This is a genomic window from Neorhizobium sp. AL 9.2.2 (genome assembly GCF_013317225.1).
GTDB classification, from domain to species: domain Bacteria; phylum Pseudomonadota; class Alphaproteobacteria; order Rhizobiales; family Rhizobiaceae; genus Neorhizobium; species Neorhizobium soli.
In genome coordinates, this window is sequence record NZ_JAALXU010000001.1 from 565,291 (window position 1) to 680,633 (window position 115,343).

The following is a 115,343-nucleotide window of genomic DNA, read 5'->3' on the forward strand; positions in this document are numbered from 1 at the left end:
GATCACGGTGCGGGCTCCGACGCCTGGGCGCAGGACGTCGAGACCGATGCCGTGTCCGAGGATTACAGACACGAAATGGAGGAGCGCGAGGCCGCCAATGGCCTGACGCTGTCCGCTCAGCTTCGCGAACTGCTGATGGCACACAGACAGCCTTACGATCAGGCCGCCGTTCCACCGCTTCTCGCGGTCGCAATTTCGGATCCGCACCGGCATGCGATGCGGGAGGAAGAGCTTGCCTATTCCGAACTCTCGCATGAGGATCGCCGGGCGATCGAGGAATTGCAGCTCCTGCGACAGGAAATGATAGAACTGCGCGACCGGGTGCAGACCTACTCCGAACTGCGCACCGCGTCGGGACGATAGGGCCGGCACGGGTCACCCGGATCAAGATTTGACCTTGCTTTTGTTTGCTCCCGACAGCATTAGGCGCAGGTGAGCCAGTTCGGGCAGTAGCCTCCGGCTTAGATCTGTTCGGTCAACGGGAGATGGCACGTGGTCACGGTAATCGACGGCAAGCAGGCGGCAGCATCGGTCATTTCGGCAGTCACGGAGGCAGCGCAAGGCCTCGAACGGGCCGGCGGCGCAAAGCCTGGCTTGGCAGTCGTCATCGTCGGCAACGATCCGGCCAGCCACGCTTACGTCAGCTCCAAAAGCCGGATGGCGAAGCAGTGCGGCTTCAATTCGATCCAGCACACGTTGCCGGAAGAGACGACGCAGGAGGCGCTTCAGTCTCTCGTCGATACGCTCAACGCCGATCCGGCGATCCATGGCATTCTCGTCCAGCTGCCGCTTCCGAGACATCTCGATCAGGAGCCGGTGATCCAGTCCATCCTGCCGGAAAAGGATGTCGACGGCCTCAACATCGCCAATGCCGGCAAGATCGCCACCGGTGACCTGACGACAGGCATGATCTCCTGCACGCCGGCCGGCTCCATGCTGCTGGTCAAGCGCATCCATGGCGAAGACCTGTCCGGGTTGAACGCCGTGGTCATCGGCCGGTCCAACCTGTTCGGCAAGCCGATGGGCCTGTTGCTTCTGGCCGCAAACGCCACCGTCACCATGGCGCATTCTAAGACGAAGGATCTCGCCGCCGTCTGCCGCAACGCCGATATCCTGGTTGCCGCCGTCGGTCGGCCCGAAATGGTCAAGGCGGATTGGGTCAAGCCCGGCGCGACCGTGATCGATGTCGGCATCAACCGGGTGCCGGCACCGGAAAAGGGCGAGGGCAAGACCCGTCTCGTCGGCGACGTCGCTTTTGACGAGGCCTCAGAGGTCGCCGCAGCCATCACACCGGTTCCAGGCGGCGTCGGTCCGATGACCATCGCCATGCTGATGGCCAACACCGTAATCGCCGCCCATCGCGCCGCCGGGCTGCCTGCGCCAAAGTTCTGATTTCGGACCATTCATCACATTCAAGGCGCTTTGCTTGCACTGGCGCCCTTGAAACCTCTGGCTCTGCCTTAAATCCCCCTGTAGATTACGCTTCAAAGGGGAGGATATTTCGATGAAGAAATTGTTTTGGATCGGCACGGCTTTCGTCGCACTGCTGGCAGGGGCTGCAGGTGCGCAGGAACTGAAGTTCGCGCCCGGCGAAGATGCCAAGTTCAACTGGAAAAGCTACGAGGATTTCAAATCCGCGCATGGTGACCTGAAGGGCCAGAGCCTGACCCTGTTCGGTCCCTGGCGTGGCGAGGACGAGGTGCTGTTCAACAGCGTGCTCGCCTATTTCAATGCCGCGACGGGTGCGAACGGTAAATACTCGTCGTCCGAGAACTACGAGCAGCAGATCGTCATCGATACCCAGGCCGGCTCGCCGCCCAACATTGCCATCATCCCGCAGCCGGGTCTTCTGGCCGATCTCGCGACCAAGGGCTTTCTGACGCCGCTCGGCCAGGAAAATGCCGACTGGATCAAGACCAATTACGGCTCCGGCGAGGACTGGATCCGCTACGGTACCTACAAGGGCAAGGACGGCAAGGACGCCTATTTCGGCTTCCCGTTCAAGGCTGACCTGAAATCGCTCGTGTGGTTCGTGCCGGAGAATTTCGAGGAAGCCGGTTACGAAATCCCGAAGACGATGGAAGACCTGCTCAAGCTCTCCGACCAGATCGTCGAGGATGGCGGCGTGCCGTGGTGCATCGGTCTCGGATCGGGCGGCGCGACGGGCTGGCCTGCGACCGACTGGGTCGAGGATATGATGCTGCGGACGTCGTCGGCCGAAACCTACGACAAGTGGGTGTCCAACGAGATCAAGTTCGACGATCCGGCAGTGGTTGGCGCCATCGAGGAATTCGGCAAGTTCGCCCGCAATGACAAATACGTCGCGGGCGGCGTTGCAGCGGTTGCCTCGACCGACTTCCGTGACAGCCCGAAGGGCCTCTTCGACATCCCGCCGAAGTGCTACATGCATCACCAGGCCTCGTTCGTGCCGTCCTTCTTCCCTGCGGACAAGGAACTGGGCGTCGATGCGGACTTCTTCTACCTGCCGACCTATGCCTCCAAGCCTGAACTCGGCACCCCGGTCCTCGGTGCCGGCACTATGTTTGCCATCACCAAGGATTCTCCTGCGGCAAAGGCCTTCATCGAATTCCTGAAGACGCCGATCGCCCATGAAGTCTGGATGGCGCAGGCCTCCTTCCTCACGCCGTTCAAGGGCGCCAAGACGGAAGCCTATGCCAACGACACACTGCGCAAGCAGGGCGAACTGCTGACCACCGCCACCACCTTCCGCTTCGATGCATCCGACATGATGCCCGGCAAGATCGGCGCCGGCGCCTTCTGGACCGGCATGATCGATTATGTCGGCGGCAAGGATGCAAAGGCTGTGGGCGGCGATATCCAGAAGGCCTGGGACGGTCTGAAGTAGTCATTCGCGTCGAAGGCTGCGCTCGCGACTGCCCTTCTCCCCGACCACAGGGAGAAGGGTGGATGCGGGGGCGAGGGGCATTTCCAGGGTTGGCATTTCCCGGATATGACGACGGAAGACCTGCTTAGCACTGCAGAAAAGGGGGAGGGCCTATGTTAGCTCAGATTGCATCTGCCATGGGTGTCGTCGTTGCCGGCGTTTTTGCCTGCGCGCTCTACTACTGGCTTTCCGACAAGCTGCTATCAGCGGCACTTCCGGTGCCGGAAGGCGATGCCCGCAAGGCTTCGGCCAATCTCAACCGTAGAGCCACGATCCGCCCCTGGCTGTTTCTCGGACCCGCACTCCTGCTGCTCGCGGTCTATCTCGTCTATCCCGTCATCGCGACCTTCATCCTGTCCTTCTACGATCGTTCCGGCGGCAATTTCGTCGGCTTTGCCAATTACCGCTGGGCCTTCTTCGACGCGCAGTTCCGCCAGTCGATTTTCAACAACATCCTCTGGCTCGCCGTCGTGCCGGCAGCCTGCACCTTCCTCGGCCTGGTCATCGCGGTGCTCACCGACCGTATCTGGTGGGGAAATCTTGCCAAGAGCCTGATCTTTATGCCGATGGCGATCTCGTTCGTCGGCGCTTCGGTGATCTGGAAATTCATCTACGAATTCCGTGGCGGCAACGAAACGCAGATCGGCCTTCTGAACGCGATCGTCCGGGCAATCGGCGGCGATCCGCAGGTGTGGATCTCGCTGCCCTTCTGGAACAACTTTTTCCTTATGGCTATCCTGATCTGGATCCAGACCGGTTTTGCGATGGTCATCCTGTCGGCAGCGCTACGCGGGATTCCTGAGGAAACCGTCGAGGCAGCCGTCATCGATGGCGCCAATGGCTGGCAGATCTTCTGGAAAATCATGGTGCCGCAGATCTGGGGCACGATCGCTGTGGTCTGGACCACGATCACTATTCTCGTTCTCAAGGTGTTCGACATCGTTCTGACCATGACCAATGGCCAGTGGAACACGATGGTGCTGGCCAACCTGATGTTCGACTGGATGTTCCGCGGCGGCGGCGACAGCGGTCGAAGTGCCGTCATCGCGCTGGTCATCATGGCGGCGGTGACGCCGATCATGATCTGGAACATCCGTCAGGCGAACCGCGATATGGGAGACCATTGAGATGAGCGCTGCCGCAAGCCTTCGCCGCATCGGCGTTCCAAGACTGATCCTGCATGCCTCGGTTCTGATCATCTGCATCATCTGGCTGATCCCGACGCTCGGCATCCTCGTCACCTCGTTCCGCGATGCCGGCCAGATCACCTCCTCGGGCTGGTGGACGGCGCTGACGGGTGCTGCTGAAACCAGCGCCGCACGCCTTGGCGATCCCGCAAGCGCCCGGCAGGACGGCCCCAACTACAACATATCAGGCTCCGTCTTCGATGGCGGCGACGTCAAGAGCGGCAGTGTGGTCGCCTTCGGCACCAGGGTCGCTGCACCGACAGAATTCGAGGCCGGCAAGGAAGCGGATCTGGGAGACGGCGAGAAGCTCACCGTCAACACGGATGGCAGCTATTCCTACGTGAAGAGCGGCCCATTCGACGACAAGCGCGGCAAGCGCATCTATCTCTCGATCACCCAACCGCCGAACTTCACCCTCAACAATTACCGCACGGTACTGACGTCCGCCGGCATCGGCCAGTCCTTTATCAATTCGCTGACGGTCGCAATACCCGCCACCATCATCCCGATCCTGATCGCAGCCTTCGCAGCCTATGCCCTGTCTTGGATGCAGTTTCCCGGCCGGTCGCTGATCATCGCGCTCGTGGTCGGGCTGATCGTCGTGCCGCTGCAGATGACGTTGATCCCGTTGCTGACGCTCTATAACGACATCGGCAACCTGTTCGGCGTGTCGTCGCGCTCCTATGTCGGCATCTGGCTTGCGCATGCGGCGTTCGGCATGCCGCTCGCGATCTATCTCCTGCGAAACTACATCGCAGGTCTGCCCAAGGAGATCATCGAATCCGCCCGTGTCGATGGCGCCAGCGATTTCGAGATCTTCGTCAAGATCGTCCTTCCGCTGTCGTTTCCGGCACTCGCCTCCTTCTCGATCTTCCAGTTCCTGTGGACGTGGAACGACCTTCTCGTCGCCATGGTGTTTCTCGGAACCGGCAAGGATCAGCTGGTCTTGACCGGCTCTCTCAACGCGCTGTTGGGGTCGATGGGCGGCAAATGGGAAATTCTCACCGCTTCGGCCTTCATAACCATCATCGTCCCGATTATCGTCTTTTTTGCGCTGCAGCGATACCTCGTCCGCGGCCTGCTCGCCGGGTCGGTCAAGGGCGGATGATGTCTGTGAACCAACAGGGATAGTGGATGACAAGTTCGGCGGAAGTCTCCGGAGCAATGGACGCAGCAAAGGATCGGGACTGGTGGCGTGGCGCCGTCATTTACCAGATCTATCCCCGCTCGTTCCAGGATAGCAACGGCGACGGCATCGGTGACCTGAAGGGCATTTCCGCGCGCCTGCCGCATATCGCAGCGCTTGGCGCCGATGCCATCTGGATCTCGCCGTTCTTTCCGTCGCCGATGAAGGACTTCGGCTATGACGTCTCCAATTATTCCGATGTCGATCCGATGTTCGGCACGCTTTCGGATTTCGATGGCCTGATCGCGGAAGCCCATCGCCTTGGCCTCAAGGTGATGATCGATCTCGTCATGTCGCATTCGTCGGATCAGCATTCGTGGTTCATCGAAAGCCGTTCCTCGCGCTACAATCCCAAGGCCGACTGGTATGTCTGGGCAGACGCCAAGCCCGACGGCACGCCGCCGAGCAACTGGCTGTCGATCTTTGGCGGCTCGGCCTGGCACTGGGATCCGACCCGCATGCAATATTACATGCACAACTTCCTCACCGCGCAGCCGGACCTCAACCTGCACAATGCCGAGGTTCAGGATGCGTTGCTGGACATGACGCGCTTCTGGCTGAACCGCGGCGTCGATGGTTTCCGCCTCGATACGATCAACTTCTACTTCCACGACAAGCAATTGCGCGACAATCCGGCGCTCGATCCCTCGCGCCGCAACGCGTCGACGGCGCCCGCCGTGAACCCCTACAATTTCCAGGAACACATCTACGACAAGAACCGGCCGGAAAATATCGCGTTCCTGAAGCGCTTCCGCGCCGTTCTCGACGAATTCCCGGCAATCGCTGCCGTCGGCGAAGTGGGTGACAGTCAGCGCGGATTGGAAATCGTCGGCGAATATACTTCCGGCGATGACAAGATGCAGATGTGCTACGCCTTCGAATTCCTGGCGCCCGACGCTCTGACACCCGCCCGCGTGGCCGAAGTGCAGACCGCCTTTTCCGAGGCCGCGCCTGAGGGCTGGGCATGCTGGGCCTTTTCCAACCACGACGTCGTGCGCCATGTCAGCCGCTGGGGCATGGACGTGCTCGACCGTGAAGCCTACGCAAAAATGCTCTCGGCCATTCTTCTCACCCAGCGCGGCTCGGTCTGCATCTATCAGGGCGAGGAGCTGGGCCTGACCGAGGCCGATATCGCATATGCCGACCTGCGCGATCCCTACGGCATTCAGTTCTGGCCGGAATTCAAGGGCCGCGACGGCTGCCGAACGCCGATGGTCTGGGATGCCCAGGCGCTTCAGGCCGGCTTTTCGACGGCCGAAAAGACATGGTTGCCGATCCCCGTCGAACACCAGCTGAAAGCCGTCGGCGCCCAGTATGGCGATCCGGCTTCGGTGCTGGAGCAATACCGCCGCTTTCTCGCCTTCCGCAAACTGCATCCGGCCCTGAGCAAGGGGCAATTCATGTCTCTTCCGGTCGATGACACGGTGCTGGGCTACAAACGCCAATACGGCAGTGAGACGCTGCTCTGCCTGTTCAACATGAGTGCGGGCGAGGTCGCGACCGACCTGCCGATCGGTCAGTGGGACATGCTCGTCGGCCACGGTTTTGACAGCCGTGTCGAAGGCAATCGTGTCGAGCTGCCACCTTGGGGGGCGTATTTCGCTCGCCACACGTAAGAGACAACAAAGGGTAACGGGGAGGATCACGTCATGACCGGTGTCGTACTGAAGGATATCCGCAAGTCCTATGGCCAGGTGAAGGTGCTGCACGGCATCGACCTGGACATTGCGCAGGGCGAGTTCGTGGTGTTTGTCGGCCCGTCTGGCTGCGGCAAGTCCACGCTGCTGCGGATGATCTCCGGGCTCGAGACGATCACCGGCGGCGAGATGCTGATCGATGGTCAGGTGGTCAACGACGTTCCGCCTTCGCGCCGCGGCATCGCCATGGTGTTCCAGTCCTATGCGCTTTATCCGCATATGACCGTCTACGACAACATGGCCTTCGGCATGCGGATCGCCAAGGAAAGCAAGGAGGAGATTGACCGACGGGTTCGTGCGGCCGCCGATATCCTTCAACTGACGCCCTATCTCGACCGCCTGCCGAAAGCGCTCTCGGGCGGCCAGCGCCAGCGCGTGGCGATTGGCCGGGCGATCTGCCGTGACCCGAAAGTCTTTCTGTTCGATGAGCCACTGTCCAACCTCGACGCAGCTCTCCGCGTCGCGACCCGCATCGAGATTGCCCGCCTCAAGGAGCAGATGCCGGACACGACGATGATCTACGTCACCCACGATCAGGTGGAGGCGATGACGCTCGCTGACCGGATCGTCGTGCTGTCGGCCGGCCGCATCGAACAGGTGGGGCCACCGCTCGAACTCTATGAGCGCCCCAAAAACCTCTTTGTCGCGCGCTTCATCGGCTCGCCGGCGATGAACATCATGCCCGTCACCGTCAAGGAAACCGGCGCTGTGACCACCGTTTCGCTTGTCGACGGAAAGTCGGTCATCGTACCGATCGCGACCGAAACCGGCGCGAACGGCAAGAGCGCAAGCTTCGGCGTCCGGCCGGAAGATCTGACCATCGCGACCGGCGAGGATTATCTCTTCGAAGGCAAGGTCTCCATCGTCGAGGCGCTCGGGGAGGTGACGCTCCTCTACATCGAAGGCTTGTCGGCCAAGGAGCCGATCATCGCCAAACTGCCTGGGATCATCGACGTGAAAAGAGGCGACACGATGCGTTTTTCAGCCGATCCGCAGAAGCTGCATCTCTTCGACGCGGACGGCCAGACCTATCGCCGCTGACGGATCGGGATAACTTTACATTTACCGGAATTTTGTGACTAATGCTCCGATTCGGGCCGCATATGAAATTCCAACGCTCTGTTAAACTTCAGGCCCTACTCTTTTGACATTGGAATAGGAGACACTGTCGTGACCGCGGCCCCCATTGGAAAAAGCCATTTTCTGAACAAGGAAGAGTCGTTCATGTACGACCGCGAAGCGCGGTTCAAGATGCATGACACGATGAACGCAGCCCGCATCGAGTATACCGAAAACGGCGTGATGAACATGGCGCAGCGCCGCTGCGACGTTCTGCAGATATCCGAAACCGAAGCGGTTCTCGGGATCATCACCCAGTACCACCTGCCCAAGCAATTTTATCTCGACATCCCGGACGCCCGCATCTCCAAGGTCGGCTGCATCCTGATGCGGGTCAACACCAACAACACCATTCAGGTTCGCTTTCTAAAGATGCTGACGAAGAAGGAAATGAACCGCATCTTCGTCTTCTCGACGCATCCGAACCACCGCGACATGACGATCGATCTCCGGGCCTGGTAAGCCACCTGTCCAAGGACCGTGGGCACTGTCGGAGTTATTGAAGGGGCGGCTCAAGGCCGCCCTTTGTTATTTCAGGAAAACACGCTGGCGCCGTGCTCGGCGCGGCCGACGTTGCGGCGGAAGGCGGCGAAGAGTTCGCGGCCCATGCCGAATTCGTTTTCGGAAAGGTCCGCCTTGGCAGGCAGGCGCGCCTCGAATTCGGCGGCGTCCACCAGAACCTCAAGCGTTCCGGCAACAGCGTCGAGACGGATCATGTCACCGTTTTGGATCTTGGCGATTGCCCCGCCATCGCAGGCTTCCGGCGTCATGTGGATGGCGGCCGGCACCTTGCCCGATGCGCCGGACATGCGCCCGTCGGTGAGAAGCGCCACCTTGAAGCCGCGGTCCTGCAGCACGCCGAGCGGCGGCGTCAGACGGTGCAACTCGGGCATGCCGTTCGCCTGCGGTCCCTGGAAGCGCACGACGGCGATGAAGTCGCGGTTCAGGTCGCCGCGCTTGAACGCGTCCTGCAGTTCCTGCTGGTCGTGGAACACGATGGCCGGCGCCTCGATGATATGTCGCTCCGGCTTCACGGCCGAAATCTTGATGACGCCCTTGCCGATATTGCCGGTCAGCATCTTCAGGCCGCCGGTCGGCTGGAACGGCGTTTCGATCTGCGCCAGAACCTTCGGGTCGCCACTTGTCTGCGGCACCGTATGGCGCTCCACGAGGCCCTTCTCGTCGAGCTTGGCTTCCACCGTATAGGCCTCGAGCCCGTGGCCGAACACGGTGCGCACGTCGTCATGCACCATGCCTGTCTTCAAAAGCTCGCGGATGAGGAAACCCATGCCGCCGGCTGCGTGAAAATGGTTCACGTCGGCCAGTCCGTTCGGATAGACGCGGGCCAGCAGCGGAACGATGTCGGACAGTTCCGAAATATCTTCCCAGGTCAGGTGGATGCCGGCGGCACGCGCCATCGCCACGATATGCATCGTGTGGTTCGTGGAGCCGCCGGTCGCATGCAGGCCGACGACGCCGTTGACGATCGAGCGTTCGTCGATCATCTCGCCCGCCGGCGTGAACTCGTTGCCGAGTGCGGTGATGGCGAGCGCCCGCTTGACGGCCTCGCGCGTCAGTGCTTCGCGAAGCGGCGTGCCCGGATTGACGAAGGAGGCGCCGGGCATATGGAAGCCCATGATCTCCATCAGCATCTGGTTCGAGTTGGCCGTGCCGTAGAACGTGCAGGTGCCCGGGCCGTGATAGGACTTGGATTCCGCTTCCAGCAGTTCGGCGCGGCCGACCTTGCCTTCCGCATAAAGCTGGCGAATGCGCGACTTCTCGTCGTTCGGCAGACCCGTCGTCATCGGTCCGGCCGGAATGAACACTGCCGGCAGATGCCCGAAGGACAGGGCCGCAATCACCAGGCCCGGCACGATCTTGTCGCAGATGCCGAGATAGACGGCGGCATCGAACATGTTGTGCGACAGGCCGATACCGGCAGACATGGCAATCGCATCGCGGGAAAACAGCGACAGCTCCATGCCGGGCTGCCCCTGTGTGACGCCGTCGCACATGGCTGGAACGCCACCAGCCACCTGGGCGATGCCGCCGGCTGCGCGTGCCGCCTCGCGGATGATCGCGGGGAAGGTCTCGTAGGGCTGGTGAGCCGAGAGCATGTCGTTATAGGAGGTGATGATGCCGAGGTTCGGAACGACGTCGCCTGCGAGCGCGTCCTTCTCGGCGGGGGAACAGACCGCAAAGCCGTGTGCAAGGTTGCCGCAGGAGAGCGTGGTGCGATGCGGCCCGCGCGATGCGGCGCGGCGCACCCGGTCGATATAGGCCTCACGATGCGGTTTCGATCGTTCAACGATACGGGCGGTGATCGCCTCAATGCCGGAATGGGCGCCCATGGTTCATCCTCCTTGGGTCGATCCCGGTCTGGGAGAGTGCCGGGATCGCTGGTGTTACTGCTTCGGCCCCTCAAGAAGCGGCCGCCAGGTGAGGCGCGTGTTACGGCGCCCAGTAAATGTCGAGTGGCGATGCGGCACGGTTCAGAACCGCACGGACTGGCATTTCGGTCTCATCGGATCCGGCGATCGCCTTTTCCAGCACGTCCTTCTTGCCCTGTCCCTCTATATGCAGCGCCAGAAAGCGGGCATCCGAAAGGCTGGAGAAGGAGAAGGTCAACCGCTCTTCGCCGGCCCCTTCCGCTTTCATCGTCATGACGCGGCAAAGACCGGTAAGGTCGAGCGCCTGTTCCAGATTGTTGCCATGCGGGAAGAACGAGGCGGTGTGCCCGTCTCCGCCCATGCCGAGGATCACGACGTCGAACGGCTTGTCGAGCGCAGCCGTTGCCTTTGTCGCAATCACGGCCGCATCCTCGATCGAGGGCGCATCGTAATAGAGCGGCACGAAGGTCGCTGCCGCCGCATTGTTCGCCAAAAGATGCTTGGCAACCAGGAGATGGTTGGAGCGCTCGTTGTCGGCGGGCACGAAGCGCTCGTCGACCAGCGTCACCTTCACCTTGTCCCAGGCAAGCTCGCGCTTCGAAAGCTCCTCGAAGAATTTCTTCGGCGTGGAGCCGCCCGAAACAGCGATGCAGGCCGAATCGCGTGCGTAGATCGCAGCGGCGAGGCGGCTTGCCACCTCGTCGGCAAGCGCGGCTGCCAGAGCCGCGCCGTCAGAATAGTCGTGAGTCGTGTAGGTCATGGCTACCTCAGGTCTCGTGCCACGTGCGACCATCGCGCTCGATCAGGGCAATCGCCTGGCTCGGTCCCCAGGTTCCGGCGGTATAGCCCTGAACCTGCTGGCCGGCGGCTTCCCAACCCTTGAGGATCGGGTCGACCCAACGCCATGCGGCTTCCACTTCGTCGCGACGCATGAACAGCGTCTGGTTGGAACGGATCGTGTCCATCAGCAGACGCTCGTAAGCATCCGGATTGCGCACGTTGAAGGCGGCGGCAAAGCTCATGTCCAGCGACACTTCGCGCAGGCGCATGCCGCCCGGACCCGGATCCTTGATCATGAGGGACTGCTTGACGCCTTCGTCCGGCTGCAGGCGGATGATCAGCTGGTTGGCTGCAATCCGGCCAGCGCTCGCATCGAAGATATTGTGCGGGATCGGCTTGAAGGTGATGACGATTTCCGACATGCGGCTGGCAAGACGCTTGCCGGTCCGGATGTAGAAGGGAACGCCGGCCCAGCGCCAGTTGCCAATTTCGGCCTTGATGGCAACGAAGGTCTCGGTGTTGGAAACGCCGCCTTCCAGCTCTTCCAGGTAGCCCTTGACGGCGCCGCCTGCCGAAGCGCCGGCGCGGTACTGGCCGCGCACCGTCATCTGCTGAACGTTGGATTCGTTGATCGGCTTCAGCGCACGCAGCACTTTCAGCTTTTCGTCGCGAACGGCTTCCTGGTCCATCGACGATGGGACTTCCATCGCCACAAGGCACACGAGCTGCATGATGTGGTTCTGCACCATGTCGCGCAGAGCACCCGCCGTATCGTAGTAACCGGCGCGGCCTTCGAGGCCCACCGCTTCGGCAACGGTGATCTGCACATGGTCGATATGGTTGGCATTCCACAGCGGCTCATAGAGCGCGTTGGCAAACCGCAGCGCCATCAGGTTCTGCACGGTTTCCTTGCCGAGATAGTGGTCGATGCGGAAGATCTGCTCTTCCGGGAAGACCTTGCCGATCTGGTCGTTGAGCGCCAGCGCTGACGCAAGGTCGCGGCCGATCGGCTTTTCGACGACGATACGGGTCTGCTTGGTGATCATCTTGTGATCGCGGATTTTTTCGGAAATGGCACCGAAAATTCCAGGCGCGACGGCGAGATAGAACACGCGGACGCGGTCCTTGCCCTCGTCGAGCAGCTTCTTCAGTTCGGCCCATCCGCCTTCCGATTTCGCATCAACGGACACGTAATAGAGACGCTTGCAGAACTTCTCGACTTCCGCCTCGTCGTATTCACCCTTCTTGAGATGCTCCTTGAGGGCGTCCTGGGCGAACTTGCGGTAGTCGTCGTGCGAAAGCGCGCTGCGCGATGCGCCGATGATTCGGGTTGGTTCGGTGAAATGGCCTTCGATCTGACGATGGTAGAGGGCCGGCAGAAGCTTGCGCTCCGCAAGGTCGCCGGTGCCGCCGAAAACGACGCAATCAAACGGCTCGACTGGGATGATCTGGCTGCTCATCGCTATTCTTTCATCTCGCATAGTTGGTGGAACACATATTCTAATCGATTTAAAAACGCTAGCCCGAAATCGCAACTGGGCGGTAGGGGAGGCGTCTCACATCCTGTCTCTGAGCGCAAACCAAGTCAGCGCGAGGAACAGAAGAGGGCTTCGCATGCGCCGCCCGCCGGGGAAGGACGGTATGTCGAGGTCCCGCAGATAATCGAGCTCTGTGCGATTTCCCAGGACCATATCGGCGTAAAGTTTGCCGCAATAATTCGACAGCATCACGCCATGACCGGAATAGCCACCGATCGATGTGACGCCCGGCATCACCTCGCGAACGAACGGATGCCGCGGCAGGGTAATCCCGACATTGCCGCCCCAGGCATGGGTGATCTGGACATCCTTCAGCGCCGGATAGGTATCGACGATCTGGCGGCGGATGGCCTCGGCCGTGTCCTTCGGATTGCTCGACGTGTAGACCTCGCGGCCACCGAACAACAGCCGGTTGTCCAGCGACTTGCGGAAGTAGCGCACCACGAAACGGCTGTCGCAGACGGCCTCGCCACCGGGAATGACCTGCGGAAACTCGTCGAGCGGTTCGGTTGCCGCGATAAAGGATCCGATCGGCATGATATGCGCGCCGGTCACCGGTTCGAGATTGCCGATATAGGCGTTGGTGGCAAGCAGCACCCGAGCGGCCGAAATCATGCCGCGCGGCGTCTCGATCAGGGTCTTGCCGCCGGACTGCGTGATCCTGGTTGCCGGCGTTTCCTCGTGGATCGAAGCGCCTGCGTCATGCGCCACCCGTGCCAGTCCGATCAGGAGTTTCAGCGGATGGATATGGCCGGTTCCCATGTCGCGCACGCCGCAATGGTAATCGGTCGTGCCGACCCGCTCGGCGGTTTCCTTCGCGCCCATGAACGTGACATGCGGATAGCCGTAGCGCTCGGCCGCGATTGCGGCATTGGCCTGGTAGTAGCGTTCGTATCCCCGCTTGTGGGCAACGTTCAGCTGGCCCGGCACGTATTCCATGTCGATGCCGTGGGCGGACGCGAAATCCATTAGATAGCGCTTGGCGCCCTCGGCCATGTCGAACAGCGCTTTCGAGCGCTCGAAACCCAGCTTCTCCTCGATCTCCTCCGGCCATGACCGCTGGCCTGTGCCCAACTGCCCGCCATTGCGTCCCGATGCGCCGTCGCCAAAATGCGCAGCCTCGATCAGCACCACCGACGTGCCGGCTTTCGCCAGCGTGTAAGCGGCCTGGAGCCCGGTATAGCCGCCGCCGATGATGGCAACGTCGACGCTCTTCGAGCCGTCGAGGGGAGGGTAGGTCGCCCGGTCGCCAACGCTTGCCTGATACCAAGAAATGCCCGAGGCGATGGGGCTCTGCCAATTGTCCAAGATACCTTTTCCCTCACACGTTGAGGAGCAGGAATTCCCGTTCCCAAGGGCTGATCACCTGCATGAACGTCTCGAATTCCCCGCGTTTCACGCCGGCATAAAGGCCGATGAATTCCTTGCTGAACACTTCCGCAAGCGCCGGCTCGTCCTCGAGCAGCGAGACTGCCTTTAGGAGATCGCGCGGCAGGTCGATCTCGCCTTCATTGGCGGAATCTTCCGTCGGCGGTGTCGGGTCGAGCCTGTTTTTGATGCCGAGCAGGCCGCAGCCGAGAGAGGCCGCAAGCGCAAGATACGGATTTGCATCGGAGCTCGGCAACCGGTTCTCGACACGCCGCGAGTTCGCGTCCGAAACCGGTACGCGAAAGGCCGTGGTGCGGTTGTCGTAACCCCAGGCGGAGTTGACGGGTGCCGCCATATCCGGCGTCAGGCGCCGGTAGGAATTCACGTAAGGCGCCATCATCACCAGCGCCTTCGGGATGAAGGCCTGCATACCGCCGATGAAGTGGAAGAATTCCTCCGATGCCGAACCGTCGGCGTTGGAAAAGACGTTCTTGCCGGTCTCGATTTCCACCACCGACTGGTGGATATGCATCGCAGATCCCGCTTGGCCCTGCATCGGCTTTGCCATGAAGGTTGCATAGATGCCGTGTTTCAGCGCCGCCTCGCGAATGGTGCGCTTGAACATGAAGACCTGGTCGGCTAGTTCCACCGGATCGCCATGGCGAAGATTGATTTCCAGCTGCGCCGGGCCTTCCTCGTGGATCAGCGTATCGATCTCGAGGCCCTGCTTTTCGGAGAAATGGTAGATGTCGTCGATCAGTTCGTCGAACTCGTTGATGCCGGCAATCGAATAGCTCTGTCCACCGAGGATCGACCGACCGGAGCGGCCCTTCGGCGGATGCAGTGGATAATCCGGGTCGTCGTTCTTGGCGACCAGATAGAACTCGATCTCCGGCGCCACGACGGGCTTCCACCCGCGGTCGTTATAGAGCTTGACGATATTCTTCAAAACGTTGCGCGGCGTATAGGACACCGCCTGACCATCGGTGTCGACGATGTCGCAGATCACCTGCGCCGTCGGGTCGCTCTCCCAGGGCACGACGGCAAGCGTCGAGAGATCAGGCATCAGCTTGAGATCGCTGTCGCGCGGCTCATAGCGGAAGTTTGCCGTCTCGTCGGGATACTCGCCGGAGATGGTATGGCGATAGAGCGCCGAAGGCAGCGCCAGCGAGGTGTTGGACGTAAACTTCGACGAGGGCATCATCTTGCCGCGCGGCACGCCGGCTAGATCGGGCGTGATGCATTCGATGTCTTCGATCCCGCGTGCCCGAAGCCAAGCGGCTGCCTCACGCCAGTCTGCAACGCCGCGAAGCGAAGTCAGTGTTGGCTGGGCTGTCGCGGCTTTCGCCACGGTTCCGGTTGCCAGGACAGGGGATGATTTCTTGCGCGGCATAACACACCGGGGTCAGGTTGATCGGAGCCCCATCATAGCCATGGAATGATGTTTGGGAACACTCTTTGGCTGAGAGCGCGCTGACTTCTTGGCGAGGAGCAGGCTGAATTCGCTATTGTGCCCCCGCCATCTTGACTTGGAGGCTCCAATCGAAAACAGCAAGTCGATGACGAGAGGATGACCATTGGCACAGAAATTCGATGTGATCGTGTTGGGCGCCGGTGCCGCCGGCATGATGTGCGCCATCCGCGCCGGCCAGCGTGGTCGCTCGGTGCTGGTGCTCGATCATGCCAAGGCGCCCGGCGAAAAGATCCGCATCTCGGGAGGCGGCCGCTGCAACTTTACCAATATCGGTGCGGCCCCCCAGCATTACCTCTCCGGCAACGCGCATTTCGTCAAATCGGCACTTGCCCGCTACACGGCCCGCGATTTCCTCGATCTGGTGGAACGGCATCGGATTCCCTGGCATGAAAAGACGCTCGGCCAACTGTTCTGCGACAACAGCGCCAAGGACATCATCGCGATGCTGCTGGCGGAAATGTCGGCCGCGAAAGTGTCCCTGAAGCTTCAGACGGCGATCGACGGCATCGAAAAATCGCCCGACGGATATCGGCTGGCCACCTCTGCCGGCCAGTTCGAAGCCGGGTCGCTGGTGGTGGCGACGGGCGGCAAGTCCATCCCGAAAATGGGCGCCACGGGCTTCGCCTACGAGATTGCTGCGCAGTTCGGGCTCAAGCTGGTCGAGACGCGCCCCGGCCTCGTGCCGCTGACCTTCGACCAGAACACACTCGAAAAACTGTCGCCGCTGTCCGGGATCGCGGTTCCTGCAGAAGTGCACCACGGCCGGACGGGATTTCGCGAGGCCATGCTGTTTACCCATCGCGGCCTCAGTGGCCCGTCCATCCTGCAGATTTCCTCCTATTGGCGGGAAGGTGACGACATCACGCTGTCGATCGAACCGGATGCCTCAATCAGCGATGCACTGAAGGCGGCCCGCAAGACGAACGGCAGACAGGCGGCGCAGACGGCGCTTGGCGAAATACTGCCCAAGCGTCTTGCCCAATACTTCGTCGAAAACCGGGGCGTCACCGGCAATCTCGCGGATCTCTCCGACAAGATGCTGACAGGGCTTGCAGCATCGATCCAGGACTGGAAGATCCGCCCCGCCGGTTCGGAAGGGTATCGCACGGCCGAGGTCACGCTGGGTGGTATCGATACTTCCGCACTGGATTCCAAAACGATGCAGGCCAAGGCCGTGCCAGGCTTGTATTTCATCGGCGAGTGCGTCGACGTTACAGGCTGGCTTGGCGGCTATAACTTCCAGTGGGCCTGGTCTTCCGGCTATGCTTGCGGAGACAGCCTCTAGGTAGAAATGCCAGTTGTGCTCGATTCAGGTGTTGTTAATATGCCTGGAGGATGCTGCCTTAATGCCAGCCCATTTGTTTGGTCTATAGGCTGCGTACCCGCCGGCTTCCGGCGGCCATCACCAAGATCGTGGAGTCGGATACCTATGCAGAAGACCCGCAGCGCCCGTGCAATTGCTATTGCCAAGACCCAGGATAACGCAAAGTTGATCCGCGTAAGATTTCTGGCGATGGCGATTGGAGCAACTGTTGCTCTTCTTTCGGTTCCTTTCTACTTCTGACGTAGTCTCCCCGCAGCCTTGCTGCGGCAAGGAATGTGTGAACGAGTAACGGCGTCGGTGTAGCTCTGGATCTACGTCGGTCGCTTGAGTTACGTCAATTTCCTATTTATCTAATCTTCAGATATCTCCGTCAAAAACAACAGTGTCTCTCACATTTTGGAAAGAGCCCTGTTTTGACCAAGAAGCTTCTCCCCTCATCCGTTGTATCCCGGATTGTTCTCCTCTGCCTTTTTCTCGTTTCCGTGGCAGCGGCTACTCTTTCCGGGCTTGCCTATGTCAATCTTCGGAACGACGTCATGTCGAGTGCACGTGCCGATGCCTATAAGGCGATGCGCACGCTGGGGCTTCTTTATGAGCTGGAACTGCCCGGTGCGAAGACCGAGATCCGCGACGAAGTCGTCAACAAGGTTCTCCAGGGCGAAGGCGCTCTGAAAGGCCATGATGTGGTCGACCGTGCCGCTGCTGCCATCGGCGGCGTTGCAACGATCTTTGAAAAGCAGGGCGCAGACTACGTTCGCATCTCCACCAACGTGAAGACTGAGAAGGGTGAGCGCGCCATCGGCACGAAGCTTGCTCCCGAACATCCGGCGCAGCCGAAGCTCGGCAAGAGCGAATCCTATTTCGGAAACGCGGTTCTGTTCGGCAAGGACTACATGACCGGGTATTACCCGATCACCAATGCCGCAGGTGCAGTCACCGGCGTCCTCTTCATCGGTGTTCCGATGGAAGTCTATTTCGCCCATATCGCGTCGTCTGCTTATATCCTCATCGGCACGTCGGCGATCGCGCTTCTGGTGCTCGGCTTCTTCAGCTTTTTCGCCATCCGGGCTCTCGTGCGCCCGCTCGGCGTGCTGACCGGCAGCGTCCGCGCCATTGCGCAGGGCGATAACAAGAGTGCGATCCCCTATCTCCAGCTGCCGAACGAATTCGGCAACATTGCCAGGGCCCTTGAGGTTTTCCGCGATAAGGACCGCGAAAAGCAGCTGATCGAAAGCCGCAGCGCCGCAGAGCGTGCCGAGGCGGAAGCGGATCGCCATCGCAACGATACCGAAAAGCAGCATGTCGACGCCCAGATCGAGCACGCCGTCACGCAGCTTGGATCGGCCTTGTCGCGTCTGTCCCAGGGCGATCTGTCCGCATCGATCGACACGCCGTTCTCCGGTCGTCTTGAAGGCCTGCGGACCGATTTCAACAATTCGATCCTGCGGCTGCGTGAAACGATGACGCATATCCGCACCAGCACGCTCTTGATCCAGAAGAGCAGCTCCGATCTCAGCCACTCGTCGACGGACCTGTCACGCCGCACCGAAAGCCAGGCCGCTTCGCTCGAAGAGACGGCAGCCGCCGTGGACGAGATCACCGTCACCGTGCGCTCCTCTGCCGAACGCGCTCGTGAAGCCAATGACGCCGTGACGCAGACCAAGAAGAGCGCCGACAGTTCCGGCACCGTGGTCCGCAATGCCGTCGAAGCGATGGGCAAGATCGAGGAAGCGTCCAAGAAGATCGAGCTGATCATCGACGTCATCGACGACATTGCCTTCCAGACCAACCTCCTCGCCTTGAACGCCGGCATCGAAGCCGCGCGGGCAGGGGATGCCGGCAAGGGCTTTGCGGTCGTCGCCCAGGAAGTCCGTGAACTGGCCCAGCGCTCCGCCGATGCGGCCAAGGAAATCAAGGGCCTGATCGACCAGTCCAGCCACGAGGTCCATTCCGGATCGACGCTGGTGCAGGAAGCGGGCGAAGTGCTGGCCACGATCAGCAGCGACATCACCATCATTAGCAAGCATGTCGATACGATCGCCACTGCCAGCCGCGACCAGGCCGCAGCGCTTCAGGACATCAACAGCTCCGTCAACAAGATGGATCAGATGACCCAGCAGAACGGTGCCATGGTGGGCGAAACCAGCGAGGCGAGCCGTCGCCTTGCTGAAGAGGCGGATATGCTGCTCGGCCTCGTCCAGCAGTTCAAGATCGACAGCCAGAGATCAATGGCCCGTCAGGATAGCCGGGCAGCCTGAGCGCGGGCAGATGAAATGACAAGGGGCGGCTTTCGGGCCGCCCTTTTTTGTGAACGATGAGCCGGTTGCGATTTCGGCTTGGCACAAGGGCACGGATTCATGCGGCGTCGATTTCCGGTAACCGCTGCTGCATTGCACATTCCCCCTTGTGGCCCGGGGAATTCCTTTCTACTCTCCTCAAAATTATAGGGAAATTCGCGCGAACCGTCCTGCGGCGCAGGGGCGGTGGCTGCAGGTGCTGCAACAGGAGAGAATTGATGAAAGCCCATTTGCTCAGCATAGCCGCCGCTTTGGCTGCGACCGCTTTCAGCGTGTCTGGTGTTTCCGCCCAGGAACGCACTGTGCATGTCTACAACTGGTCCGACTACATCGATGAATCGATCCTGCAGGACTTCACCAAGGAAACCGGCATCAAGGTTGTCTACGACGTCTTTGACAGCAACGATATCCTGGAAACCAAGCTGCTTGCCGGCGGCTCCGGTTACGACGTCGTGGTGCCGACCGCCCCGTTCCTCGCCCGCCAGATTCAGGCCGGCGTCTTCCAGAAGCTCGACAAGTCCAAGATCCCCAACCTTTCCAACCTGTGGCCGGAAATCTCGGCGCGTCTTGCCAAATACGATCCCGGCAACGAATACGCCGTCAACTACATGTGGGGCACGACCGGCATCGGCTACAATGTCGATAAGGTCAAGAAGGCACTCGGCGATACGCCCCTCGACAGCTGGGACGTGCTGTTCAAGCCTGAAAATGCTGCAAAGCTCAAGTCCTGCGGCGTCAACATCCTCGATGCATCCGACGAGACCTTCGCGATCGGCATGAACTATGTCGGCAAGGATCCCGACAGCAAGGAAACGAAGGATCTCGAAGCGGGCGGCAAGGTCTATTCCGACATCCGCTCCTCGGCAAAGACGTTCAACTCCTCGTCCTATATCGATGATCTCGCCAACGGCGACATCTGCATCACCATCGGCTGGTCGGGCGACATTCTGCAGGCAAAGACCCGCGCCGAGGAAGCCAAGAACGGCGTCAACATCGAGTTCTCGATCCCCAAGGAAGGAACCTATATGTGGTTCGACAACCTTGCGATCCCGGCCGATGCAAAGAACGTGGCCGAAGCGCATGAATTCATCAATTACTTGATGAAGCCCGAAGTGATCGCCAAGGCATCGAACTACGTTCAGTATGCCAACGGCAACCTGGCCTCGCAGAAGTTCATCGACAAGGAAGTCCTGGAAAACCCGGCGGTCTACCCGACCGAAGAGGTCACCAAGAAGCTCTTCACGATCTCGCCTTACGGGCCCAAGGAACAGCGCGTGCTGAACCGGCTCTGGACCCAGATCAAGACCGGCAAGTAACCATCGGCTTCGGGGCAGGCAAAACCTGCCCCGATCTGTTTCTGGCAATATTTCTTTAGGGCAGGCGGGGCAGGCGATGGCAAAGACACTCGGACCGGTAAAACGAAAATTCTCTCCGTGGACCGATCCGGCTTCGGTGCCCTTCATCCGCTTTGAAAACATCACCAAGCGCTTCGGCAATTTCACCGCCGTCGATAATCTGACGCTCGATATCTACGAGAGGGAATTCTTCTCGCTGCTCGGGCCGTCCGGCTGCGGAAAGACGACGCTGATGCGGATGCTGGCAGGCTTCGAGGAGCCGACGGAAGGCCGCATCCTTTTGCAGGGCAAGGACATTTCCGGTGTTCCGCCCTACAAGCGCCCGACCAACATGATGTTTCAGTCCTACGCGCTCTTCCCGCATATGTCGGTTGAAAAGAACATCGCCTTCGGTCTCAAGCAGGACAATCTGCCAAAGGGCGAGATCGATACCCGCGTCGAGGAAATGCTGAAGCTCGTCAAGCTGGAGCAGTTCGCCAAGCGCAAGCCGGCACAGCTTTCCGGCGGCCAGCGCCAGCGCGTGGCGCTGGCAAGGTCGCTCGCAAAGCGCCCGAAGGTCCTGCTGCTCGACGAACCGCTCGGCGCGCTGGACAAGAAGCTGCGCGAGGAAACCCAGTTCGAACTGATGGATATCCAGCAGACGCTGGGCCTCACCTTCCTCATCGTCACCCACGACCAGGAAGAGGCGATGACCGTGTCCGACCGTATCGCGGTCATGGACAAGGGCATCATCATGCAGGTGGCAACGCCGGCCGAAATCTACGAGGCCCCGAACAGCCGCTACGTGGCGGACTTCATCGGCGATATCAACATCCTCGAAGGCACGGTGACGCAAACCGATAGCGCGCTCGGCGCCCCCGGCCTGGTGCGGATCGACAGCGACGGTCTGAGCGTTGCCGCAGAACAGGAATGCCAGGCCGTCAAGGGAGATCACGTCGCCTACGCGGTCCGCCCGGAAAAGGTGCGCATTTCTCAGGAACAGCCCGCTGATATGTCCCTCAATGCGGCCTATGGCGAAGTCTGGGACATCGGCTATCTCGGCGACTTCTCGGTATTTCTCGTGAAGATGGAGGATGGCCGTATCATCCGCGCCGCGCAGGCCAACGTCTCGCGCCTGGTCGATCGGCCGATCACCTTCGGCGACATGGTGTGGCTGACCTGGTCACGCGATGCCGGCCTTGTGCTGACACGATAGGGAGCGCGATCATGGCCGATACGACAGCCGACAATCCGCATGCCAACCCGGCCCGCTGGCTGGTCGTCGCAGTGCCCTATCTCTGGCTGCTGCTGTTCTTCGTCGCGCCCTTCCTGATCATCTTCAAGATCTCGCTGTCGGACACGGCGATTGCCATGCCGCCTTATACGCCGGTGTTCGGCGGCTGGGGCGCCATCAGCGATTTCGTCTCCGAACTCGACATCGAGAACTACCTGTTCCTGACCGAGGACCCGCTTTACTTCCAGGCCTATATGTCGTCGCTGCGGATTGCCGCGATCTCGACGTTCTTGCTTCTCCTCATCGGCTATCCGATGGCGCTTGCCATGGCGCGCGCACCCAATTCCATCCGGCCGATCCTTCTGATGCTGGTCATCCTGCCGTTCTGGACCTCGTTCCTCATCCGCGTCTATGCCTGGATCGGCATCCTGAAGCCGGACGGGTTGCTGACGCTCGCCTTGCAGACGATCGGGCTGATGGGACCGGATCAACAGGTGGAGATCTTCAGAACCGACACGGCCGTCTTTATCGGCATCGTCTATTCCTATCTGCCCTTCATGGTCCTGCCGCTCTATGCGGCGCTCGAAAAGATGGACAATACCCTGCTCGAAGCCGCCAACGATCTCGGCTGCCCGCCGTGGAAGGCGTTCTGGAAGATTACCTTTCCACTGTCGCTGCCGGGCGTCATCGCAGGCTCGATGATCTGCTTCATCCCGATCACAGGCGAATTCGTCATCCCGGATCTGCTTGGCGGCGCCGATACGCTGATGATCGGCAAGACGCTGTGGACGGAGTTCTTCAGCAACCGCGACTGGCCGCTTGCCTCGGCCGTAGCAGTGGTCTTGCTGCTGATGCTGGTCGTGCCGATCGCCATCTTCCAGAACCAGCAGAAGAAGGTGGCGTGAGATGACAAAGAACCGCCTTGATGCCACCGTCCTGACGCTTGGCTTCGCCTTCCTCTACATCCCCATCATCATTCTGGTCGTCTACTCGTTCAACGCCTCGCGGCTCGTCACGGTCTGGGGCGGCTTCTCGCTCAACTGGTACGTCTCGATGTGGTCGAACCAGGGTCTTATGGATGCCGCCTGGGTCACGGCCCGCGTCGGTCTGTTGAGCGCCACGTTCGGTACCATCCTCGGCACGCTGGCAGCGCTGACGCTGGTCCGCTACCAGAAGTTTCCGGGAAAAATGCTGTTCTCAGGCATGATCTATGCGCCGCTGGTCATGCCGGAGGTCATCACCGGCCTGTCGCTGCTTCTTCTGTTCGTGGCGATCGGCGTCGATCGCGGGTTCTGGACCGTCATCATCGCCCACACGACCTTCACCATGTGCTACGTGGCGATCGTCGTTCAGTCGCGGCTTCTCACCTTCGATCGCAGTCTGGAAGAGGCAGCGCTCGATCTCGGCTGCCCGCCGGTCAAGACGTTCTTCCAGATCACCCTGCCGCTGATCCTGCCCGCCGTCATCTCCGGCTGGATGCTCGCCTTCACCCTGTCGCTGGACGACCTTGTGATCGCAAGCTTCAACACTGGGCCAGGTGCCACCACGCTGCCAATCAAGATCTATTCGCAGGTGAGGCTCGGTGTGACGCCGGAGATCAACGCAATCTGCACGATCCTGATCGCGCTGGTGACACTCGGCGTCATCGCCACCTCGATCGGCACCAAGCGCGCCGAGGTCCGGCGTATCCGCGACGAGCATATGGCGCTGCGGACCGGGAGCTGAACCGTCAGGGCGTGTGTTATTCGGTGATCTTCGGCGTGGGCTTTGCGACCGGCCAGATCACCGGGTTCTGCCAGGATCCCCCGATGAAAAAGTGGGTGGCATCCGGGCGGCCAGCGGCAGCGTCCCCGCTGGTTGTCCCGCTGGAATCTGTGAGCACACCGGCAGAAAGCGCGAGGCTGTTATTGGCATAGGGCACGATGCCGTTGAGCGTAATACGCTCGTTGGTTCCAACGATCAGCCCGTTGCGGATATCGGCTAAACCATCGGCGACGGTGACGTTAATATCGACACTCTGGAATTCGTAAGCTCCTGTCCCTGCTTCGCTCAGCGTGAAATAGGGTTTTTGGGTCGCCAGCCGTCTTATGCCTGCCATGTCCACACCGGGCAGAGTTCCGCTGCCGGCACGAAAGCGCAGAGATCCTTTGGCGTTGCGCAGCGTTTCCGCCGTCACCGGTCGCGCCACGTCCAGCGCCAGTTCGAGCGAGCCCGAGGCGCCGGGTAGCGGGGCCGTCAGGCCAAGCCGGCTGATCACGCTGGCGAAGTCGGCGTCCTGTACGGAGAGCCTTATTGCAACGCCGCCCGTTTCTTCGTCCTTGATCGTCGCGATGCGGCCGGTCAGTCGTCCGTTTTCGAAATCGCTGTCGAGAATATCGATCCGTGACTGGTCACCGATATTCATGATGCCGACGGCAACTTCGCTGAGTTGGAAGGGGCCGATCTCGACGCTTTGTGCGGATAGCCTCAAATCCAGCTCGAGCCGGTCGCGCAGTCTTGCGGCGGGATCGCTTTTGTCGAGAAGTCGCGGCGCGATCTCGGCCAGCATCGGCAACACGTCGCGGGTGTTGAGGGCGAGCGTCCCGGTCAGCCGCGGGGGCGCATCCGCCGGCATGGTCAGGTCCAGAATGCCGCTTGCCGTGATGTCGTCGATACCGAGCGACAGGCTTTCGAACCGCATCGCCGTATCGTTGGTGATCAGCCGGGCCTTCACGGAGAGCTGCTTCAGCTTTTCCGTGCCTGGCAGGTCGAACCCCATCCACTGCATGGCTTTGGCGCCATCCGCCGTTGCAAATTCGGCATCTCCGGACAAAAAGCCGTGGCTCGCGAGGTTGACGACGCCGCTGAACTTGGCGTTGAACAGGTCCGACTGGATCGAGCCCGAAGTGCTACTGCTGCGGCCCGAAAACAGAAGCAGAGGCTGGCGCGAGGTGATATCGGCCGTGACCCTGCGGCCGGCAATCGTTGCCTGGCCCTTGAAGCTCGCGCTGCGTGAAAGATAGGACCAGTCGATCTCGCTGTCGATCCGGTCGACCCGGACGATGCGGCCATCCTCTTCGTTGGTAATCTGAAGCGTGCCGTTCTCGATCAGGACATCGCCGATCGGCGCATCATTCGAATTGTCCAGCAACTGACCGGTGCCATCGCTTTTGACAGCGCGAACGGCGCGGCTGAGCAATCCGTCATTGGTCCAGTCCAGTCGCCCATCCGGTTTGCGCAGCACGAAAAGCTGCGGGTCCTTGAGGTGGAAATCCTTGAATTCCGGCTGACCCACCAGCGCGCCCAGAAGATCGAACGACGCCGACAGTTCACGGACGCTGCCAAGCATGCCTTTCTTGCCATGATCGATGTTGCGAACCATTACATCGGAGAATGTGATGCGCGGCTCCGGCCAGAAGGCAAGCGACGGCTGTCCGCCGATCGACACGTCGTGGCCGATCCATTCCTCGACGGCGCGCTCCATTCGTTCCCGTACCAGCACGGTCGAAACAAGGAAGGGTGCCGCGAGCTGGAAGGCGACGAAGAGGCTCAGCAGCGAGACCAGAACGATCAAGGCGATGCGCGTCCGCTTCCCTAAGGGGCGTCCGAAGGTCCTACGCAGCTTTCCGTCTGTCTCGTTGGGCATGGCTCACGCGAATATAGGAAATGCCGGCGTCGCGCAAATGCAGCAAGCGCGCGCTCCAGTGCTTTATCCCCTTCGATCGCATGATATACAGACGGTCAGGGACGCGCCTGTGAACGGCATAGGAGGAGAATTGCATGAGTGAGCAGCAGCCGCTTTGGTCGCCATCGGAGGAGACGTTGCGGACAGCACCGCTTGCCCGCTTCATCGTCTGGTGCAGCGAGCGGTATTCAATCGGTTTTGAGGATTACGACGCATTCCACAGCTGGTCGATCGAACAGCGCGGCGATTTCTGGTCCGCCGTCTGGGATTTCTGCGGCGTCAAGGGCGACAAGGGCGACGTCTACCTGGACGACGATGGCGAGATGCTCGCCGCCCGCTTCTTTCCCCATGCACGCCTGAACTTCGCCGAAAACCTGCTTGCCGGCAGCGGAGCCGACGCGAAGACCTCGGACGCTCTGGTCTTCTGGGGCGAGGACAAGGTCAAGGACCGTTGGTCCTGGGAAAGGTTGCAGGGCGAGGTGTCAAGGCTTCAGCAGGCATACCGCGCACTCGGCATCGGCAGGGGAGATCGCATCGCCGCGATGATGCCGAATATGCCTGAAACGATCGCCTGCATGCTGGCAGCAGCCTCTATCGGGGCAATCTGGTCTTCCTGCTCACCGGATTTCGGTGAACAGGGCGTGCTGGACCGGTTCGGACAGATCGGCCCAAAGCTGTTCATCACCTGCGATGGCTACTGGTACAACGGCAAACTGCAGGATGTGTCGGCAAAGGTCGACGCGGTTTCAAAGACGCTCGGCGTACCGGTTCTGGTCGTGCCCTATGCAGGGTCGCAGGACAAGAATGCCGCGCCGCTCGCAAAGACCCTCTCCGACGGCCGCGCGCTTGCCGATTTCCTGGCGCCATTTACGGCACGGACCGTCGAATTCGAGCCGCTGCCGTTCTCGCATCCGCTCTACATCCTGTTTTCGTCAGGCACGACCGGCATCCCGAAATGCATCGTCCACTCGGCCGGCGGCACGCTTCTCCAGCATGTGAAGGAACATCGGCTGCATTGCGGCATCGAGCCGGGTGAAAACCTGTTCTACTTCACTACCTGTGGCTGGATGATGTGGAACTGGCTGGTCTCCGGTCTCGCAGTTGGCGCCACACTCTGCCTCTATGACGGTTCGCCCTTTGCTCCGGATGGCAACATCCTGTTTGACTATGCTGAACAGGAGCGGTTCGCCGTTTTCGGCACGTCCGCGAAATATATCGACGCCGTGCGCAAAAGTGGCATCGTGCCTGCGCAGAGCCACGATCTGTCCACCCTTCGCCTCGTGACCTCGACGGGCTCGCCGCTGTCACCGGAAGGCTTTTCCTTCGTCTATCAGGGCATCAAGAACGACGTCCATCTCGCCTCCATCTCCGGTGGCACGGATATCGTCTCCTGCTTCGTGCTGGGCAATCCGCTGAAGCCGGTCTGGCGCGGCGAGATCCAGGGGCCGGGACTCGGCCTTGCCGTCGATGTCTGGAACGACGAGGGCCAGCCGGTGCGTGGCGAAAAGGGCGAACTGGTCTGCACCAAGGCATTCCCCTCCATGCCGCTGATGTTCTGGAACGATCCCGACGGTCAGAAATACCGAGCCGCCTATTTCGAGCGGTTCGACAACATCTGGTGCCACGGCGATTTCGCCGAATGGACGTCCCATGGCGGCATCGTCATCCATGGCCGTTCCGATGCGACGCTTAATCCCGGCGGGGTTCGGATCGGCACGGCTGAGATCTACAATCAGGTCGAGCAGATGGACGAGATCGCCGAAGCGATCTGTATCGGCCAGGACTGGGACGAGGATGTGCGCGTCGTGCTGTTCGTCCGGCTGGCGGACGGACTGACGCTGGACGACCGACTGACCAGGGAGATTAAGGCGCGTATTCGCGCAGGCGCCTCGCCACGGCACGTGCCGGCAAGGATCATCCAGGTCGCCGATATTCCCCGCACCAAATCCGGCAAGATCGTCGAACTTGCCGTGCGCGATATCGTTCACAATCGGCCGGTCAGAAATCGGGAGGCGCTTGCCAACCCGGACGCGCTGGAGCTGTTTGCCAATGTCGCGGAGTTGCGGAATTGACGGCCATCAGGTGCCCTGTGCCATTGCGGTTCGCAGTGCCTGCATTGCCGGAACTGGTATTGGTTTTTAACGGCGTGTTAAGCCTCGCCCGCCAAAACTGATCCGGCATGATACTTTTCGTGTAGGGAAGATGAGCAAGGCTCAGGCTTTGCTGATTAGGAAGTCTTCCGTCACTTTTCGAACAGCATCAATTCCAGGCAGCCTCAGGGCTGCCTTCTTTTTACGTGCGTTCAGTTGGCAAGCACCCGCTGCGGCGGAAAGGTGATTTCCACCAGCGTTCCCTCGTTCGGCGCCGAGCTGATCGAGAAGGCTGCCTTGTTTGCATCCACCATCGCCTTGGTAAGCGGCAGCCCGAGACCTGTTCCGTCGCCACGCTTGCGGGCAGCACCGGCAACCTGCCGGAAAGGCTTCATCGCAAGTTCCAGTTCCGCCCGGGTCATGCCGATCCCGGTATCCCGGATACGCAGCGCCACGCTGCCATTCGGCTCGTAGGCGGTCGACACCACGATCTGCCCGCCCGATGGCGTGAAGCGGATCGCATTCGAAAGAATGTTGAGTGCAATCTGCTTGACCGAGCGCAGATCGGCCACGACTTGCGGCACAGCCTGCGACAGCGCGGTGCGGATGATCACCCGTTGGCCGTTTGCCTGCGGCTGCACCAGCGACACGGCTTCCGATATCGTCTCGTTGAGACCGACAGCGACGAAATCCAGCTCCATCTCGCCGGCTTCGATTTTCGAGATGTCGAGAAGGTCGTTGACGATGTCGAGTACGTGGCGACCGGACCGACCGATGTCGTTGGCATATTCGATATAGCGCGGATGGCCGATCGGCCCAAACCGCTCGCCGGCCATCATGTCTGAAAAGCCGATGATGGCGTTAAGCGGCGTGCGGATCTCGTGGCTGACATGCGCCAGGAAATCGCTCTTGTGCGCGTTGGCTGTCTCGGCGGCGCGCTTTGCCGTGCGAAGCTCGTCTTCGGTGCGCTTCCACTGGGTAATATCGCGGATCACGGCGCAATAACCGTTCGACGAGGTCAGCTTGCCGATCGTCATAAACAGCGGCAAGAACCCGCCGGACGCTTCGCGACCGATCACCTCGCGGCCATCGTTCAGCACGCTGGCAACGCCATGCCCGGCAAGTCCGGAAAGATAATCGACGATCGCCCGCTGGCTTTCATGGGCAAACAGCATCACGAACGGTTTGCCGTCGATTTCTTCCTGATCGTAGTTGAACAGCGCGCTTGCCGCCCTGTTCACCGAACGGATCTCGCCATCCGCACCGATCAGCACGACGCCATCGGTCGCAGTTTCCAGGATTGCACGCAACTCTTCGACTTCCACCTGCAGCCGGACCAACTGGTCGGCAGGGCGGACCGTGCGGGCAACCGTGCGGATTTCCTCGCCCGGGTGATCGGACAGCGAGTTTGCTTCCGACGCGTCGGATGTCGTCGGCATCAGCGCCAGCATCAGGGCCGTCGTGTCGTCCCAGCGAACCGATTGCAGACGTGCGGTCACCGGCAGGATCTCGTCGTCGGCACGCACCACCACCATGCCGCTTGGTCTCGCACCATCGCCATCGAAGTCCTGGCGCTGCAAGAGGGCATCCAGCCCGCCGACCTCTTCCAGTTCCTCAAGTGATGCATAGCCGGTCAGCTTGAGGAATTCCGGATTGCAATGGATCAGCGTGTCGCCGTTGTGAACGAGCAGTGCCACCGGCATCTGGTCGACAATCTCGGCGGAGAGGCCGATGCGCTCGCGCACCGGGATCATGCTCAGCAGAGGGACGTCGGATGGCTCGACATGCTCTGGCTCCGGCGCAACATCTGCGGGCTCAAGCATTGGCGCAGCCGGGATTTCCGTGCCAGCGTCGTCCTCGCTGTCGCTCTGGTTCTCGTTTGCAGCGACAGGCGGGAAGTCCGAGGCGAAGTGGTCGTCAACAGCGCTGCCGTCGAGATCCGTTTCGGATGCCTCGATGCTATGGCCTTCGTCGCCCGCCTGAGCGACAATCTCAGCCTCATCCGACACGTGGTCTTCTGCGGCCGGTGCGTCATCGGCGGAACGCGCATCTTCTTCGGATGCCATGTCTGAAGCAGGCTGCTCCTGCCAAGCATTGGTCACACCAGTCTCATCTGCCCCTGGCTCTGAAACGTCAGTATTCTCTGCGGAAATCTCGCTTGCGGCGGAAGCTTTGCTCGGCGCTGGTTCAGCCGGCGCAGTCTCGGCGTTTGCTGGCGTTTCTTCCGTTGCGCGGTCGAGCTGGCGCCCAATCTCGCGGAAGGCCGCCTGTTCGACCGGCGTCAGGCGGGCGCGGTGTTCTTCGAGCTGGATGACCTTGTCGGACTGGCGACGGCCGGGGTTCTCGACCAGCCGCAGCGCAGGACGCTCACCGGCCGGCCACTCGAGCGGGGCAGCGTCGGAACGGTCGCTATCGGAATAGGTGGTTCCGTAGATAGCGCTATCGGAGGGGGACGTTGCTTCGGGCTCCGCCGGTTGCGCTTCCGTCTCCACCGGGCGGTCTTCCAGAACGTCGGAGACCTGCTCCGCGTCATCGGATGGCAGATCGGCGGCGTTTACCGCGTCCTCGATGCCCGGTTCGTCAGTCTCCTTGACCGCTTCATCCTCGACCGTCGTCGGCGAAAGCGTCAGGCCGGTGGCGTCAGGATCATCCTTGGCGTCGGCGATCCGCACGATGCCGAAGCCGCGGAAGCCGTCGAATTCGCGACTGCGGGTATAGGTGGGCAATGCCGCCAGATCGACCGGCACGACAAGTGCCGTGCCCTCTACCGGCCACCAGATGGTTTTGCCCGACCAGGTGTCGCGCTTGCCGAGCAGTTCGGTGATGCGCCCCTCGGGATCGAGATGGAAGAGAGCGGCGAGGTCGGAAAACGCCATGCCGACAACATCTGCCGCATGCGGTCCCACGGCCTTGGCGAATTCGCCCGAGACCTCTGTAAACTGCCCATCGGCATCGATCTTCCAGACGAAACGCACAGCGCGTGAATCGCGGCTGAACACAAAGCCTTCGACGTCGCCGGATGCATCGGGCTCGGCAACCGTAGTTTCGGGAGCGGCGACCGATGTCAGAGCCTGCTCGCTCCGTGTTTCGGCGGGCTCGGATGCTTCCGCAGCTTCCGGTGCCGGAAAGAGGTTTTCCGCGATCTCGTCCGAGGCTTCCGCGATCTCATGCGCCGGAATGTCTTCGACAACATCCTCCGACACGATGTCTTCGGCAAATGCTTCCGGAGCGGGCTCCAGATCGACTTCTTCACTCTCCGGCTCTACCGCCGCCGCTTCTTCAACTGGTACGTCGCCATCGACCGGCGCGTCAGCAACCGTAGCTGCGTCGTTAACCGCGGTTACCGCAGCCTCTATTTCCACAACCGGCTCCGGCTGCTCGGCGGGCTCGGAAATTTCTTCGTCCGCCGCAGTCTCTTCAATCGCGACCGTGTTGATCTCGGTTGCCTCTGTCGCCGTCACGGTTTCAGGAAGCTCGAACTCTTCCTGAGCCTCAACGTCGTCCTCGATCGCGGCAAGGGCGTCGATGACGGCAGTCTCGTCATCGGGCACCATCGCAACGACGCCGGGATCAACCAAGGTTTGCGGGGTAACCGCGTCATCGGTCGCCATATCGACAGTGAACAGAATGTAGAGGGCAGGGGCGTCCGAAAGCTTGCCGATGGCAGCCGGAAGGTTGCCCTTGGCGGTCGTGATCGGCCGTTTGGCAAGCCGGCTGGGATCGGCGGATGCCGTCGCCGAAAGTGTCGTGATCGCCGCTTCCGATATGTCGAGACTTCCAAAACGCTCGGAGGCAGCAGCAACCTTGCCTGCCGCGTCAACGATAGCGATATGGGTGTCTGCTTCCTCGAAGCCCTCGATCATCCGCTCCGCACGCTCGGCGATCGTTGCAAGCTCCCGCTCGGGTGCTGCCGAAAACAGAATGGCCCGCTCGCCATGGACTTCGACAAGTTCACAGGCCCCGCGAAGCACGACCCGTTGGAAACCTGAAATAACGCGGACTGCGAGGCCTCTTGTATCGCCGACCTTGGCAAGCTGGCGGGCGGTTGCCTCGACCTGACGAAAGGCCACGTCGGCGCGGTTCGGCCCCTGATCGATCAGGTCGTAGATCGAGCCAAATCCGAAGAGCGCTGCACCGCGTCCGTTCGCCCACAAAGGCATGCGCATGTCGGAGGAAAACAGCACGATTCCGTCGCCCGCTGCAAAGCGTTCCCTGACGCGCTCGTGGACGGCGATGTCGATGAAAGGGTACTGTACAGAGGACATGAACGACCTGTCGGTTAACTACCGGCATTCCTGAGAGACTTAATCCTTCGTTAATACCTTGCCCCCCTTCCGGGGTCCACAGGCCGACTGGTTAAACCTCCGTCAGGGTTAACGGCGGCGCTTTTGTGCGCCGCACAAATTCGTTGCGCGGCACAACGTTTGCGATTATATTTCAGGCATCCAACTCCGGCTTTTGCCCATTTAAAAGTCGGGGTAGAGCCTTGGAGGAGCTTTCGCGATGACACACGGCACAGAAGAGATGTTTTCGTTTTCCGCTTTCGATCCCATGAAGCTTGGCGAACGCCTTCGCGACCTTACCGGGCAGGGCGCAAGCCAGTCCAGTGAAGCCTATGCTAGGATGAAAGCCGCGACAGAGGAAGCCACCACGGCGGTGGAATCCACAGTTCACACGGCCCAGTCCGGGTCCGTTGAACTCGGGCTGAAGGCAATGGAAGCGTTCCGGTCCAGTGCGGATCTGTCACTCTCGCATATGCAGGCGCTGCTCGGCGTCAAATCAGCGTCGGAATTCTTCGAATTGCAGACCTCGTTCATCCGCCGTCAGGCAGAGGCGACGGTCGAGCAGGCAAAATCCATGCAGGACATGGCCCGCCAGCTTGCAGAAGACGTGTCGCGGCCGGGCAAGGAAGCTGCCGAAAAGGCAATGGCAAATTTCCGAACCGCTTGATAGCGACCAGCGCATCACGCCCGTATTCCATGGCCGCCGACTGGGCGGCCATTCCATTTTTGGCTTCGTTCTCTCAAAAGGGGCTTGCCAAACGCTGCCGATGGCAGTATCTGCACCGGCGACGCGATTTAGGCGTCTCGTGCGGTTGTAGCTCAGTTGGTTAGAGCGCAGGCTTGTGGCGCCTGAGGTCAGTGGTTCGACCCCACTCAACCGTACCACTTTTTTTCCTGGAATTTCAGATCAGTGAAGCGGCTTGTCGCCGGCAATCCGCATGGCGTCCTGAAACACACGGCCGAGCCTGGCGCGTTCTTCGCCCAGTTGGACCAGGGCCTTGTTGAACCGCCGCGCTACGGCAGCATCGATATCGCTCCGCCGGACCTGGTTTGGTTTCTGGCCATCCTGCGATTTGACAATCATCGGGCGACCGATGTTTTCCTGAAACTGCGCCAATGTCATGCCCGCCTTCAGCAACAGCGTGCGCATATGAGTCCTGTTTTCGGTCGCTAGCGTCAACCGGAAAGCATTGACCAGCGAGTCCTTGGAGGCCGGCAGGTCGCGCACGTCGAAGAGGTCGTTCTTCGTCTCGTGTTCGCGCAAATAGGTCAGGTGAAGCTCCACAAGGCGATGCGCCGCCTCGAGAATGTCAGCATCCGTGCTTCCGGGTATACCCAGATTTTCAAAACGTTTCGAACTCGACTGATGCATATTGACGTCCCTATTCGAGCAGAGAACGCGCGAAGACTGTTTTTGTTCGAAAAAGCGGCAAACAACGGGCTCAGATCCGCGACGACGCTCAACACTTTTTGTTGCAGTGCAGCGAATGCCCTTGCCGTGGGGGCATCAATGCATATCTATTGGGCTCTGGCGGCACCAAAATTGTGCAGTCGAACTTCGGGCTGCTTGCCCCCTTCACTGCCTAGCGGCAGATTTTGACGGAAGGAAGATTACCATGACGGTTTCCATTAATAACTTTCGTGCCTCGACAGAACAGGTTCTCGCACCGGATCAGGTGGCTGGGTTGATTGCCCAGGCGCGCCAGGCTGCCGGCTACAGCATCGACGATCTTGCCGTTACGACCGGATTGGTCACGGACGAGATCGTGGGTATGGAGAACGGCACGGATTTCGATCCTGCCAAGTTGAAGCGCATCGCAAATGCCCTCAAGATGCCGATGTCGGTTCTGAAGGCGTCGTAATCGCAGACGTCCGGCCTATCAGGCTGGACGCTGTGAATGCTTAAGGCCCGCTTCTCGCGGGCTTTATTTTTGTCCGGACGGCGGTTTCCACACGAAGATCCGCGCTTCCTCCTGAATGACTTCCCGCAGGAAATCCGCGACGGTTCGAACCCGCACCAGGTTCCTGGCCGTCTCGTGATAACTGCTCCAATAGGCCCGGCGAATGGAGATGTCCGGAAGGATGCGGGTCAGGTTCATGTCCTGCGAAGCGACATAGTCGTGCAGAATGCCGATCCCGGCGCCGGACCGCACCGCTTCGATCTGGCCGATTGCGCTCGAAATCTCGAACCCGGCATCCCAGTTGCGCATCACCTCGCCGGTGAAGTTAAGCAACGGGGAAAAGATCAGGTCTTCCACATAACCGATCCGCGCATGGTCCTTGAGGGCCTCGATACTGTCGGGCACGCCTGCGTCCTTAAGATAGGCTTTCGAGGCGTAGAGGCCGAGCGTGTAATCCGTCAGCCGCGATGAGACCAGGCGCCCCTGTTCTGGCCGGTCGATCGTGATTGCGATATCCGCTTCCCGTTGCGACAGCGAAAACGAGCGTGGCACCGGCACGAGTTGCAGTTTCAGCTGCGGATGCCGCTTCGTCAGCATTCCCAGGCGCGAGGCAAGGAAGTGCACGCCGAACCCGTCGGGTGCGCCGACCCGCACGGTACCGGCAATTGCCGCGTCGATCCGACCGGTACTCGCCTGCGCGTCCAGCATTTCCGTTTCGATCCGCTCGGCGGCCCGCAGAAACACCTCTCCCTCCGGCGTCAACTCGCAGCCATTGGTGCGGCGGATCAGCAGCCGCGTGCGCAGATCCTCTTCCAGCGCTGATATCCGGCGCCCGACCGTCGCATGGTTGATGCCCAGCCGACGGGAAGCCGCCAGGATCTGTCCGCTGCGCGCCACAGCCAGGAAAAGCCGCAGGTCATCCCAGTTCATCGTCACCTCACGGTGGGTATCGTTGTGTCGAATTTTGCACAACGGATGCGTAAACCATGGCGTTGCCTTGTGCAAATTGACGCGTATCCTCGCCGCTTACAATTTCAAGAAGGAGGATCACCATGTACGAGATCGGTCATTTCATCGGCGGCAAGCATTTTGCCGGCACGAGCGGGCGCACGGCCAATGTCTTCAATCCGGCAACGGGCGAAGTCCAGGCGACGGTGGCGCTTGCGAGCGATGCGGATCTGAATGCAGCCGTCGAGAATGCCAAGGCTGCCCAGCCGAACTGGGCCGCCACCAACCCGCAGCGCCGCGCCCGCGTCTTCATGAAGTTCGTCCAGTTGTTGAATGACAACATGAATGAACTTGCCGAGATGCTGTCGCGCGAGCATGGCAAGACGATCGAGGATGCCAAGGGCGACATCGTTCGCGGTCTTGAAGTCTGTGAATTCGTCATCGGCATCCCGCATCTTTCCAAGAGCGAGTTCACCGAGGGTGCCGGTCCGAACATCGACATGTATTCCATTCGGCAAGCGGTCGGGATCGGTGCCGGCATCACGCCGTTCAACTTCCCGGCGATGATCCCGATGTGGATGTTTGCACCCGCGATTGCCTGCGGCAATGCCTTCATCCTGAAGCCCTCCGAGCGCGATCCCTCCGTGCCGATGCGTCTGGCCGAACTGATGATCGAGGCAGGCCTTCCGGCCGGCATTTTGAACGTCGTCAACGGCGACAAGTCCGCGGTCGATGCGATCCTGACGCATCCGGATATCTCTGCCGTCTCGTTTGTCGGCTCGACGCCGATCGCCCGCTACGTCTACGGAACCGCCGCCATGAACGGCAAGCGCGCACAGTGCTTCGGCGGCGCGAAGAACCACATGATCATCATGCCGGATGCCGATCTCGACCAGGCCGCCAACGCCCTGATGGGCGCCGGTTACGGCTCGGCCGGCGAGCGCTGCATGGCGATCTCGGTGGCAGTCCCGGTCGGCGAGGAAACCGCCAACCGCCTGATCGAGAAGCTGACACCGATGGTCGAATCCCTGCGCATTGGTCCCTACACGGATGAAAAGGCCGACATGGGCCCGGTCGTCACCAAGGAAGCCAAGGAGCGCATTCTCGGCCTGATCAACAAGGGTGTCGAAGAGGGCGCAAACCTCGTTGTCGATGGCCGCGACTTCAAGCTGCAGGGCTATGAAAACGGCAATTTCGTCGGCGGCTGCCTGTTCGACAACGTCACGCCCGATATGGACATCTACAAGACCGAAATCTTCGGCCCGGTCCTGTCGGTGGTGCGCGCCAAGACCTATGAGGAAGCGCTCGACCTGCCGATGCGCCATGAATACGGCAATGGTGTTGCGATCTATACCCGCGACGGCGATGCCGCCCGTGACTTCGCCTCGCGCATCAATATCGGCATGGTCGGCATCAACGTTCCGATCCCGGTGCCGCTCGCCTATCACTCCTTTGGCGGCTGGAAGTCCTCGTCCTTCGGCGACCTCAACCAGCATGGCACGGATTCGATCAAGTTCTGGACCCGCACCAAGACGGTAACCAGCCGCTGGCCCACAGGCATCAAGGATGGCGCCGAATTCGTCATGCCCGTCATGAAGTAAGCCCGACTGTCGAATAGACACGCTCCGCCGCATTCTCGTGCGGCGGAGACATTGACCTCTTCCTAGGCGCTGCTAATTTACACATTCGTGTGAGGGGGAGTGTTCATCATGAATTACGAGTGGGACGTTTCGCGCGCGCGCCGCATCCGCCTGGCAAAAATCGGCATAACGTTTCTGGCGGCGACCTTCCTGTTTGCAGTTCCAGTCTGGTTTGCGGTACACATGGGCCTTGCCGGATAATGCCGGCAATAAAGCGCGTCATCGGCAACGCAGCGTTCAAGGGCAATTTCGCAAACTTTGGAATTGTTCAAAACTAGCAAACCCACTATGTATGGGGCCGTGACGAGTCTCGGGAGACGAATATGCGCCTGACAAAGCAGACCAACTACGCCGTTCGCATGCTCATGTACTGTGCTGCGAACGAGGGGAAGCTCAGCCGCATCCCGGAGATCGCGCGCGCCTATGGCGTGTCCGAACTGTTTCTCTTCAAGATCCTGCAGCCTTTGACCAAGGCCGGCCTGATCGAGACCGTTCGCGGCCGAAACGGCGGGGTTCGCCTCGGTCGCGCTGCCGACCGTATCACTCTGTTTGATGTGATCCGCGTGACGGAAGACAGTTTCGCGATGGCCGAATGTTTCGAGGAGGGCGTCGCCGAATGTCCTCTGGTCGATAGCTGTGGTCTCAACTCGGCACTTCGCAAGGCGCTGAATGCCTTCTTCGACGTGCTGGCAGACTATACGATCGACGATCTGGTCAAGGCGCGCCCGCAGATCAACTTCCTGCTCGGGATCGATCCGCCGCCGGCAATCGCCAAGATGGTCGCGGCACCGGCCGCCTGATCTCAATACAGATCTCATCGCAGCATCAGTTTAGCGGCCCGGCAGGTTGACCTCCGGGCTGTCTTCTTTAGGAGTAGGCAACGTTTCCTTTATTGATGGCCCCTTGAGCCTGGCTCCGGGTGGTCACCCAGATATTCGTTGCTATGCCCTTTTCCCAATTGCGTGAATTTGCCCTGACCGCGCTGGTCGGTGCCGGCGGTGCGCTGATCGCCGCGATGATCGGCTTCCCCGCTCCCTATCTGATCGGTCCGGCGCTGGCCGTGTCGCTTGCGGGTATCGCAGGCCTCACCGTCTCGATCCCGAAAATCGTCCGGAACGGCTGCTTCATCGTCATCGGCATCTCGATGGGGGCGACCGTCACGCCCGACATCCTGGTGGCGATCAAGCGCTGGCCGCTTAGCTTCGTGATGGTCATGGTTACCGTCACGGCCCTGCTTTACGTCGCGGCCTGGGTCATGCAGCGTTTCTTCCATTACGACCGCACCACGGCTTTCCTCGCAGCTTCGCCGGGACATCTGAGCTACGTGCTCAGTCTTGCCGCTGACATGCGTTGCGACCAGCGAACGGTCGGCATTTCCCAGAGCGTGCGCGTGCTTCTGTTGACGATCAGCGTACCCCTGATTGTCACAGCATTCGATCTTGGCGGCGGAGATAGTGTCGCTCAGGTCATCGCGATGGACCTGCCGATGCTGTTGGGCATCCTTGCGATCTCGACCGTCATCGGCATGCTCTTCCTGCGCTGGAAGCTTCCCGCAGCACTTCTGCTCGCCGGCACACTGGTTTCGATCTCAACCCACGTGACATCGTTCGCCACCGGTGGCGTTCCCTCCTGGCTCATTGTCCCCGTCTATATCCTTCTCGGCGCCAACATCGGAACGCGCTTTTGCGGCATCTCGCTTCTCGAGGTGCGCACAGCGCTCGTATCCGGCCTCGTGGTCACGGTGATCGTCTCGGTCATGGCGGCGGCCATGGCCGGCACCGTCTCGTATGTCCTGGACATACCGCTCGATGCGGCCCTGATCGCGTTTTCGCCCGGTGGGCTGGAGACCATGGCGGCGATGGCGGTCATGCTGCATGCCGACCCGACCTATGTCGGCGCCCATCACGTCCTGCGCCTGATCTTTCTGTCGATCCTGATGCCGTTTGCGCTCGGGCGCGATGAAACGGGTCCGGGCAAGTCCGCGACTGGCGTTGAAGATCGCCGGGACTTGTGATCTGTCGCTCAATGCGGTTGAAGGAGACCGGCTGTCGATATCAAAGAGGAGCAACCAATGAGCAAACAGGCTGGCAGAGCCATCATCGTCATGGGCGTCAGCGGCGCTGGAAAGAGTTCCGTCGCTGAGCGTCTGGCAGAGAGCCTGAATTGCCGCTTCATGGAAGGCGACAGTCTGCATCCGCAGTCCAATGTCGACAAGATGGCGCAGGGAACTCCGCTCACCGATGAAGACCGCTGGCCCTGGCTCGACGTGATCGGCGAGAAGATCGCCGAGGCTCTCGCGCGTTCAGAAGACCTCGTGGTGACCTGCTCTGCACTGAAAGTCGTCTACCGCGAACGGCTGCGCAGCGCTGCGGGTGGCAAACTGACCTTCGTGTTTCTCAAAGGAAGCCAGGAGCTGTTGAGCCGCCGGATGGGCGAGCGCAAGGGCCATTTCATGCCGACGTCTCTGTTGCAAAGCCAGCTCGCCACGCTGGAAAGCCCCGAGGGTGAAGCAGGCGTCGTGACCGTCGACATTGACGCCACGCTCGACCGCATCGTGGCAGATGCCGTAGCGGGGTTGAAGGATACGATATGACACGCGATCCTAATTCAAGATAGACTGTTTGAGTGTCGAATTATTTTCAAAATTCTAATGCTTTCGGTGATCCGACATGCCTGACTTGCCGTACAACGCAAACTTATAATGTAACTATGCTGCCAGGTGCCTCTCTTATCGCCTCGTCCAGTATAGGCGACAGGGCGTACGGAGAGAGTTGCGGATGCGAGATTCGATGCAGAGTGCAGGCGGGAGTTCACTTCGTCGGGTACCGAAACAGGAAAGAAGCCGCGAACGCATTGATGATATCCTGAAGGTCTCGATGGAGCTGATCGGTGAAAAGGGTATCGATGCGGTCACGATGAAGGAGATTGCGTCTCTTTCAGGTGGTCCGATCGCCTCCGTCTACCAGTATTTCCCCAACAAGTCGGCGATCATCGCCATGCTCCATGAGCGCTATGTCGAGGAAGTCCGCGGTATCATCGTCGGACATATTCCGCAGATCTCGACGGCTGAAGACGCGCTGGATGCAACGGACGTTCTTTTCGACCTCTATTACACCCGCATGCGCGAAAAGCCGTCGACGCAGGATCTGTTGAACGCCATCCAGGCCGACAAGGCGCTGGCAGACCGTGATATTACCGAGACCCGCTTCCAGGCCGACCTCTTCTTCGAGATCACCAAACGTTTCGTCAGCGAACAGCTTTGGGAGAACTACGCCCGCACACTGTTTCTCATGTTCCACATGGCCGCGGCAACATTGCGTCTGGCACTGATGGTGACGGAAGACGAGGCGGCCAAAATCGTTGCACAGTTCAAGTCGATCGTCCGGGCACAGTCGACCTATTACTTCAAAGGCAGTTTTCCCGCATCGCTGTAAGCTACAGCCCGAGTTTGTCCCGCATGCCGTACCACCATGCTCCAAGCGCGGTGAGCGGCACGCGAAACGCCCGCCCGCCCGGGAAGGGTAGGTTGGGCAGGGATGCCCAGGTATCGAACCTCTCCGCATGGCCGGCCACCGCTTCGCCCAGGATCTTGCCGAGCAGATGCGTGGTAGTCACGCCGTGACCGCTGTCGCCGTGCGAGAAGAACACGGTGTCGGCAAGCTTGCCCACATGCGGAATGCGCGTCAGCGTGAGCGCGAAATTGCCGCTCCACGCGTAGTCGATCCTGACATGCTTTAGCTGCGGAAAGGTCTTGAGCATGTTCGGGCGGATCACGCCCGTCAGGTCCTTCGGGTCGCTGCCGCCATAACCGATGCCGCCGCCGTAGAGCAGCCGGTTGTCGGCGGTGCGGCGATAGTAGTCGAGAATGTAATTGGCATCCTCGACGCAGTAATTTGCCGGCAGAAGGCTTTCGATCAGGCCCGCCTCCAGCGGCTCCGTCGCCATCACCTGGCTCGAAACCGGCATCATCCGGCCATGGATCTCCGGCAGCAGAGGCGACAGATAGGCGTTGCCGCACACCAGCACATAGGATGCGGTGACGCGGCCCTTGTCGGTTCTGACCACGGGCTTTGCCGTCTGGTCGATGCCGACCACCCGCGATCCCTCGAAAATCCGCGCGCCGAGGCTTTCGGCCGCTGCCGCTTCCCCGAGCACCAGATTGAGCGGATGGATATGGCCACCCTTTCGGTCGATCATGCCGCCGGCATAGCGGTCGCTTTTCACATAGCGTCCGACGTCAGCCTTCGAGACCATCTCCAGCCCGTCATGGCCGTGCTGTTCCCATACGGCCTTGTGCACCTCCATCTCGCGCACCTGCTTGTCGGTAAACGCCGCAAAGAAACCGCCGGGCACGAGACCGCAGTCGATCCCGTATTGCGCCACGCGGCCGCGAATGATCTCGCCGCCTTCGAGCGACATCGCGCCAAGCTGCACGGCCTTGTCGCGCCCGTAGCGTCCGGCGATCGTCTCCAGATCGCGGCTGTAGCCGTTGACGATCTGCCCGCCATTGCGGCCCGACGCGCCGAAGCCGATCCGCTCCGCCTCCAGCACCACGACGGAATAGCCGCGCTCGGCCAGTTCGAGAGCGGCCGAGATGCCGGAAAAGCCCGCGCCGATCACGCAGACATCCGCCTCGATCTCGCCCTCGAGGGCAGGGCGCACCCGTTTGTCGTTGGCCGAGGCGGCATACCAGGAATTGGCGTGGCGCGGATTGTCTGCGGGTTTGAAAGCCATCTTACACCGTCCTGATATAGGCGTCGTATTCGACGTCGGTCACCCGCAGAGAAAATTCCGACAGTTCCTGCTGCTTGCAGGCCGTATAGAGCGACCGGTATTTCGGCCCGAGCGTCGCATAGGCGAATGTGGAGCGGGAAAACTGCTGCAGCGCATAGTCCCAGTTGGTCGGCAGCGGTTCATGGCTGATCGCATGGTCGTCGCCGGTGATCGCCCCACCCGGATTGCGCTTCTCCTTGATGCCGGCAAGGGCCGCACTGAGGATCATCGCCAGCACAAGATAGGGATTGGTGTCGGAACCGGCGACGCGGTGCTCGATCCGGGTCGCCGGCTTCGAGGCCGTGATGACGCGCACGGCGGCCGAGCGGTTGTCGAAGCCCCAGGAGGCATAGGTCGGGGCGTGTTCGGACGGGCGCAGGCGCCGGTAGGAATTGGCATGCGGGGCAAACACCGCCATGCTTTCCCCCATGTTTTCCAAAAGCCCGCCCACCGAATGAAACAGCGCTTCGGACGGCCCGTTCTCGCCCATATAGACATTGCGGCCGTCGCTATCGATCAGCGAGAAATGCACATGCATGCCGCTTCCGGCCTGCATGCCATAGGGCTTTGCCATGAACGTCGCGTCGAGATCGTTGGCGCGCGCCACGCCCTTGACGATCCGCTTGAGGAGCACCGCATAATCGGCAGCCTTCAGCGCGTCTGGCACGTGGTTGAGGTTGATCTCATACTGGCCCGGGCCGTTTTCCCGCAGTGTCGTATCGGCCGGTATCCCTTGCGCCCTCGCTGCAGAGGCGATGCCGTGGAAGACATTCTCGAAATCCTGCAGCTCGGAAATCGAGAGCACCTGTGTCTGGCCCGTATGCCAGCGGCCCTCGCGTGAATTCGGTGGCCGCACCGGGTCGATCGCCGAACGGATTGGGTCGATCAGGTAGAATTCCAGCTCCGTCGCCACGACCGGCGTCAGGCCGATCCGCTCGAAACCTTTGAGAACATTCGCCAGCACCTGGCGCGGATCGCCGTAAAATCCGGTCCCGTCCTGCTCGTTCATGCCCAGTAGAACCTGCGCCGTTGGCCGCTTCAGCCATGTCACACGCGACAGTGTGTCGGCGATGGGAAAGCAGATGCCATCCGGATCACCCGTGCCCTCCGCAAGGCCCGCGGCATTGACGTCGCGTCCCCAGACGTCGAGCGCGTAGACCGAGCGCGGCATCGCCATGCCCTTCGAAAGCACGTCGAGCGCTCGTTCGCGCGGGATCCACTTGCCCCGCGGCACGCCGTTGACGTCGATCACGAAGGCTTCGAGAACCTCGATATCGGGATTGTCATCGAGAAAGGTCCGGGCTGTATCGATCGTATCCATGAAAACACCGGTAGCCCAGACTTTCTCCTGCCGCTAGACCAAATGAAGAAGAGGGTCAGACGTTAAACCGCTCCGGCCTGTAAGCGGATATGTCGATCCGGGTCTTTTCGCCCATCATCGCTTCCGCGATGACCTGACCCGTGACCGGACCGAGCGTCAGGCCGTGATGCGCATGGCCGAAGGCGAACCACAATCCGTCGTGACGCGGCGCCTTGCCGATGACAGGCATCATATCCGGCGTGCAGGGGCGGGCACCCATCCAGGGCTCCTTGTCCAGCCGCTCACCAAGCGGAAAGATCTCGCGTGCCACAGCTTCGGCGCGGGCAAGCTGAACCGGTGTCTTCGGCGCATCGCGGCGCGCAAATTCGGCACCGGTCGTCAGCCGGATCCCCTGGTTCATCGGGGCCAGGAAATAGCCGCGCTCTGCATCCATCGTCCAGCCGTTGAGTTTCGCATTGCCCTTTGGCGCATAATGCATGTGGTAGCCGCGCTTGACGCCGACGAGGAAATTGTAGCCGAGCGGCTTGGTCACCGTGTCCGACCACGGACCAAGTGCGACCACGACATCCTTCGCCTCGACCACGCCTTCGCCGGCAATGATGCGCCAGCCGGTCGCGGTCTTCGAAAGGCTCTTTGCGTCACCCGTCAGCACCCGACCGCCAAGCTTTTCGAACAGCGCCACATAGGCACGCGTCAGCGCGAGCGGATCCTTGACCGCCCACGGGTCTTCCCATTTCAGCGCGCCGATGAAATCGTCGGAGAGATTGGGTTCCGCAACCGCAAGTTCCGCAGGCGTCAGAACCTTGAAGGAAAGGTCGTATTCGCGCTTCAGTCGGTCGGCTTCGCGCACCGTCTCGTCGAGCTTGGCCTGCGAGCGGAACACTTCCTGCCAGCCGTTCTTGGCAATCAGATCCTCGGCGCCCGCCTCGCGGATCAGTTCGTCATGGGTGGCGATCGAATGCTCGATCAGCGGCGCATAGGCGCGGGCGATCAGCTCATGCCTCGGCACATTGGAATGCCACCAGTATTTTGCCAGAAACGAGGAGACCGACGGCATCGCGCTCCAGTGAAAATGCGCGTCGATGCGGTTGTTCCTGGCATAGCGCAGGATCTGGGCGAACTGCTGGGGAAAGCTGTAGGGGACAACGCCCTCGCGCTGGATCAGGCCGGCATTGCCGTAGGAGGTTTCCATCCCGGGCTCCCTGCGGTCCACCAGGGCGACCGATTTTCCCCGTCGCGCCAATTGCAGAGCCGTCGAAACACCGATGATGCCGGCGCCGAGAACGATCACATCCGCTGCCATGATATTGAATCCATATGAGATAACTGAGCAGGTTACCATGACGCCGGGTCAGGCGCAGCGCAAATGAAAATTGCAGCGGCCGCCTGGATATCCAAGGGGTGAGGAGCGCTTGTGGAACTTGATCTAAATCAAATATAGCTTGACGCAACCAAGTTTGCGCTCCTAAGTCGATGACGCACTGACGGCCACCAGAACTTGCAGATGCACGCTTTGCAGACGCAATATCCTGCCGCGACCGCCGAATTTCTCTCTTGTCGCGCCCTCCGTCAGGGCTTCGGATTCATTCATGTCTGAAAAAGTCTCACATCGCGGGCTCGTCGTAGCCGCGATCATGGCAAGCATGGCGATGATCGCCATTGAAGCGACCATCGTCTCCACCGCCATGCCGCAGATCGCAGCCCAGCTCGGGCAGCTCAATCTCTACAGCTGGGTGTTTTCCGCTTTCCTCCTGTCGCAGACGGCGCTGACCGTGGTCTTCGGCAAGCTTTCCGATATCTACGGGCGAAAGCCGATCGTGCTGGCTGGCATCGCCGTCTTCCTGGTCGCCTCCATCCTCTGCGGATTTGCCTGGTCGATGCCGTCGATGATTGCCTTCAGACTGCTCCAGGGCATCGGCGCCGGCGCCATTCAGCCCGTCGCCATGACGGTGGTGGCCGATCTCTTTCCGGGCAGCCAGCGTGGAAAGGTTCAGGGCTATCTGGCCAGCGTCTGGGCGCTCTCGGCCGTGGTTGGACCGCTGCTCGGCAGCGTCATCATCCACAACCTGCCCTGGGCCTGGATCTTCTGGATCAACGTGCCGGTAGGTCTCGCCGCTGCCGCAGCGTTCATCCTGTTCTACCACGAGGAAAAGCACACCCGGACGGTCTCGATCGATATCCTGGGCGCCGTGCTGTTTGCCGTCTCCATCTCGGCGCTGATGATTGGCCTCACGGTCTCCGAGACCGGATTGTCGACGTCCGCGATCGTCTCCTTCGTCCTGTTCGCCGTGTCGCTTGCGCTGTTCATCTGGCAGGAGCGCCGCGTCGAAGAACCGATGGTCGCGCCGGATCTCTGGCTCTACCGGCCGATTGCGGCCGCAAACATCTCTGTCTTCTTCGCCTCCATGGCGATCATGGGGCTCACGACGTTCCTGCCCATGTATGTGCAGACCGTGCTCAACCAGTCGCCGCTGGTGGCGGGCTTTGCACTGACCATGCTTCTGCTCGGATGGCCGTGCGGCGCAACGATCGCTTCGCGGAACTTCACCCGGTTCGGGCTGCGGCCGATCATGCTGGTGGGCGCCGTGTTCGTCCCCGTGGGAACCTTCCTCCTGACCCTGCTGACGCCATCCAGTTCGGCGGTGCTTGCGGGTGCCGGCTCGCTCGTCATGGGCTTCGGCATGGGCCTTCTCAATATCGGCGCACTGATCCTCACCCAGGGAAGCGTCGCGGCCTCGCAACGCGGCAGTGCCACGGCGTCGAACGTCTTTTCCCGCAACCTCGGCAGCACGCTGGGCGCGGCGATTCTCGGGGCGGTTCTGAGCTGGGGCCTTGTCCATACGACCAGCGGACAGGCGATCACGACCGACCAGCTGCGTGCTCTCCTGAACGGAACCGGTCTCGTGAGTGGCGATGCCGAAGCGGTTCGCCTTGCGCTGCAGGACGGCCTGCACGCGACCTTCCTGACCATGCTCCTGTTTGCCGTCCTGATCGTGCCCGCTTGCCTGTTCGTGCCCCGCGATGCCGTCCACAAGGACGAGCCCGTGCGGGCCTGAACCTTGAAATCTGGCGCCAACATGCCCATTTCGCTGTGAACGGGGCCCTACCGGGACCGATATCGTCACAACGACTATTAAGGTGGGTGGCACGATGCAGCAGATGACAAAGACAATCCGGGACCTGACGATCGAGGAGCGCGAAGACGCGCTGATCACCATGGCGCACGCGCTTGAAGGCGCTGCCAGAGAAGCCCTGGTCGAAGGTAACCGCCAGTTCGCTGCGATCTCCGGCAACATGGCCGAAGCGATCTTCATCAACGCCGATCAGCTTGCACGCGATCACGTCGAGGAAGCCGAACAGGTTCTCGAACAGGCCGTCCAGATCATGGTCGAATATGAGGCCGAACACCCCTACCGGATCGTCAGCACCGCGATCCACTGAGGACGGCGGCACGGCGGGCGACGGGCAACCTTGCCCGCCTCCCGCATTCTCTCGCAGTGGAGAAGACGCCACCTGATGCGGCAAGCCTTCACTGGTCTCCTATACAAAACGTCTGACATTGAACGCCTGCAAATCCAACGTCGAGTTCCTCGGCGATGGCACAGATGGTAGCGTTGTGCTCCTTGGTGTCTGCGGGAATGGGAAAGAGCCAAAGGGCGGCGGCTCGTGGGCGGATGGCCGCAGACGGCCATAGTCCCGCATGAGCGCGAGTGTTCATCCCCTTTGGCTCTGCCACACATCGCCGAGCCACTCTGTTACATTCTTGATATGCAGATTGGCGATTTGAGAACGGAAAGTTCTCACGGTTTTCGTGTCGCCCTAGCCCAGATCAAGAACATGCAAAAAATCTCAAGCACTCCATCGAGCCTCTCAAGCCGCCTACAAAGCTGATTCAGAACGATGAATCTTCACCGGCGCTAAAATGCCGAGAGCTATCCCGTTCTGACCCCGCTTGACTCTTCTGTCGCGGCGGAACAGAAACAGAACACCAACATTCTTTGGGACATGAAGTCCTGTGCAACGCGAACCTTGAGGAGGGCCGTGAACGATGTCGCATGCCCCTGCCTCAAGGCTTGTCGAGGAACTGAGAGACCGGATTGCGCATCTGGAAGGCAGCGTGTCGCGCAAGGCGCTTGTGCTGCCCTTCGGGGTGCCTGACGTCGACGAGCGATTGCCGGGCGGGGGGCTTGCCTATGGCGCATTGCATGAAATTGCAGGCGGCGGGGCGGGTACAATCGATGGTGCCGCGGCCGCCCTGTTTGCGGCAGGTATTGCGGCCCGGGCCAAGGGAAAGGTTCTCTGGTGCCTGACCCGGCCGGATCTCTTTGCGCCGGCGCTGTCGCAGGCCGGGCTTCACCCCGACCGCGTCATCTATTGCGAAGCCGATAAGGAGGAGGACGTGCTTGCCTCGATGGAAGAGGGGCTGTCCTTCGGGGGATTGGCGGCCGTCGTCGGGGAACTGGTGAGGCTGCCGATGACCGCGTCGCGGCGTCTTCAACTGGCTGCCGAGAAGACGGGGACGCTCGGCCTGGTCGTCCGGCGCTGGCGACGGCAGACGGAGGCCTCCGACTACGGTCAGCCGACGGCGTCCACAACACGCTGGAGGATCAGCACCCTGCCGTCCGAGCCGCTTCCTGTCGCCGGCGTGGGACGGGCGAGGTGGCTGGCGGAATTGATGCGGGTAAAGGCGGGGCAATGTGCCGAGTTTGAGTTAGGAGCCTGCGATGCCGAGGGTCGTGTCTGTTTACTTCCCCTATCTAGCAACGGATCGGATACGTCGACATGGCGAGGAAGCCGTGTCGGTTGACCAGCCGCTGGTCGTGGTCTCGCGCAGCGGCTCGAAACGCTGGATATCGGCAGCCGATACGGCTGCCCGCAAGCTGGGCCTCAAAGTCGGCATGGCTGCCAGCAAGGCACAGGCGATGATTGGCAACCTTCATATGGTGGACGCCGATCCCGTTGCCGACGCCGCAGCCGTCGAGCGCCTGGCGCTATGGGCGCTTCGTCAATACAGCCCCGTCGTTGCCGTGGATGGAACGGATGGCATCGTCATGGATACCGAAGGTGCCGATCACCTTCAGGGTGGTGAAGAGCTGCTGATCTCCGGCGTTGTCAACGGTCTCCGCGGCAAGGGCCTGACGGCACGTGCCGCTGTCGCCGATACCTGGGGCGCGGCGCATGCACTGGCGCGACTGACGACGAACGAAACGACGGTGGTGCCGCGCGGTGATGTCACCAAGGCCGTGATCGGACTTCCAATCCACTGTCTGCGGCTTGCGGCAGATACGATCCAGGCATTGCGCATCCTGGGTATCGACACGGTAGGAGAGCTGTCGGCACTGCCGCGTGCGCCGTTGACACTGCGATTTGGTCCGGAGGTCGGACGCCGTCTCGATCAGCTCTTCGGCCGTCTTGCAGAACCTATCGAGCCGTTGCGCACGCCGGATCTGGTCGAGGTGGCGCGCAATTTCCAGGAGCCCATCGGTGCGTCCGATACGATTGCAAAATACGTCCGCCGGCTGGTGGCGCAACTGACCGCAAAGCTGGAGGAGCGGGGGCTGGGCGTCCGGCGCTCCGATCTGATCATCCATCGCGTCGACAACACACGCCAGTGTCTTCGAGCAGGACTTGCCAAGCCCGTGCGTGATCCTGCCCGCCTGACAAAGCTTCTCTGTGACCGTATCGAAAAGATCGACCCGGGTTTCGGCATCGAGCGGATGGTGCTGGTGGCGGTCATGGCCGAGCCGCTGGAAATAAAGCAGGTCGCAAACGCGCTGGTGGAAGAGGCGGTTGTGGATGTGACGCCGCTTGTCGATATTCTCGGCAACCGGGGCCAGCGCCTTTACCGCATCACGCCGGTCGCCTCCGACGTTCCGGAACGATCTCTCCGGCGGATCGGACCGACGGCCGTCGAGACGGGTGCCGAGTGGGCAGCCAGGTGGCCGCGGCCGTCACGGCTGCTGGCTTATCCCGAAGAAATCGAAACCATGGCTGTCCTGCCCGACCAGCCGCCAGTCGTCGTCACCTGGCGCGGCAAGCGCCGCCGCATCGTTCGTGCCGATGGGCCCGAGCGCATCTTCGGCGAATGGTGGCTCCGGCCGCGCGAAATGCAGGCGGTGCGCGATTACTTCGTGGTCGAGGACGAGCACGGCGATCGGCTGTGGGTCTTCCGCGCCGGCGACGGCGTCGATGCAGGCACGGGGTCACACAAATGGTTCCTCCACGGCATCTTCGGGTAAGGTTTGAACTATGCGCTATGCCGAACTCCAGGTGACCACGCATTTCTCGTTCCTGCGCGGTGCAAGCTCCGCGGAAGAACTGTTTGCCACGGCCGCCGCACTGGGCATCGACGCCCTTGGTGTCGTCGACCGCAACTCGCTTGCCGGCATTGTCCGGGCTTGGGAAGCGGCGAAGACAACCGGGGTGCGCCTGGTGGTGGGCTGCCATCTCGATCTCACGGATGGCATGTCGCTGCTCGTCTACCCGACCGACCGGCTCGCCTATTCCAGGCTCACCCGGCTGCTGACGCTTGGCAAAAGTCGGGGCGGCAAGGCCAAGTGCGTTCTCGACCTTGCTGATGTCGAGGCCTATAGCGAGGGCCTCATCGCGATCCTCATTCCGGATGAGGCGGACGATGTCTATGCGGGTCAGCTCCGCAAGGTGGCCGCAGTCTTTGGTGACCGCGCCTATGTCTCGCTCTGCCTGCGGCGGCGTCCGAACGACCGGCTGCGGTTGCATGATCTGTCGAACTTGGCGCAGCGTCACAAGGTGAAGACGGTGGTGACCAACGATGTGCTCTTCCACGAGCCCGGCCGCCGACAGCTTCAGGACATCGTCACCTGCATCCGCAACCGCACCACCATCGACAGCGTCGGCTTTGACCGGGAGCGGCATGCTGACCGCTTCCTCAAGGCGCCGGAGGAGATGCACCGCTTGTTTGTCGACTATCCCGAAGCTCTCGCAAGAAGTCGCGAGATCGTCGAGCGTTGCCGTTTCGACATGAGCGAGTTGCAGTACCAGTATCCTGAAGAGGCAATTGTGCCAGGGCTCGACGCCCAGCAGTCGCTGGCCAAGTTCGCCTGGGAAGGTGCGGCGGAGCGTTATCCAGAAGGCATTCCCGACAAGGTCCGCAAGGCAATCCTGCACGAACTCGACCTGATCCGGAAGATGAACTACGCTGCGTATTTCCTCACCGTCTTTTCCATCGTCCGCTTTGCCCGCTCCAGGAACATCCTCTGTCAGGGCAGGGGGTCGGCCGCCAACTCCGCCGTCTGCTATTGCCTCGGCATCACCAGCATCAACCCGGAAACAGGAGACCTCCTGTTCGAGCGCTTCGTTTCTATGGAGCGTAACGAGCCACCGGATATCGACGTCGACTTCGAGCATAACCGGCGCGAGGAGGTCATCCAGTGGATATACGAGACCTATGGCCGCTCGCGCTCCGCCCTCTGCTCCACCGTCACCCGCTACCGAACCAAGGGTGCGCTGCGCGATGTGGGCAAGGCGCTCGGCCTGCCCGAAGACCTGATCGGTCAACTGACCTCCGGCGTCTGGGGCTGGTCGAAGGATGGCATCGGCGAAAAGCAGCTTAAAGAAAACAACATGAACGCATCCGACTACCGGCTGCGTCTGGCGCTCGACCTTGCCTCGCAACTCATGGGAGCGCCGCGCCATCTTGGACAGCATCCCGGCGGCTTCGTGCTGACGCAGGACAGGCTGGATGATCTTGTCCCCATCGAGCCCGCCGCCATGGATGACCGCCAGGTGGTGGAATGGGACAAGGACGATATCGACGCGTTGAAGTTCATGAAGGTGGATGTGCTGGCGCTTGGCATGCTGTCCTGCATGGCCCGCTCCTTTGAGCTGCTGGCGGAGTACAAGAACGAAGCGATGGGTCTGGCAGACGTTCCGCAGGAGGATCCGAAGACCTACGCGATGATCCGCAAGGCGGATACGCTTGGTACCTTCCAGATCGAAAGCCGCGCCCAGATGGCGATGCTGCCAAGGCTCAAGCCACGCACCTTCTATGATCTCGTGGTTCAGGTCGCCATCGTCCGCCCTGGCCCGATCCAGGGCGACATGGTGCATCCCTATCTGCGTCGGCGGGAGGGCAAGGAGAAGGTGGAGTATCCAACGCCGGAGCTCGAGGCGGTGCTTGGCAAGACGCTCGGCGTCCCGCTCTTCCAAGAGAGCGCCATGAAGGTTGCCATGGTCTGTGCGGGTTTCAGTGCAGGCGAGGCGGACCAGCTGCGTCGGGCCATGGCGACCTTCAAGTTTACGGGCGGCGTGTCGAGGTTCAAGGAGAAGCTCGTCACGGGCATGGTCAAGAACGGCTACTCTCAAGACTTCGCGGAGCGGACGTTCAGCCAGCTGGAAGGCTTCGGCTCCTATGGCTTTCCGGAAAGCCATGCAGCTTCGTTCGCCCTCATCGCCTATGCCAGTTCCTGGATGAAGTGCCATCATCCGGATATCTTCTGCGCCGCTCTCCTCAACTCCCAGCCCATGGGGTTCTATAGCGTTGCCCAGATCGTCACCGATGCCCGCAACCACGGGGTGGAGGTCCGGCCTGTCTGTGTCAATCGGTCTCGCTGGGACTGCACGATGGAGGAGACCGGAAGGCCCGGCCGCTTTGCGGTTCGTCTCGGTATGCGCATGGTAAAGGGGCTGCCGCTGAATAATGCTGCCAGAATTGTTCTTGCCCGTGTTGACCAGCCTTTCGAGAGTGCCGACGACATGTGGCGGCGATCCGGCGTGCCGACAGCGTCGCTGGTCAAGCTGGCAGAGGCCGATGCCTTCCTACCGTCGTTGAAGCTGGAACGGCGTCAAGCGCTCTGGGACATCAAGGCGCTGCGCGACGAGCCGCTGGAACTATGGGCGGCAGCCGCAAAGCGTGAAGCAAGGGTCGTTGCCGAGATGCAGGAACCCGACGTGTCGCTCAAGTCGATGAAAGAGGGCAGGGAAGTCGTTGAGGACTATTCCCATACGGGCCTCAGCTTGAGGTCGCATCCTGTGTCTTTCCTGCGTCCGGAACTGAAGAAAAAGCGGATCGTCACCTGCGCCGAAGCGATGGGTGAGCGCGACGGCCGCTGGCTCTGGACGGCGGGCCTCGTCCTCGTGCGTCAGAAGCCTGGTAGCGCCAAAGGCGTGATGTTCCTGACGCTCGAAGATGAGACGGGCGTCGTCAATGCCGTCGTCTGGCCCTCGCTATTCGAGAAACAGCGCCGGATCGTCATGTCGGCTTCGATGATGGCGATCCATGGCAGGATACAGCGCGAAGGTGAGGTCGTGCATCTGGTCGCCCAGCGCCTGTTCGACTTTTCCGGCGATCTCTCCAGTCTCGGCGAGCTTGGCGGCGACTTCCCCTTGCCGTACGGCCGTGGCGACGGAGCCAAACATGGCAGCGGGCCTGATCCCCGCGACAATCCGAAGCCTGTCATCCCGACGCGCGACATCTATATCCCGGATCTCCACATCGATACGCTCAAGGTCAAGTCGAGAAACTTCCATTGACCGGCAAGGATGTCAAAGACAGCGTTGTTGATATTGCTCTCAAGTCTGTCCTGTTTTGCCTGTGCTCCAGCTGGTTACGGCTTCCCTCGCAGGGTTGGAGCGGCGGGTTGCGTATCCGCACGAATTCGTCCGTGTCATCCATTCCAGGACTGACTGCGGACGTTGATAGCGTCGGCGCTATGCCCGCTTGAAAGCGTAGACCAGGCGCATGCGGGAGAGGGCGCATGCTCACGATATGTCTTTTTGATGGATCAAAGTCAGCCCTCCGGTGTTGTTGAAGACAGAACGGATTATGGGATGACCGTTCTCCGGAGGCCCGCTATCGTGAAATCACGTATCGAAGTCGTCAATGCCGTGACGGATGTTTTAAGACGGTTGCGGGTCAGGCCGCCATCGCAGGTCAAGTTCGGGACGATCGCGAACACGCCCGCGACTACCGGATATTCAAGAAACGAACTTCTGAACGCGCTCTACGCCCTGGAACATGAAGGCGTCATAGCATTGCACCATGACAACAGCTTCAGCGTCTTGAAATCATCGACCTTGATCTAGCTTCCGGCAGAGCCGACACGCTTGAAACACGATGCGCGTTGGAAATTCGACATCGTCTGTTTCTCGTGCCGGCAGCCTATCGGATCAGCATGCGATCTGGTGTTCTATTTTTCTCTCGAAGAACCATTCTTCGAATGCGGCTGGCGACAGCGGCTTTGCAAAAAGATACCCCTGCGCTTCATCACAACCCATCTTGCTCAAAGCCTCGGCCGCCTCGGTCGTCTCCACCCCTTCCGCCACGACCTGGTAGCCCAGGTCGTGCGACAGCTGGATCATCGATCTGACGAGATTGGTTTCGCGAAAGCCATCATCCATGCTGCGGATAAAGGATTGATCGATCTTGACCACGGTGGTCGGCAAGGTCTGGAGATAGGACAGGCTGCTGTAGCCCGTGCCGAAGTCGTCGATCGATAGTCGGACCCCGCCATCGGAAAGCGCCTGCAACTTCGCCAGCGCGTTTGCCGCGTCCTTCATGATCGCGCTTTCGGTGACCTCCAGCTCCAGCATCGCCGGCCGGATACCATGTCTCAAGAGGGACAGTTGCACCCGTTGAACAAAGTCCGGTTCATCGAGGTTTGCCGCCGAGATATTGACCGATACCGGAACGATTACCCCCCTGGATTTCAGGTTGCCGGCTTCGCGCAGAGCGGCATCCAGAACCCACGCGGTCATCTTGCCTATATGTGGAGACTGCTCGATGATGGGAGCGAATTCGCCGGGGGAGATGGCTCCCAGTTCCGGATGGAGCCAGCGCAGGAGGACTTCTGCTCCGACGCAATGGCCATCCGGCAAACTGACACGCGGCTGGAACACGATCGATAGCTGATCGCTGCCTTGAAGGGCGTTGTCGAAATCCTGCAGCAGACGGAAACTCCGCTGGTAGCGATCGTCACTGGCCTGTGAAAAGACCGCGACATGTGTCGCTGTCAGACGAGCGTCCTGCGCTGCGCTGCTCATGGCACGCAGGAAATCCGACGGCGTGGTGTCGGGTTTGAGCGGCGCGACGCCGATTGCCGGCGTCATCAGAAATCTGAGGTCCGACTCGTCGTCCAGGTCACCCAGCAGCTGTCTGAGGTAAACCATGCAGTCGAGGCCTGCGATATTTCTGTCCCTTATGAACGCAAACTGCGTCGTGGAGACGTGATAAAGTGTTGTTTTGCCGCCAACGATGGCTCTGAGCCGCTGTGCGGCATCGCGCACTTTCGCATCGATTTCGGCTGTTCCCATCACGCGGGAAAGGTCGTCAAGCTGCCGCGTCTCGGCAAGGTCGATCAGGACACCGGTATAGGCCGTCCGCCAGGCCGGTCCTCTGAGAAGGTCGCTCACGTCCTCGGAAAACTGGGTACGATTGGGAAGCCCGCTGACCGGCTCGATCCTGCCATACGCATGTTGCAGTTCGATCTGGGCCATCACCATTGCGGCAAGGTCCTGGAGACTGGCAATCTCGTTCTCGGTGGTCTCACGCGGCTCGGCTCCAAGGACACACAAGGCGCCGAGACAATGCCCCTCGCGCGTCGTGAGCGGTGCTCCCGCGTAAAAACGCACGCCTGTCTTTGCAAGGACACTGTCGTGGTAGTGCGCATCCTTGGACAGGTCCGGAACGACGAGAAGTTCGGTACTCTCGGCCACTGCCGCACAGGGCGCCTTGTCTCGTGGAATAGACTGGTGCTCCACCCCGACACGCGCCTTGAACCACTGCCTGTCGGAATCGGTTAGCGATATGGCCGCGATCGGCAGGTCGAATATCTGGCTCGCCATGCGCGTGATACGGTCGAAGCTCTCACTTGCTGGCGTATCGAGCAATTTCAAAGAGTGCAGAGCGGCGAGACGGATTTCCTCATTGGTTTTCATGTAATATCTCAGTCGTAATGTCTTTTCGGGATAAAGTTGGGACGGCGTTTAAATTGACATTCTCACAAGGTTGCGGCCTGACGCCTTTGCCTCGTACAGACGGCGATCTGCCGTCTTGAACAGTTCTTCGTAACTGGTGTTTTCGCGGAAGGTGGCCCCGCCGATGCTGACCGACAGCAGCCCTTCGCCAACGTCCCTGGGGAAGGGCAGTGCGCGGATCCTCTGTCTTATCAGCTCGGCCGTGCGCGACGCCGTGTCATCGACAACAGACGGCAGGAAGACGGCGAATTCTTCGCCGCCGACGCGTCCGACAAGATCTGCCGGCGACAGAGTTTCCTTGATCGCCCCAGCAATCAACTTCAGGGCCTGGTCACCCGCCTGATGCCCGTGACTGTCATTGATTGCCTTGAAATGATCCGCATCAACGATCAGAAACGATCCCGTTTGCGGAAGCGATCCCGCCCGCGCTCTTTCCAGATAGGCTTCGACCAGCATTTCGAATGCACCGCGGCTAAGCACGGCGGTAAGACTGTCTGTCGAAGCAAGCCGCTGCAGCTCCACCTTGGCCACGGCGAGTTGCCGAATCTTCTCCAGCAGAAAGTAAAAGAAAGGCCCGCCGATCAGGGTCGGGAGCAGGATGTCTGTCGCGAGTGCGCGACGAAAATGATCCTGCGACATCTCCGCGAAATTAAACGAGTCCGCCAATACTGCGGCGACAACGCAAAGAGCTGTGCCAAGCAGTGTTCCTGCAAACACACGCAGTCTCGAAGTCTCTTGACGGATAAGGTGGACGAACGGCAATGCTGTACCCTAGATTCAGACCTTCTGAATTAGCATCTGCCTATTAAGAAAAGCGCTATATCAAACATTCAAATCGTCTCGATTTGGTACGTAGATACCCGTACATGTTGGGCTTGTCCCATGCGCGGCAAATTCGGATCATCGACAGTGAGATCCGCTCGGGTCATGACCGGTTGAACTGCTCACGGAGTGCGCTGGCAATAGGCTCTTTTCGAAGTTGCGCTCGGATATTGTTCCCGATTGCCGGACGGTCTCTCGGGCAATTGTCGCGTGGACGAGTTGAACCTGCCAAGTAATACCGAGAAATGACGCGCAACCAAACGCGACACCATTGGCGCTGAGAGTTTTGCAACGACCGCGATTGTTGTCGGGGAGAATTGGCTGGGGAACCTGGAAAGTAATCCAACTTTCAGTAACCCCTTGTTGCGAAACAACCTATTGCAAACAATTAGCTTATTTTCTAGGACTGTTCCGGTTGGGTGTTCCGGAATAGTGCTACGGATGGGCGATTTGGCAAGAGTTACATATCTCGAACGACGAAACGCTACCTATTATGCGCGGCTGGACGTCCCACTCGATCTCGTTGGCCATTATGGGACGACGACGCGCAAGAAGTCTCTGCGCACCAAGGATGAAAACGAAGCGAAAAAGCGGCTCTGGCCTGTAATAGAAGGTTGGCGCGCTGAATTCGAAGACGTTCGTGCGCGCCGGGAAATAACCTCGGACGACAGGGCGATCGCCGTCTGGCAGCACTACGAGGCTACGATAGACGGTTACGATCGCAAGCAGCGGTCGATGCCCACGCCGGAGCAGATGGACGCCGAGCTACACCAGATCTATCGCCAGATCGATATGGGTGAGATCACGTCAGAGAATTTCTTCGGCATGATTAATGCCTACACCGACTATGAACTCATGCTTCGCGCACGCACCGATGACACAAACCTCCGTGCGCGGCGGCTCAAGGCGCTGAAGAGCGCGCTTACAGCCGGCGATGCGAAGTTGATCGAACCTGCAGTGAAGAAGTTTGTTGCCCAGCATCGGCTGCTTGTCGACGCGGGATCCGATGAATACCGCGAGCTCTGCAGCTTGATGACACGGGCGGAGATAGAGGGGCTGCAGCGCACCCTGGAGCGTGACGCAGGAGATTTTTCGGGCGCTCCGAAAGATCCCATCGTCAAGCCGGCGAGCGCTAGCGCCCGCGAGGCGGCAGCGCCGGGCGAGACGATCATGGAAGTGTTCGAGAAATACGCCCGCGAGAACCCGAACCAGATCAAGTTGGACACGCTGGCACAAGCTCGACGGGACGTGGGACTGTTCGTTGAATACGTAGGGAGCACATGCCCGGTGCATCGTATCGATAAAAAGGCAGTCCGCGAGTGGAAGGCGCTGTTGCTGCAATATCCGGTGAAGGCGAGCGAGACGAAGGCATTCGAGGGCATGAGGCTTGCGCAGATCGTGAAGCACAACGAGACGGTGAAGAAGCCGACTATCAGCACGGCGACCGTCAATCGCTATCTCTCGGGCTTCAGCGCATTTTGCACTTGGCTGGCGAACCATGGCTATATCGCTGCAAACCCTGCGGCTGACATGTTCTTGAAGAAGTCCAAGGAGAAGACCACGAAGCCGTTCACGGTCGCGGAAATGAATGCCCTGTTCAAGTCACCGTTCTTTACCGGATGCCAAAACGATGAGGCGCCACGGTTCTGGAGCAAACCTGGAAACGTCCTGATTCGCGACCACCGCTATTGGGTGCCGCTCGTGATGCTTTATTCCGGTGCGCGTCCTGCGGAGATTGCGCAACTCGGTGTTGACGACGTGCGTGAAGATCGCGGCTACTGGATCATGCACATCACCACCGAGGGGGAGGGAGATAAGAGCGTGAAAACGGACGGATCTATGCGTGTAGTCCCGGTTCATCCCGAGTTGGTAAAGCTCGGCTTGCTCGAATACCACGCCGACTTAAGGGAGCGAGGCCAGAGGCGCCTATTCTCGCTCGCAGAGCGCAATGAACGCGGACAGATGATCGCCGACTTTAGCCGTGACTTCCCGCGCTACCTTACGAAAATTGGCTTGAAGGACGGTCGCGGCTTGTCGCTTTACAGCTTCCGCCACGGTGCGGCCGACGCGCTACGTCGTGCCGGCTATCTCGATGAGCAGTTTGGATTTATTCTGGGGCATACGTCCGGCACGATGACGCAACGCTACGGCACGTTACCGCAAGGGATGCTTGAGCAACGGGTGGAGCTGGTGAACGCTATCTCCTACCCCGGGTTAATGATTGATCATCTGAAGGCAGTAGATAGGGTGGGTGAGGCCGCTTAGCCCGCTACTCCGGTCGCCTATCGCCCGCGTCGCGGTCAAGGAGGTAACCCCGGCGCCAGTCTGGAGCCGCTTCGACTGCGGCCTGATAACGCCACCGTTGTTTCGTGCGCGGCTTGACCCAAGCTACAGACATTCGTTTGCCTTGATCAAGAGCGTGCCTGATGGCTTGCTGCATTTCTGTTGTCGGCTTCACCGGCACTACACGCAGGCCGCTGGTCTCTATCTGCTCAAGCATGAAACGCGCGATCAGGGATGCTTCTTCTGGCTCTATGGCAAAGCCCCGATCCGACAGCCCTGTTCTCAGCGCTTTCTTCAGTATGCGCCATGTGTCGATATCGGCCTGGGAGGCGCCAGGGGGCCGAATTTCACTTGTCTTTTTTGTCATGAGAATTGCCGGACCCCTTTCCCTGCGTGATACGCCGCACTGCTAACGAGATTTTTTCCTCTTCTTCCTCTTCTTCCTCTTAGTGTTTTGTGCCTCTTTCTCTTCGTCCTCCGCGCCGCCCTCGCTGGGAGCCTGCTGGCCAAGGACATGCATGGCAATAGCTTCCCAAATGGCATCTACCTCCGCTCTGGGGAAATACTGCAACAGCACGAAGTGGATGAGTTCGCCTTGGTCGATGCCGAGTGCATCTGCGGTCGGTCTGGCAAATTGCACCGGGAAGTAATGTCTCCCTGTCACAAAGTAGATGATCTTGGTGTCTTTCACTCCCAGCCGATCAGCAAGATCTCGATACGACATTTCCAATCTGGTGAGGTGGGTCTCTATGATCTGGCCGACGCGCAACGCGGCGTGGGGATTTTGATATGAGGTCATTGAATCAGCTCGATTGAATATCATTGTATTGATACCGGCTTTATTGCAGTTGGCAAATTGAATCTCAAATAGAGCATATTGTAAGTAATTATTTACTTACAATATGCCAAGCTATAGCCTTTAATGGAATGAATTTCCCCAATAGAATTCTGCTATACTTGTCTTGAGAGAATTGAAATGCGAGAGGCATAAAATGAGTTCAGGACGCAATTCGGAAGTGGCGAGCTTCATCCAGGAGCACATTGAGGAGAGTGCCTACACCGTGGAGGAAATCACTCTCCTCCTTGGGTTTCAAAGCACTGAAATGGTCGAAGGATTTTGTCGCGGAGAGCGGAAGGTTCCACTTGATAAGGTGAACGCGTTGGCTGAGGCGTTGGGTTGCGACAGGCGGCGGCTCTTCCTCCTCGTTCTCAGCAGTTGGTTCGATACGGATTTCGTTAGGATGCTCGAAGAGGTATTTGCAAATGGCTCTGCCTCGTCAGTGGAGCAAGGCTGGATCGACTTTTTGCGGGATTTCTATTCCGGAAACATTCCTGAGTTGACCCCTCAGCTGCAGCGCCGCCTTCGATTACTGGTAAGCCTGCCGAGCTAATCTCGGCCACGGCTTATCCGCGAGGCGCGCCATTCCAGGCATGGGAGGTTCCAGTCTCCGATACGTCGTGGGCGCGGAAGGCATCCCCATAATACATGCACCCCCTTCCTAGGACATTGATGTTCGGGTAACCAGCAAGGAGCCAGCCCCATACGTTGCATGTCAGCGGACTCGGGAGGCTGCAGGGCACCGGATGGTGGCGGACAGGAACGGCGCGCGTGCTGAGGCATCGTCCACGAGCAGCAGAGTCTGATCAAAAGACCCCGATATCGCTCTTTGTCGCAACCGCTTTTGTTCGTGCAGAGAGATCGGACGCTGCTGTGTTGATCATTCTTCGTGTGAGACGCCGGTGGGTGCGAATATGTTTTCGACGCTGGCAATCAAGGTGTCCCGACACGGATGGAGGGTATTTGAAATAGATCGCATGCGTATTTCGCTCAGTTGGTGCTCAAACGCCCATAACAAGGGCATCAAACTAATGCCATGCAACTAGATCGTGTCCGGCCACCTTTACATGAGCGTCTAAAACACGGATTTTTCGTAGATCTGTCAAGTTTTGGGAAAGGTGGCGTCAAGGTTGAGGTCGAATTCCGCAACGATTTCGGATTTGATGACAAGGTAGCCTGCAACCTTAGATTGGTTATTTCATATGTTTTGGCTGCCCACCTTTACATATGCAAGGTCGAGAGTCCCGCAATGTAAAGGTGCACCGTGTCTGCGCGGAGAGAGCGTGACGACGACGCACGTTGTCCCCCGGGTCCTCCCAGGCCACGTCAGCCAGGGGTCGCTGGTGTGGTCTTATTCTGGTAATGCTCAGGAGCCCCGGTTCCGCGACGACGGACCTGGTGCATGCCAGCGTCCTCTGGGTTTCTGTCGTCGATATATCAATCTCCGTTTGTGATTTAGGTGGCGCGGATGATGACCCGGAAAAAGGGGCGAGGATCTTCCCAACACGCGCGGGGTCGGCGATTAACCTCACCCGAGAGTTGATCGTTAGGCCGTCTACAGCCCCCTTGTCCCTTCGACTTCGATGTAGTTTGATGGCGCTGGGTAAGGGTATCATGTCATGCGTCATTGGCTTAAAATCGTGTTCGCGAGCGTTTTGGTATCGAATGCTTGGATCTGTGACACGAACGCAGCCGAGAAGGCGTTCGGCCCCTTCACGGTTGACGACGCCAAGCCGGATATCATCGCGCTCAATGGCGAGATCGACGTCAACTCCGGCCTGGCCTTTCGCCGATCGCTTCAAGCGGCACCGAACGCAAAGCTTGTCACTCTCAACAGCCCAGGCGGCAATGTGCAGATGGGCTTGCTGATTGCCGACGATATCCACCAAAGGAAGCTGGCAACCTATATCCCGAAGGATAGCAAATGCTTCTCGGCGTGTTCGTTCGTGTTCCTCGCTGGTAACGAGCGGAAAGTTGACGGAGCGCTCGGCGTTCACCAGATTTCGTCTGACTCTCCTGACCTGGTTGGCGCACAGCTCGCTATTTCTGACATCATCGAGGTGCTCAACCGATTTGGGACGCCGATGGATGTGATGCAGGTCATGTTCAAAACCCCGCCTGACGACATGCATGTGTTCAGCCAGGATGAGGTCGAGCGATACAAGCTCAATCGTGCGAGCGGCACCCTGTCTCCTAGTTCTGCTGGCGTTGGTAACACCAACCCGATGAACGATCTGGAAACCAAGGTCGGGAGCCACACTGCTTCAAAGGACGTCCCTGGGGAGGTCGTTTCTGCACCGGTGCCGCCAGAATCGAACCAGCAGGCAAAGTTATCGCCGCTGGAGGAGTTCACGCGGCGCCCCAACCGAATAGCGGTCTACACTGGTCTTGATCTCTTTGGTGATGATATTTCGTCAATTCGAGTTGCCGATGCGGGGGCTTGTGCCAAAAGTTGCTTGGTTTTGAATGGCCAGTGCAGGGCGTTCACATTCAACTCGAACCCAAAGATAAAGCGGGGGCCGAACTGCTTCCTGAAGTCGAGCGCTGGTCGAGCGGACGGCAATAGCGTCGCGTTCTCTGGTCGTTTTCTCAGCGGCGCCGAGGGCGACCCTTCTGAACTGACACTTGGGACTATCGACCCACAGACTGCTCTCCACGACGACATCGACTTGAGGGGAGGCGATCTCTCGCGTCGGCCAGAACGTTCAGCCAAGACGCCGCTAGATTGCAGACTAGCGTGCATCGACGAGAAACAGTGCGTGGCCTTTACGTATATCAAGCCGAAAAAGGAGTGCTGGCTCAAAGGAGCGGTCGGCACTCCGGTGTTCGGCAAGGATATGGTGTCGGGGCTGAAAAAGATTGAGACCTTCGCGCCTGCGAGGATCTTAAGCTTGGACTGATCTACTTGGCAGGCAAGGTAGCGAGCCTGTCCCGAAAAGCTCTCTCAAGCCGTATGACGGCGTCGACCATGTAGTCAATCAATTCTGGCCATTGCTCCCGATCGAAGACATTTCCAGGTCGCTCAGCCTTGATCCTACAGGCGCGCTTATCGTCCAACCTCTCCCATGTCAGAGTTTCGCCAAAGCTTTGCTCAATCTCGGCTCGGTCGCGGAACCATGTGTCGAAGAGATGTTCATTCGATTCCTTGCTGCCGACATCAATATAAACTTCTACCCGAGCGCTCTCTCGTCTCACGACTAGCGCAAGGCTGATTCCTCGGCGACCTGTATTAACACTGAGCCAATTTCGAATTCCCGGCGCGACCGTTCGAAATAGGTCTGTCCGAGGATTTGTTGCCGCTAACAGGACGGACCAAAACTCGCGGCGTAGCGTGTATCGGACTTTCTCTGCTTCGATGCCTTCGATCTCGTCCTGAGCTTTTGAGGCCAGGCCGATCATGAATTCCTCCGCGTCCTTCGTCGGAATGATCTGATCTATCGTTAGAAATAGATCGTCGCCTCGCGAAAAGGGGGTCACTCGAAAGCACTGGATCCGGAGCTTGAAGCTCGCCAACCAAAGAACAGTCGACGTCACTTCCTTACGGAAGTTTGCGGCGACAAGCATGATGCGTTGAGTGACGCCCTTGTTCAGAACGACTTCCTGATATTCATCTGCATCGAGGAAGGCACACAGCTCGTCTTCTGCCTTGGAGCCAAAGGAGTATCGATCAAGGTAGGACTGGAAAATCTGCCGGATGTCATCCTTCGTCAGACGCGAGCAGTAAGAAGCATATTTCATCGCTTGCCAGGTCACGTCTCTGCCGGTGTCATCGAGCTTGTTCTCTATGATCACCAACGATCCCTGCTTGTCGATTGCAAGAAGATCGAGACGCTCCGATGTGTCCGAGAACCCCGCGAACTCTTTCTGGATGACTAGCAGCTCCTCACCCAAGGCATCCGGCTTGTGCGCTAACCATTCCTGGAGATGCGCACGTTCTCGAAATCCAAGTTCTGCGAACGAGCTTTGCTCAAGCTTCTCTATACGATTCTGGTGCTTATCAATTTTGAACATTTATCTCTCATTGTGCCGATTAGATCTCAAGGAAGGACGAATCACCGGTTGCCCACCCAAGACGAAGCCGCGTTCCGCTCTTAAGATCCAGCTCGACCACTTCATCAGGCACAACGTCTGCGCCTAGCATGGCCGCAAAGCTCGCGAAGTCCGAGAACCAGGCTTTGTCCTGGGCGAAGGAATGGACGATCATAGCAGCTTCGTCCGTTTTGAACCGTCGGGATTCTATGATCGCAGAGGCAGTCCGGTGCAGAAGCTGGTAGCGGATTGACCCGGCAGGCAAATCTTCCAAGCCGAGAATCTCGCATAGATGACCCATCCGCAGGATCTTGCCGGGAGACGCGTCTGCTATCCATTCGCCCACCGTAGGACCAAAAGGCTCTCGCACCTTTCCTTCAATCATCGCAGCGCAGGTCTTTTCGCCGTGTCTTATCAGAGCGAAAACGTCGTTCTGGCTTTCTCTTCTCCCGCCAGGCAACGGCACTTTGTGTTCGGGTATCGCAATCAGGAGCTCTGGTTCACCTGGGAACATGCGTGCGACCTCTGGCGGAAGACCTGAGCTAGCCTCCCAGCTGTGAGCGAGGGTCCTAGCGGAGTAACCGGTCCGCCATTGCTTTTCGGGTTCAGCGAGAAACTGTTGCCATGCCGATGGACCTGAGCTGGGAACGTAGATCCTATTTGATTTCGCCATCCACGCCCTCGATCTAATGCAAATCACCCATTACTGAGATAGGCGCTTATCGGCCTCAACTAAGCCAAGCCACTCAGCTGGAAGTTCCGGATGCGATATCAGCCAGACGCGCAGCTCTTCGGCCTTGATGATGCCTGCCTTGAGGGCAGTGAGCTGAGCTTCAAAATCCTTCTGATTGTCGACAGGCTCCGTCGGAAGAGACATAATCAAGCCAGGGTTGGGTCGGATCTTTGTCGGACTCATAGCTGAGAAAACAGCTCCCAATTCCGATGCGTCGGCAGTTAGCTGCTGAATTGCACCTGGTGAAGCAACTCCCCAACCTGCGAAGGTCACGGCTACGTAGTTTGCTCGCCGCTCTAAGCCTCTTCCTAATTCATGCGCAAACCGCCGAGGCCGTATTGCAGCTGGAAGTTTCGCCAGCGAGATCGCTTGATCGAAAATCATCGAGGTGCTTTCTCGCGGATTAGCAGGCTTGCGCATGCTGGGACCCGGCACAATCGCCGGAGCAACTTCTGCCAGGAGAGAGACATATTTCGCATTGAAGTCCCCAACAGCCTCGTCCGGAATCGGCGAGTATCCTCGGCGATGTTTGTGGATCGCCTGGTCAAGAATCTCTGCCCGGAACCTGTAACGCAGCACAAGATCGCAGCCGGCTTCATTAAGTAGCTCGCGAAAAAAACCAGCTATCGTCTCATACGATACGACGCTGTCGAATTTACCGGTGAAGCCCGGATGCTGCCGAGCGTAGGCTTCAGGACAGATTATCACCATCGATCGCTGTTTATAGCCTTCCGCAAGGGCTCCCAGTTCTTCACGGTAGCTCTCGGCTTGATCCGGCTGCTCAGTCGCATCCAATTTGTTTTCAATTAAGACCGCTGAATGAGTGTCGTCCGAGTGGCAGAGGTCAATGAATATATCGATTTCACGTCTGGACCGTGTGCGTCGTTTGCTATGCTTCACGTCCCATGCAACTATAGGCGACGATATGCCTGCCTGTGCTGCCATCCATTTGGTGAACTCGAGAGACGTGTAGAGCTCTTCAACAAGGAGCAGGTCGACGTCTCGTTCTGTAGCATGGCTCAGTGTGGGTATGAATTCGTCTACCAATTCACGCTCCCACATTTGACTCATGAAGCAGGATAACCAAAACTCCGCATCCGTCAAAACAAATAAGACAATGTGAGGTCATCAAGAGTGCCGAGATTGTGGCCCTTGCCAACCCTCACCGAAATCCAAGATCGAAAAATTCCGCAAGTTACCACAAACCCTTAGGGTCTGAAGCCCATCATGGCCGAGGGGTGGGATTCGAACCCACGATACGGTTGCCCGTATGCCGCATTTCGAGTGCGGTGCTTTCGACCACTCAGCCACCGCTCCGCTTTGCTGGTCGGCGCATTTGATGCGCGGCTGTCTCATAGCGGCGAAAAATCGGGCTGGCATAATTCCATCAGATTTACTATCGCTGTGGCTCCGTAGTGCCGAGCGGGAGCTCAGGCTTTTACGGCCTAGTGAACAAAATCAGTTCCGTTGGATTAATCAGCCATTGCCCTGGCTTTTGCTTCCGGCTGCCAGCCACCAGGCTGCTTTGCTTCTTTTGGAAGAACGGCTCTCCAGCCTTGCTATCCATGAACATAATGTGTCCCTTCTCCGGAGCCGCAACGATCCAGTGCATCATCGGATCTTCGACTCCGATAATCGCGCAGGCAACATCCTGATCCTTAAAAACTTCATGAAACCGTTGCCAGTAGACTTCATTGGATCTCGGAGCTTGCCTCTTGAAAGGATAGCGAAGCTGAACGTTATCAATACCCATAACGTCCTTGCAGCGTTTTGCCATCCGCTGCATATCCGCGAACGTCGTGCCTTTGACCAGAACTTCGGGCCAACGGGACTTCGCCAATGCGCGGCATGCCTCTAGCAGAATATCTTCACCATCCTCGCAGCCGCACAACATATATGCGTTTACCAAGGCATACATGCCGCATAGGCCATCCAACCCGCCTTGATACGAAACCTTCAAAATTATCTCCATCAGCTCATACCTGCTTGAAGAACAGATATCTCGACAACTTTAACGGCAGGTTTTCGCCCTTGTCCTAACTGTAGTTTCTGATCACTTGGAAAAGCGATTGATATGGAAAACGATTCGGCCACAATTGGAATGCAGCATGCTCACAGGTGAAATCCGCTCAAAAGTCGATCAGGTCTGGAATGCCTTCTGGGCGGGCGGCATTGCCAATCCGCTGGAGGTGATCGAGCAGATCACTTATCTTCTGTTCATCCGCGGGCTGGACGACATCCAGACGCGCGAGGAGAGCAAGGCGACCATGCTCGGCCAACCGATCGAGCGGCGGGTGTTTCCGGAAGGCTCGGATGCCAGGGGCATGGCTTATGAGCGGCTGCGCTGGTCGCGCTTTCGCCATGAAGACCCGGCGACGATGTATTCGATCCTCGATCAGCACGTCTTTCCCTTCCTGCGCGAGATGGGCGAGGCCGGCTCTTCCCATGCCGAGCACATGAAGGGCGCCCGTTTCACCATCCCCACACCGGGCCTCCTCGCCAAAGTGGTCGACATGCTGGCGGAAATTCCGCTCGATGATCGCGATACCAAGGGCGATCTCTACGAATACATGCTGGGCAAGATCGCCTCTGCCGGCCAGAACGGCCAGTTCCGCACGCCGCGCCACATCATCAAGCTGATGGTCGAGCTGATGGCGCCGAGCCCGAAGGATGTGATCTGCGATCCGGCCAGCGGCACCTGCGGCTTTCTGGTGGCGGCCGGCGAGTATGTGCGCGAGCACCACAAGGGCCTGTTCCGCGATGCCGAACTGAACAAGCATTTCCACCAGTCCATGTTCCACGGCTATGATTTCGACAACACCATGCTGCGCATCGGCTCGATGAACATGCAGCTGCATGGCGTCGAGGGCGCCGATATCCGCTACCGCGACTCACTCAGCACCGGCCATGCCGACGATGCCGACAAATATTCGCTTGTTCTTGCCAACCCGCCCTTTGCCGGCTCGCTGGATTACGAGACGACGGCCGCAGATCTGCTGTCGATCGTCAAGACCAAGAAGACCGAGCTTCTGTTCATGGCGCTGTTCCTTAAGCTGTTGAAACCCGGCGGGCGGGCGGCGGTGATCGTGCCCGATGGCGTCCTGTTCGGCTCGTCCACAGCGCACAAGGCGATCCGCAGGATGCTGGTGGAGGATCACCGGCTCGATGCGATCGTCAAGCTGCCGTCGGGCGTGTTCAAGCCCTATGCCGGCGTCTCGACCGCGATCGTCTTCTTCACCAAGACCAATTCCGGCGGCACGGATCATGTCTGGTTCTACGACGTGCAGGCCGATGGCATGAGCCTTGATGACAAGCGGCAGATGCTGCTGCCCGAGAACAAGTTCGGCCCGGTGCCGCAGGTGCCCTTGAGCGCCGAGGACCATGCGAAAAACAACTTTCCCGACGTGCTGGCCCGCTGGAAGAACCGCACCGGCGCAGAGTGCGACAACCCGCGCACCGGCCAGAGCTTTTGCGTTTCGCGCGAAGAGATAGCCGCGGCCGGTTACGACCTGTCGCTCAACCGCTACCGCGAGGTGACCCACGAAGCCGCCGCCCACCGCCCACCGAAGGAGATTATTGCCGAGCTGTTAGCGCTGGAGGAGGAGATTGCGACGGGGCTTAGGGAGTTGGAGGGGATGCTGTGACGCCGACCATGGTTTCTCTCGGAGAGATTTCTGAATCGATCGTCGATGGTCCATTTGGATCATCGCTAAAGACCAGCGACTATGTAGAAGCGGGTGTTCCGGTGCTGCAGGGAAAGAACATCACCGGCAACAAATTCGTATGGAAAGAGGTGCGCTACATATCGCACCAGAAATCAAAAGAGCTATTTCGTAGCAATGTTAAAGTAGGAGATCACCTTCTTATCAAAATAGGCTCAATTGGATATTCAGCGATTATTGATGATCTCCAAAGCCACGAATATGCAATTATTCCAGCAAACCTAGCTCGTATCCGCCCCGATCGCGATCGTGTTAATGACCGCTATCTACATCACTGCCTGATCTCTGATCCTGTAAAAAATTACTTTCTGAGCGTCGCATCAAGCACAGCACAGCCGGCTCTCAGTTTGACAAAAATCAAAGACTGCAGGATCCCCCTACCGCCGCTTGACGAGCAGAAGCGGATTGCGGCGATCCTGGATAAGGCCGATCAGCTCAGGCAAAAGCGACGTCAGGCCATCGCGCTGCTCGACAGCCTCACCAAGTCGATCTTTCTGGAGATGTTTGGTGATCCGGTGATTAATCCGATGGGTTGGCCGACAGCATCAGTTGATGATTTATGCGCTTTGGTTGTGGACTGCGTGAATCGCACGGCGCCTTTGGCGGAACGTCCGACCGAATTCAAAATGATACGAACAACAAATGTCAAAAATGGGAAGGTTTTGCTATCAGAGGTTCGCTACGTTGAAGAAGAAATTTTTCAACGGTGGAATAGACGAGCGACACCTAAAATTGGCGACGTTCTTCTCACGCGTGAGGCTCCAGTGGGCGAAGTTGGCATTCTCGAAACGCCCGGGAATTTTTTCTTGGGCCAGCGATTGATGCTTTACCGTCCCGACTTGAGAAAAATTACTGCTGAATTTTTGGCAGCTTCTTTCCGGTCAGCATTTTTGATTGAACAGATCATGCAGAGTTCCTCGGGGTCGACTGTAAAACATTTGCCGCTGCCAGCTTGCCGGTCATTTGTATTCAGGGTGCCACCGATTGAACTTCAACAGAAATTCTCCAAGAGTGTATTATCTTTGAAGAATACGCTATCCGCACAGGTGAATATGAGCGCGGAACTTGGTGGCCTTTTCGCCTCCCTCCAACACCGCGCCTTTTCCGGTCAGCTCTAAGGCTCCATGTCCAACTTCGCCTTCCTCACCCCCGAATTTCCGGATATCTTCGACAGCGCGAGGCAGGCCGAATCTTATGCTGCGGGCGATCCGCGCGCCTCTGCTTTCTATGCCCGGCGCACGGTGGAGCTGGCGGTGCAATGGGCTTACAAGCACGATGCCAGCCTGCACTTTCCCTATGACGACAAGATTTCCGCGCTGATCCACGAGCCGAGTTTTGTCGTGCGCGCTGGGCAGGCTGTCTTCATCAAGGCCAAGCTGATCATCCGTATCGGCAACCAGGCAGTGCATGAAGGCCGGCAGACGCAGGCGAAGGATGCCAGCGATGCGGTGCGCGAGCTGTTCCACCTATGTTTCTGGCTGGCACGCACCTATGGCCGCAACCCGCCCGCCGACAGCCTAAGTTTCGACCCCGCCTTTCTCACCCGCAAGACAGACGTGGTGAAGAAGGCCTTTGTCGAGTTGACCCGAATGAAAGCGGAGACCGAAGCGCGCGACAAGGCGTTTGCCGACCTTCTGCGCGACAAGGCCGAGCGCGATGCGGAACTGCAGGCCCTGCGCGACGAGATTGCCCGCGTGCGCAGGCAAAACGAGGCGCGGCCGGACGCCCATGACTATTCGGAAGCTCAGACTCGCGATCTCTATATCGACCTGCTTTTGAAGGAAGCCGGCTGGCCGCTGAGCGAGGCGCGCGACCGGGAATTTCCCATTGCCGGCATGCCCAATCAGAAGGGCGAGGGTTTTGCCGATTACGTGCTGTGGGGCGACGACGGCAAGCCACTGGCGGTGATCGAGGCCAAGCGCACCAAGCGTGATGCCACGGCCGGCCAGCAGCAGGCCAAGCTCTATGCCGACGGGCTGGAGCGGCAATTCGGCCAGCGCCCGGTGATCTTTTACACCAATGGTTATGACCACTGGCTGTGGGACGATTTGGCCTATCCGCCACGAAACGTCTCCGGCTTCTACAAGAAGGACGAGTTGCAGCTGCTGATCCAGCGGCGGCAAAGCCGACGCGTGATCGCGAGCACTCCGATCAACACAAAGATCGCCGGCCGCTATTACCAGACCCGCGCCATCGCCCGCGTCGCGGAGAATTTCGAGACGCTGAAGGCGCGCAAGGCACTGCTGGTGATGGCGACCGGCTCCGGAAAGACGCGCACGGTGATTGCTCTGGTGGACCAGCTGATGCGGGCCGGCTGGGTTAAGCGCGTGCTGTTTCTCGCCGACCGCGTGGCGCTGGTGAACCAGGCGGTGCGCGCCTTCAAAGCACATCTGCCGGACGCCTCACCGGTAAATCTGGTGACGGAGAAGACGGCGGAGGGCCGGGTTTTTCTCTCCACCTATCCGACCATGATGAACCTGATTGACGAGCGCCATGGCGGCCAGGTGGGCAGCCAGACGGGGGGAAAGCTGACGGGCAGCGCCCGCTTCGGCCCAGGCCATTTCGACCTTGTCATCATCGACGAGGCGCACCGCTCGGTCTATCAGCGCTATGGCGCAATCTTTGATTATTTCGACAGCCTGCTGGTGGGACTGACCGCGACACCCAAGGACGAGATCGACCACAATACCTATGGCCTGTTCGACCTGGAAGACGGCGTGCCGACCGATGCCTATTCGCTCGACAAGGCGGTGGAGGACGAATATCTGGTGCCGCCGCTTTCGGTGTCGGTCCCCCTCAAATTCGTCCGCGAGGGCATCCGCTACGATGACCTCTCCGAGACGGAGAGAGAGCAGTGGGACATGCTGGAATGGGACGAGGAGGATGGCGACCCGCCTGACAGCGTCAACGCCGAAGCGGTCAACAAATGGCTGTTCAACGCCGACACCGTCGACAAGGTTCTGGCCCATGTGATGACGGAGGGCGTGAAGGTGGCGGGCGGCGACCGGCTGGGCAAGACCATCATCTTCGCCAAGAACCAGGCCCATGCGGAGTTCATCGAGCTGCGTTTCAACAAGGCCTATCCGCATCTGGCCGGGCATTTTGCCAGGGTCATCACCTTCAAGACCGAATACGCCCAGAGCCTGATCGATGATTTTTCGAAGAAGGACGCAGGCCCTCATATCGCCATCTCCGTCGACATGCTCGACACCGGCATCGACGTGCCCGAGGTGGTCAATCTCGTGCTGTTCAAGCTGATCCGCTCCAAGACGAAATTCTGGCAGATCATCGGCCGCGGCACGCGTCTCTGCCACGACCTGTTCGGCCCCGGCGAGGACAAGGAGTTCTTCCGCGTCTTCGACTATTGCCAGAACCTCGAATTCTTCAAGCAGAACCCGAAGCCCGATGAGGGCCGCAATGCCCGCTCGCTCAGCGAACGCCTGTTTGCCGCCCGCTTTGACCTGGTGCGGGGGCTAGACGAAAAACACGCGCTGGAGCGGCCACCGGGTGTCGCCGAAGAGGGCGTCGCCTACGATGCCGGACCGGACGCGGCACCGACCGAGCCAAAAATCAGGGCCGGAGCACTCGATTTCCTGAAGACCTATGTCGGCACCATGAACCTCGACAACTTCATCGTGCGCGCCCGGCGCAAGCTGGTGGAAAAATACCAGGCGCCGGAGGCCTGGAACAACCTGTCCGACACCATGCGCGACGAACTGCTGGACGAGGTGGCGCCGCTGCCCAACCAGATGAAGAGCGAGCCGGAGGAGGCCAAGCGCTTCGATCTGCTGATGTTCAACCTTGAGCTGGCGCTGCTGAAGGGATCAAAAAGCTTCGACCGGCTGAAGAAGCAGCTGATCGAGATCGCCGCGGCGCTGGACGAGCAGACTGCCATCCCGCCGGTCGCTGCACAGCACGCGCTGATCCTCGACATTCTCTCCGACCTATGGTGGGAGGGCATCACCGTGCCGCTGCTGGAGCTGGTGCGTCTGCGATTGCGCGGTCTTGTTCATCACATCGAAAAGGGCCGCAAGGCGATCATTTACACCAACTTCATCGACGAGCTCGGCCTAGGCATAGAGCACAACCTGCCGGAAGTGGGCGCCGTGGACTTTGCCCGCTTCAAGAAGAAGGCCCGGCATTTTCTGCGTGAACACGAGGACCATATCGCCATCGCCAAGCTGCGCCACGGCAAGCCGCTGACGGAAACCGACATCGAGGAACTCCGGCAGATGCTGCTATTGGCCGGCATTGGTGAGCCGGCTCATATCGAAAAAGCAACCGAACTCGCCCACGGATTCGGCCCCTTCATCCGCTCGCTGGTCGGGCTCGACCGCGCCGCCGTCGCCGAAGCCTTCAGCAGCTTCCTCTCGGATGCCAGCGTGACCGCCGACCAGGTCGAATTCCTCGACATGGTGATCGAGCACCTGACCGAGAAGGGCGTGATGGACCCAGGCCTGCTCTATGAAAGCCCCTTCATCGACATGGCACCGGAAGGGCCGCAGCAGGTGTTCGACTTCGAGAAGACGAAAAAGCTGGTCGAGGTGATCAGGGTATTGAACGAGAGCGCGGCGGGGTAATCAGGAGAATGTCACAATCATATCTTTTTCACATCGGCAGTGATGGTTCCCTCAGCGAAATGAAGCCTCAAGCTTACGACAATGAAGATCATATCCAGCGGTTACTTGCAGAGTATCCGGCGATTCTTGGCGGCCAATACCGTGATCAGCAGTCACGCCGCTGGGCTTTGATTCAACGCGAAGTTCCCGTTCCAGATGGAGCGATTTCAGAGCGGCGCTGGTCGCTGGATCATCTCTATGTAGACCAGGACTCCATTCCGACGCTTGTCGAAGTCAAGCGCAGTCGCGATACCCGAAGCCGGCGTGAAGTGATCGGGCAGATGTTTGATTATGCGGCCAACGGCCCAGCCTATTGGTCGATAGGCGAGCTGCGCGATGCCTTTGCTTCCACCCATTCTAGTCTCAGTAGAGACCCTGCAGAGGCACTGCAGACATTGCTGGGCGAAGACATCGACGCGGAGCGGTTTTGGTTGCAAGTGGAAGATAATCTTCGGGCAGGTCGCATCCGTATGATCTTCCTGGTTGACGAGATGCCGCCCGAGTTGCTGCGGATCGTGGAATTCTTAGCAAAACAACTGCGGACCGCTGAAGTTTATGCGGTGGAAGTTCGCCAGCATGTCGGGGCGAGCGGTCAGGTCCTCGCAACCAGCATTCTTGGACAGTCGCAAAACGATGAGCAAAAGGTCTCTGTTGGCCGCAGTCTAGTCACGCCGTCGATTGACGAGTGGTTCACAGACTATCGAGAACGCCATGGAGAGGCTGCAAATGTAATTGCACGCAATATCTATGACTGGGCGGATGGTTTGGCATTACATCCATTTGTTACGACGGCGCAGACCCCGTCACTTGGATGGTGGCTGCCAGAGGACGGCACGCGGCGTTACCCGCTCTTTTTAACCGGCAATGCGAAAATTTCCATCTCGCTGTCCTACCTTGCAAGCTCCCCGCTTTTCGCACAGGAGCGCGATCGGCAAGAGCTGGTCGATGGATTTCGGTCCACGGGAGTTTCCTTCATGTTGAGTTCGCTAAACGGTGACATCCGCATTCCGATCACCGCGCTCCAAGAAGATATGACAAGGGTGGCCTATTTGGCCCAGGTGCAAAAGCTTGTTGAACGCTTTCGCACTGCCTAGCGATCAGCACTGGCTCATGCTTGGGTTTTCGAATTCGGATATGGAGTTGCAGCGCACGTAGGGGAGCCGAAGTAACGGTCACCCTCTGCATCGACGCTACGACTGACGAAGACGTTCGATGAACGCGTCGTGAGCGTAGTTCGGGACAACGCTGAGCCGGCAGCATTTGATTACTAGCTATCGCACGAACAGTGCAATTCATCAACTTTGTGGAGCTTTAGATGATCATGCAGTCCGTCGCACTTCTCGCCCCCGTTCCAGAAGAGCACTTGATAAGCGGGCTCGTGACACAAGAGAAGACCGGCAAAGTCGCATTCGGCTCAAGGGCCTTCCAAGTATTCAGAGATCTCGATGATCTCCGCGATAACCAGCCGGTGGATGTCTATATCTATGCGTCGGCAAGTGCCAAGTTCGGGCTGCCAAAGGTGAGGTGGATCGCGCAATACAACGTCCATGTAGAGGCACAGGGTGGTGGACATCCAGACGGGCGTCGTTTTAGGCCTGAGTCCACTTTCAAATACGGAACTGACAACCAGGGATTCTGGGCGGTATTCTGGGAGGTCTCAGAACTGCGAGAGCTCTCCAAGCAAGAAGCAATCGCAATTGATAAGTTTCGCGGATTCCGGTCACGCAAATCGTTCGTTTCAGGATTTATTCCGGAAGGGCCTCTGCTGATCGAACGCATATAGGTTTGCGAAGAGAGCACTGTATTCCAACGTCGTGCCAGGGATGTAGCTGCGGGCAGGACCGCCAGATCACTCTCAACTGGCACCTCATTTTCGCGCCAAATCCGGCGCTGTAGTATCGCTCGACAAGAACGAGCATATGCTGGGGTGGGAGAAGGTGGAGCCGTCAAGCTAGTGCACAGTGTGTGCTATTTGGTTCGAGGACGGTCACTGGCTGGCACGGCGGTCGCAAACGTCGCCTTCGCAGCTCTTCACGGATCCAAGGCTCCCGCCTTGCCTACGGCGAACGGACGCGACTGTTGGGCCGATGGCAATGACTTCAAAGCTTAATAAGGTTGCGGTCCGTTAACGCGCTCTCACCTTGCCACAGATAAACACACGGCGTTGCCGGATAGTCGATCGAAGATGCGCGAGGAGAGTCGATCGCGGGAAGTCCAGCCATCTTGTAGTGTCCCACAAGCACGGGTGGCGCATCCATGGGATACATATCCTGCTCGAGTTCGCGAGGCAGATCGCCCGCCGGTAGCTCATCAACAAATGGGACCGACAAAGCTGCTTTACGCCAAGTCAGGGAGTTAGAGCGCCACCAAGCGAGGCGGACATGATTTCGTCGATGGTGACGACTATCGGCGAAATCGTATCCTGGCGGGAGGGCAGCTTCAGGTCCGCTCAGAATCTTTTCCACTGCTTGTCCAAAAGGTGATGACTTCTGAGCTACCTCTTGCAGATCTTCGCGCCGAAGTTTGCCATCCGGTCGGCGAGCCGCGATAATCGAGATAGCGGGGTCACTCCAACAAGCATGAACGAGCCGCACGGCCTTTAAGTCTATCCAGAGAGGAAGGGTCAGAAACCATTCAGTCCATTCCAGCGCTTCGGGGGTGCACGCGCCGAATTGATCTAGAAAGGTCCTATGCTGATTACAGTTCTTGTTCGAATGGGCTCGAAGAGGATTCCCGTCGTTTCCGAGTGTGTGGAACAGGATCGCATTAAGCTCATGATTCCCCAAAACGCTGATCGCTCGTCCACTGCTTATCAAAAGACGAGCTTGCTTAAGGACAGCTAGGTCGTCCGACTTGCCTGCAGGGTTCCCGTCAATGAAATCACCAAGAAAGGCCACTTGGTCAAATTGGGCTGACGCATTCAGGCTTCGGTTCAAACGATCGACATCGGCGTGGATATCTGGAATGATTTTCAGCATTGTCTATCCAAGGGAATGGTAAGCGTGGAATCTGTATCTGAGCAGTCGATTGGCGTATTCATTGCTATCCTAACGATTCTGATCACAGGAGCGCAGTTTTTTCTTTCTTGGCTGTCCGGCCGACGACAACGCGACGCGGAACTAACGACATGGGCGCACCAGGTTATTGAATCATTGGCAGAAATTGAGACCGCATGCTTCCCGATCTCTTCCGGCACCGTTTACTCGCCGAAAGAGTGCGAAATCCTGAGTTACAAAGCGAGCGCGCTAGTCGATAAGGGTAGGCTGTTTTTTCCCAATGTAGTCGACAGAAAGAGTGGTAGGGAAGACGAAGGAACTCGGGTCAAGGTTTTGGATCAGGTCCTGAAAGCTTGTTACGCAGCGCGCTATTTAGCAGCCGAGAAACCTATCGATCGGCAGAAGCTACGAGCGCATATTTGGGCTGCCCGTAAAAGTTTTACGATCCTTGTCCAAGCAGAAATGGGCAAATCAATGCGGAAGTCACCTCGCGACCAGGCTGGCGAACATATCCCTACCGATCCCGGTAGCTGGGGCGAAGCTCGAAGGCAGCTGAAGCTGCCCTGAACTGCGCTTAACTAGGGCCTTACCTGAGGAGGGATGGTAGTGACCGATTGGACCTGGTGCAGCTACCGTTGACTTGAGATTTCCCCTCAGCGGTTCCTGTGCTCAACCGCAGAAGATCGCGACTGACCTCGCCTTCCCAGCGCGCCGGCCGGTATTGCGCATCCTCTGGACCTACGGGGGTGTAGTAGCGATAAGGATCAACCATCTCTCTAAGGAGGTATACGCGGCGGAGGGATTGTATTTGATAACCATGTCGTCGACTTCAATTTCATTGACGAACCGATGTAGCTGCCCGGCAGCCATGGCGATCGACTGCGGCTTCGCCAGCCAGGCCGCGGTGAGAAAATCCGAAATTGCCGTTCGCGTGTTGACGCCGGAGAGATCGCCGACATCATTTAACCGATAGCGACAGCTGATTTCTCCTAAAACGCCTCGGAGGCCGGCGCATTGCGCTCGGTGGGCATCACCCATGTGCAGGATCCAGATGCCAGATGGCGTTGGCTGGCGTATAGAAGCTCATACGCCGCGTCGGCTCTGTTCAACGTTGAACTCCCGGGCCTGGACCTGCCGGGCGCCAGCGAGTCGCTCCGTCGGGATGTGGCGGTCGTATGAGTGGTGAACGCCACGTCCGACTTCATGGACAGAAGTCCAGAGGTATCCCGGAAGAGAAAGGGCGAAGCTGCCTCTGCAACTGGGCAATCGGCTCAGAATCGGCCGAAGTTAGGGTTGCGCCGGTAATCCGTCGTCGTCGACGTCCGCAGGACCTCCAGAGCTGCCTTGTGGGGCTTACGGAGCGCCGCTGCACTCCAAGGCTTGCCACGGCTGGTCTTTACGCCTAGCCCGTTCAGTGCATCCACCAAGGCCGGCACGGAGAGATCCTGCCAGCTATGCTGCAGGATGTTCGAAGCAATCTCATTGACCTTTTCCTCAGCCCGGCGCTTGTTTGACTCCGCCCCGAGCTTCTGAGCCTGGGGAAGATTGGTCCTGTTCCCGAGCTGAACGCCCTCGGCCTTTTTCCTGTCAAGGACGAGCTTTGTCCGCTCAGAGATCTGATTGCCTTCATACTCGGCCCGTGCAGCGCGGCTGACAAGCACCAAAGGATCGCTGGTGCGCTCGTCGGAAACGGATACGATCGCAACCTTCCGTTCGCGCAATATGTGTTCCACGGTCTTGGTATGCCGAGACAGCCGATTGAGACTGTCTACGAGGAGATCGACGTTGTTCTTTTGTGCGAATTCCAATGCCTTGTTCAGGCCCTCCCGGCGCGCGAGGTTCTTGTCGCCTCGACCGCTTGCCACATCCTGGAACCATTCGATGATCTCGACGCCAGACGCATCAGCATAGGCGCGGATAGACGCACGTTGAGCTTCAAGTCCGATGCCTACTTCTCCCTGCTGATTGGTTGATACGCGAATGTATGCGATTGCCTGCCTAGACATGCGATAGGTAACCATGTGCTATACTCGTGATGTGTGTTGGAAGTGACCAAGACTATACGACCCCTTTTAGAAGTGGTCAGATCTTGGAGTGTGTGAGCAACTCTAAATGGGAGCTCGGATTGCCGGCGTTTGTCGCAGTCTCTTCCGCGGATGCATGCGGCCAATCCCTAGGATCGCTGCCGTTCCCCGACCCGGCATCGCGCTACAGGATGCAAGGGTCGGCTTGGCGAGGACGTTACTCGCGGACCAACCATCAGCGGGTAACGGTATGCGCTGGGGCTCGGTTACTCACGTTTCGGAGAGAGCCGCCCTCAACGCTGCGAACTCGGTGTTCAGGATCGCGTCGCGTATAACGTTGAAGTGGATGCCTAGGTGCTTCTTCAAGTGCTCAGCAATGCTTTTAGCGCGTTGCTCATGCCGGGCATCGACAAGCAGCTGAGCATCTGCTGCCACATTATGGTCCTCGTTCGCTATCTCCTCGACCATCAATGCTTGAGCGTCTGGAGCTTGAGCTTGCACATCATCAGGCTTAGAGGCTTCGTGAAGGATCGAGGCATTATTGGGCGGCGCGACTTCGTCCGAGTTACGCTTCCGGCGAGCTTCGGCCTTGGTCGCGGCGATCTCTTTCTCGATCCGCTTGGGGTCGGGTTTCTCGCCCCGCTTAACCTCATCAATCACCGACTGCCTGAGCTCATCCGGCGTGCTCTTTGCCGCAAGCCTATATACCGTTGATTGAGGCAAAGCATCTATGACCTGGGGCGTGGCGCCGAAAGCGGTGGCCAAGGCCATGTAGTTTTGTGCGGTCCGCTCCTTCCACCCAAAATGGAACTCCAGCCACTTGCCGAACTTGCCGTGACCTAGCTCCTTCTTGACATTGAGGAGTTCCTTGCCCGTTTCAAGGCTGTGCACCTTAAGGCGATTCCGGATACGCTTGGCGGTCGCTTCTGCCTCCTTCGCAACCGCGTCTGAAACCCCGGAATAGTCGAAGGCGTAAACCTCAGCAGACTTACGCTTTACCTTCGGCAGCGCTACGACATTGTCGACCGACGGAGGCTGTTGTTCTTCGGTGGGGGCGGCGGGCGACGTAGTGAGATTGAGTTCTGTCAACTCAACGCCATTGAGTCGGGAATAATAGGTCATCGAATAGCTCCTTTGATAACTGGTCACCACAAAACCGCAACCAATGCGGTTCTGGCGTGTCGCTCACGTGGTTGAGACGGGGAACTAGCCCGCCGCCCTGGTCGAAGGGAGGGTCCGTCTGACGCGCTTGTTGAGGTTGTGACGCATCTTTTTCAGAAGCTCCAATTCATCCAATGCGGCGTTTGAGTTCGGACCGGTAAGACCGGACTTTTTGACCTCCTCGATCCGAGCCTCGATCTCGCTCCGCTTGAAATCGGAGATGTCGTGCGCCAGCGTTTCGACCACGTCCTCCAGCAGGCTGAGGACCAGCTCGGCTTTGCCAAGGGAATTGAAAGCTGCGGCCTGGTCGTCTTCACCGATCTCAGATGGATCCAGTGGCTCGATCCCATCGTCCTGGCCAAAATCCCACCATCTGCTGCCGAGAATAAGGAAGTGGGTTCCGAATCCGGTGCGTTTGTTCTCCCGGCAAAACTCGGAAAACGCCTCCTTAAACACCGAGGCATTCAGCGCTCGCTCCAGCGCCAAGTGCCTTGCTCGTTCCCGTTTCCGTGCCTCTCGCTTGTATTCGGCCCAACTTTTTCGCATGTCCGTCTCCTTTCGTTGGACGGACAATGTCAAAGTGCGTTGGACATCTCAAGTCCAATTGCATGTCCAACGGATAGGAGCGTTTGTGCTTAAGTTTAAGGCGATAAGCGAACGGCTTCGGGTAGTGAGGTGAGAGGGGGTATAGCTTAGGGCCACTATTCGAGCGTCAGCGGAGTTTTCAACTAGAAAAACTTAGGCGGCCGATCCTTTGAGATCGCTACCGTCCCAATCTCTGTTCCAGGCCAAGTCCTTGATTCATAACAGGACTGGCGATTTTTTATCTTAGTTGGAGCTGCCTGGGATGGCAAAACAAGGTAACTCAGCGCATATAAAAGAAGCTCGCCGGTCGACAGCGAGCAAGCCTTTCTTTAAACAACCGCTTTCGGCCCCTTCGTCGGCCGCTCGCCAAATCGGCGGTTCTGAAATATTGTGACGAGATTGCGTATTGTGGATGCACAGCTTCGATGCCAGGCACCCTCCTCGGCCCACGCCTCCCCGGTCGCGCCTCTCGCCCTCCATTTATCGGCGATGCTTTCCTGCGAAGCCGCACACTTCTCCCACGATGCCGCTACGCCGGATAGTAGTTCGCCAACCGCTTCCTTGGAGGCAAAATACATCACATCCTCCATTACCTTTAGCAGAGCGTCGGCTCCCTCTTGCTGATGGGCGCTGGGGCCCCGCTCTACCAATCGCGCATATTCAATGAATCTTGCTGCGACCATCCATGCTTCACCCTTAGTCATTCCAAATACAATGAGTGACATGTCATTGTTATCGGCGTCCTTGGAACGCTTTCGAGTAGAGCCGTTGATAGTGATACTTGGCAGTTCTTTGTCGCCTGACACAACACCGTCGCGGCGAACCTTGGGCGCTCCCACCGCGGCGTTACCGCGCAAAGTCTTGTATTGTTTTGACTCCCCGGTTCCAGCACTTGAACCTGAGCCATATCCTGACCAAAGAAAGCGCACTCACTTGCCTTTCTGATAAATCAAAACATAGGCCAATACCGCAACATCAAGGAGTGCTAGCCCAATCGCTATCTCCATCTGGCCAAGCACTGCGAGGAGAACGACCGCTCCTGTGAGAGTGATGTTTGCGGTCCACTTCTTACTCATTGAAATAGATTCCTTTCAAAATGTCGGGTGTGCTTACTTCGGAAGCATTAATGGACCGTTGGCACACTGCAGTTTTTGAGCAGTATGCCGGGCCACCTTCATCCCTCTATTTGAGCCCCGGCGGCACACTGAGCGCCTGGCTGAAGGCCTTGGGGAGCAACTTCGTAGCGATTTCCACACGTTAAATGGGTTCTGCCCGCCTAGTGCTGTTGCGGAATGGATCGCCTTGGGAAAGAGCAAGCGCGCGCCAACATACTCGCCACTAACGACTTCCAGGAGTCCGAATGTAAGGTAGTGCGACATTTCGAGCCTGGGAGAGGGCCTACGTTGCGAACCTTCGTCCGGAGACGAGAGATGTGTGAGGGAGCGATGCGATCGGTGTTGGTCGCGGAGAGGCATCGAAACGGATCAATGCGCGTTGCTGTCAGGTAATCACAGTCGGAGATGATGGTGAGGGTGGTTCCAGACAGAATCCGCAAAAGCTCACAGGAGCCATAAAGACGACCCATGTTGTTTTGCCACAGTCGATCTCAGCAATGATCCGGGAACATGATGCGGAAAACTGTTCCGGTTGCCTCTAGGGTCATCCTGTTAAGTGATTGAATAATAACGGAAATAAAGAATTGGCTGGGGAACCTGGATTCGAACCAAGATTAACGGAGTCAGAGTCCGTCGTTCTACCGTTGAACTATTCCCCAGCAGGAAAAGCCTTGTGGCTCATCGGTGTGCGGCGCTTATAACCAAACACTTGGCGCTTGCAAATACCCTTTGTGAAAAAAATCGACATCATTTTTGGTCCTGCTTGCCGCGCCCTAAAAAGCCGTTGGCGAATGCGCCTGAGGCTGTTATCTTCAGGTCAACGAAACGATCAGACGCCAGCTGCATGCTTCAAAGTGTTGCGCGGCGAGATGGACTTATAAAGTGATGAACCCCGATAGCGGCGGAAAGCCGCCGGAAGGCGGGGCGTCGGCGGAACTGCGCAGGGATGTCAAGAACTCCCGGCGCCGCAAGGCGAAGCGAAACGGCAAAGACCGTGACGCGGCGTCGATGGCGCACGCAAGCCCGGCTGAAAAGGCCGGCCAGGCCGGACGCTCGCACGGCATGAAACCGGATGGTGGCACGTCCGACGGAGGGCGGCCAGAGCCGGGCTCACCGCATCCGCGCAAGCGCAAGCGCCGTCGCTCCCGTTCGCGCTCCGCGGTCACGGAGAACTCCGCACATGCGCCGAATCCATCTGCGGAGAGTGGCGATCGACCGATTGGTGCTGATGCGTCGGCGGGCGAAGGCTTGCGCGGTGACGCGAAGCCGGTCGGAAAGCAGCCGCGCCAGCAGGGCCCGCAGCAGGATCGCAATCAGAGCCGCAAGAAGAAGCGTGCCGGTCGGGGCCCGCAGGGTCGGCCGCTGACGCAGGCCAAGCAGGGACCGCTGGTCACCGCCAAGACGGTTTCGGCCGCAGGCCATGCCGGTTATGCGGCGCTCGGGCATGAAAGCCATGGTTCTCCCGGCGCCGACAAGTTCGCAGGCTTCCGCGACGAACTCTATGCAGCCCTTGATCTCGGCACCAACAATTGCCGTCTCCTGATCGCCCAGCCGACGCGGCCGGGCCAGTTCCGGGTCATCGACGCGTTTTCGCGCATTGTCCGTCTGGGCGAGGGGCTGGCTGCAAGCGGTCGCCTGTCGACGGAAGCGATGGATCGCGCCGTCGATGCCTTGCGCGTGTGCGCGTCGAAACTTGCGCACCGGCCGATCCGCCGCATGCGGCTGATTGCCACCGAAGCCTGCCGCGCTGCCGAAAACGGCGAGGCATTTCTGGCGCGGGTCACTGAGGAAACCGGCCTCGAGCTCGAAATCATCGATCGCGAAACCGAGGCGCGGCTTGCCGTGTCCGGCTGCTCGTCGCTGGTCGGTCGCGAGGCCCGCTCCGTCGTGCTGTTTGATATCGGCGGCGGTTCGTCTGAAATCGCGGTCATCCGCATCGGCGACAGCCGCTCGTCGCGGCTCGCCAACCACATTACCCACTGGACCTCGCTGCCGGTCGGCGTCGTGACGCTGTCGGAACGCCATGGCGGCCGTGATGTCACGCCGGCCGTCTTTGCCGGCATGGTCGATGAGGTCGAGGGCATGCTGTCGAAGTTCGATTGCCCGCCGATCGGTTCCCCGCACCAGCAGGGTGCCGAGGACTTTCATCTGATCGGCACATCCGGCACGGTCACCACGCTTGCCGGCGTCCATCTCGATCTGCCACGCTACGATCGCCGCAAGGTCGATGGTCTCTGGCTGTCGGATTCCGAGGTTTCCGCCATGCAGGCAAAGCTCCTCTCATGGGATTTCGCCGGCCGTGCCGCCAATGCCTGCATCGGTCCTGACAGGGCCGATCTGGTTCTTGCCGGCTGCGCCATCCTCGAAGCGATCCGCCGCCGCTGGCCGAGCCAGCGCATGCGGGTTGCCGATCGCGGGCTGCGCGAAGGTCTTTTGACGGATATGATGGCTGATGACGGTGTCTGGCGCCGCGGCAGGGGACGAAGGTTCGGCCAGGGGTCAGGCAACGGTTCAGGCCAGGGCCACCATCAGACGAATAATTCAGGCCACGGGCAGACGCAGGAAACGGGACGCAAGCAATGACGAAACCATCCGTTGGCGGCAACCGCACCGGTCGCAAGCTTGGCCAGAAGGTCAAGAAGGGCAAGCTGAAGGCGTCTTCACGCCGCTGGCTGGAGCGTCATATCAACGATCCCTATGTGCAGCGCGCCAAGCTCGAGGGTTATCGCGCCCGCGCGGCCTTTAAGCTCTTGGAGATCGACGAGAAGCACCAGTTGCTGAAAGGCGCGCGCCGCATCATCGATCTGGGGGCAGCGCCTGGCAGCTGGTCGCAGATCGCCGCCAAGGTCACCGAATCCAGCGATGACGATATGCGCGTCGCGGCGATCGATTTTCTTGAAATGGCGCCGCTTGCCGGCGTCAAGATCCTGCAGCTCGACTTCCTCGACGACGATGCTCCGCGCCAGCTGATGGAAGCGATCGGCGGCACGCCGGATGTCGTCCTATCCGATATGGCGGCACCGACCACCGGCCACCACCGTACAGACCATCTGCGCACCATGCATCTGTGTGAAGTCGCCGCGCATTTTGCCGTCTCGGTTCTGGGCGAGGGCGGCCATTTCCTGGCGAAAACCTTCCAGGGCGGCACCGAGAAGGACCTTCTCGACATGCTCAAGAAGAATTTCAAGCAGGTGATCCATATCAAGCCCGGCTCGTCGCGCCAGGAATCGGTGGAAATGTTCCTGCTTGCAAAACACTTCAAAGGCCAGGCCCACAGGCTCGCCAACGAAGCGGGCGGCGAACATTCCGGCGATGATGCAGCGGACGAAGCGCAGGATGATCCGCGGGAACAGGCGGGCGACGAGGGCTTCGGCCGGGACTGAGTTTACTCGCCGGCTCCCGGTGTCGGCTCTACCTGTCCGACGCGCACTCCGCGCCGGTGTCCCGATACGTCGGCACCGGTCATCGGGTCGAGCTTGAGGATTGGGATCACCGCAAACACCGAAACAGCGGCGACGATAAAGAACGCGAGATGGAAATCCGCGAGCGCCAGCTGGCTGCCGGAAAATGTGGAAGACATCTCCAGAGTGAAGGCTGCAAACGCGACGCCGAGTGCCAGGCTCACCTGTTGCAGGAATGAGGCCATGGACGTCGCCTGGCTCGCCTGCTGGTCCGTAATCTCCGAATAGCCGAGAGCATTGGCACCTGTGAAAAACAGGGAGCGGAATAACCCTGCCGCGAGCAGCGCGCCGATGATCACGATATGGGGTGTGTCCGGCGTGAAGAACCCGTTGACCGCCGTTGATGCTGCACCAAGGATGCCGGCAAAGATCAGCGCGGTTCGAAAGCCTGTCATCGCAAACACCCGCCTTGCAAGGAACTTGACCGTCAGCGCACCGATCGCGCCGGCGAAGGTGATGAGGCCGGACTGAAACGGATTGAGGCCGAAACCCAGCTGCAGCATCAGCGGCATCAGGAAGGGGATCGCCCCGGTCGCGATGCGAAACATCGTGCCGCCGGTGGTGGAGGCACGGAAAGCCCGGTCGTTGAAGATCGTGAGGTTCAGCACCGGAAACGGATGCCGCTTGGCATGGAAATAATAGAGAATGCAGGCGGCAAAGCCGGCAAACGTGGCCGTGATGCCGACGACCGGCGGCAGCGCCGGCAGGCCGATCACCGACAGGCCAAAGACGACGCCGGAGGCCGCGACCGAGGTCAGCAGAAAGCCGAACCAGTCCATTCGAGGTGTCTCCACCGGCGGCACGTGCGGCAGGTAGATGCCGGTCAGGATCACGCCGGCGATGCCGATCGGCACGTTGATGATGAAGATCCAGTGCCAGGAAAAATAGGTGGTGATGAAACCGCCGATCGGCGGCCCGGTCAAAGGCCCGACCAGCGCCGGGATCGTCAGAAGCGCCATGGCGGAAACAAGTTCGCTTCGCTTCGTCGTCCGCAGCAGCACGAGACGGCCGACCGGCGTCATCATTGCACCGCCCATGCCCTGCAGAAAGCGCGACATCACGAACTGCAGCAGTGACTCGGAGATTGCGCAGAGGATCGAGCCCACAATGAAGACGCAGATTGCCAGGCGAAAGATCTTCTTTGCCCCGAATTTGTCGGACATCCAGCCGCTCAGCGGAATGAACATGGCAAGCGCTACCATGTAGGATGTCAGCGCCAGTTTCAGCGTGATCGGGCTGACCCCGAGATCGGCGGCGATGGTGGGAAGTGCGGTGGCGATGACGGTCGAATCCATCTGCTCCATGAACAGAGCGACGGCCAGAATAAGCGGAATGATGCGGTTCATGGGGAGGGCCTGCGATACGCGACGCACTTCAACGTCCCCGCTCTAGACCTGTTCCGGCATGAAGCCAATTGCACAATGTCAATTTCCGGGAGACCATGTCACGTCTGCGTGAGGCTTGTTTCCCTTTGCCTGTCGCCTGTTATCTATTCGTGTGCGGGGCTTGGGCATTTTCAGTGCACCCCCGAAAGCTTTCAAACGGAGGGATGAGATCATGACGTTCAAGGACGAACCAAAGGGCATGGAACGCCGCACGCTGCTGGGAAGTGCCGGACTGGCCGTCCTCGCGGCGCCGGCTATATGGAGTGGCCAGGCGCTGATGAGCAGCAAAGCGCTGGCACAGGAGAAGAAATTGGCAATCGATCGCGTAACCCCTCCCGACATTCACAAATTCAAGCTCGGTAGCTTCGATGTTCTCGTGGTGAAGGATGGCTCCCGCGCTTCCGGCACTCCGAACGAGACGTTTGGAACCAACCAGTCGGCCGAGACCGTCAGCGCGCTTCTGGCAGACAACTTTCTGCCGACCGATCAGTTCGTCAACGGCTTTTCCCCGACGCTCATTGATACCGGCAGCGACGTCATCCTGTTCGATACGGGCTTCGGCCAGTCAGGTCATGCCATGGGTGCCGGCCGTCTGGTCGAAGGCATGGCGTCTGCTGGCTATATGCCGGGCGATGTCACGAAAGTGGTCCTGACCCATCTCCACGGCGACCATATCGGCGGCCTGATGGAAGACGGCAAGCCGGCTTTCCCCAAGGCGACCTATATCACCGGCCAGACCGAGTATGATTTCTGGGTCGACGGCGCCCGCGCCGGAACGCCCGCTGAAGGCAATCAGAAGTCCGTGCTCGCCAATGTAAAGCCTCTGGCGGACAAGATGACCTTTATCGGCGAAGGCGGTGAAGTCGCACCCGGCATCACCGGCATGCTCGCAGCCGGCCACACGCCCGGCATGATGATCTTCAACGTGGAATCGCAGGGCAAGCGCCTGATCCTCACGGCCGATACCGCCAACCACTTCGTCCTGTCGCTGCAGCGCCCGGACTGGGAGGTCAAGTTCGACATGGACAAGGCAAAGGCGGCCGCAACCCGCAAGCGCGTGTTCGACATGATCGCCACCGACAAGGTCGCCTTCCTCGGCTACCACATGCCGTTCCCCGCCGTCGGCTACGCCGAAAAGCAGGAAACCGGCTACCGCTTCGTGCCGAAGAGCTACCAGTTCGATATCTGACGAATATTGACGCGGGAAATTCACAGCTATGCAAACCCGGAGGGCCTGCCTCCGGGTTTTAAATGTTCCCTTCCTGTCATTATCGTGTTACCAGCCCTCGCCAACTTCCAAGCAATTGTTGCCGGAACGTCGGGACGTATTCACGGTCCTGAGCGGTCCCGCATTTTTAAGATCGAAGGAATTGGCAATGGCTCGTATTATAGAAACGCCGACCGGTCTCGACGCCCTCACATTCGATGACGTCCTGCTGCAGCCGGGGCATTCCGAAGTCCTGCCGGGCCAGACCAGCGTCGCCACGCGCATTGCCACTGATTTCGAGCTGAACATTCCGATCATCTCGTCGGCCATGGACACCGTCACCGAAAGCCGTCTCGCCATCGCGATGGCGCAGGCCGGTGGTCTTGGCGTCATCCACAAGAACCTGACGCCGGTCGAGCAGGCCGAACAGGTCCGCCAGGTGAAGAAGTTCGAAAGCGGCATGGTCGTCAACCCGGTCACGATCGGCCCCGATGCGACGCTTGCCGATGCGCTGGCCCTGATGAAGACCTTCCACATCTCCGGCATTCCGGTCGTCGAAGCCTCGGGCCGTCTGGTCGGCATCCTGACCAACCGCGACGTGCGCTTCGCCTCGGATCCGGCCCAGAAGATCCACGAGCTGATGACCCATCAGGGCCTCATCACCGTCAAGGAAAACGTCGATCAGCAGGAGGCCAAGCGCCTGCTGCATACCAACCGCATCGAAAAGCTGCTGGTTATCGATGGCGAAGGCCGCTGCGTTGGTCTGATCACCGTCAAGGATATCGAAAAGTCGCAGCTCAACCCGCATGCCTCCAAGGACATGCAGGGCCGCCTGCGCGCCGCTGCCGCGATCGGCGTCGGTGACGATGGTTTCGAGCGTGCCGAACGGCTGATCGAAGCCGGCGTCGATCTTCTGGTCGTCGATACCGCGCATGGCCATTCGGCCCGCGTTCTCGAAGCCGTTACCCGCGTCAAGAAGCTGTCCAACCATGTCCGCGTCATGGCCGGCAACGTTGCCACCGCAAGCGGCACCAAGGCGCTGATCGATGCGGGCGCAGACGCCGTCAAGGTCGGTATCGGCCCGGGCTCGATCTGCACCACGCGTATCGTCGCCGGCGTCGGCGTTCCCCAGCTCGCCGCCATCATGTCGGCGGTCGAAGCAGCGCAGGCGCAGGACATCCCGGTCATTGCCGATGGCGGCATCAAGTTCTCCGGCGACGTCGCCAAGGCGATCGCATCCGGCGCGTCGGCCGTGATGATCGGCTCGCTGCTCGCCGGCACCGATGAAAGCCCGGGCGAAGTCTATCTCTACCAGGGCCGCTCGTTCAAAGCCTATCGCGGCATGGGTTCCGTCGGTGCCATGGCCCGCGGTTCCGCCGATCGATACTTCCAGGCTGAAGTGCGCGACACGCTGAAGCTGGTGCCGGAAGGCATCGAAGGCCAGGTGCCCTACAAGGGTCCGGTGTCCGGCGTCATCCATCAGCTCGCAGGCGGCCTGAAAGCTGCCATGGGCTATGTGGGCGGCAAGGACATCAAGGACTTCCAGGAAAAGGCGACCTTCGTTCGCATCTCCGGTGCTGGCCTGCGCGAAAGCCATCCGCATGACGTGACGATCACCCGCGAAAGCCCGAACTATCCGGGCTCCGGCGCCTGAACGTAGCGACGTCCAAAACAACAGGGCCGGGCAAAGTAGCCCGGCCCTTTTTATTTTGTGCCCCCAGTATCCGCCAGCACAAATTTTGATATCTTCTCGTCGTCGATAGAGATCGACTTAAGGGGAGACTTTCGTGAAGAGAACAGTTCTTGCTGCGGTGCTTCTGGGCGCCGCTTTCATTGCGCCTGCCCAGGCGCAGACCGTCAAGGCCGGCGCGTACACGGTTGAGGGCACCAATCTCGACGGATCCGCCTATGACGGCACCGCCACCATCAAGCTGACCAGCGAGACGACCTGTGCCATCGTCTGGAAGACGGGTTCGGGCAAGAAGGCTACGTCGAACGGCATCTGCATGCTCTATGAGAACGCTTTTGCCGCAGGTTACGTGCTGGATGGCGAAGTCGGCCTCGTCGTCTACGAGGTACGCGATGATGGCGTGCTGGAAGGTGCCTGGACGATTTCCGGCCAGGACGGATCCGGCACCGAAACCCTGACGCCGCGGTAGTCCAAGTCTGTGTAAGGAGGGCCGTCGGCCCGTTGTCGGCGGCCTTTCCTTCGTCTATGCATTCTTATGACGACAGGAGGATCAATGCTTTCCACCAATGCAACGCTCTGGCCGATGATCGCGCATGTCGCGCTCGTCTTCTGTCTCTACTGGATGCTGTCGAAGAAACGCGTTGCCGCCGTAAGGTCCGGCCGCGTCGAGGTAGCGCAGTTTCGCGAGAACCTGCAGGAACCGGCGGAAAGCCTGCTGGTCCACAACAACATCAAGAACCAGTTTGAACTGCCGGTGCTGTTTCACGTCGTCTGCCTGGTGCTTTATGCATCGACCGCAGACAACTGGGGCACGGTGGCGCTCTCCTGGCTCTTCGTCGCCTCCCGCTATGCCCATGCCTATGTGCATGTGACCAGCAATCGCCTGCGCTATCGCCGGCCGCTGTTTATGCTGGGCTTTTTCACGCTGGGCGCGCTCTGGGTCTGGCAGGCCGTGTGGCTTGCCCTCAACTGAGGGCAGGCGACGTTCTTGTCTGCATTACCAGCCGGGCATCACCGAACCGCGCGACCGCACCATGCGCGGAAACGCCTTGGTGTCGGCATCGAGATCGTCAGGCACCACGGCCGGCGAGATATTGTCGAGGCAGGCGGTGATATGGTCGGTGATGGCGTTCATCAGCGACGGTGAGACCCCCGGCCGCTTCATCAGGCCGATCTGCACGGGTGGCAGCGGCGGAAAACCGTCGGCAGCCGTCAGAACCTTCATGCCGGGCCGCAGCGCCGATTCCGGCAGCACGGAAACAGCCATGCCGGCAAGCACGGCCGCCGCAACGACGGTCGACGACCAGCTCGTAAACAGGACCTGATATTCGCGGCCTGACGCATCCAGCGCCGAACAGGAAAGCTGGCGCCAGAGGCAGTCACGCCGACCGACCGCAAGCGGCACCGGCGCGTCGTCCTTCAGCGTGTGGTTGGCCGAACCCACCCAGCACAGAGGCTCGGTGCGAACGACATCTGATATCCGCTGCCGTGGGTTGTGCGTCACGAGCGCGATATCCAGCTCTCCGCGCGCCATCTTCTCGGCAAGGCTGACCGAGGGTTCGCAGACGATGTAGAGCTCCACATTGGGATGCGTCTTCGCAAACCGTCCGATGATTTCGGGCATGTAGCGGTCGGCATAGTCGTCCGGCGTGCCGATCCGGATCGAGCCTTCCAGGCGGTTGTCGTCGAAAGCGGCAATCGCCTCGTTGTTAAGCCTGATGATCCGCCTTGCGTAATTCATCAGCTTCTCGCCCTCGGCCGTCACCCGGTTGCCGCGCCCGTCCTTGGCAAACAGCTGCTTGCCGATCCGTTCTTCCAGCCGGCGCATCTGCATGGACACCGCCGACTGGGTCTTGAACACCCGATCGGCCGCCTTGGTGAAACTGCCGGTGTCGATGATGGCGATGAACGTGTGTAGCTGATCGATGTCGAGCGGTGCGGACATGCAGGCCTCCAGATGAACGTCATTCATAAGAGCGATTGATGCATATCATTAGAAACATTCGTTGGACTGATCAATAGATTTTCCCGCATAAACACGATGCAAAATCAGAACCAGCGAAGGCCTCCTCCCGGATGCCTTCACAAAAGGCAACCTTTCCGCAAAGCCGTTGTGGAAGGGGTGAGCCTCTCCGTGCCTTACGAAAGGATGATCCGATGAGCACGACCAACTACGGAACCGAACTGAAGCTTTACCCTGCAGCAGCGAAGACCCGCTTTGCAGCGCAGATCATGCTTCGAACGAAATCCGTATGGCGCGCTCTTCGAAATCGCTTCGAGGCCAATTCCCTTCACGACCTCGACGATTACCAGCTCGAAGATATCGGCATTACCCGCCACGATGTGGTGAAGGCGCTCGATCGTTCGGGCATTCTGGATGACCCGTCACGGCTTCTGACGCGTTCCGCCCGCGAGCATGCGCGTACACGCTTCAAGCGGCTCTAGCGAGCCTCAAGTTTCCCCGCAGGGCGATTGCCAATAGCCCTGCCTTTGCCCGGCCGGTTTATCCGCGCCGGGCTTTTTCGTTCAAGTGACTTTTTCGTTCAGGGCTTGGCCGCTTTTCCAGTGCCGAAGTAACCGTCGAACATCGTCTCCAGGCTCTTCTGGTAGCCTTTGTTCGCCTCGACTCCGCTGTCGAACATCCGGTTGACGAGATCCGCATAGGTTTGGGCAGCGCCCGGAGCGGTGGCGGAAGGCTGCGGCTGCTCTGGCTTTTCCAGGCCCCACATCGCCCGCATCGCCTGTGCAAAGGGATTGTCCAAGGGATTGCTCGTCGCGTCCGGATTCGGTGCCGCCTTGTCAAAACCCATCGCGGTCATCCACTGCTTCTGCATCGTCTCCAGCGCCGGGCCGAACGTATCGCCGCCGGCCGGAAACTGGGTCGCGAAAGGCGCCCCCATCTGCCCTGTAAACTGTTTGAAGAAGCCGCCCATCAGCGTATTGGCCATGCCAGGCATCATCTTCTCGATGATGTCCTGGCCGATGCCGGTAAACTTCTCCACCTGCGCGGCGATCGCGCGGGAAACTTCCTTGGAGCCGAACAGTTTCTCCAGCACGGCATTGCCGTCCGCCTTACCCTGAGGTGTAAAAGCCTTGCCCATGTCCTCGAAATATTTGCCATAGGCGCCGGAAAACACGGTGCTCATCAGGTCAGAAAGGTCGTAAGGGTTGGCAGCCTTGCGCTTGAAACCGGAGGAAAAGGCAGGCATCAGCGCCGCCATCGCTTCCGAGACCTGCTCCTGGGCAAGACCGAACTGCTTGGCGAAGGCCTCCATGGATGCGCCGCCGCCCTGGCCGCCTCCGGCCTTCAACATCATGTCGAACAATGGCAGCATGGGCATCCCTTCCGGCACGGGTGATTGCCCCATTATAGCCGGAAAGGCAGAGCCTCAAAGCGGATTATCGCGCCACTCGGATGCGGGTTTCAGTAAGCGTAGTCCTTGAACGCCGGCTCGACCGAGCCTTCCCAGCGCCCGTTGAACAGCGCCAGCATTTCGTCGGCAAGCGTTGCCTTCTTCACCAGAATTTCTTCCAGCGGACGGAGGAAAATAGTCTCGTCGTCGCCCTCGGCATTCTTGCGCGCGCGGGCCTTGAGGCCGGCCTTGGAGATCAGCACGCTCTCGCGGGCGATATCGAGAACCGACACGCCACGGATCTCTGCAGAAAGACCCTTCGACGGCACAGTATCGCGCATCTGGACGACGTCTTCGAAGGTCCAGTCCTTCGTCAGTTCCTGCGCATCCGCAAGCGCCGTCTCGTCATAGAGAAGACCCACCCAGAAGGCGGGAAGCGCCGAGATGCGATCGAGCGGACCGCCATCGGCACCGCGCATTTCCAGGAACCGCTTCAGCCGCACGTCCGGGAACAGTGTGGAAAGATGGTTGATCCAGTCGCCCATCGTCGGCTGCCAGTCGTCGACCGAGCCCTTCAGCCCGCCGTCCATGAACTGCCGGAAGGTGATATTGGTACAGTCGTGATACTTGCCGTTGCGCACGATGAAATACATCGGCACGTCGAGCGCCCAATCTGCGTAATCGGCATAGCCGAAATCGGAGTTGAACACGAAGGGCAGCACGCCGGCGCGGCTGTTGTCGGTGTCGCGCCAGATGTCGCCGCGCCAGGAGGATAGTCCGTTCGGCTTTCCCTCGGTAAACGGCGATGCCGCAAACAGCGCGGTCGCGATCGACTGCAGCTTCATCGACACCCGCATCTTCGCGGCCATGTCTTCCTCGGACGAGAAGTCGAGGTTCACCTGGATCGTGCAGGTGCGGTACATCATGTCGAGACCCTTGCTGCCGACCTTCGGCATGAAGCGGGTCATGATGTCGTAACGGGATTTCGGCATGCGCGGCGTTTCTTCGCGCGTCCATTTGGGGCTGCCGCCGATGCCGAGAAAGCCGATGCCCATCGGCTCGGCAATTTCCTTGACGAGCGCGATATGCTGCTCGGCCTCGGCCGCCACTTCATGCAGTGTTTCAAGGGGCGCCCCCGAAAGCTCGAACTGGCCGCCGGGCTCGATCGAGATCGCACCCATGCCGGATTGTTCGCCAAGCCCGATGATGTTCCCGCCATCGGTGATCGGCTCCCAGCCCAGCCGTTCCTGCATGCCATTCAGCAGCGCGGAAATGCTGGCTTCACCGGCATAGGGCACGGGCGAATGATCGGCTTTGAAGAAGACGAACTTTTCGTGCTCGGTCCCGATCCGGAATTTTTCCTTCGGTCGCGGTCCCTCGGCCATGTAGCTGGAAAGCTCGGCCACCGAAGAAAGCGGGGTCTGGTCGGTGGTGTCGCGGGCCATGAAAACTACCTTGTTCGGAGTGCCGTATTTAGAGAGCGAACGTCCGGCTGATTGGACCGGAATGATGTGCGGTGCAAGTGAATTTCTTTCAACGCTGGTTTAGAAAAACAGGCAGCTGTGTGTCAAATCTGTCGCGCCGGTTGGGAGCATGTTCAACGCCAGTCGCCGATCGAAGCCTGGACCACGGCAAGTGCTGCAACCGCTGCGGTATCGGCCCTCAGGATACGCGGTCCGAGCGGAATGGCACTGACGAATGGCAGCGAACGCAGACGTGCCCGTTCTTCTTCGGAAAACCCGCCTTCCGGGCCAACCAGCAGCGCCAGCTTGGTCTCCTCGATCTTTGCGAGGATCGTCAGCGGGTTCTGTCCCTCATCGCCCTCGTCGCAGAAAATGATGCGCCGGTCGGACGGCCAGTGGTCGAGGACATCGCCGAGTTTCTTCGGCGAAAGGACCTGCGGGACTGACAATATGCCGCACTGTTCGGCAGCTTCGATCACGTTCGCCTGCAGTCGTTCCATGCTGGTGATCTTCCCCTGCACGTGCTGCGTCATGACAGGCTGAAGCGTGCCGGCGCCCATTTCGACCGCCTTCTGCACCAGATAGTCCAGCCGTCCCACCTTCAGCGGCGCAAACAGGTAATGCAGGTCTGGTGCCGGCGGTTGCGGGCGCACCTGCTGGATCGGCTCAAGCGCGATCTTCTTGCGGCTCGGAAAGATGAGTTTCGCCAGCCATTCGCCGTCGCGCCCATTGAACGCCAGGATCTCGGCACCCTCAGTCAGGCGCAGCACATTGGCGAGATAGTTGAAATGCTCCGCTCCCACCTCCTGGTGCTCTGCCTTGGCAAGAGGGGCGTCGATGAACAGGCGCTGTATCCGGAAATTGGCACGCATGGGAAAACTTTCGAAACTCAGACGAACAGCGCGAAGATAACCGTCGCGACCAGCGCTGCAAGCGCAGCCGATGCCGGCAGCGTAATCATCCAGGCGGCGATGATCGACAGGAAATGCGAGCGGCGCACCAGAAAACGGCGTTTCACCTCGTTCTCGTCGTGCTCGTGCTCCTGACCGACATCCGGATCCTTGCCGGCCCTGACCCGCATATACTCGTAACGGCGGCGTGAATGGCGCGTGTACCATTCGCGGAAAAACCCGACGCCGAACACGGCGCCAACAGCAATATGCGTGGAAGATACCGGCAGACCGACCCAGGACGCGACGATCACCGTCAGCGCCGTCGAAGACGAGACGCAATAGGCGCGCATCGGATTGAGCTTGGTGATTTCGGCACCCACCAGCCGCACCAGTTTCGGTCCGTACAGCAAAAGTCCGAGCGAGATACCAAGCCCGCCGATCACCAGCTCCCACAGCGGTATGCCGACAGGTGCGGACACGCCGCCGCGTTGCGCTGCCGCGACGATCGCTGCCAGCGGACCAATCGCGTTCGACACGTCATTCGCCCCATGTGCAAACGACATCAGCGCCGCGGCAAACACCAGCGGAATGCGAAACAGCTTGCGCAGCGACTGGTTGCGGTTCTCCAGTCCGCGCGACTGTCTGGCGATGACAGGGATGACCAGTCGCCAGACGGCAAGACCCGTGATCAGCGTGATGGCGGTCGCGGTCAGTTTTGACACCGTTATCAACTGCCCAAGACCGACAAGCGAGAGGTAGCCCGCAAAAGCGCCCGCCATCAGGCCGATCAGGATCGGCACCCAGATCCGGGCAGAAGCGATCTTGTCCTCGCGGTAGATGATCGTTTCCTTGATCAGGAACAGCAGGCCGGCGGCAATCGCGGCACCAAGGAGCGGCGACAGGACCCAGCTTGCGGTAATACCGCCGACGGTCGCCCAGTTGATTGCCGAAAAACCGGCCGCCGCGATGCCTGCACCCATCACGCTGCCGACGATCGAATGGGTGGTAGAGATCGGCGCACCGAGCCATGTCGCGACGTTGATCAGCACGGCTGCGGAAAGCAGTGCCGCCATCATCGCCCAGATCATCACGTTCGGATCGGTGATTACGCCGGCACGCATGATGTTGTTGGCGATCGTACCGGCAACGCTGCCGCCGGCAATCACCGCGCCGGCGATTTCGAACACTGCCGCCAGCGCCAGGCCGAACGCCATCGTCATCGCGCGCGCGCCGACCGCCGCGCCGATATTGTTGGTAACGTCGTTGGCGCCGATATTCATCGCCATGTAGGCCGCAAGCGCGGAGGCCGCGATCACCACCACAGCACCCGGATGTCCGGTCACATAGGAAGCGGCAAAGATTGCCACCAGCACGATGAACAACAGCGCTGCACCGGGTGCTGCAAGCCCGCGCGACGTCTGCCGCGCGGCATCTTCCACCGAGGAGAGCTTTTCAAGATCCTTGTCGAGCGTCGGCTTGGCCAGACGCGGCCGCGTTTGGCCCATCATTTATTCCAGTATACGATTTTGGTTGGTCGAGCGGACTGTCAGCCTGCGGCCTTGATCGGCACCGTTGAACGAAGCGGATCCATTTTTTCGGCAAACCGCAGGAAGAGAATTTTCAGTTCCGGCTCGTTGACGCGGTTGGCCGCTTCCTCGCAGGAGACCCATTCCAGCTTCCGGGATCCTTTTTCCGGAAAATTCTTCAGGCAATCGGCAACTTCCAGTGCGTGAACCTGCACGCGCACCAGCACTTTCAGGCCGCTGTCGAGGGTCTTGCGGTAGTGGAAAAAGCCAAGCGCGTCCTTCTCGACCTTACCCTTGACGCCCACTTCCTCGTAAGCCTCGCGTTCGGCTACCTGATGCGCCTTCTTGTCCTTCATCGGCCATCCCTTGGGAATGACCCAACGCCCCGTATCGCGGCTTGTGGCGACCAGAACTTCCAGCTGCGTCCGCTTCTTCGTCAGGCGATAGCACAACGCGGCATACTGCTGTCGCGCAGGGCGCTGCAGCATCAAACGAAGATTGCCGGTCAGTCGGTCCATCAAGCCCAATTTCGAAACGCCTCCAAAAAATGTATGTTGCTAATATAATGCTTGCGCCGGGCTTAACGAGCAAAAGAGGATTATTTTAGGAGAATCATCTCTAAAGGCGCATTCTCCATTCTGAAGCCGGCTACTGTTGCGTCAACGTCTATTTTGCGCGGACCGCGCTTTGTACGCTGATAATGTCGAGAGCGGATCTGTGGTTTATGCGTGGGCAACCCGCATTCGAGTTGATGTGCGACACCGTCATGGCATACGCTGTAACGAGATAGAGAAAGCCACGCGTTCTGAGGAGGAGGCCATGGCCGAGGCAATCGCATTCCTGCCACCACGCGCGTCCGTCCTGTCGCAGCGTGATACCATTGTCGCTGACCTTTCCCGCCTCGTGCCAGCGGACTGTCTCATCCACGAAGAGCGCGAACTGGCACCCTTCGAGACGGACGCCTTTATCTCCTATCGACGCGTCCCGCTTGCTGTCGTCCTGCCGCGCACCACCGCGCAGGTTGCCGCTGTGATGAAATACTGCCACCGCCACGCCATTCCGGTAGTTGCCCGCGGAGCTGGAACCTCGCTTTCGGGTGGGGCCATTCCGCAGGAGGATGCGGTCGTTCTGGGCCTTTCCAAGATGTCGCGGGTTCTAGAAGTGGATTACAGCAATCGCACCGCCACCGTGCAGGCCGGCGTCACCAATCTCAGCATTTCGGAAACGGTCGGCATCGACGGGTTTTTCTATGCGCCGGACCCGAGTTCGCAGCTTGCCTGCACTATCGGCGGCAATATCGGCATGAATTCCGGCGGCGCCCACTGCCTGAAATACGGCGTCACCACCAACAACCTGCTCGGCGTCAGGATGGTGCTTGTCGATGGCACGGTGATCGAGCTTGGCGGCAAGCATCTGGATGCCGCAGGTTACGATCTTCTCGGCCTCGTCTGCGGCTCGGAAGGCCAGCTCGGCATCGTCACCGAGGCAACGGTGCGCCTGATTGCCAAACCGGAGGGCGCGCGCCCGGTCCTGTTCGGGTTCGATAGCTCGGAAGAGGCAGGGGCCTGCGTCGCCGATATCATCGGCTCCGGCATCATTCCGGTGGCGATCGAGTTCATGGACAAGCCGGCGATCGAGATCTGCGAAGCGTTCGCCAAGGCCGGCTATCCGCTCGATGTCGCAGCGCTCCTGATTGTCGAGGTCGAGGGATCGGAAGCGGAGATGGACGCGACGCTCAAAGACATCGTCGAGATCGCCCGAAGGCATCAGGTCCAGACCGTGCGCGAATGCCAGTCCGCCACCGAGGCGGCGCTGATCTGGAAAGGCCGCAAATCGGCCTTCGGCGCCACCGGCCGCATCGCCGACTATATCTGCATGGATGGCACGGTGCCGCTCGGCAAACTCTCCTACGTGCTGGAAAAGACCGCCGAAATCGTCGAACGCTTCGGCCTGCGCGTGGCAAACGTGTTTCACGCGGGCGACGGCAACATGCATCCGCTGATCCTGTTCAATGCCAACGATCCCGAAGAAGCCATGAAGGCGGAGGAAGCCGGCAACGAGATCCTGAAGCTCTGCGTCGATGCCGGAGGCTGTCTCACCGGCGAGCATGGCGTCGGTATCGAGAAGCGCGACCTGATGCGGCATCAGTTTACCCAGCCCGAACTCGACCAGCAGATGGCAATCCGCTCAGCCTTCGACGAGCAATGGATACTGAACCCGTCCAAGGTGTTTCCGCTCGAGGGGCGCAGGTGAATTTCATGCCCACCAACACCATTCCTGAAGTGGGTTTCCCTTGCTGATACCCCATTCCGAAACCGATGCCGCCTATGTCATCCGCAGCGCCGTGGCCGATGGCCGGAAGTTCGCGCTCTGCGGCGGCAACACCCGCTCCGGCTTCGGCAATGCCACCGAGGGCGCAGAGCCCCTGTCGTCGCGCGGCCTCACCGGCATCGTCGATTACGACCCGGCCGAAATGGTGATGACCGTCAAGGCCGGCACACCCGTCGCCGAGGTGGAAGCGGCCCTTGCCGAAAACCGCCAGATGATGGCGTTCGAGCCGATGGATCACCGCGGCATCATGGGCACGTCAGGAGAGCCCACGATCGGCGGCGTGTTTGCCTCCAATGTCTCCGGTCCGCGCCGCTTCGTGGCGGGAGCGGCGAGGGACAGTCTTCTCGGCATCCGTTTCGTCAACGGCAGCGGCGAATTGCTGCGCGCGGGCGGGCGGGTGATGAAGAACGTTACCGGCCTCGATCTGGTCAAACTTCTCGCCGGTTCGCACGGCACGCTGGGATTTCTGACTGAAGTGACCTTTCGCGTCCTTCCGGTGCCGCAGACAGTTGAAACCATTGTCATCTCCGGCCTGGACGACGAGACCGCCGCCAAGGCGATGGCGGCCGCCATGGCGCTGCCGGTGGAGGTGTCCGGTGCCGCCCATCTGCCCCAGACCGTGCGAGCCCGGTTTATCGATGGCGCCTTGCCCGAGAACGAAGCAACCGTCCTGCGTCTCGAAGGTCTCGCCGCATCCGTCGCGGTGCGTGCCGAAAAGCTGGTCGCCGTGATGCAGGCCTTTGGTCCCGTCATCCGACTCGGCATGGAAGACAGCCTGTCGCTCTGGCGCGAGATCCGCGACGTTCATCCCTATGCCAACGGTGCCGGTCGGCCCCTCTGGCGCGTCTCGATGGCGCCGATGGCCGGCTGCCAGCTTGTCGCCGCTCTTCGCATGGAGGCGGGCGTCGATGCCTATTACGACTGGCAGGGCGGACTGGTCTGGATGCAGATGGAGGCAGATCCCGAAGCCGACTTCCTGCGCGGCTATATTCGCGCACTCGGCGGAGGCCATGCCACGCTCATCCGCGCCTCGAAATCCGCAAGAGCCGCGACCCCGTCATTCGAGCCGGTGCCGGATGCCGTGGCCGCACTCTCGGCCCGGGTCAAACAGAAACTCGACCCGGCCGGGATCTTCTCGCCGGGCAAGATGGGGTGGTGATCATGAGACCATCATCGGTATCGAGGTCCTGCGCCGCCTGCGGCAGGCGGGGCCAAGTTGACAGGGAAGAAGCGCACTGATGCAGACCTCCTTCACCCCCGAACAACTGCTCGACCCGCATGTGGCGGAGTCCGAAAAGATCCTGCGCCGCTGCGTTCATTGCGGCTTTTGCACCGCCACCTGTCCCACCTATGTGACGCTGGGCGATGAGCTCGACAGCCCGCGCGGCCGCATCTATCTCATCAAGGACATGCTGGAAAACGATCGGGCAGCCGATGAGCAGGTCGTCACCCATATCGATCGCTGTCTGTCCTGCCTCTCCTGCGTCACCACCTGTCCCTCCGGCGTCGACTATATGCATCTGGTCGATCACGCCCGCATCCATATCGAAAACACCTACCGCCGGCCGCTTGCCGACCGGCTGATCCGCAGCCTGCTGGCCGCCGTCCTTCCCTATCCGGCACGGTTCAGGACGGCACTGTCGCTGGCAAGGCTCGGCCGGCCCTTCGGCCCGTTGTTAAAGCGCATCAAGCCGCTTCGCCCCCTCGCAGCCATGCTGGAGCTTGCACCGAGAGCCGCTCCACCGACCGGATCAGCCCCGGCGATATCGCAGATGCCCCAAGCGCAACGCCGCGGGCGGGTGGCGATCCTGTCGGGTTGCGCCCAGCCGGTGCTCGATCCCGGCATCAATGCCGCGACACACAGGCTGCTGTCGCGCCTCGGCGTCGAGGTCGTGAGCCCGCAAGGCGAAGGCTGCTGCGGGGCCTTAGTGCATCACATGGGGCGCGAGGAACAGGCGCTGGATTTCGCCCGCAGCAATGTCGACGTCTGGACCCGCGAAATCGAAAAGGGCGGTCTTGATGCGATCATCATCACCACGTCCGGCTGCGGCACCACGATCAAGGATTACGGCCACATGCTGCGGCTCGATCCGGCTTATGCGGAAAAGGCGGCACGCGTCTCGGCGCTCGCAAAGGACATTACCGAATACCTGTTCACGCTTGATCTTGCCAAGCAGGAGCCGAAAAAGCTCACCGTCACCTATCATTCTGCCTGTTCGATGCAGCACGGCCAGAAGATCGTCGCAGCACCAAAGCAGCTGCTGAAGGCCGCAGGCTTTACCGTCCGCGATCCCGCAGAAGGCCACCTCTGCTGCGGATCGGCCGGGACCTACAATATTCTGCAGCCGGAAATTTCAGGCCAGTTGAAGGCGCGCAAGGTCAGGAATATTGAGGCGACGAAGCCGGACGTGATCGCAACAGGCAATATCGGCTGCATCACCCAGATCGCGTCTGGAACAGCCATCCCGATCGTCCACACGGTGGAACTGCTGGACTGGGCCTACGGCGGGCCCGAACCGGCAAAGCTCGCGAGAAAGGCAAAGGCACTCGTCTAGGCGAGGCCGGCCGATCTTACCCTAAAAGGCGACATCGTCGTCTGATTGCCGCCGGCACCGCCCACTCTCCACCCTCATCCCTGTGCTTGTCACAGGGAGTGAGCAGCGTCGCGTCCGCGATGCGGAAGAGTCTCTTCGGTCCGTTAACCTAGACCGACCGCATTCCTGTGACGCGCACAGGAATGCGAGAAGAGATGCCTAACAATCAGCCGCCGAAGATGGTGCGGAAAATGTCGAGGCCGCGGTCTTCGAAGGCGACGTCGCCCGGCTTGCTGCCGGGGCCGATGACCACGACCTTGGAGCCGACAGCGGCGCGCGCGTAAAGATGCTCGACATCCTTGTTCATCATGCGGATACAGCCGGACGACAGGTTGAGGCCGATCGTCCAGGGCTGGTTGGTGCCGTGGATGCGGAAGATCGTGTCGCGACCGCCCTTGTAGAGATACATGGCGCGGGCGCCGAGCGGGTTTTCCGGGCCGCCCTGCATGACGACGGGCAGCCTGATGCCGCGGCGGGCCTCACGGGCGCGCATTTCGGCAGGGGGCGTCCAAGTCGGCCATTCCGACTTGCGGCCGATTGAAACCACGCCCGACCAGCCGAAGCCTTCGCGACCGACGCCGATCCCGTAGCGGGTAGCGCGGTTGTTGCCCTCGACGTAGTAGAGAAACTTGTTGTTCGTATCGACGATGATCGTGCCCGGCGCCTCATTGGTGGCAAACCGCACCTTCCGGCGCTGGAATTTCTCCGGCACCGTGCGGTTGCGCACGGAAGGCGCCACGTCGCTGGCGGTCGTCTGCGGCCGCGCCGAACTGGAGCTCTGCGCTGAGGCTGCGTGGGTCGAAGCATCCACTGCCAGAATCGAAACCATCATGCCGGCCACGGCAAACAGCATTTTACCCGATTTCATCCTTACCCCCTGGTATTTTGGTCTTGAACTGCAGGAAAACATGTCCCGACCCATCGCCTGCGGCAAGATGAGACGAGGTGAATATACACGGGCGCTCAACGATCGCCGAAGCCACCGTGGCCATATGGCCACAGCAGCCGCGATGGCGCTTACATCACGATGACTTTGGTGCCGACATCAACACGACCGTAGAGGTCTGTCACGTCCTCGTTGCGCATGCGGATACAGCCAGAGGAGACGGCGCTGCCGATCGTCCAGGGCGCATTCGTGCCGTGGATACGGTAGAGCGTCGAGCCGAGATACATGGCGCGGGCGCCGAGCGGGTTTTCCGGTCCGCCATCCATGCGGGCGGGAAGGTAGTGGCCCTTGGCAGCCTCGCGGCTGATCATTTCCTGCGGCGGGATCCAGCTCGGCCATTCGGCCTTGCGGGTCACCTTGTGTTCGCCGGCCCATTCGAAGCCCGGCTTGCCGACGCCGACGCCGTAGCGCCGGGCCTGGCCATCCGCCATGACAAGATAGAGGAAGCGGTTGTTCGTATCGATGACGAGCGTGCCCGGCTTTTCCTTGGTGTCATAGGCCACCATCTGCGGCAGGAACTGCGGATCGATGCGGCTGCGTGCCGGCGCGTTGGGCCGCATGGCGACCTGTTGCGCTCTCGGCTGACCGCGATCGAATATGCCACGGCGCACCGGCCGCGGCTGGGCCTGCTCGCGGTATATCACCCGCGGCTGTGCGGTCTGCTGCCGGTCGTTCTGCGGCTGGCGATATTGGCGCACGGTTGCTGCCGATCGTCCATTCGGTCCAGCAAGCTGCATCACCCACGGGGCGGCAAGATCCGGGCTGACGATGACCGGCGGGCGGTCGCCGTAGCGGTCGTTTGCCAAAGCTGTGTTGCAAAGCGCGGTCGTCAGGCCTAGGGCCAGAAGCAGGGTCTTCGTCGTCATCGGTTCCACGTCCACTCGTTTACTGATCTGGCGGCCATGGTGAATGGCACGTCAAAGCGTTTGGTAAACGGGTGGGGTGTTCGGCGCTGGAATTCGCATAAAGCTTTAGGCAGGGTTACCGGCCCGTGTGTAAACATGGTTGCCGCAAGCTGAAGACCTGTCAGACTGACGTTAAGGATTGGATTGTCATGGTTTGGGAGAAGCAAGTGGCCGGCATCATCACGAGCGAAGATGGGAAGGGCCGCTGCTTCTGGCACGGCGGTCTCGAAGACTACCGCCGCTATCATGACGAGGAATGGGGCCGGCCGATGGCCGACGATATCAGGCTGTTCGAAAAGATCTGCCTCGAAGGCTTCCAGTCCGGTCTCTCGTGGCTGACGATCCTGCGCAAGCGCGAGAATTTCCGCGCAGCCTTCGCAGGCTTCGATTTCGACACCGTGGCGCAGTTCGGTCCAGACGATGTCGAACGACTGGTGCTCGATGCGGGCATCATCCGCCATCGCGGCAAGATCGTGTCCACCATCAACAATGCCAAGCGCGCCGTCGAGATGCGCGATGAGTTTGGCACCCTCGCCAAATTCTTCTGGAGTTTCGAACCCCGCGAGGAAGACCGACCCGCGATCATGGATCTCGCCACGCTATGCGCCAACCCCACGACGCCAGTCTCCGTCACACTGTCCAAGGTGCTCAAGAAGCGCGGCTGGACCTTCGTTGGCCCGACAACCGTCTATGCCTTCATGCAGGCCATGGGCCTCGTCAACGATCATTTCGAGGGCTGTTTCTGCCAGCCGGAGGTCGCGCAGGCACGGCTGAATTTCAAACGGCCATGACTTCGGTAAGGACCCGCTGCAACTCGCCAAGGTTCTCGATCTTGCGGAAACGCGGCGCTTCGGTCGGCGCATCCACATGTTCCAGGACCCAGGTCAGGGCATGCGGCACGTAAACGCCCCAGGATCCCGCGGCGATGGCCGGCACGATATCCGACTTGAGCGAGTTGCCCACCATCATCGCCCGTTCAGGCCCGTCGGCCAATTTTTGGAAAATGCGCCGATAGGTGGTGGCCGTCTTGTCCGAAACGATCTCCACCGCGTCGAAGAAATCACCGAGGCCCGATTGCGCCAGCTTGCGTTCCTGGTCGAACAGGTCGCCCTTGGTAATCAGCACCAGCAGATAATGGCCGTTCAGCGATCTTAGCGTTTCTTCCACATGCGGCAGCGCCTCGACCGGGTGGCGCAGCAGCTCCCGGCCGATATCGAGGATTTCGCCGATGGTGCGGGATGGTACGTTGCCGTCCGTCACTTCGATCGCGGTTTCGATCATCGACAGGGTAAAGCCCTTGATGCCGAAACCATAATATCCGAGATTGCGCTTCTCGGCCTCCAGCAGTCGCGCGGAAATATCGGCGCCATCGCCAAAATCACCAAGCAGCTTCTGGAAGTGCCGTTCCGTCAGGCGGTAGTATTGTTCGTTCTGCCAGAGCGTGTCGTCGGCATCAAAACCGATTGCGGTAATCGGGCGCATGTCACTAGCCTCCAGACCGTCAAGATACGGAAGGATGCGACGTTGGACAAGCTTCGAAGCTTACTGTCCCTTCGCCTTCAGCCATGCCTGCATCTCGGCAATTTCCTTTTCCTGCGCCTTGATGATCTCTTCAGCCAGCTTGCGCAGGTCAGGGTCCTTGCCGTGTTCCAGCTCGACCTTGGCCATATCGATCGCGCCTTGGTGGTGAGCGATCATGCCGCGCGCGAAATCGACATCTGCATCGCCGGAATAGTTCAGCGACATGTCGCTGTGCATTTTTGCAGCCGCATCCTTGTAGGCCTTCGTAGACGGGCTTGTGTCCGTCTGTCCCTGCGGCTTTGTCGAGGAATGGTCATGCCCCTTCATGTCCTGCGCAACGGCCAGGCTGAAGGAAAGGGCAAGAACGGCGGCGGCGATGGGGAGCGTGCGTGTCATCATGCACCAAAGCTAAAACGCAGCTTCGCGCAAATCAAGCTACCGCGCGATCACATCATGGACAGCCTGATACTCACGGCCAAGTTCGCCATAGGGCGCGACCGGCCAGCACCAGGCTCGGACCGCCTGCGGCGGCGTAAGGCCGGCCAGAAGATCCGTTGTCTCCAGAACCTCTCCCTGCCGATCGACAATTCTATAGGCGGTATCGGTCAACAGGATCTGGCGGCAGGGCAGGGCGGAGATCCCGTCCAGATGCGCGCTGACAAGCTTGGCAACGATGGCATCCGGCTCCGGGTGCCTCATCTCCTCAAGCTGCCGCCTCGCACCGACGCCGATCTGAGACAGGATGTTGGCCGAGACGACGAGATCGAGATACGGCACCTGCCGCAGAAACGCCAAAGGCTCCGGCACGTCGCCGGCAAGTGCCTTGTCGAGATCGGAGAGATTGCGCGAAATCAGCCGCACATTCCGGTATCTGCCCGCAAGCATCCGCAGCCGCACGGAGGCGAGATGCACCAGATCGACCAGAACGACCGTATCGAAACCCTTCGCCAGATCCTCGATCGGCACGTCGCGCAACAGACCGGAGCCAAGCACGACGACGGTCCGCCGCTGCTTCATGTCCGCGATAGTCTCGCGAATGAACGTCTTGCAATTCTCCTCATGCGGTGCCCAGGCGTCGGCGCAACGTCTGGCACGCGACCAGAGATTGACTGATGACCGGATGAACGGCCGGAATTCGGCTGGCGTGACCGGCAGGGTCGCGGTGTAATGGAGCGCTTCGAGGATCATGGGTGAGCGATAGAGGCCTGGCTCCCAGTTCTGTCAAGCATTCAGGCCAAGCTCGCGCTCCATCTCGTCCCAGGTGTAGGTTTTCTCACCGGCTTGGAGACGTTCCATGGCGGCTTGCCCGGCTGCGATATCGTACATATTCTCAAGATGCTGCTCGATGACGTCTCGGATATAGACGTCCGGCGCAGAGCCGGCCTCTGCGGCGTAACCTTCGACAAGCTTCAGCATTTCATCCGGGATTTCGATCGTGACGCGCTTGTCCATGGCCGTAACCCCTGTGGTGGCGCAATATATACCACTGCTCTAGCCTGTTCGCCAGCCGCCGCCCTTGCCGCTCCGGCTGTCATCCTCTAAGAAACCGCACACTAATCCGGCCTTTCCCGAAGGCCCGAAGGCAATGGAATATCGATCATGAGCGACAAACAAAAGAAGCCCCAGAAACTGAAGGCCCGCCTGCCGCGCGGCTTTGTCGATCGTTCGAGCGCCGATATCCACGCCACCAACGAGATGGTCGGAAAAATCCGCGAGGTCTACGAACGCTACGGCTTCGATCCGCTCGAGACGCCGCTGTTTGAATATACCGATGCGCTCGGCAAGTTCCTGCCCGACAGCGACCGTCCCAACGAAGGCGTCTTCTCGCTGCAGGACGATGACGAACAGTGGATGTCGCTGCGCTACGATCTGACCGCGCCGCTCGCCCGCCATGTCGCGGAAAACTTCAACGAGATCCAGCTGCCGTTCCGCACCTACCGCGCCGGCTACGTGTTCCGCAACGAAAAGCCAGGTCCCGGCCGCTTCCGCCAGTTCATGCAGTTCGACGCCGATACGGTCGGCGCACCCGGCGTCCAGGCCGATGCCGAAATGTGCATGATGATGGCCGACACGATGGAAGCGCTCGGCATCAAGCGCGGCGATTACGTGATCCGGGTGAACAACCGCAAGGTTTTGGATGGCGTCATGGAGGCGATCGGCCTCGGCGGCGACGACAAGGCCGGCCAGCGGCTGAACGTGCTGCGCGCCATCGATAAGCTTGATAAGTTCGGCCCTGAGGGCGTTGCACTGTTGCTGGGTGCAGGCCGCAAGGATGAGAGTGGCGATTTCACTAAGGGTGCTGGGCTTCTTGATTATCAGATTCAAGCATTGCTTGCGCTATTCCTACCGCAACCTGACGGATTCGTGACTGTTGCCATTGCAACTGATGATCCAAATAAGCCGGAAATTAGACTAGTTTCGGTTGGAGAATATGATGCACTAAAGTCCTCGGAAACTACCGCAGATAGGGTGCAAGATATTGTTGAAACGGTTGGTAAGCCGGCCGCTTCAGCATTGGGGCTGATCCAGTCTGTCTTCGCGTTGGCGAGAGCAGACATGAGTTCTATCCCATCGGCTGTAGAAGGTAACAACGAGCTGTTTAACATGGCCAGGATGTTCCTTGCCGCCGGTTACGGCCCGGACCGCATCCGCATCGACCCCTCCGTCGTCCGCGGCCTCGAATACTACACCGGTCCTGTTTACGAAGCCGAGCTCACCTTCGACGTCACCAACGAAAAAGGCGAAAAGGTCGTCTTCGGCTCGGTCGGCGGCGGTGGTCGTTATGATGGTCTCGTGTCGCGCTTCATGGGCCAGCCGGTGCCGGCCACCGGTTTCTCCATCGGCGTCTCGCGGCTGCTGACGGCGCTGAAGAACCTTGGCAAGCTCGGCCAGGATGAGGTGGTCGCACCCGTCCTCGTCACCGTCATGGATGGTGATGTCGAGAGCATGGGACGCTACCAAAAATTCACGCAGGATCTCCGCCAAGCCGGCATTCGCGCTGAAATGTACCAGGGCAACTGGAAGAAATTCGGCAACCAGCTGAAATATGCCGACCGCAGAGGCTGCCCGATCGCCATCATCCAGGGCGGCGACGAGCGCGCCGAGGGTGTCGTGCAGCTGAAGGACCTGTTCGAGGGCAAGCGCCTCTCCGGCGAGATCACCGACAATGCCGAATGGCGCGAAGCCCGCGTCGCCCAGGATACGGTCGCAGAAACCGATCTCGTCACCAAGGTGCAGGAAATCCTGGCAGCCCAGGCCGAAGACCGCAGGCGGGCGAAGGGCGAATGATGTCTGTGACGGTGGCTTTTCCCCTCCCCAACCCTCCCCACAAGGGGGAGGGAGCGCGTTGGTGCGTAACGCCGGCGTCGGATGTCCCGCTGCGCCTCGCTGGTGAGATCGGCGACCGCCCCGAGTTTTCTCCCCCCTTGTGGGGGAGATGGGCGGCAGCCCAGAGGGGGACTTTCTCCTCCATCGCAGGAGTCGTCCCATGCCGCTGATCAACATGCCGGAATTCTCCGGTCGCCTTCTCGATGAATTTGCCGGTCGCGGTGCGGCCCGCATCGATACGCCGGTGATCCAGCCGGCAGCACCGTTTCTCGACATGGCCGGCGAGGATCTGCGCCGTCGCATCTTCCTCACTGAAAGCGAGCGCGGCGAAAGCCTGTGTCTGCGGCCGGAATTCACCATTCCCGTCTGCCTGCGCCACATCGAAACCGCCACCGGCACGCCGCGGCGCTATTGCTATCTCGGCGAAGTGTTTCGCCAGCGTCGTGACGGGGACAACGAATTCTACCAGGCCGGCATCGAGGATCTGGGCGAAAAGAACGTCGCGAGCGCCGATGCCCGTGCCGTCACCGATGCCGTCGAAATCATCGCGAGCCTGCTTCCAGGCCGCGCGCTCACCGTGACGCTCGGCGACCAGACCGTGTTCGAAGCGGTCGTGCGCTCGCTCGGCCTGCCGCTCGGCTGGCAGAAGCGGCTGATCCAGGCCTTCGGCAATACCGCGCTTCTGAAGCAACTGCTGCTGACGCTCGCCACCCCGCATCCGGTTGCAGGCCTGTCGCCGGAACTTGCCGATCTCTTGCGCAAGGACGAGGCGGCGCTGATCGACCATATCGACCGGACCATGCAGGACACCGGCTATTCCACCAATGCCAGCCGCTCGCCGCGCGAGATCGCAGCCCGGCTGACGGAAAAGCTGGCGCTGGCCGAAACCCGGCTGGATGGCGCGGCACTTCTTCTGCTCAGCGAGTTCCTGTCGCTGGAACTGCCGCTTTCGGAAGCCGCCGCCGCCCTTGCCGGTTTTGCAGATGCCGCAGGCCTGTCGTTCGGCCACGCGCTTTCCGAATTCGAAGCCCGCGTTGCAGCGCTTCAGGATCTCGGCATGGACCCGTCGCGCATCACCTATCGCGCTGCCTTCGGTCGTCCGCTCGATTATTACACCGGCCTCGTCTTCGAGGTCACGCAAAAGGGGTCGGACGCGGTTCTGGTCGGCGGCGGTCGCTTCGATCGGCTGCTGACGCTGCTCGGCGCCGTCGACGACATTCCGGCTGTCGGCTTCTCGCTGTGGCTCGACCGGATCGAACAGGCGAGGGCGCGCTGATGACCATTACCATCGCTTTGCCCTCCAAGGGCCGCATGAAGGACGACGCCTCTGAAATCTTCGAGCGCGCCGGCCTTCCCATCGTCGCCGTCGGCAATGATCGCTCCTATCGCGGTCGCGTCGAAGGCCATGAGGATATCGAGATCGCCTTTCTCTCGGCCTCCGAGATCGCCCGTGAACTCGGCGCCGGCGCCGTCGATTTCGGCGTCACCGGCGAGGATCTCGTGCGCGAAGGCCTGGTCGATGCAGACAGGCAGGTCGAGATCGTCGCCCGCCTCGGTTTCGGCCATGCGGATGTGGTCGTCGCCGTTCCGGAGATCTGGCTTGACGTCGATACCATGGCCGATCTCGGCGATGTCGCCGCCGATTTTCGCGCGCGCCACGGTCGGCGGTTGCAGATCGCCACGAAATACTGGCGGCTCACCCAGCAGCATTTCTCGTCGCAGCACGGCATTCAGCTTTACCGCATCGTCGAAAGCCTCGGCGCCACGGAAGGCGCACCGGCGGCGGGACAGGCCGATATCATCGTCGATATCACCTCGACCGGCTCGACACTGCGCGCCAACCACTTGAAGATCCTGTCGGATGGCGTCATCCTGAAGTCGCAGGCCTGCCTCGTGAGAGCACGCAAATCCGCGCATGAGAGCGATCCGCGCATCGCGCATATCGTCGATGCCGTGCGCAACGCGCTCTGATGGCCGGCGAAGACGCCAATATCATCGGGCTCTACGAACGCCACGCAGCTGCCTTCGACAAGCTGCGCGGCAAGACCCTGTTCGAGCGACCGTGGCTCGACAGGTTTGCGGCCACCATGCCGCCGCGCGGTCACGTGCTCGATCTCGGCTGCGGTGCAGCGGAACCGATTGCGGCAGATCTGATCCGCCGCAATCTTCGCCTCACCGGCGTCGATACGTCGGAAACGCTGATCGGGCTTGCCCGCGAACGGTTTCCGGGCCGCGCCTGGATCGTTGCCGACATGCGCAAGTTCTACCAGCCGACCAAGTTCGATGGCATCATCGCCTGGCACAGCTTCTTCCACCTCAACCCGCAGGACCAGCGCGCCATGTTCCCGCGCTTTGCAGCACTCGCTGGCCCCGGTGCGGCGCTGATGTTTACCGCCGGCCATTTCGAAGGAGAGGCGATGGGGGAGTTCGGCGGTGAACCGCTTTACCACGCCAGCCTGTCACCGGAGGAATACGAAGCGCTCCTCACGAGAAACGGCTTCGAGGTGGTGGCGAGCGTCGCCCAGGATCCGCAATGCGGTGGCGCAACCGTCTGGCTGGCAAAGAACATCCGCCGCCGGACATCATAGCAATTCCAGAATAAAAAAAGCCCACCAGTCAGTTGACTGGCGGGCCTTCATGGCAGGGAACGCTTTAGAGGTTAGGCTGCGATTGCAACCTTGCCGCGGCGAGCGTCGACCGAGTAGAGACCTGGGCCGTAGGTGGCGAGCAGGATGTAGGCGCCGGCAAGGGTCACGTTCTTCATCAGCATGATGCCGTTCAGCGTGTTGATCCAGCCGAGAGCGGCATCCGGCCAGCCGGGAACGGCAACGGTGCCCGAATGGAACATCACGCCGGTGAAGATGCAGAACAGGGCGATGGCCCAGCCGGCGATCTTGGTCTGGAAGCCGACGAGAACGGCAAGACCGGCAACGAATTCGAACAGGCCGGCGAGATAGGCAAGGGCGGTTGCAGCCGGCATGCCGGCGCCTGCTATCATGCCGGCAGTGCCTGCAGGATCGGCCAGCTTGCCGAAGCCGGCAAAGATGAACATGAACGACAGAAGAATGCGTGCGACGAGAATGATGATGTTGTTGGTGCTGGACATGGGAAGTCTCCGGGTTGCGGCGCTGGATCTTTCTCCCCGCCGCGTGTGAATTCTTGAACCGGACATTACCCCTTTCTGCCAAACGCGAAAGATGAACGATCGGAGACTGTTTGTCTCATAAAAGTGAACGATCAAGGCCATTTTAGAATGTGCAAAAAACCGCATATGCAAGCGAAGGTGAACGCAACCTTCAGCCGGGGTTCACCGTTTGGCACCTACCATCGGGTCGTTCTCACATTGAGTTCGACCTCGAACTAGGAGGAAGATATGAAGAAGATCGCCATCACCACGCTCGCACTCGTCATGGCGTCTGCATTTGCAGTGCCGAGCTTTGCGCAGACATACCGCAGCGAAAGCCGCGAAAACCGGCAGGAAAACCGGATCTACCGCGGTGCCGTCACCGGCAAACTGACGCCGCAGGAGCTTCGCAACATCGCTCGCCAGCAGAACCGCATCGATCGCGCCCAGAACCGCGCAGCCCGCGATGGCGTAATCACCCCGCGCGAGCGCCGCGAGATCGAGCGCCGCCAGAACAACGCGTCGCGCAACATCTACCGCAAGAACAACAACCGCCGCACGATGTACTAAGCCGCGCGGCACTTGCAACGACCCTCGACCGTCCGGCTCTGCCGGGCGGTTTTTTTATGGGCGCGAAACGAAAAAAGGCGGCCCGGAGACCGCCCTTTCGGTTCGTCAATGTGGTCGATCAGAACTCTTCCCAGTTAGAGGCGGCTGGCGCTAGCGAACCGAAGGCCGACGCAACCTTCTTGGCGAGGGTGCGTGCCGGCGAGGGGGTGGCGCGGGCGGTTGCGTGATCGGCAACGCGGACCGATGCGGACATCCCGCGGTCGCCTTCGGTGTTGAACCGACCGACGAGCTCGCGCAGTCGCTGGGCTTCCTGGGCAAGCGCAGCGCTTGCCGCCGTTGCTTCTTCCACCATCGCGGCGTTCTGCTGGGTTACCTGGTCCATCTGGTTGACGGCGACATTGACTTCCGACAGGCCGACCGACTGTTCCTTTGCGGACGTGGCAATCGCATCGAGCTGCGAATTGATCGCCACGACATGATTCTGGATCACCTGAAGCGCAGTGCCTGTGGCGCTCACCAGTTCGACGCCATTCTTGACTTCGGACGCCGAGTTCCGGATCAGGTCCTTGATCTCCTTTGCCGCCTGCGCGGAGCGCTGCGCGAGCTCGCGCACTTCCTGGGCAACCACCGCAAAGCCCTTGCCGGCTTCACCGGCGCGCGCCGCCTCAACGCCCGCATTGAGGGCGAGAAGGTTGGTCTGGAAGGCGATTTCGTCGATCACGCCGATGATGTTGGAGATCTGCGAGGAAGACTGTTCGATCCGCTGCATCGCATCGACCGCTTTTGCAACGACGGCGCCGGACTGGGCAGCCGATTGATTGGCTTCGATCGCCATCGACCGGGCTTCCTCCGTGCGACTGGTGGAGGTGCTGACATTGGCCGTGATCTGGTCGAGCGCTGCAGCTGTCTCTTCGAGCGAGGCGGCCTGCTGTTCGGTACGTTTCGACAGGTCGCCGGCGCTCTGGCTGAGTTCGCGGGATCCGCCGTCGATCGCGTTGGTGGCGTTGGCGACGGAGTGGAGCGTGTCGCGCAGCTTGGCGACCGAGTCGTTGAAATCCGCTCGCAAGCCTTCGAAGTCTGCGGCGAAAGCCCGGTCCAACTGGAAGGTGAGGTCTCCGGCCGAGAGCCGCTTGAGGCCTTCCGCCAGACCATTGGTCGCCTCGGCCATCGCCTCGCTGCGTTGGCGTTCGCTCTCCGCGTTGCGGACACGGTCCGCTTCCTGGGTCGTACGGTTCAGCTCGGCTTCATGCTCCATTTCCTTGCTGCGCAGAGCATTGTCCTTGAACACCTGCAAGGCCTTGGCCATGCTGCCGACCTCGTCGCGGCGGTCCGCGCCGGCCACCAGCGCCGACAGATCCCCGTTTGCAAGGGTCAGCATCGTGCGCTGCAAGTGCTGGATGGGTCGTGCAAGCCAGGCACGGATCAGGAAGAAGCCTGCGACGAGCACGAGGGCGAGACCTCCGATAACGGCGCCGAAAGTGGCGTAGATGGTTGTCTTCGCACTGGCGCTGAGATTTTCGCTTTCCTGATTTGCAGCTGTCATCACTTCGTCGGTCACCACCGTGAGTTTTTCGGTAACGGCCGCAAACTTCGGCTTGCAGTCCCTCATGAAGGCTTCCTGAGACGCCAGCACGGCAGCCTCGTCCGTGGCCTGAGCTGCGGCCTGAACCACAGGGCCGCAAGCGTCATTGAGAACGCTCAAACCTTCCGCCTTGATCGGCGCCAGCTTGGCATTAGCGGGAAGGGCCGCCATCGCCTTGTCCATCCAGCCACCAAAAGAGGATTTGGCTTTTTCAAACGCCGCAAGACTGCTCGCGTTCTCTTCGTCAGTGCGCGACACAAGCAGGTCGCCAGCGGCAGCGTGCCCGGTCTGCATGTAGCGATTGGCGCGTGCAATTGCCAAAGTTGCCAGGCTTTCCTGCTGGAGAAGCCCGCCATACTCGCTATCCAGCGTTCGAATGCTGTTGCTGCTGTAGAAGGCAGTTGCGACGACGAATATGCCGAAGAACGACATGAGCGTCAGAAATTTACCGATCAAAGATACGTGCTTCATGGCAACCTGCGCGTTGGTGTTTGATTAAGCGCAGTTAATGTGAAGTTGCTTAGAAGAGCGTCACTGCCGAATTACTATTTTATACGAATAAAAATTATCAGTCCTTGTCGTTCGGTAAGTTCAGAGGGGGAAATGCTATGCATGCCGTATGCCTCAATAGCAGAAAGGGCGCCGGTTGCCCGACGCCCTTTCCGAAACACTGAACCTGAAGGATCAGATGTGCAGACCTTACGGCCTGATCACATCATGTCCATTCCGCCCATGCCGCCCATGCCGCCGCCGCCCATGCCGCCGCCAGCCGATTCCTTCTTAGGAAGTTCGGCAATCATGGCTTCGGTGGTGATCAGCAGCGAAGCAACCGAAGCTGCGTTCTGCAGAGCCGTGCGAACGACCTTGACCGGGTCGACGATACCCATGGCGATCATGTCGCCATATTCCGACGTCTGGGCGTTGTAGCCGAAGTTGTCGCTGTCGCCGTCGAGGATCTTGCCGACAACGATCGAAGCTTCGTCACCAGCGTTGGTTGCGATCTGGCGAACCAGCGACTGCAGCGCCTTGCGGACGATGTTGATGCCGGCTTCCTGGTCGTCGTTCGCGCCCTTGGAGGTGATCTTGGTCGAAGCGCGCAGGAGTGCGGTACCGCCGCCTGGGACGATGCCTTCCTGAACGGCAGCGCGCGTCGCGTTGAGCGCGTCGTCGATGCGGTCCTTGCGTTCCTTGACTTCGATCTCCGTGGAGCCGCCGACGCGGATGACGGCAACGCCGCCAGCGAGCTTGGCAAGACGTTCCTGCAGCTTTTCGCGGTCGTAGTCCGAAGAAGTTTCTTCGATCTGTGCCTTGATCTGTGCAACGCGGCCTTCGATGTCGGTCTTCTGACCGGCGCCGTCGACGATCGTCGTGTTTTCCTTGGTGATCGAGACCTTCTTCGAACGGCCGAGCATGTCGAGCGTTACGGTTTCGAGCTTGATGCCGAGGTCTTCGGAGATGACAGTGCCGCCCGTCAGGATGGCGATGTCTTCCAGCATGGCCTTGCGGCGGTCGCCGAAGCCAGGAGCCTTGACGGCAGCAATCTTCAGGCCGCCACGCAGCTTGTTGACGACGAGCGTTGCAAGAGCTTCGCCTTCGACGTCTTCAGCGATGATCAGGAGCGGCTTGCCGGTCTGAACGACAGCTTCGAGAACAGGCAGCATGGCCTGAAGGTTCGAAAGCTTCTTTTCGTGCAGAAGGATGTAAGCGTCGTCGAGATCGGCGACCATCTTTTCCGGGTTGGTCACGAAGTAAGGCGACAGGTAGCCGCGGTCGAACTGCATGCCTTCGACGACTTCGAGTTCGGTTTCAGCGGTCTTGGCTTCTTCGACGGTGATAACACCTTCGTTGCCGACCTTCTGCATGGCTTCAGCAATGTCACGGCCGACCTGTGCGTCGCCGTTTGCCGAAATCGTGCCGACCTGTGCAACTTCTTCCGAAGTCGAGATCTTCTTGGCGTTGGCCTGGAGATCCTTGACGACTTCTGCAACGGCGAGATCGATGCCGCGCTTCAGGTCCATCGGGTTCATGCCGGCGGCCACTGCCTTGTTGCCTTCGCGAACGATGGCCTGTGCAAGAACGGTAGCAGTCGTTGTGCCGTCGCCGGCGATGTCGTTGGTCTTCGAAGCAACTTCGCGGACCATCTGGGCGCCCATGTTTTCGAACTTGTCTTCAAGTTCGATTTCCTTGGCGACCGAAACACCGTCCTTGGTGATGCGCGGAGCGCCGAAGGACTTGTCGATGATGACGTTACGACCCTTTGGGCCGAGCGTGACCTTCACTGCGTCAGCGAGGATATCGACGCCGTGAAGCATCTTTTCGCGCGCGGTGCGGCCAAACTTGATTTCTTTAGCTGCCATGTTGGGAACTCCTGAAAAGGGGTGTCAGCAAATATTGGAAGAAGAGCAGTCGGCTAAAATCAGCCGATGATGCCCATGATGTCGGCTTCCTTCATGATCAGAAGGTCGACGCCATCGAGCTTGACTTCGGTGCCCGACCACTTGCCGAACAGAACGCGGTCGCCGACCTTGACGTCGAGTGCAACCTGCTTGCCGCTTTCGTCGCGGGCGCCAGGACCAACGGCGATGATTTCGCCTTCAGCTGGCTTTTCCTTGGCGGTATCGGGAATGATGATGCCGCCCTTGGTCTTTTCTTCAGACTCGACGCGCTTGACTACAACGCGGTCGTGCAGGGGGCGAAAATTGGTGCTTGTCATTGTCTAATCCCTCGATCAAATGACATGGACGGGTCTCAAGGACCCGCGGAGTGACGTTTAGCACTCATCTATCGAGAGTGCTAACGAGACCCGAAATAAGGATGGCTGCGAGCTGAGTCAAGAACGGGCTTGAAAAATTCAGGGCTCAGGGAGCGGCCATGCAGAATACGCTTAACGACCAAAACCCGGGCGCAGCGCCGAGCTTTCGTGAGCTCGTGGCCGTGTTTGCCCGGATCGGAGCTCTCAGTTTCGGAGGGCCTGCCGGACAGATCGGCATGATGCACAAGACTTTGGTGGAAGAAAGACGCTGGCTCTCGGAAGAGCGGTTTCTGCACGCCCTCAACTACTGCATGCTGCTGCCCGGTCCGGAAGCGCAGCAACTGGCAACCTATATCGGCTGGCTGCTGTTCGGCGTGCGCGGCGGTATCGTTTCGGGCCTGCTTTTCGTGCTTCCCGGCCTTGCCATCATTCTCGGTCTCTCAGCAGCTTACGTCCTCTATCAGGATGCGACATGGCTTGCCGGCCTGTTCTTCGGCCTGAAGGCGGCGGTCCTTGCAATCGTGGTGGAAGCCGTGATCCGCCTCGGGCGCCGCACGCTGAAAACTACCTTCCTGCGTGGCGTCGCGGCCGCTGCCTTCATCGCCCTGTTCTTCTTCAGCCTGCCGTTTCCGCTCGTCGTGTTCGCGGCCGGTCTCGCAGGCTATCTGATGACGCGGGCAGGGGCGCAGCAACCGCAAGACAGCGTCGCCAAAGAGGACAGTCCTCCCGGCGCGAAAACACTTGGTGTCGGCCGCACGATCGCGACGCTCGTATTCTGGATCCTCGTCTGGCAGTCGCCTGTTCTGGCGCTCTGGGCCTTCGATGCGCCGGAAAGCCTCTCAAGCCTGTTCGCGTTTTTCTCCAAGATGGCACTGGTCACCTTCGGCGGCGCCTATGCGGTTTTGGCCTATGTGGCGCAGGTCGCAGTCGCCGATTACGGCTGGCTGAAGCCGGGCGAGATGCTCGACGGACTGGCGCTTGCGGAAACGACGCCGGGCCCGCTCGTGCTGGTTCTGTCCTTCGTCGGCTTTCTCGTCGGCTTCCGGGAAGCGTCCGGTCTCGGCCCCGTCACGGGCGGGATTGTCGGCGGACTGCTTGTTGCCTGGGCAACCTTCGTGCCGAGCTTCGTCTTCATCTTTGCGGGCGCGCCCCTGATCGAGCGCCTGCGCGGCAACGGCCTTTTATCCGGCGCGCTGTCTGCCATCACCGCCGCGGTCGTCGGCGTCATCCTCAACCTCGCGATCTGGTTCGGCCTGCACGTTCTGTTCAAGGAAGTTCGCCACGTCGATCTCTTCGCGCCCATCGGATTTGGCCTCTCCGTCCCGGTCTGGTCCAGCCTCGATCCCGTCGCGATGATGCTATTCGCAGCCTCCGCCGTCAT

Annotated in this window: 99 protein-coding genes and 3 tRNA genes (2 of these 102 only partly in view); 57 read left to right on the plus strand and 45 right to left on the minus strand. The window is 59.9% G+C overall.

What is annotated here, in order from left to right; all coding sequences use genetic code 11:
• The 8 genes from G6K99_RS02735 to G6K99_RS02770 all read left to right on the plus strand — a co-directional run.
• Nucleotides 1-363 carry the 3' end of a hypothetical protein gene (locus G6K99_RS02735; RefSeq protein WP_174195631.1) on the plus strand. It extends 1,470 nt beyond the left edge of the window, so 363 of the gene's 1,833 nt are visible here — the last part of the coding sequence; the start codon falls outside the window, past its left edge; its stop codon occupies nucleotides 361-363.
• 129 nt (nucleotides 364-492) lie between these two features.
• Entirely contained in the window at nucleotides 493-1,392 is a 900-nt protein-coding gene (gene folD, locus G6K99_RS02740; protein ID WP_174195632.1) for a bifunctional methylenetetrahydrofolate dehydrogenase/methenyltetrahydrofolate cyclohydrolase FolD, read from the plus strand.
• 112 nt (nucleotides 1,393-1,504) lie between these two features.
• Complete coding sequence (locus G6K99_RS02745) at nucleotides 1,505-2,866, plus strand: ABC transporter substrate-binding protein (protein WP_174195633.1); 1,362 nt, start codon at nucleotides 1,505-1,507, stop codon at nucleotides 2,864-2,866.
• A 152-nt stretch (nucleotides 2,867-3,018) separates the two neighbouring features.
• Nucleotides 3,019-4,032: a carbohydrate ABC transporter permease gene (locus tag G6K99_RS02750; protein ID WP_062453780.1), complete on the plus strand. Its 1,014-nt coding sequence runs from the start codon at nucleotides 3,019-3,021 to the stop codon at nucleotides 4,030-4,032.
• A 1-nt stretch (nucleotide 4,033) separates the two neighbouring features.
• Complete coding sequence (locus G6K99_RS02755) at nucleotides 4,034-5,200, plus strand: carbohydrate ABC transporter permease (protein WP_174195634.1); 1,167 nt, start codon at nucleotides 4,034-4,036, stop codon at nucleotides 5,198-5,200.
• A 26-nt stretch (nucleotides 5,201-5,226) separates the two neighbouring features.
• Nucleotides 5,227-6,894 (plus strand): alpha-glucosidase family protein, encoded by a 1,668-nt coding sequence (locus G6K99_RS02760; protein WP_174195635.1) that lies wholly within the window; start codon nucleotides 5,227-5,229, stop codon nucleotides 6,892-6,894.
• Between the two features lie 33 nt (nucleotides 6,895-6,927).
• A complete protein-coding gene (locus G6K99_RS02765) occupies nucleotides 6,928-8,016 on the plus strand; it encodes an ABC transporter ATP-binding protein (protein ID WP_174195636.1) in 1,089 nt (362 codons plus the stop codon).
• A gap of 183 nt (nucleotides 8,017-8,199) precedes the next feature.
• Nucleotides 8,200-8,556, plus strand: coding sequence for a hypothetical protein (locus tag G6K99_RS02770; RefSeq protein ID WP_113109509.1), 357 nt, complete (start codon nucleotides 8,200-8,202; stop codon nucleotides 8,554-8,556).
• Nucleotides 8,557-8,627: 71 nt separating this feature from the next.
• Here G6K99_RS02770 and edd read toward each other — a convergent pair whose 3' ends face one another.
• The 5 genes from edd to G6K99_RS02795 all read right to left on the minus strand — a co-directional run bounded on the left by edd (nucleotide 8,628) and on the right by G6K99_RS02795 (nucleotide 15,563).
• The gene (gene edd / locus G6K99_RS02775; protein ID WP_174195637.1) at nucleotides 8,628-10,445 is read right to left on the minus strand and encodes a phosphogluconate dehydratase; all 1,818 of its coding nucleotides are present in this window, start codon (nucleotides 10,443-10,445) and stop codon (nucleotides 8,628-8,630) included.
• 100 nt (nucleotides 10,446-10,545) lie between these two features.
• Nucleotides 10,546-11,244, minus strand: coding sequence for a 6-phosphogluconolactonase (pgl, locus tag G6K99_RS02780; RefSeq protein WP_174195638.1), 699 nt, complete (start codon nucleotides 11,242-11,244; stop codon nucleotides 10,546-10,548).
• 7 nt (nucleotides 11,245-11,251) lie between these two features.
• Complete coding sequence (gene zwf, locus G6K99_RS02785) at nucleotides 11,252-12,724, minus strand: glucose-6-phosphate dehydrogenase (protein ID WP_062453773.1); 1,473 nt, start codon at nucleotides 12,722-12,724, stop codon at nucleotides 11,252-11,254.
• Between the two features lie 96 nt (nucleotides 12,725-12,820).
• Nucleotides 12,821-14,110: an FAD-binding oxidoreductase gene (locus G6K99_RS02790; protein ID WP_174195639.1), complete on the minus strand. Its 1,290-nt coding sequence runs from the start codon at nucleotides 14,108-14,110 to the stop codon at nucleotides 12,821-12,823.
• A gap of 13 nt (nucleotides 14,111-14,123) precedes the next feature.
• On the minus strand, nucleotides 14,124-15,563 hold the full coding sequence (locus G6K99_RS02795; protein ID WP_062453771.1) for a glutamine synthetase family protein: 1,440 nt from the start codon (nucleotides 15,561-15,563) through the stop codon (nucleotides 14,124-14,126).
• Between the two features lie 184 nt (nucleotides 15,564-15,747).
• Here G6K99_RS02795 and G6K99_RS02800 point away from each other — a divergent pair, with 184 nt between their 5' ends.
• From G6K99_RS02800 to G6K99_RS02825, 7 genes are all read left to right on the plus strand, one after another.
• Complete coding sequence (locus G6K99_RS02800) at nucleotides 15,748-16,929, plus strand: NAD(P)/FAD-dependent oxidoreductase (RefSeq protein ID WP_174195640.1); 1,182 nt, start codon at nucleotides 15,748-15,750, stop codon at nucleotides 16,927-16,929.
• A gap of 144 nt (nucleotides 16,930-17,073) precedes the next feature.
• Entirely contained in the window at nucleotides 17,074-17,208 is a 135-nt protein-coding gene (locus G6K99_RS23375; RefSeq protein WP_256413687.1) for a hypothetical protein, read from the plus strand.
• Nucleotides 17,209-17,504: 296 nt separating this feature from the next.
• On the plus strand, nucleotides 17,505-19,226 hold the full coding sequence (locus G6K99_RS02805) for a methyl-accepting chemotaxis protein (protein WP_244631342.1): 1,722 nt from the start codon (nucleotides 17,505-17,507) through the stop codon (nucleotides 19,224-19,226).
• 257 nt (nucleotides 19,227-19,483) lie between these two features.
• A complete protein-coding gene (locus tag G6K99_RS02810) occupies nucleotides 19,484-20,581 on the plus strand; it encodes a polyamine ABC transporter substrate-binding protein (protein ID WP_082471837.1) in 1,098 nt (365 codons plus the stop codon).
• 76 nt (nucleotides 20,582-20,657) lie between these two features.
• Nucleotides 20,658-21,815: an ABC transporter ATP-binding protein gene (locus G6K99_RS02815; RefSeq protein ID WP_174195642.1), complete on the plus strand. Its 1,158-nt coding sequence runs from the start codon at nucleotides 20,658-20,660 to the stop codon at nucleotides 21,813-21,815.
• A gap of 11 nt (nucleotides 21,816-21,826) precedes the next feature.
• Nucleotides 21,827-22,738 carry an ABC transporter permease subunit gene (locus G6K99_RS02820; RefSeq protein ID WP_113166233.1) on the plus strand — a complete coding sequence of 304 codons (912 nt, stop codon included), beginning with the start codon at nucleotides 21,827-21,829 and terminating at the stop codon, nucleotides 22,736-22,738.
• Nucleotide 22,739: 1 nt separating this feature from the next.
• Complete coding sequence (locus G6K99_RS02825) at nucleotides 22,740-23,558, plus strand: ABC transporter permease (protein ID WP_062453767.1); 819 nt, start codon at nucleotides 22,740-22,742, stop codon at nucleotides 23,556-23,558.
• Between the two features lie 16 nt (nucleotides 23,559-23,574).
• On the opposite strand, the gene G6K99_RS02830 is transcribed toward G6K99_RS02825, so the two are convergent.
• Entirely contained in the window at nucleotides 23,575-25,458 is a 1,884-nt protein-coding gene (locus tag G6K99_RS02830; protein ID WP_174195643.1) for an AsmA family protein, read from the minus strand.
• A 134-nt stretch (nucleotides 25,459-25,592) separates the two neighbouring features.
• Between G6K99_RS02830 and G6K99_RS02835 the strand changes: the two genes are divergently transcribed.
• The gene (locus tag G6K99_RS02835) at nucleotides 25,593-27,569 is read left to right on the plus strand and encodes an acetoacetate--CoA ligase (protein WP_174195644.1); all 1,977 of its coding nucleotides are present in this window, start codon (nucleotides 25,593-25,595) and stop codon (nucleotides 27,567-27,569) included.
• Between the two features lie 230 nt (nucleotides 27,570-27,799).
• On the opposite strand, the gene G6K99_RS02840 is transcribed toward G6K99_RS02835, so the two are convergent.
• Entirely contained in the window at nucleotides 27,800-31,852 is a 4,053-nt protein-coding gene (locus tag G6K99_RS02840; RefSeq protein WP_174195645.1) for a PAS domain S-box protein, read from the minus strand.
• A gap of 238 nt (nucleotides 31,853-32,090) precedes the next feature.
• Here G6K99_RS02840 and G6K99_RS02845 point away from each other — a divergent pair, with 238 nt between their 5' ends.
• The gene (locus G6K99_RS02845) at nucleotides 32,091-32,537 is read left to right on the plus strand and encodes a phasin family protein (protein ID WP_174195646.1); all 447 of its coding nucleotides are present in this window, start codon (nucleotides 32,091-32,093) and stop codon (nucleotides 32,535-32,537) included.
• 141 nt (nucleotides 32,538-32,678) lie between these two features.
• Nucleotides 32,679-32,755: transfer RNA gene (locus tag G6K99_RS02850), tRNA-His, on the plus strand.
• Nucleotides 32,756-32,777: 22 nt separating this feature from the next.
• Here G6K99_RS02850 and G6K99_RS02855 read toward each other — a convergent pair.
• The gene (locus G6K99_RS02855) at nucleotides 32,778-33,242 is read right to left on the minus strand and encodes a hypothetical protein (RefSeq protein WP_092661249.1); all 465 of its coding nucleotides are present in this window, start codon (nucleotides 33,240-33,242) and stop codon (nucleotides 32,778-32,780) included.
• A gap of 244 nt (nucleotides 33,243-33,486) precedes the next feature.
• On the opposite strand from G6K99_RS02855, the gene G6K99_RS02860 reads away from it, so the two are divergent.
• Complete coding sequence (locus G6K99_RS02860) at nucleotides 33,487-33,732, plus strand: helix-turn-helix transcriptional regulator (protein WP_062579161.1); 246 nt, start codon at nucleotides 33,487-33,489, stop codon at nucleotides 33,730-33,732.
• 63 nt (nucleotides 33,733-33,795) lie between these two features.
• Here G6K99_RS02860 and G6K99_RS02865 read toward each other — a convergent pair whose 3' ends face one another.
• Nucleotides 33,796-34,701 (minus strand): LysR family transcriptional regulator, encoded by a 906-nt coding sequence (locus tag G6K99_RS02865; protein ID WP_174195647.1) that lies wholly within the window; start codon nucleotides 34,699-34,701, stop codon nucleotides 33,796-33,798.
• Nucleotides 34,702-34,823: 122 nt separating this feature from the next.
• Here G6K99_RS02865 and G6K99_RS02870 point away from each other — a divergent pair, with 122 nt between their 5' ends.
• From G6K99_RS02870 to G6K99_RS02890, 6 genes are all read left to right on the plus strand, one after another.
• Nucleotides 34,824-36,320 (plus strand): CoA-acylating methylmalonate-semialdehyde dehydrogenase, encoded by a 1,497-nt coding sequence (locus G6K99_RS02870; RefSeq protein WP_174195648.1) that lies wholly within the window; start codon nucleotides 34,824-34,826, stop codon nucleotides 36,318-36,320.
• A gap of 108 nt (nucleotides 36,321-36,428) precedes the next feature.
• Nucleotides 36,429-36,560: a hypothetical protein gene (locus tag G6K99_RS23380; protein WP_256413688.1), complete on the plus strand. Its 132-nt coding sequence runs from the start codon at nucleotides 36,429-36,431 to the stop codon at nucleotides 36,558-36,560.
• Between the two features lie 122 nt (nucleotides 36,561-36,682).
• Entirely contained in the window at nucleotides 36,683-37,159 is a 477-nt protein-coding gene (gene rirA / locus G6K99_RS02875) for an iron-responsive transcriptional regulator RirA (protein WP_174195649.1), read from the plus strand.
• Nucleotides 37,160-37,302: 143 nt separating this feature from the next.
• The gene (locus G6K99_RS02880) at nucleotides 37,303-38,373 is read left to right on the plus strand and encodes an AbrB family transcriptional regulator (RefSeq protein WP_174195650.1); all 1,071 of its coding nucleotides are present in this window, start codon (nucleotides 37,303-37,305) and stop codon (nucleotides 38,371-38,373) included.
• A gap of 57 nt (nucleotides 38,374-38,430) precedes the next feature.
• Complete coding sequence (locus G6K99_RS02885; protein ID WP_062453756.1) at nucleotides 38,431-38,952, plus strand: gluconokinase; 522 nt, start codon at nucleotides 38,431-38,433, stop codon at nucleotides 38,950-38,952.
• Nucleotides 38,953-39,148: 196 nt separating this feature from the next.
• The gene (locus tag G6K99_RS02890; protein ID WP_174196027.1) at nucleotides 39,149-39,793 is read left to right on the plus strand and encodes a TetR/AcrR family transcriptional regulator; all 645 of its coding nucleotides are present in this window, start codon (nucleotides 39,149-39,151) and stop codon (nucleotides 39,791-39,793) included.
• 1 nt (nucleotide 39,794) lies between these two features.
• On the opposite strand, the gene G6K99_RS02895 is transcribed toward G6K99_RS02890, so the two are convergent.
• From G6K99_RS02895 to G6K99_RS02905, 3 genes are read right to left on the minus strand one after another with little or no spacing between them, the layout of a single operon-like run.
• A complete protein-coding gene (locus tag G6K99_RS02895) occupies nucleotides 39,795-41,093 on the minus strand; it encodes an FAD-binding oxidoreductase (RefSeq protein ID WP_174195651.1) in 1,299 nt (432 codons plus the stop codon).
• Nucleotide 41,094: 1 nt separating this feature from the next.
• Nucleotides 41,095-42,453 (minus strand): glutamine synthetase family protein, encoded by a 1,359-nt coding sequence (locus tag G6K99_RS02900; RefSeq protein ID WP_174195652.1) that lies wholly within the window; start codon nucleotides 42,451-42,453, stop codon nucleotides 41,095-41,097.
• Nucleotides 42,454-42,508: 55 nt separating this feature from the next.
• Entirely contained in the window at nucleotides 42,509-43,756 is a 1,248-nt protein-coding gene (locus tag G6K99_RS02905; RefSeq protein WP_062453752.1) for an FAD-binding oxidoreductase, read from the minus strand.
• Between the two features lie 286 nt (nucleotides 43,757-44,042).
• Here G6K99_RS02905 and G6K99_RS02910 point away from each other — a divergent pair, with 286 nt between their 5' ends.
• From G6K99_RS02910 to G6K99_RS02935, 6 genes are all read left to right on the plus strand, one after another.
• Entirely contained in the window at nucleotides 44,043-45,509 is a 1,467-nt protein-coding gene (locus tag G6K99_RS02910; protein ID WP_174195653.1) for an MDR family MFS transporter, read from the plus strand.
• 94 nt (nucleotides 45,510-45,603) lie between these two features.
• Nucleotides 45,604-45,894, plus strand: a complete 291-nt coding sequence (locus G6K99_RS02915; RefSeq protein WP_062579170.1) for a hypothetical protein — start codon at nucleotides 45,604-45,606, stop codon at nucleotides 45,892-45,894.
• A 607-nt stretch (nucleotides 45,895-46,501) separates the two neighbouring features.
• Nucleotides 46,502-47,260, plus strand: a complete 759-nt coding sequence (locus G6K99_RS02920) for an ImuA family protein (protein ID WP_062579172.1) — start codon at nucleotides 46,502-46,504, stop codon at nucleotides 47,258-47,260.
• Nucleotides 47,178-48,692 carry a DNA polymerase Y family protein gene (locus G6K99_RS02925; protein ID WP_174195654.1) on the plus strand — a complete coding sequence of 505 codons (1,515 nt, stop codon included), beginning with the start codon at nucleotides 47,178-47,180 and terminating at the stop codon, nucleotides 48,690-48,692. Before G6K99_RS02920 ends, G6K99_RS02925 begins: the two co-directional genes overlap by 83 nt.
• A 10-nt stretch (nucleotides 48,693-48,702) precedes the next feature.
• Nucleotides 48,703-51,963 (plus strand): error-prone DNA polymerase, encoded by a 3,261-nt coding sequence (locus tag G6K99_RS02930; RefSeq protein ID WP_174195655.1) that lies wholly within the window; start codon nucleotides 48,703-48,705, stop codon nucleotides 51,961-51,963.
• A gap of 246 nt (nucleotides 51,964-52,209) precedes the next feature.
• A complete protein-coding gene (locus tag G6K99_RS02935; RefSeq protein WP_062453746.1) occupies nucleotides 52,210-52,515 on the plus strand; it encodes a hypothetical protein in 306 nt (101 codons plus the stop codon).
• Nucleotides 52,516-52,599: 84 nt separating this feature from the next.
• On the opposite strand, the gene G6K99_RS02940 is transcribed toward G6K99_RS02935, so the two are convergent.
• Nucleotides 52,600-54,366: a bifunctional diguanylate cyclase/phosphodiesterase gene (locus G6K99_RS02940; protein WP_062453745.1), complete on the minus strand. Its 1,767-nt coding sequence runs from the start codon at nucleotides 54,364-54,366 to the stop codon at nucleotides 52,600-52,602.
• 48 nt (nucleotides 54,367-54,414) lie between these two features.
• Nucleotides 54,415-55,044, minus strand: a complete 630-nt coding sequence (locus tag G6K99_RS02945; RefSeq protein ID WP_244631343.1) for a GGDEF domain-containing protein — start codon at nucleotides 55,042-55,044, stop codon at nucleotides 54,415-54,417.
• A gap of 624 nt (nucleotides 55,045-55,668) precedes the next feature.
• Between G6K99_RS02945 and G6K99_RS02950 the strand changes: the two genes are divergently transcribed.
• Nucleotides 55,669-57,492, plus strand: a complete 1,824-nt coding sequence (locus G6K99_RS02950; RefSeq protein WP_244631344.1) for a site-specific integrase — start codon at nucleotides 55,669-55,671, stop codon at nucleotides 57,490-57,492.
• A 4-nt stretch (nucleotides 57,493-57,496) separates the two neighbouring features.
• Here the strand turns inward: G6K99_RS02950 and G6K99_RS02955 are convergent, their stop codons facing one another.
• Nucleotides 57,497-57,877, minus strand: coding sequence for a hypothetical protein (locus G6K99_RS02955; RefSeq protein ID WP_174195656.1), 381 nt, complete (start codon nucleotides 57,875-57,877; stop codon nucleotides 57,497-57,499).
• Nucleotides 57,878-57,919: 42 nt separating this feature from the next.
• Nucleotides 57,920-58,309 (minus strand): helix-turn-helix transcriptional regulator, encoded by a 390-nt coding sequence (locus G6K99_RS02960; RefSeq protein ID WP_174195657.1) that lies wholly within the window; start codon nucleotides 58,307-58,309, stop codon nucleotides 57,920-57,922.
• A 193-nt stretch (nucleotides 58,310-58,502) separates the two neighbouring features.
• Here G6K99_RS02960 and G6K99_RS02965 point away from each other — a divergent pair, with 193 nt between their 5' ends.
• Nucleotides 58,503-58,901 carry a hypothetical protein gene (locus tag G6K99_RS02965; RefSeq protein ID WP_174195658.1) on the plus strand — a complete coding sequence of 133 codons (399 nt, stop codon included), beginning with the start codon at nucleotides 58,503-58,505 and terminating at the stop codon, nucleotides 58,899-58,901.
• 1,066 nt (nucleotides 58,902-59,967) lie between these two features.
• Nucleotides 59,968-61,248 (plus strand): PAN domain-containing protein, encoded by a 1,281-nt coding sequence (locus G6K99_RS02970; protein WP_244631345.1) that lies wholly within the window; start codon nucleotides 59,968-59,970, stop codon nucleotides 61,246-61,248.
• A gap of 1 nt (nucleotide 61,249) precedes the next feature.
• On the opposite strand, the gene G6K99_RS02975 is transcribed toward G6K99_RS02970, so the two are convergent.
• The 5 genes from G6K99_RS02975 to G6K99_RS02995 all read right to left on the minus strand — a co-directional run bounded on the left by G6K99_RS02975 (nucleotide 61,250) and on the right by G6K99_RS02995 (nucleotide 65,082).
• A complete protein-coding gene (locus tag G6K99_RS02975; protein ID WP_174195659.1) occupies nucleotides 61,250-62,359 on the minus strand; it encodes a DUF4268 domain-containing protein in 1,110 nt (369 codons plus the stop codon).
• 19 nt (nucleotides 62,360-62,378) lie between these two features.
• Nucleotides 62,379-63,050: a hypothetical protein gene (locus G6K99_RS02980; RefSeq protein WP_174195660.1), complete on the minus strand. Its 672-nt coding sequence runs from the start codon at nucleotides 63,048-63,050 to the stop codon at nucleotides 62,379-62,381.
• Between the two features lie 30 nt (nucleotides 63,051-63,080).
• On the minus strand, nucleotides 63,081-64,157 hold the full coding sequence (locus G6K99_RS02985) for a PD-(D/E)XK nuclease family protein (RefSeq protein ID WP_174195661.1): 1,077 nt from the start codon (nucleotides 64,155-64,157) through the stop codon (nucleotides 63,081-63,083).
• 181 nt (nucleotides 64,158-64,338) lie between these two features.
• Nucleotides 64,339-64,428: transfer RNA gene (locus G6K99_RS02990), tRNA-Ser, on the minus strand.
• A gap of 120 nt (nucleotides 64,429-64,548) precedes the next feature.
• Nucleotides 64,549-65,082, minus strand: a complete 534-nt coding sequence (locus tag G6K99_RS02995; protein ID WP_174195662.1) for a hypothetical protein — start codon at nucleotides 65,080-65,082, stop codon at nucleotides 64,549-64,551.
• Nucleotides 65,083-65,218: 136 nt separating this feature from the next.
• On the opposite strand from G6K99_RS02995, the gene G6K99_RS03000 reads away from it, so the two are divergent.
• The 5 genes from G6K99_RS03000 (at nucleotide 65,219) to G6K99_RS03020 (ending at nucleotide 73,234) form a co-directional block, all read left to right on the plus strand.
• The gene (locus tag G6K99_RS03000; RefSeq protein ID WP_174195663.1) at nucleotides 65,219-66,754 is read left to right on the plus strand and encodes a class I SAM-dependent DNA methyltransferase; all 1,536 of its coding nucleotides are present in this window, start codon (nucleotides 65,219-65,221) and stop codon (nucleotides 66,752-66,754) included.
• Nucleotides 66,751-67,950, plus strand: coding sequence for a restriction endonuclease subunit S (locus G6K99_RS03005; protein WP_174195664.1), 1,200 nt, complete (start codon nucleotides 66,751-66,753; stop codon nucleotides 67,948-67,950). Before G6K99_RS03000 ends, G6K99_RS03005 begins: the two co-directional genes overlap by 4 nt.
• Nucleotides 67,951-67,956: 6 nt before the next feature.
• Complete coding sequence (locus G6K99_RS03010; RefSeq protein WP_174195665.1) at nucleotides 67,957-71,412, plus strand: DEAD/DEAH box helicase family protein; 3,456 nt, start codon at nucleotides 67,957-67,959, stop codon at nucleotides 71,410-71,412.
• An 8-nt stretch (nucleotides 71,413-71,420) separates the two neighbouring features.
• Entirely contained in the window at nucleotides 71,421-72,545 is a 1,125-nt protein-coding gene (locus tag G6K99_RS03015) for a hypothetical protein (protein WP_174195666.1), read from the plus strand.
• A 221-nt stretch (nucleotides 72,546-72,766) separates the two neighbouring features.
• Nucleotides 72,767-73,234, plus strand: a complete 468-nt coding sequence (locus tag G6K99_RS03020) for a hypothetical protein (RefSeq protein WP_174195667.1) — start codon at nucleotides 72,767-72,769, stop codon at nucleotides 73,232-73,234.
• A gap of 316 nt (nucleotides 73,235-73,550) precedes the next feature.
• Here the strand turns inward: G6K99_RS03020 and G6K99_RS03025 are convergent, their stop codons facing one another.
• Nucleotides 73,551-74,429: a metallophosphoesterase gene (locus G6K99_RS03025; protein ID WP_174195668.1), complete on the minus strand. Its 879-nt coding sequence runs from the start codon at nucleotides 74,427-74,429 to the stop codon at nucleotides 73,551-73,553.
• Nucleotides 74,430-74,453: 24 nt separating this feature from the next.
• Here G6K99_RS03025 and G6K99_RS03030 point away from each other — a divergent pair, with 24 nt between their 5' ends.
• The gene (locus G6K99_RS03030; protein ID WP_174195669.1) at nucleotides 74,454-75,014 is read left to right on the plus strand and encodes a hypothetical protein; all 561 of its coding nucleotides are present in this window, start codon (nucleotides 74,454-74,456) and stop codon (nucleotides 75,012-75,014) included.
• A gap of 171 nt (nucleotides 75,015-75,185) precedes the next feature.
• Here the strand turns inward: G6K99_RS03030 and G6K99_RS03035 are convergent, their stop codons facing one another.
• The 6 genes from G6K99_RS03035 to G6K99_RS03060 all read right to left on the minus strand — a co-directional run bounded on the left by G6K99_RS03035 (nucleotide 75,186) and on the right by G6K99_RS03060 (nucleotide 79,991).
• The gene (locus G6K99_RS03035) at nucleotides 75,186-75,485 is read right to left on the minus strand and encodes a hypothetical protein (RefSeq protein WP_174195670.1); all 300 of its coding nucleotides are present in this window, start codon (nucleotides 75,483-75,485) and stop codon (nucleotides 75,186-75,188) included.
• Between the two features lie 233 nt (nucleotides 75,486-75,718).
• A complete protein-coding gene (locus tag G6K99_RS03040; protein ID WP_174195671.1) occupies nucleotides 75,719-76,468 on the minus strand; it encodes a recombinase family protein in 750 nt (249 codons plus the stop codon).
• A 273-nt stretch (nucleotides 76,469-76,741) separates the two neighbouring features.
• Complete coding sequence (locus G6K99_RS03045; RefSeq protein WP_174195672.1) at nucleotides 76,742-77,593, minus strand: DUF3102 domain-containing protein; 852 nt, start codon at nucleotides 77,591-77,593, stop codon at nucleotides 76,742-76,744.
• Nucleotides 77,594-77,677: 84 nt separating this feature from the next.
• Nucleotides 77,678-78,178, minus strand: coding sequence for a hypothetical protein (locus G6K99_RS03050; protein ID WP_174195673.1), 501 nt, complete (start codon nucleotides 78,176-78,178; stop codon nucleotides 77,678-77,680).
• Nucleotides 78,179-79,146: 968 nt separating this feature from the next.
• The gene (locus G6K99_RS03055) at nucleotides 79,147-79,293 is read right to left on the minus strand and encodes a hypothetical protein (RefSeq protein WP_174195674.1); all 147 of its coding nucleotides are present in this window, start codon (nucleotides 79,291-79,293) and stop codon (nucleotides 79,147-79,149) included.
• Nucleotides 79,294-79,917: 624 nt separating this feature from the next.
• Nucleotides 79,918-79,991, minus strand: a tRNA-Gln gene (locus G6K99_RS03060).
• Nucleotides 79,992-80,214: 223 nt separating this feature from the next.
• Here G6K99_RS03060 and G6K99_RS03065 point away from each other — a divergent pair.
• Both G6K99_RS03065 and G6K99_RS03070 read left to right on the plus strand, forming a co-directional pair.
• Complete coding sequence (locus tag G6K99_RS03065; protein WP_174195675.1) at nucleotides 80,215-81,915, plus strand: exopolyphosphatase; 1,701 nt, start codon at nucleotides 80,215-80,217, stop codon at nucleotides 81,913-81,915.
• Nucleotides 81,912-82,715, plus strand: coding sequence for an RlmE family RNA methyltransferase (locus tag G6K99_RS03070; RefSeq protein ID WP_174195676.1), 804 nt, complete (start codon nucleotides 81,912-81,914; stop codon nucleotides 82,713-82,715). The genes G6K99_RS03065 and G6K99_RS03070 overlap by 4 nt, the downstream gene beginning before the upstream one ends.
• Nucleotides 82,716-82,717: 2 nt before the next feature.
• Here G6K99_RS03070 and G6K99_RS03075 read toward each other — a convergent pair whose 3' ends face one another.
• On the minus strand, nucleotides 82,718-84,139 hold the full coding sequence (locus G6K99_RS03075; RefSeq protein ID WP_174195677.1) for an MFS transporter: 1,422 nt from the start codon (nucleotides 84,137-84,139) through the stop codon (nucleotides 82,718-82,720).
• A gap of 211 nt (nucleotides 84,140-84,350) precedes the next feature.
• Between G6K99_RS03075 and G6K99_RS03080 the strand changes: the two genes are divergently transcribed.
• The 4 genes from G6K99_RS03080 (at nucleotide 84,351) to G6K99_RS03095 (ending at nucleotide 88,048) form a co-directional block, all read left to right on the plus strand.
• Entirely contained in the window at nucleotides 84,351-85,367 is a 1,017-nt protein-coding gene (locus tag G6K99_RS03080; RefSeq protein WP_371816115.1) for an MBL fold metallo-hydrolase, read from the plus strand.
• 187 nt (nucleotides 85,368-85,554) lie between these two features.
• The gene (guaB, locus tag G6K99_RS03085) at nucleotides 85,555-87,039 is read left to right on the plus strand and encodes an IMP dehydrogenase (RefSeq protein ID WP_062453742.1); all 1,485 of its coding nucleotides are present in this window, start codon (nucleotides 85,555-85,557) and stop codon (nucleotides 87,037-87,039) included.
• A 133-nt stretch (nucleotides 87,040-87,172) separates the two neighbouring features.
• The gene (locus G6K99_RS03090) at nucleotides 87,173-87,544 is read left to right on the plus strand and encodes a hypothetical protein (RefSeq protein ID WP_062453741.1); all 372 of its coding nucleotides are present in this window, start codon (nucleotides 87,173-87,175) and stop codon (nucleotides 87,542-87,544) included.
• 84 nt (nucleotides 87,545-87,628) lie between these two features.
• The gene (locus G6K99_RS03095; RefSeq protein WP_062453740.1) at nucleotides 87,629-88,048 is read left to right on the plus strand and encodes an MAPEG family protein; all 420 of its coding nucleotides are present in this window, start codon (nucleotides 87,629-87,631) and stop codon (nucleotides 88,046-88,048) included.
• Nucleotides 88,049-88,072: 24 nt separating this feature from the next.
• Here the strand turns inward: G6K99_RS03095 and G6K99_RS03100 are convergent, their stop codons facing one another.
• On the minus strand, nucleotides 88,073-89,020 hold the full coding sequence (locus tag G6K99_RS03100) for a LysR substrate-binding domain-containing protein (protein WP_062580164.1): 948 nt from the start codon (nucleotides 89,018-89,020) through the stop codon (nucleotides 88,073-88,075).
• A gap of 212 nt (nucleotides 89,021-89,232) precedes the next feature.
• On the opposite strand from G6K99_RS03100, the gene G6K99_RS03105 reads away from it, so the two are divergent.
• A complete protein-coding gene (locus G6K99_RS03105) occupies nucleotides 89,233-89,520 on the plus strand; it encodes a DUF1127 domain-containing protein (protein ID WP_174195678.1) in 288 nt (95 codons plus the stop codon).
• Nucleotides 89,521-89,618: 98 nt separating this feature from the next.
• Here G6K99_RS03105 and G6K99_RS03110 read toward each other — a convergent pair whose 3' ends face one another.
• The 5 genes from G6K99_RS03110 to G6K99_RS03130 all read right to left on the minus strand — a co-directional run bounded on the left by G6K99_RS03110 (nucleotide 89,619) and on the right by G6K99_RS03130 (nucleotide 94,837).
• Nucleotides 89,619-90,410, minus strand: a complete 792-nt coding sequence (locus G6K99_RS03110; RefSeq protein WP_174195679.1) for a DUF937 domain-containing protein — start codon at nucleotides 90,408-90,410, stop codon at nucleotides 89,619-89,621.
• A gap of 89 nt (nucleotides 90,411-90,499) precedes the next feature.
• Complete coding sequence (locus tag G6K99_RS03115) at nucleotides 90,500-91,873, minus strand: glutamate--cysteine ligase (RefSeq protein WP_174195680.1); 1,374 nt, start codon at nucleotides 91,871-91,873, stop codon at nucleotides 90,500-90,502.
• Between the two features lie 152 nt (nucleotides 91,874-92,025).
• A complete protein-coding gene (locus tag G6K99_RS03120) occupies nucleotides 92,026-92,763 on the minus strand; it encodes a 16S rRNA (uracil(1498)-N(3))-methyltransferase (protein ID WP_174195681.1) in 738 nt (245 codons plus the stop codon).
• Between the two features lie 17 nt (nucleotides 92,764-92,780).
• Entirely contained in the window at nucleotides 92,781-94,289 is a 1,509-nt protein-coding gene (locus tag G6K99_RS03125; RefSeq protein ID WP_174195682.1) for an inorganic phosphate transporter, read from the minus strand.
• 41 nt (nucleotides 94,290-94,330) lie between these two features.
• Entirely contained in the window at nucleotides 94,331-94,837 is a 507-nt protein-coding gene (locus G6K99_RS03130; protein WP_174195683.1) for an NUDIX hydrolase, read from the minus strand.
• Nucleotides 94,838-95,129: 292 nt separating this feature from the next.
• Between G6K99_RS03130 and G6K99_RS03135 the strand changes: the two genes are divergently transcribed.
• The 3 genes from G6K99_RS03135 to glcF all read left to right on the plus strand — a co-directional run bounded on the left by G6K99_RS03135 (nucleotide 95,130) and on the right by glcF (nucleotide 99,196).
• The gene (locus tag G6K99_RS03135) at nucleotides 95,130-96,563 is read left to right on the plus strand and encodes an FAD-linked oxidase C-terminal domain-containing protein (protein ID WP_174195684.1); all 1,434 of its coding nucleotides are present in this window, start codon (nucleotides 95,130-95,132) and stop codon (nucleotides 96,561-96,563) included.
• A gap of 40 nt (nucleotides 96,564-96,603) precedes the next feature.
• Nucleotides 96,604-97,800: an FAD-binding protein gene (locus tag G6K99_RS03140; RefSeq protein ID WP_174195685.1), complete on the plus strand. Its 1,197-nt coding sequence runs from the start codon at nucleotides 96,604-96,606 to the stop codon at nucleotides 97,798-97,800.
• A gap of 79 nt (nucleotides 97,801-97,879) precedes the next feature.
• Nucleotides 97,880-99,196: a glycolate oxidase subunit GlcF gene (glcF, locus tag G6K99_RS03145; protein ID WP_174195686.1), complete on the plus strand. Its 1,317-nt coding sequence runs from the start codon at nucleotides 97,880-97,882 to the stop codon at nucleotides 99,194-99,196.
• Between the two features lie 205 nt (nucleotides 99,197-99,401).
• Here the strand turns inward: glcF and G6K99_RS03150 are convergent, their stop codons facing one another.
• Both G6K99_RS03150 and G6K99_RS03155 read right to left on the minus strand, forming a co-directional pair.
• Nucleotides 99,402-100,103 carry a L,D-transpeptidase gene (locus G6K99_RS03150; protein ID WP_244631347.1) on the minus strand — a complete coding sequence of 234 codons (702 nt, stop codon included), beginning with the start codon at nucleotides 100,101-100,103 and terminating at the stop codon, nucleotides 99,402-99,404.
• Between the two features lie 149 nt (nucleotides 100,104-100,252).
• Nucleotides 100,253-101,047: a L,D-transpeptidase gene (locus tag G6K99_RS03155; RefSeq protein WP_062453730.1), complete on the minus strand. Its 795-nt coding sequence runs from the start codon at nucleotides 101,045-101,047 to the stop codon at nucleotides 100,253-100,255.
• Nucleotides 101,048-101,235: 188 nt separating this feature from the next.
• Here G6K99_RS03155 and G6K99_RS03160 point away from each other — a divergent pair, with 188 nt between their 5' ends.
• Nucleotides 101,236-101,877, plus strand: coding sequence for a DNA-3-methyladenine glycosylase I (locus tag G6K99_RS03160; protein ID WP_062453729.1), 642 nt, complete (start codon nucleotides 101,236-101,238; stop codon nucleotides 101,875-101,877).
• Here the strand turns inward: G6K99_RS03160 and G6K99_RS03165 are convergent.
• From G6K99_RS03165 to G6K99_RS03180, 4 genes are read right to left on the minus strand one after another with little or no spacing between them, the layout of a single operon-like run.
• On the minus strand, nucleotides 101,864-102,568 hold the full coding sequence (locus G6K99_RS03165; protein ID WP_062453728.1) for an HAD family hydrolase: 705 nt from the start codon (nucleotides 102,566-102,568) through the stop codon (nucleotides 101,864-101,866). The two genes, G6K99_RS03160 and G6K99_RS03165, sit on opposite strands and share 14 nt — an antisense overlap.
• 60 nt (nucleotides 102,569-102,628) lie before the next feature.
• The gene (locus tag G6K99_RS03170) at nucleotides 102,629-103,003 is read right to left on the minus strand and encodes a DUF305 domain-containing protein (RefSeq protein ID WP_062580166.1); all 375 of its coding nucleotides are present in this window, start codon (nucleotides 103,001-103,003) and stop codon (nucleotides 102,629-102,631) included.
• 39 nt (nucleotides 103,004-103,042) lie between these two features.
• Nucleotides 103,043-103,795 carry a hypothetical protein gene (locus G6K99_RS03175; protein ID WP_174195688.1) on the minus strand — a complete coding sequence of 251 codons (753 nt, stop codon included), beginning with the start codon at nucleotides 103,793-103,795 and terminating at the stop codon, nucleotides 103,043-103,045.
• A 33-nt stretch (nucleotides 103,796-103,828) separates the two neighbouring features.
• Nucleotides 103,829-104,059 carry a DUF6290 family protein gene (locus G6K99_RS03180; RefSeq protein WP_174195689.1) on the minus strand — a complete coding sequence of 77 codons (231 nt, stop codon included), beginning with the start codon at nucleotides 104,057-104,059 and terminating at the stop codon, nucleotides 103,829-103,831.
• A gap of 147 nt (nucleotides 104,060-104,206) precedes the next feature.
• On the opposite strand from G6K99_RS03180, the gene hisS reads away from it, so the two are divergent.
• From hisS to G6K99_RS03200, 4 genes are all read left to right on the plus strand, one after another.
• A complete protein-coding gene (hisS, locus tag G6K99_RS03185; protein WP_174195690.1) occupies nucleotides 104,207-105,895 on the plus strand; it encodes a histidine--tRNA ligase in 1,689 nt (562 codons plus the stop codon).
• A 199-nt stretch (nucleotides 105,896-106,094) separates the two neighbouring features.
• Nucleotides 106,095-107,210: an ATP phosphoribosyltransferase regulatory subunit gene (locus G6K99_RS03190; RefSeq protein WP_174195691.1), complete on the plus strand. Its 1,116-nt coding sequence runs from the start codon at nucleotides 106,095-106,097 to the stop codon at nucleotides 107,208-107,210.
• On the plus strand, nucleotides 107,210-107,905 hold the full coding sequence (gene hisG, locus G6K99_RS03195) for an ATP phosphoribosyltransferase (protein WP_174195692.1): 696 nt from the start codon (nucleotides 107,210-107,212) through the stop codon (nucleotides 107,903-107,905). Before G6K99_RS03190 ends, hisG begins: the two co-directional genes overlap by 1 nt.
• Entirely contained in the window at nucleotides 107,905-108,522 is a 618-nt protein-coding gene (locus G6K99_RS03200; RefSeq protein ID WP_174195693.1) for a class I SAM-dependent methyltransferase, read from the plus strand. Before hisG ends, G6K99_RS03200 begins: the two co-directional genes overlap by 1 nt.
• A gap of 71 nt (nucleotides 108,523-108,593) precedes the next feature.
• Here the strand turns inward: G6K99_RS03200 and G6K99_RS03205 are convergent, their stop codons facing one another.
• Nucleotides 108,594-109,040, minus strand: a complete 447-nt coding sequence (locus tag G6K99_RS03205) for a DoxX family protein (protein WP_062453720.1) — start codon at nucleotides 109,038-109,040, stop codon at nucleotides 108,594-108,596.
• 267 nt (nucleotides 109,041-109,307) lie between these two features.
• Here G6K99_RS03205 and G6K99_RS03210 point away from each other — a divergent pair, with 267 nt between their 5' ends.
• A complete protein-coding gene (locus G6K99_RS03210; protein WP_113165583.1) occupies nucleotides 109,308-109,628 on the plus strand; it encodes a hypothetical protein in 321 nt (106 codons plus the stop codon).
• 118 nt (nucleotides 109,629-109,746) lie between these two features.
• On the opposite strand, the gene G6K99_RS03215 is transcribed toward G6K99_RS03210, so the two are convergent.
• From G6K99_RS03215 to groES, 3 genes are all read right to left on the minus strand, one after another.
• Entirely contained in the window at nucleotides 109,747-111,681 is a 1,935-nt protein-coding gene (locus G6K99_RS03215) for a methyl-accepting chemotaxis protein (RefSeq protein ID WP_174195694.1), read from the minus strand.
• A gap of 239 nt (nucleotides 111,682-111,920) precedes the next feature.
• Entirely contained in the window at nucleotides 111,921-113,567 is a 1,647-nt protein-coding gene (gene groL / locus G6K99_RS03220; protein WP_062453717.1) for a chaperonin GroEL, read from the minus strand.
• Between the two features lie 59 nt (nucleotides 113,568-113,626).
• Nucleotides 113,627-113,923 carry a co-chaperone GroES gene (gene groES, locus G6K99_RS03225; RefSeq protein WP_062453716.1) on the minus strand — a complete coding sequence of 99 codons (297 nt, stop codon included), beginning with the start codon at nucleotides 113,921-113,923 and terminating at the stop codon, nucleotides 113,627-113,629.
• A 158-nt stretch (nucleotides 113,924-114,081) separates the two neighbouring features.
• Here groES and chrA point away from each other — a divergent pair, with 158 nt between their 5' ends.
• Nucleotides 114,082-115,343 carry the 5' portion of a chromate efflux transporter gene (gene chrA / locus G6K99_RS03230; RefSeq protein ID WP_174195695.1) on the plus strand. Its footprint extends 88 nt past the window's final position, so 1,262 of the gene's 1,350 nt are visible here — the first part of the coding sequence; the start codon lies at nucleotides 114,082-114,084; the stop codon falls past the right edge of the window.

Bases quoted from the DNA above. Each gene is read 5' to 3' on its own strand.
- G6K99_RS03215 (WP_174195694.1), bottom strand. From the start codon at position 111,681: ATGAAGCACGTATCTTTGATCGGTAAATTTCTGACGCTCATGTCGTTC.
- G6K99_RS02900 (WP_174195652.1), bottom strand. From the start codon at position 42,453: ATGGATACGATCGATACAGCCCGGACCTTTCTCGATGACAATCCCGAT.
- G6K99_RS02835 (WP_174195644.1), top strand. From the start codon at position 25,593: ATGAGTGAGCAGCAGCCGCTTTGGTCGCCATCGGAGGAGACGTTGCGG.
- G6K99_RS03160 (WP_062453729.1), top strand. From the start codon at position 101,236: ATGGTTTGGGAGAAGCAAGTGGCCGGCATCATCACGAGCGAAGATGGG.
- hisS (WP_174195690.1), top strand. From the start codon at position 104,207: ATGAGCGACAAACAAAAGAAGCCCCAGAAACTGAAGGCCCGCCTGCCG.
- G6K99_RS02955 (WP_174195656.1), bottom strand. From the start codon at position 57,877: ATGACAAAAAAGACAAGTGAAATTCGGCCCCCTGGCGCCTCCCAGGCC.
- G6K99_RS03100 (WP_062580164.1), bottom strand. From the start codon at position 89,020: ATGTCCGCACCGCTCGACATCGATCAGCTACACACGTTCATCGCCATC.
- G6K99_RS02925 (WP_174195654.1), top strand. From the start codon at position 47,178: ATGCCGAGGGTCGTGTCTGTTTACTTCCCCTATCTAGCAACGGATCGG.
- hisG (WP_174195692.1), top strand. From the start codon at position 107,210: ATGACCATTACCATCGCTTTGCCCTCCAAGGGCCGCATGAAGGACGAC.
- G6K99_RS02995 (WP_174195662.1), bottom strand. From the start codon at position 65,082: ATGGAGATAATTTTGAAGGTTTCGTATCAAGGCGGGTTGGATGGCCTA.
- G6K99_RS02965 (WP_174195658.1), top strand. From the start codon at position 58,503: ATGAGTTCAGGACGCAATTCGGAAGTGGCGAGCTTCATCCAGGAGCAC.
- G6K99_RS03180 (WP_174195689.1), bottom strand. From the start codon at position 104,059: ATGGACAAGCGCGTCACGATCGAAATCCCGGATGAAATGCTGAAGCTT.
- G6K99_RS03080 (WP_371816115.1), top strand. From the start codon at position 84,351: ATGACGTTCAAGGACGAACCAAAGGGCATGGAACGCCGCACGCTGCTG.
- zwf (WP_062453773.1), bottom strand. From the start codon at position 12,724: ATGAGCAGCCAGATCATCCCAGTCGAGCCGTTTGATTGCGTCGTTTTC.
- G6K99_RS02910 (WP_174195653.1), top strand. From the start codon at position 44,043: ATGTCTGAAAAAGTCTCACATCGCGGGCTCGTCGTAGCCGCGATCATG.
- G6K99_RS02750 (WP_062453780.1), top strand. From the start codon at position 3,019: ATGTTAGCTCAGATTGCATCTGCCATGGGTGTCGTCGTTGCCGGCGTT.
- G6K99_RS02865 (WP_174195647.1), bottom strand. From the start codon at position 34,701: ATGAACTGGGATGACCTGCGGCTTTTCCTGGCTGTGGCGCGCAGCGGA.
- G6K99_RS02815 (WP_174195642.1), top strand. From the start codon at position 20,658: ATGGCAAAGACACTCGGACCGGTAAAACGAAAATTCTCTCCGTGGACC.
- rirA (WP_174195649.1), top strand. From the start codon at position 36,683: ATGCGCCTGACAAAGCAGACCAACTACGCCGTTCGCATGCTCATGTAC.
- G6K99_RS03020 (WP_174195667.1), top strand. From the start codon at position 72,767: ATGATCATGCAGTCCGTCGCACTTCTCGCCCCCGTTCCAGAAGAGCAC.
- G6K99_RS02895 (WP_174195651.1), bottom strand. From the start codon at position 41,093: ATGGCTTTCAAACCCGCAGACAATCCGCGCCACGCCAATTCCTGGTAT.
- groES (WP_062453716.1), bottom strand. From the start codon at position 113,923: ATGACAAGCACCAATTTTCGCCCCCTGCACGACCGCGTTGTAGTCAAG.
- G6K99_RS03150 (WP_244631347.1), bottom strand. From the start codon at position 100,103: ATGAAATCGGGTAAAATGCTGTTTGCCGTGGCCGGCATGATGGTTTCG.
- G6K99_RS03205 (WP_062453720.1), bottom strand. From the start codon at position 109,040: ATGTCCAGCACCAACAACATCATCATTCTCGTCGCACGCATTCTTCTG.
- G6K99_RS02970 (WP_244631345.1), top strand. From the start codon at position 59,968: ATGCGTCATTGGCTTAAAATCGTGTTCGCGAGCGTTTTGGTATCGAAT.
- G6K99_RS02760 (WP_174195635.1), top strand. From the start codon at position 5,227: ATGACAAGTTCGGCGGAAGTCTCCGGAGCAATGGACGCAGCAAAGGAT.
- G6K99_RS02820 (WP_113166233.1), top strand. From the start codon at position 21,827: ATGGCCGATACGACAGCCGACAATCCGCATGCCAACCCGGCCCGCTGG.
- G6K99_RS03155 (WP_062453730.1), bottom strand. From the start codon at position 101,047: ATGACGACGAAGACCCTGCTTCTGGCCCTAGGCCTGACGACCGCGCTT.
- G6K99_RS03045 (WP_174195672.1), bottom strand. From the start codon at position 77,593: ATGACCTATTATTCCCGACTCAATGGCGTTGAGTTGACAGAACTCAAT.
- G6K99_RS02755 (WP_174195634.1), top strand. From the start codon at position 4,034: ATGAGCGCTGCCGCAAGCCTTCGCCGCATCGGCGTTCCAAGACTGATC.
- G6K99_RS02795 (WP_062453771.1), bottom strand. From the start codon at position 15,563: ATGCCGCGCAAGAAATCATCCCCTGTCCTGGCAACCGGAACCGTGGCG.
- G6K99_RS02765 (WP_174195636.1), top strand. From the start codon at position 6,928: ATGACCGGTGTCGTACTGAAGGATATCCGCAAGTCCTATGGCCAGGTG.
- pgl (WP_174195638.1), bottom strand. From the start codon at position 11,244: ATGACCTACACGACTCACGACTATTCTGACGGCGCGGCTCTGGCAGCC.
- G6K99_RS02975 (WP_174195659.1), bottom strand. From the start codon at position 62,359: ATGTTCAAAATTGATAAGCACCAGAATCGTATAGAGAAGCTTGAGCAA.
- G6K99_RS02935 (WP_062453746.1), top strand. From the start codon at position 52,210: ATGGATCAAAGTCAGCCCTCCGGTGTTGTTGAAGACAGAACGGATTAT.
- G6K99_RS02855 (WP_092661249.1), bottom strand. From the start codon at position 33,242: ATGCATCAGTCGAGTTCGAAACGTTTTGAAAATCTGGGTATACCCGGA.
- G6K99_RS02840 (WP_174195645.1), bottom strand. From the start codon at position 31,852: ATGTCCTCTGTACAGTACCCTTTCATCGACATCGCCGTCCACGAGCGC.
- G6K99_RS03015 (WP_174195666.1), top strand. From the start codon at position 71,421: ATGTCACAATCATATCTTTTTCACATCGGCAGTGATGGTTCCCTCAGC.
- G6K99_RS02745 (WP_174195633.1), top strand. From the start codon at position 1,505: ATGAAGAAATTGTTTTGGATCGGCACGGCTTTCGTCGCACTGCTGGCA.
- G6K99_RS23375 (WP_256413687.1), top strand. From the start codon at position 17,074: ATGCAGAAGACCCGCAGCGCCCGTGCAATTGCTATTGCCAAGACCCAG.
- G6K99_RS03170 (WP_062580166.1), bottom strand. From the start codon at position 103,003: ATGACACGCACGCTCCCCATCGCCGCCGCCGTTCTTGCCCTTTCCTTC.
- G6K99_RS03190 (WP_174195691.1), top strand. From the start codon at position 106,095: ATGCCGCTGATCAACATGCCGGAATTCTCCGGTCGCCTTCTCGATGAA.
- G6K99_RS03165 (WP_062453728.1), bottom strand. From the start codon at position 102,568: ATGCGCCCGATTACCGCAATCGGTTTTGATGCCGACGACACGCTCTGG.
- G6K99_RS03055 (WP_174195674.1), bottom strand. From the start codon at position 79,293: ATGAGTAAGAAGTGGACCGCAAACATCACTCTCACAGGAGCGGTCGTT.
- G6K99_RS03075 (WP_174195677.1), bottom strand. From the start codon at position 84,139: ATGAACCGCATCATTCCGCTTATTCTGGCCGTCGCTCTGTTCATGGAG.
- G6K99_RS03035 (WP_174195670.1), bottom strand. From the start codon at position 75,485: ATGGGTGATGCCCACCGAGCGCAATGCGCCGGCCTCCGAGGCGTTTTA.
- G6K99_RS02885 (WP_062453756.1), top strand. From the start codon at position 38,431: ATGAGCAAACAGGCTGGCAGAGCCATCATCGTCATGGGCGTCAGCGGC.
- G6K99_RS02915 (WP_062579170.1), top strand. From the start codon at position 45,604: ATGCAGCAGATGACAAAGACAATCCGGGACCTGACGATCGAGGAGCGC.
- G6K99_RS03210 (WP_113165583.1), top strand. From the start codon at position 109,308: ATGAAGAAGATCGCCATCACCACGCTCGCACTCGTCATGGCGTCTGCA.
- G6K99_RS03095 (WP_062453740.1), top strand. From the start codon at position 87,629: ATGCTTTCCACCAATGCAACGCTCTGGCCGATGATCGCGCATGTCGCG.
- G6K99_RS23380 (WP_256413688.1), top strand. From the start codon at position 36,429: ATGAATTACGAGTGGGACGTTTCGCGCGCGCGCCGCATCCGCCTGGCA.
- G6K99_RS03115 (WP_174195680.1), bottom strand. From the start codon at position 91,873: ATGGCCCGCGACACCACCGACCAGACCCCGCTTTCTTCGGTGGCCGAG.
- G6K99_RS03175 (WP_174195688.1), bottom strand. From the start codon at position 103,795: ATGATCCTCGAAGCGCTCCATTACACCGCGACCCTGCCGGTCACGCCA.
- G6K99_RS02825 (WP_062453767.1), top strand. From the start codon at position 22,740: ATGACAAAGAACCGCCTTGATGCCACCGTCCTGACGCTTGGCTTCGCC.
- G6K99_RS03125 (WP_174195682.1), bottom strand. From the start codon at position 94,289: ATGGGCCAAACGCGGCCGCGTCTGGCCAAGCCGACGCTCGACAAGGAT.
- G6K99_RS02920 (WP_062579172.1), top strand. From the start codon at position 46,502: ATGTCGCATGCCCCTGCCTCAAGGCTTGTCGAGGAACTGAGAGACCGG.
- G6K99_RS03010 (WP_174195665.1), top strand. From the start codon at position 67,957: ATGTCCAACTTCGCCTTCCTCACCCCCGAATTTCCGGATATCTTCGAC.
- G6K99_RS02845 (WP_174195646.1), top strand. From the start codon at position 32,091: ATGACACACGGCACAGAAGAGATGTTTTCGTTTTCCGCTTTCGATCCC.
- G6K99_RS02870 (WP_174195648.1), top strand. From the start codon at position 34,824: ATGTACGAGATCGGTCATTTCATCGGCGGCAAGCATTTTGCCGGCACG.
- G6K99_RS02890 (WP_174196027.1), top strand. From the start codon at position 39,149: ATGCAGAGTGCAGGCGGGAGTTCACTTCGTCGGGTACCGAAACAGGAA.
- groL (WP_062453717.1), bottom strand. From the start codon at position 113,567: ATGGCAGCTAAAGAAATCAAGTTTGGCCGCACCGCGCGCGAAAAGATG.
- G6K99_RS03040 (WP_174195671.1), bottom strand. From the start codon at position 76,468: ATGGTTACCTATCGCATGTCTAGGCAGGCAATCGCATACATTCGCGTA.
- guaB (WP_062453742.1), top strand. From the start codon at position 85,555: ATGGCTCGTATTATAGAAACGCCGACCGGTCTCGACGCCCTCACATTC.
- G6K99_RS03120 (WP_174195681.1), bottom strand. From the start codon at position 92,763: ATGCGTGCCAATTTCCGGATACAGCGCCTGTTCATCGACGCCCCTCTT.
- G6K99_RS03200 (WP_174195693.1), top strand. From the start codon at position 107,905: ATGGCCGGCGAAGACGCCAATATCATCGGGCTCTACGAACGCCACGCA.
- G6K99_RS02940 (WP_062453745.1), bottom strand. From the start codon at position 54,366: ATGAAAACCAATGAGGAAATCCGTCTCGCCGCTCTGCACTCTTTGAAA.
- G6K99_RS02830 (WP_174195643.1), bottom strand. From the start codon at position 25,458: ATGCCCAACGAGACAGACGGAAAGCTGCGTAGGACCTTCGGACGCCCC.
- G6K99_RS03000 (WP_174195663.1), top strand. From the start codon at position 65,219: ATGCTCACAGGTGAAATCCGCTCAAAAGTCGATCAGGTCTGGAATGCC.
- G6K99_RS02810 (WP_082471837.1), top strand. From the start codon at position 19,484: ATGAAAGCCCATTTGCTCAGCATAGCCGCCGCTTTGGCTGCGACCGCT.
- G6K99_RS02945 (WP_244631343.1), bottom strand. From the start codon at position 55,044: ATGTCGCAGGATCATTTTCGTCGCGCACTCGCGACAGACATCCTGCTC.
- G6K99_RS02880 (WP_174195650.1), top strand. From the start codon at position 37,303: ATGCCCTTTTCCCAATTGCGTGAATTTGCCCTGACCGCGCTGGTCGGT.
- glcF (WP_174195686.1), top strand. From the start codon at position 97,880: ATGCAGACCTCCTTCACCCCCGAACAACTGCTCGACCCGCATGTGGCG.
- G6K99_RS03110 (WP_174195679.1), bottom strand. From the start codon at position 90,410: ATGCTGCCATTGTTCGACATGATGTTGAAGGCCGGAGGCGGCCAGGGC.
- G6K99_RS02860 (WP_062579161.1), top strand. From the start codon at position 33,487: ATGACGGTTTCCATTAATAACTTTCGTGCCTCGACAGAACAGGTTCTC.
- G6K99_RS02805 (WP_244631342.1), top strand. From the start codon at position 17,505: ATGTCGAGTGCACGTGCCGATGCCTATAAGGCGATGCGCACGCTGGGG.
- G6K99_RS02905 (WP_062453752.1), bottom strand. From the start codon at position 43,756: ATGGCAGCGGATGTGATCGTTCTCGGCGCCGGCATCATCGGTGTTTCG.
- G6K99_RS02770 (WP_113109509.1), top strand. From the start codon at position 8,200: ATGTACGACCGCGAAGCGCGGTTCAAGATGCATGACACGATGAACGCA.
- G6K99_RS02960 (WP_174195657.1), bottom strand. From the start codon at position 58,309: ATGACCTCATATCAAAATCCCCACGCCGCGTTGCGCGTCGGCCAGATC.
- G6K99_RS03070 (WP_174195676.1), top strand. From the start codon at position 81,912: ATGACGAAACCATCCGTTGGCGGCAACCGCACCGGTCGCAAGCTTGGC.
- edd (WP_174195637.1), bottom strand. From the start codon at position 10,445: ATGGGCGCCCATTCCGGCATTGAGGCGATCACCGCCCGTATCGTTGAA.
- G6K99_RS02930 (WP_174195655.1), top strand. From the start codon at position 48,703: ATGCGCTATGCCGAACTCCAGGTGACCACGCATTTCTCGTTCCTGCGC.
- G6K99_RS03025 (WP_174195668.1), bottom strand. From the start codon at position 74,429: ATGCTGAAAATCATTCCAGATATCCACGCCGATGTCGATCGTTTGAAC.
- G6K99_RS02980 (WP_174195660.1), bottom strand. From the start codon at position 63,050: ATGGCGAAATCAAATAGGATCTACGTTCCCAGCTCAGGTCCATCGGCA.
- G6K99_RS03050 (WP_174195673.1), bottom strand. From the start codon at position 78,178: ATGCGAAAAAGTTGGGCCGAATACAAGCGAGAGGCACGGAAACGGGAA.
- G6K99_RS03105 (WP_174195678.1), top strand. From the start codon at position 89,233: ATGAGCACGACCAACTACGGAACCGAACTGAAGCTTTACCCTGCAGCA.
- G6K99_RS03135 (WP_174195684.1), top strand. From the start codon at position 95,130: ATGGCCGAGGCAATCGCATTCCTGCCACCACGCGCGTCCGTCCTGTCG.
- G6K99_RS02950 (WP_244631344.1), top strand. From the start codon at position 55,669: ATGGGCGATTTGGCAAGAGTTACATATCTCGAACGACGAAACGCTACC.